103 protein-coding genes and 1 tRNA gene (2 of these 104 only partly in view) are annotated in these 115,343 nt (G+C 36.9%); 67 read left to right on the top strand and 37 right to left on the bottom strand.

The features are described 5' to 3' along the window. Positions 1-795: the 5' portion of a glycerol kinase GlpK gene (gene glpK, locus V7S76_RS05345; RefSeq protein ID WP_459509027.1), read on the bottom strand. The gene continues 699 nt to the left of window position 1, outside the view; only the first 795 of its 1,494 coding nucleotides appear in the window; the start codon lies at positions 793-795; its stop codon lies beyond the left edge, outside the window. A gap of 7 nt (positions 796-802) precedes the next feature. Next, on the bottom strand, positions 803-1,504 hold the full coding sequence (locus V7S76_RS05340) for an MIP/aquaporin family protein (protein ID WP_459509025.1): 702 nt from the start codon (positions 1,502-1,504) through the stop codon (positions 803-805). A gap of 108 nt (positions 1,505-1,612) precedes the next feature. Between V7S76_RS05340 and V7S76_RS05335 the strand changes: the two genes are divergently transcribed. Both V7S76_RS05335 and ftsZ read left to right on the top strand, forming a co-directional pair. Then, positions 1,613-3,100: a M20/M25/M40 family metallo-hydrolase gene (locus V7S76_RS05335; RefSeq protein WP_459509024.1), complete on the top strand. Its 1,488-nt coding sequence runs from the start codon at positions 1,613-1,615 to the stop codon at positions 3,098-3,100. A gap of 55 nt (positions 3,101-3,155) precedes the next feature. After that, positions 3,156-4,439: a cell division protein FtsZ gene (gene ftsZ, locus V7S76_RS05330; protein ID WP_459509023.1), complete on the top strand. Its 1,284-nt coding sequence runs from the start codon at positions 3,156-3,158 to the stop codon at positions 4,437-4,439. Between the two features lie 181 nt (positions 4,440-4,620). On the opposite strand, the gene V7S76_RS05325 is transcribed toward ftsZ, so the two are convergent. Next, the gene (locus V7S76_RS05325; protein ID WP_459509022.1) at positions 4,621-5,382 is read right to left on the bottom strand and encodes a copper homeostasis protein CutC; all 762 of its coding nucleotides are present in this window, start codon (positions 5,380-5,382) and stop codon (positions 4,621-4,623) included. A gap of 167 nt (positions 5,383-5,549) precedes the next feature. Between V7S76_RS05325 and V7S76_RS05320 the strand changes: the two genes are divergently transcribed. Continuing rightward, the gene (locus V7S76_RS05320; protein ID WP_130895915.1) at positions 5,550-5,771 is read left to right on the top strand and encodes a DUF2795 domain-containing protein; all 222 of its coding nucleotides are present in this window, start codon (positions 5,550-5,552) and stop codon (positions 5,769-5,771) included. A 45-nt stretch (positions 5,772-5,816) separates the two neighbouring features. Here V7S76_RS05320 and V7S76_RS05315 read toward each other — a convergent pair whose 3' ends face one another. Beyond that, entirely contained in the window at positions 5,817-7,376 is a 1,560-nt protein-coding gene (locus V7S76_RS05315) for a glycerol-3-phosphate dehydrogenase/oxidase (protein ID WP_459509021.1), read from the bottom strand. Between the two features lie 184 nt (positions 7,377-7,560). Between V7S76_RS05315 and V7S76_RS05310 the strand changes: the two genes are divergently transcribed. The 4 genes from V7S76_RS05310 (at position 7,561) to serS (ending at position 11,406) form a co-directional block, all read left to right on the top strand. Then, entirely contained in the window at positions 7,561-8,238 is a 678-nt protein-coding gene (locus V7S76_RS05310; protein ID WP_459509020.1) for a tetratricopeptide repeat protein, read from the top strand. A 71-nt stretch (positions 8,239-8,309) separates the two neighbouring features. Next, the gene (gene ribH, locus V7S76_RS05305; protein WP_459509019.1) at positions 8,310-8,786 is read left to right on the top strand and encodes a 6,7-dimethyl-8-ribityllumazine synthase; all 477 of its coding nucleotides are present in this window, start codon (positions 8,310-8,312) and stop codon (positions 8,784-8,786) included. A gap of 19 nt (positions 8,787-8,805) precedes the next feature. After that, positions 8,806-10,128, top strand: coding sequence for an aspartate kinase (locus V7S76_RS05300; RefSeq protein ID WP_459509018.1), 1,323 nt, complete (start codon positions 8,806-8,808; stop codon positions 10,126-10,128). A 6-nt stretch (positions 10,129-10,134) separates the two neighbouring features. After that, positions 10,135-11,406, top strand: coding sequence for a serine--tRNA ligase (gene serS, locus V7S76_RS05295; protein WP_459509017.1), 1,272 nt, complete (start codon positions 10,135-10,137; stop codon positions 11,404-11,406). 215 nt (positions 11,407-11,621) lie between these two features. Here serS and V7S76_RS05290 read toward each other — a convergent pair whose 3' ends face one another. After that, a complete protein-coding gene (locus V7S76_RS05290) occupies positions 11,622-12,317 on the bottom strand; it encodes a response regulator transcription factor (RefSeq protein WP_459509016.1) in 696 nt (231 codons plus the stop codon). A 2-nt stretch (positions 12,318-12,319) separates the two neighbouring features. Further along, positions 12,320-14,122, bottom strand: coding sequence for a sensor histidine kinase (locus tag V7S76_RS05285; protein WP_459509015.1), 1,803 nt, complete (start codon positions 14,120-14,122; stop codon positions 12,320-12,322). Between the two features lie 130 nt (positions 14,123-14,252). Between V7S76_RS05285 and V7S76_RS05280 the strand changes: the two genes are divergently transcribed. Further along, the gene (locus V7S76_RS05280) at positions 14,253-15,092 is read left to right on the top strand and encodes a T9SS type A sorting domain-containing protein (RefSeq protein ID WP_459509014.1); all 840 of its coding nucleotides are present in this window, start codon (positions 14,253-14,255) and stop codon (positions 15,090-15,092) included. Between the two features lie 62 nt (positions 15,093-15,154). Here V7S76_RS05280 and ruvB read toward each other — a convergent pair whose 3' ends face one another. After that, the gene (gene ruvB / locus V7S76_RS05275; RefSeq protein ID WP_459509013.1) at positions 15,155-16,180 is read right to left on the bottom strand and encodes a Holliday junction branch migration DNA helicase RuvB; all 1,026 of its coding nucleotides are present in this window, start codon (positions 16,178-16,180) and stop codon (positions 15,155-15,157) included. A gap of 158 nt (positions 16,181-16,338) precedes the next feature. On the opposite strand from ruvB, the gene V7S76_RS05270 reads away from it, so the two are divergent. Further along, the gene (locus V7S76_RS05270) at positions 16,339-16,821 is read left to right on the top strand and encodes a transposase (RefSeq protein WP_459509012.1); all 483 of its coding nucleotides are present in this window, start codon (positions 16,339-16,341) and stop codon (positions 16,819-16,821) included. 429 nt (positions 16,822-17,250) lie between these two features. On the opposite strand, the gene V7S76_RS05265 is transcribed toward V7S76_RS05270, so the two are convergent. Continuing rightward, positions 17,251-17,436: a hypothetical protein gene (locus V7S76_RS05265; protein WP_459509011.1), complete on the bottom strand. Its 186-nt coding sequence runs from the start codon at positions 17,434-17,436 to the stop codon at positions 17,251-17,253. 139 nt (positions 17,437-17,575) lie between these two features. Between V7S76_RS05265 and V7S76_RS05260 the strand changes: the two genes are divergently transcribed. Both V7S76_RS05260 and V7S76_RS05255 read left to right on the top strand, forming a co-directional pair. Beyond that, positions 17,576-18,898 carry a C69 family dipeptidase gene (locus tag V7S76_RS05260; RefSeq protein WP_459509010.1) on the top strand — a complete coding sequence of 441 codons (1,323 nt, stop codon included), beginning with the start codon at positions 17,576-17,578 and terminating at the stop codon, positions 18,896-18,898. A gap of 1 nt (position 18,899) precedes the next feature. Continuing rightward, positions 18,900-20,252 (top strand): flavin monoamine oxidase family protein, encoded by a 1,353-nt coding sequence (locus V7S76_RS05255; protein WP_459509009.1) that lies wholly within the window; start codon positions 18,900-18,902, stop codon positions 20,250-20,252. Between the two features lie 153 nt (positions 20,253-20,405). On the opposite strand, the gene V7S76_RS05250 is transcribed toward V7S76_RS05255, so the two are convergent. Next, positions 20,406-21,239, bottom strand: coding sequence for a dienelactone hydrolase family protein (locus tag V7S76_RS05250; protein ID WP_459509008.1), 834 nt, complete (start codon positions 21,237-21,239; stop codon positions 20,406-20,408). A gap of 86 nt (positions 21,240-21,325) precedes the next feature. Between V7S76_RS05250 and V7S76_RS05245 the strand changes: the two genes are divergently transcribed. The 3 genes from V7S76_RS05245 (at position 21,326) to V7S76_RS05235 (ending at position 26,538) form a co-directional block, all read left to right on the top strand. Continuing rightward, on the top strand, positions 21,326-24,697 hold the full coding sequence (locus V7S76_RS05245; RefSeq protein ID WP_459509007.1) for a ThuA domain-containing protein: 3,372 nt from the start codon (positions 21,326-21,328) through the stop codon (positions 24,695-24,697). 126 nt (positions 24,698-24,823) lie between these two features. After that, positions 24,824-25,126, top strand: coding sequence for a large conductance mechanosensitive channel protein MscL (mscL, locus tag V7S76_RS05240; RefSeq protein WP_459509006.1), 303 nt, complete (start codon positions 24,824-24,826; stop codon positions 25,124-25,126). A gap of 128 nt (positions 25,127-25,254) precedes the next feature. Then, complete coding sequence (locus tag V7S76_RS05235) at positions 25,255-26,538, top strand: DUF2130 domain-containing protein (RefSeq protein WP_459509005.1); 1,284 nt, start codon at positions 25,255-25,257, stop codon at positions 26,536-26,538. Positions 26,539-26,610: 72 nt separating this feature from the next. Here the strand turns inward: V7S76_RS05235 and V7S76_RS05230 are convergent, their stop codons facing one another. From V7S76_RS05230 to V7S76_RS05215, 4 genes are all read right to left on the bottom strand, one after another. Continuing rightward, entirely contained in the window at positions 26,611-26,820 is a 210-nt protein-coding gene (locus tag V7S76_RS05230) for a VF530 family protein (RefSeq protein ID WP_459509054.1), read from the bottom strand. Positions 26,821-26,894: 74 nt separating this feature from the next. Next, the gene (locus V7S76_RS05225; protein ID WP_459509004.1) at positions 26,895-28,751 is read right to left on the bottom strand and encodes an ABC-F family ATP-binding cassette domain-containing protein; all 1,857 of its coding nucleotides are present in this window, start codon (positions 28,749-28,751) and stop codon (positions 26,895-26,897) included. A gap of 22 nt (positions 28,752-28,773) precedes the next feature. Then, complete coding sequence (gene tatC, locus V7S76_RS05220) at positions 28,774-29,634, bottom strand: twin-arginine translocase subunit TatC (RefSeq protein WP_459509003.1); 861 nt, start codon at positions 29,632-29,634, stop codon at positions 28,774-28,776. A gap of 12 nt (positions 29,635-29,646) precedes the next feature. Then, a complete protein-coding gene (locus V7S76_RS05215) occupies positions 29,647-30,936 on the bottom strand; it encodes a serine hydroxymethyltransferase (protein WP_459509002.1) in 1,290 nt (429 codons plus the stop codon). A gap of 168 nt (positions 30,937-31,104) precedes the next feature. Between V7S76_RS05215 and V7S76_RS05210 the strand changes: the two genes are divergently transcribed. From V7S76_RS05210 to V7S76_RS05195, 4 genes are all read left to right on the top strand, one after another. Then, positions 31,105-33,141 carry a protein-disulfide reductase DsbD family protein gene (locus V7S76_RS05210; protein ID WP_459509001.1) on the top strand — a complete coding sequence of 679 codons (2,037 nt, stop codon included), beginning with the start codon at positions 31,105-31,107 and terminating at the stop codon, positions 33,139-33,141. Then, entirely contained in the window at positions 33,141-33,584 is a 444-nt protein-coding gene (locus tag V7S76_RS05205; RefSeq protein WP_459509000.1) for a hypothetical protein, read from the top strand. Before V7S76_RS05210 ends, V7S76_RS05205 begins: the two co-directional genes overlap by 1 nt. 75 nt (positions 33,585-33,659) lie before the next feature. Then, positions 33,660-34,013 carry a type II toxin-antitoxin system RelE/ParE family toxin gene (locus V7S76_RS05200; protein WP_459508999.1) on the top strand — a complete coding sequence of 118 codons (354 nt, stop codon included), beginning with the start codon at positions 33,660-33,662 and terminating at the stop codon, positions 34,011-34,013. Next, positions 33,994-34,299, top strand: coding sequence for a helix-turn-helix domain-containing protein (locus V7S76_RS05195; protein ID WP_459508998.1), 306 nt, complete (start codon positions 33,994-33,996; stop codon positions 34,297-34,299). Before V7S76_RS05200 ends, V7S76_RS05195 begins: the two co-directional genes overlap by 20 nt. A 51-nt stretch (positions 34,300-34,350) precedes the next feature. On the opposite strand, the gene V7S76_RS05190 is transcribed toward V7S76_RS05195, so the two are convergent. From V7S76_RS05190 to V7S76_RS05175, 4 genes are all read right to left on the bottom strand, one after another. Then, on the bottom strand, positions 34,351-34,599 hold the full coding sequence (locus V7S76_RS05190; RefSeq protein WP_459508997.1) for a hypothetical protein: 249 nt from the start codon (positions 34,597-34,599) through the stop codon (positions 34,351-34,353). A 635-nt stretch (positions 34,600-35,234) separates the two neighbouring features. Beyond that, a complete protein-coding gene (locus V7S76_RS05185) occupies positions 35,235-36,956 on the bottom strand; it encodes a M3 family oligoendopeptidase (RefSeq protein ID WP_459508996.1) in 1,722 nt (573 codons plus the stop codon). Positions 36,957-37,040: 84 nt separating this feature from the next. Next, on the bottom strand, positions 37,041-39,164 hold the full coding sequence (gene feoB, locus V7S76_RS05180; RefSeq protein ID WP_459508995.1) for a ferrous iron transport protein B: 2,124 nt from the start codon (positions 39,162-39,164) through the stop codon (positions 37,041-37,043). 12 nt (positions 39,165-39,176) lie between these two features. Continuing rightward, positions 39,177-39,401 (bottom strand): FeoA family protein, encoded by a 225-nt coding sequence (locus V7S76_RS05175; RefSeq protein ID WP_459508994.1) that lies wholly within the window; start codon positions 39,399-39,401, stop codon positions 39,177-39,179. 662 nt (positions 39,402-40,063) lie between these two features. Between V7S76_RS05175 and V7S76_RS05170 the strand changes: the two genes are divergently transcribed. The 7 genes from V7S76_RS05170 to V7S76_RS05140 are packed head-to-tail and all read left to right on the top strand — an operon-like array spanning position 40,064 to position 46,197. Then, positions 40,064-40,759 (top strand): heme exporter protein CcmB, encoded by a 696-nt coding sequence (locus V7S76_RS05170; RefSeq protein ID WP_459508993.1) that lies wholly within the window; start codon positions 40,064-40,066, stop codon positions 40,757-40,759. Further along, positions 40,747-41,427, top strand: coding sequence for a cytochrome c biogenesis protein (locus V7S76_RS05165; RefSeq protein ID WP_459508992.1), 681 nt, complete (start codon positions 40,747-40,749; stop codon positions 41,425-41,427). Before V7S76_RS05170 ends, V7S76_RS05165 begins: the two co-directional genes overlap by 13 nt. Then, positions 41,424-41,630, top strand: a complete 207-nt coding sequence (locus V7S76_RS05160; RefSeq protein WP_459508991.1) for a CcmD family protein — start codon at positions 41,424-41,426, stop codon at positions 41,628-41,630. Before V7S76_RS05165 ends, V7S76_RS05160 begins: the two co-directional genes overlap by 4 nt. Positions 41,631-41,636: 6 nt before the next feature. Continuing rightward, positions 41,637-42,080: a cytochrome c maturation protein CcmE domain-containing protein gene (locus V7S76_RS05155; RefSeq protein WP_459508990.1), complete on the top strand. Its 444-nt coding sequence runs from the start codon at positions 41,637-41,639 to the stop codon at positions 42,078-42,080. Between the two features lie 2 nt (positions 42,081-42,082). After that, positions 42,083-44,635, top strand: coding sequence for a cytochrome c biogenesis protein CcsA (gene ccsA, locus V7S76_RS05150; protein WP_459508989.1), 2,553 nt, complete (start codon positions 42,083-42,085; stop codon positions 44,633-44,635). Positions 44,636-44,638: 3 nt separating this feature from the next. Then, positions 44,639-44,905 (top strand): hypothetical protein, encoded by a 267-nt coding sequence (locus V7S76_RS05145; protein ID WP_459508988.1) that lies wholly within the window; start codon positions 44,639-44,641, stop codon positions 44,903-44,905. Positions 44,906-44,910: 5 nt separating this feature from the next. Next, positions 44,911-46,197: a hemolysin family protein gene (locus tag V7S76_RS05140; RefSeq protein ID WP_459508987.1), complete on the top strand. Its 1,287-nt coding sequence runs from the start codon at positions 44,911-44,913 to the stop codon at positions 46,195-46,197. On the opposite strand, the gene V7S76_RS05135 is transcribed toward V7S76_RS05140, so the two are convergent. Both V7S76_RS05135 and V7S76_RS05130 read right to left on the bottom strand, forming a co-directional pair. After that, positions 46,178-47,320 carry a chorismate-binding protein gene (locus V7S76_RS05135; RefSeq protein WP_459508986.1) on the bottom strand — a complete coding sequence of 381 codons (1,143 nt, stop codon included), beginning with the start codon at positions 47,318-47,320 and terminating at the stop codon, positions 46,178-46,180. The genes V7S76_RS05140 and V7S76_RS05135 overlap by 20 nt on opposite strands. Before the next feature lie 7 nt (positions 47,321-47,327). Beyond that, positions 47,328-47,750, bottom strand: a complete 423-nt coding sequence (locus V7S76_RS05130) for a hotdog fold thioesterase (RefSeq protein WP_459508985.1) — start codon at positions 47,748-47,750, stop codon at positions 47,328-47,330. A 68-nt stretch (positions 47,751-47,818) separates the two neighbouring features. On the opposite strand from V7S76_RS05130, the gene V7S76_RS05125 reads away from it, so the two are divergent. The 3 genes from V7S76_RS05125 to V7S76_RS05115 are packed head-to-tail and all read left to right on the top strand — an operon-like array spanning position 47,819 to position 50,259. Next, positions 47,819-48,460, top strand: a complete 642-nt coding sequence (locus tag V7S76_RS05125) for a histidine phosphatase family protein (protein ID WP_459508984.1) — start codon at positions 47,819-47,821, stop codon at positions 48,458-48,460. 2 nt (positions 48,461-48,462) lie between these two features. Further along, complete coding sequence (locus V7S76_RS05120) at positions 48,463-49,503, top strand: sensor histidine kinase (RefSeq protein WP_459508983.1); 1,041 nt, start codon at positions 48,463-48,465, stop codon at positions 49,501-49,503. 12 nt (positions 49,504-49,515) lie between these two features. After that, the gene (locus tag V7S76_RS05115) at positions 49,516-50,259 is read left to right on the top strand and encodes a LytR/AlgR family response regulator transcription factor (protein WP_459508982.1); all 744 of its coding nucleotides are present in this window, start codon (positions 49,516-49,518) and stop codon (positions 50,257-50,259) included. 46 nt (positions 50,260-50,305) lie between these two features. Here V7S76_RS05115 and V7S76_RS05110 read toward each other — a convergent pair whose 3' ends face one another. Beyond that, the gene (locus tag V7S76_RS05110) at positions 50,306-51,364 is read right to left on the bottom strand and encodes an AI-2E family transporter (RefSeq protein ID WP_459508981.1); all 1,059 of its coding nucleotides are present in this window, start codon (positions 51,362-51,364) and stop codon (positions 50,306-50,308) included. A 107-nt stretch (positions 51,365-51,471) separates the two neighbouring features. On the opposite strand from V7S76_RS05110, the gene V7S76_RS05105 reads away from it, so the two are divergent. From V7S76_RS05105 to V7S76_RS05095, 3 genes are all read left to right on the top strand, one after another. Beyond that, positions 51,472-52,170 (top strand): response regulator, encoded by a 699-nt coding sequence (locus tag V7S76_RS05105; protein ID WP_459508980.1) that lies wholly within the window; start codon positions 51,472-51,474, stop codon positions 52,168-52,170. A 617-nt stretch (positions 52,171-52,787) separates the two neighbouring features. Continuing rightward, the gene (locus V7S76_RS05100; RefSeq protein WP_459508979.1) at positions 52,788-54,290 is read left to right on the top strand and encodes a glycoside hydrolase family 10 protein; all 1,503 of its coding nucleotides are present in this window, start codon (positions 52,788-52,790) and stop codon (positions 54,288-54,290) included. A 10-nt stretch (positions 54,291-54,300) separates the two neighbouring features. Then, positions 54,301-55,356, top strand: a complete 1,056-nt coding sequence (locus V7S76_RS05095) for a 2Fe-2S iron-sulfur cluster-binding protein (protein ID WP_459508978.1) — start codon at positions 54,301-54,303, stop codon at positions 55,354-55,356. A 567-nt stretch (positions 55,357-55,923) separates the two neighbouring features. Here V7S76_RS05095 and V7S76_RS05090 read toward each other — a convergent pair. Then, positions 55,924-56,370, bottom strand: a complete 447-nt coding sequence (locus tag V7S76_RS05090) for a PaaI family thioesterase (protein ID WP_459508977.1) — start codon at positions 56,368-56,370, stop codon at positions 55,924-55,926. Between the two features lie 27 nt (positions 56,371-56,397). Next, positions 56,398-56,817: a DUF2147 domain-containing protein gene (locus tag V7S76_RS05085; RefSeq protein WP_459508976.1), complete on the bottom strand. Its 420-nt coding sequence runs from the start codon at positions 56,815-56,817 to the stop codon at positions 56,398-56,400. 164 nt (positions 56,818-56,981) lie between these two features. Here V7S76_RS05085 and V7S76_RS05080 point away from each other — a divergent pair, with 164 nt between their 5' ends. Genes V7S76_RS05080 through V7S76_RS05070 form a run of 3 tightly spaced genes read left to right on the top strand, consistent with a single transcriptional unit; the run spans position 56,982 to position 59,182 of the window. After that, positions 56,982-57,743, top strand: coding sequence for a phosphosulfolactate synthase (locus V7S76_RS05080; RefSeq protein WP_459508975.1), 762 nt, complete (start codon positions 56,982-56,984; stop codon positions 57,741-57,743). Between the two features lie 44 nt (positions 57,744-57,787). Next, a complete protein-coding gene (locus V7S76_RS05075) occupies positions 57,788-58,426 on the top strand; it encodes a VTT domain-containing protein (protein WP_459508974.1) in 639 nt (212 codons plus the stop codon). Continuing rightward, the gene (locus V7S76_RS05070) at positions 58,427-59,182 is read left to right on the top strand and encodes a shikimate dehydrogenase family protein (protein ID WP_459508973.1); all 756 of its coding nucleotides are present in this window, start codon (positions 58,427-58,429) and stop codon (positions 59,180-59,182) included. Between the two features lie 147 nt (positions 59,183-59,329). On the opposite strand, the gene V7S76_RS05065 is transcribed toward V7S76_RS05070, so the two are convergent. After that, complete coding sequence (locus tag V7S76_RS05065) at positions 59,330-59,833, bottom strand: phosphoribosyltransferase family protein (protein ID WP_459508972.1); 504 nt, start codon at positions 59,831-59,833, stop codon at positions 59,330-59,332. A gap of 100 nt (positions 59,834-59,933) precedes the next feature. Between V7S76_RS05065 and V7S76_RS05060 the strand changes: the two genes are divergently transcribed. Next, complete coding sequence (locus V7S76_RS05060) at positions 59,934-60,482, top strand: YcxB family protein (protein ID WP_459508971.1); 549 nt, start codon at positions 59,934-59,936, stop codon at positions 60,480-60,482. A gap of 16 nt (positions 60,483-60,498) precedes the next feature. Then, on the top strand, positions 60,499-60,897 hold the full coding sequence (ruvX, locus tag V7S76_RS05055; RefSeq protein WP_459508970.1) for a Holliday junction resolvase RuvX: 399 nt from the start codon (positions 60,499-60,501) through the stop codon (positions 60,895-60,897). A gap of 417 nt (positions 60,898-61,314) precedes the next feature. Here the strand turns inward: ruvX and V7S76_RS05050 are convergent, their stop codons facing one another. Then, positions 61,315-62,142, bottom strand: coding sequence for a phytanoyl-CoA dioxygenase family protein (locus tag V7S76_RS05050; protein WP_459508969.1), 828 nt, complete (start codon positions 62,140-62,142; stop codon positions 61,315-61,317). A gap of 258 nt (positions 62,143-62,400) precedes the next feature. Between V7S76_RS05050 and V7S76_RS05045 the strand changes: the two genes are divergently transcribed. From V7S76_RS05045 to V7S76_RS05000, 10 genes are all read left to right on the top strand, one after another. After that, positions 62,401-63,243: a hypothetical protein gene (locus tag V7S76_RS05045; protein ID WP_459508968.1), complete on the top strand. Its 843-nt coding sequence runs from the start codon at positions 62,401-62,403 to the stop codon at positions 63,241-63,243. Between the two features lie 119 nt (positions 63,244-63,362). Next, positions 63,363-64,784 (top strand): BatD family protein, encoded by a 1,422-nt coding sequence (locus V7S76_RS05040; RefSeq protein WP_459508967.1) that lies wholly within the window; start codon positions 63,363-63,365, stop codon positions 64,782-64,784. 6 nt (positions 64,785-64,790) lie between these two features. After that, positions 64,791-65,882, top strand: a complete 1,092-nt coding sequence (aroC, locus tag V7S76_RS05035; protein WP_459508966.1) for a chorismate synthase — start codon at positions 64,791-64,793, stop codon at positions 65,880-65,882. Then, the gene (locus V7S76_RS05030) at positions 65,879-66,319 is read left to right on the top strand and encodes a nucleoside deaminase (RefSeq protein WP_459508965.1); all 441 of its coding nucleotides are present in this window, start codon (positions 65,879-65,881) and stop codon (positions 66,317-66,319) included. The genes aroC and V7S76_RS05030 overlap by 4 nt, the downstream gene beginning before the upstream one ends. A gap of 62 nt (positions 66,320-66,381) precedes the next feature. Continuing rightward, positions 66,382-66,993 (top strand): superoxide dismutase, encoded by a 612-nt coding sequence (locus tag V7S76_RS05025; protein WP_459508964.1) that lies wholly within the window; start codon positions 66,382-66,384, stop codon positions 66,991-66,993. Positions 66,994-67,075: 82 nt separating this feature from the next. Next, positions 67,076-67,152 (top strand) — tRNA-His (locus tag V7S76_RS05020). 190 nt (positions 67,153-67,342) lie between these two features. Continuing rightward, complete coding sequence (locus tag V7S76_RS05015; RefSeq protein ID WP_459508963.1) at positions 67,343-67,960, top strand: NYN domain-containing protein; 618 nt, start codon at positions 67,343-67,345, stop codon at positions 67,958-67,960. A gap of 2,047 nt (positions 67,961-70,007) precedes the next feature. Continuing rightward, a complete protein-coding gene (locus V7S76_RS05010; RefSeq protein WP_459508962.1) occupies positions 70,008-72,320 on the top strand; it encodes a PSD1 and planctomycete cytochrome C domain-containing protein in 2,313 nt (770 codons plus the stop codon). Further along, the gene (locus tag V7S76_RS05005; RefSeq protein ID WP_459508961.1) at positions 72,320-73,780 is read left to right on the top strand and encodes a DUF1501 domain-containing protein; all 1,461 of its coding nucleotides are present in this window, start codon (positions 72,320-72,322) and stop codon (positions 73,778-73,780) included. The genes V7S76_RS05010 and V7S76_RS05005 overlap by 1 nt, the downstream gene beginning before the upstream one ends. Positions 73,781-73,783: 3 nt before the next feature. Continuing rightward, the gene (locus V7S76_RS05000) at positions 73,784-75,967 is read left to right on the top strand and encodes a c-type cytochrome domain-containing protein (RefSeq protein ID WP_459508960.1); all 2,184 of its coding nucleotides are present in this window, start codon (positions 73,784-73,786) and stop codon (positions 75,965-75,967) included. Here V7S76_RS05000 and V7S76_RS04995 read toward each other — a convergent pair. From V7S76_RS04995 to V7S76_RS04980, 4 genes are all read right to left on the bottom strand, one after another. After that, positions 75,964-76,854 (bottom strand): MerR family transcriptional regulator, encoded by an 891-nt coding sequence (locus V7S76_RS04995; protein ID WP_459508959.1) that lies wholly within the window; start codon positions 76,852-76,854, stop codon positions 75,964-75,966. The genes V7S76_RS05000 and V7S76_RS04995 overlap by 4 nt on opposite strands. Before the next feature lie 662 nt (positions 76,855-77,516). Further along, positions 77,517-78,143, bottom strand: a complete 627-nt coding sequence (locus V7S76_RS04990) for a carotenoid biosynthesis protein (RefSeq protein ID WP_459508958.1) — start codon at positions 78,141-78,143, stop codon at positions 77,517-77,519. Between the two features lie 14 nt (positions 78,144-78,157). Beyond that, positions 78,158-79,222, bottom strand: a complete 1,065-nt coding sequence (locus V7S76_RS04985) for a mannose-1-phosphate guanylyltransferase (protein WP_459508957.1) — start codon at positions 79,220-79,222, stop codon at positions 78,158-78,160. A 2-nt stretch (positions 79,223-79,224) separates the two neighbouring features. After that, on the bottom strand, positions 79,225-80,268 hold the full coding sequence (locus V7S76_RS04980; RefSeq protein WP_459508956.1) for a DUF3089 domain-containing protein: 1,044 nt from the start codon (positions 80,266-80,268) through the stop codon (positions 79,225-79,227). A 217-nt stretch (positions 80,269-80,485) separates the two neighbouring features. Here V7S76_RS04980 and V7S76_RS04975 point away from each other — a divergent pair, with 217 nt between their 5' ends. Together V7S76_RS04975 and uvrA are read left to right on the top strand one after the other, a co-directional pair. Then, positions 80,486-83,410 carry a carboxypeptidase-like regulatory domain-containing protein gene (locus tag V7S76_RS04975; protein ID WP_459508954.1) on the top strand — a complete coding sequence of 975 codons (2,925 nt, stop codon included), beginning with the start codon at positions 80,486-80,488 and terminating at the stop codon, positions 83,408-83,410. 82 nt (positions 83,411-83,492) lie between these two features. Further along, complete coding sequence (uvrA, locus tag V7S76_RS04970; protein ID WP_459508953.1) at positions 83,493-86,321, top strand: excinuclease ABC subunit UvrA; 2,829 nt, start codon at positions 83,493-83,495, stop codon at positions 86,319-86,321. Positions 86,322-86,413: 92 nt separating this feature from the next. On the opposite strand, the gene V7S76_RS04965 is transcribed toward uvrA, so the two are convergent. Then, on the bottom strand, positions 86,414-86,791 hold the full coding sequence (locus tag V7S76_RS04965) for a hypothetical protein (RefSeq protein WP_459508952.1): 378 nt from the start codon (positions 86,789-86,791) through the stop codon (positions 86,414-86,416). Positions 86,792-87,199: 408 nt separating this feature from the next. Next, a complete protein-coding gene (gene purN / locus V7S76_RS04960; protein ID WP_459508951.1) occupies positions 87,200-87,766 on the bottom strand; it encodes a phosphoribosylglycinamide formyltransferase in 567 nt (188 codons plus the stop codon). An 89-nt stretch (positions 87,767-87,855) separates the two neighbouring features. Here purN and bshA point away from each other — a divergent pair, with 89 nt between their 5' ends. After that, positions 87,856-89,007, top strand: a complete 1,152-nt coding sequence (gene bshA / locus V7S76_RS04955; protein ID WP_459508950.1) for an N-acetyl-alpha-D-glucosaminyl L-malate synthase BshA — start codon at positions 87,856-87,858, stop codon at positions 89,005-89,007. Positions 89,008-89,603: 596 nt separating this feature from the next. On the opposite strand, the gene folK is transcribed toward bshA, so the two are convergent. Further along, complete coding sequence (folK, locus tag V7S76_RS04950) at positions 89,604-90,086, bottom strand: 2-amino-4-hydroxy-6-hydroxymethyldihydropteridine diphosphokinase (protein ID WP_459508949.1); 483 nt, start codon at positions 90,084-90,086, stop codon at positions 89,604-89,606. A 40-nt stretch (positions 90,087-90,126) separates the two neighbouring features. Here folK and V7S76_RS04945 point away from each other — a divergent pair, with 40 nt between their 5' ends. Beyond that, positions 90,127-90,696, top strand: a complete 570-nt coding sequence (locus V7S76_RS04945) for a YqgE/AlgH family protein (RefSeq protein WP_459508948.1) — start codon at positions 90,127-90,129, stop codon at positions 90,694-90,696. A gap of 373 nt (positions 90,697-91,069) precedes the next feature. On the opposite strand, the gene recG is transcribed toward V7S76_RS04945, so the two are convergent. Then, positions 91,070-93,169, bottom strand: coding sequence for an ATP-dependent DNA helicase RecG (recG, locus tag V7S76_RS04940; protein WP_459508947.1), 2,100 nt, complete (start codon positions 93,167-93,169; stop codon positions 91,070-91,072). 65 nt (positions 93,170-93,234) lie between these two features. Here recG and V7S76_RS04935 point away from each other — a divergent pair, with 65 nt between their 5' ends. Genes V7S76_RS04935 through V7S76_RS04920 form a run of 4 tightly spaced genes read left to right on the top strand, consistent with a single transcriptional unit; the run spans position 93,235 to position 95,846 of the window. Beyond that, positions 93,235-93,954, top strand: coding sequence for a gliding motility-associated C-terminal domain-containing protein (locus tag V7S76_RS04935; RefSeq protein ID WP_459508946.1), 720 nt, complete (start codon positions 93,235-93,237; stop codon positions 93,952-93,954). Further along, a complete protein-coding gene (locus V7S76_RS04930; protein ID WP_459508945.1) occupies positions 93,955-94,476 on the top strand; it encodes an NADH-quinone oxidoreductase subunit B in 522 nt (173 codons plus the stop codon). Between the two features lies 1 nt (position 94,477). Next, positions 94,478-94,966: an NADH-quinone oxidoreductase subunit C gene (locus V7S76_RS04925; RefSeq protein ID WP_459508944.1), complete on the top strand. Its 489-nt coding sequence runs from the start codon at positions 94,478-94,480 to the stop codon at positions 94,964-94,966. A gap of 1 nt (position 94,967) precedes the next feature. Continuing rightward, positions 94,968-95,846, top strand: coding sequence for a glycosyltransferase family 2 protein (locus V7S76_RS04920; protein ID WP_459508943.1), 879 nt, complete (start codon positions 94,968-94,970; stop codon positions 95,844-95,846). Position 95,847: 1 nt separating this feature from the next. Here V7S76_RS04920 and V7S76_RS04915 read toward each other — a convergent pair whose 3' ends face one another. Beyond that, positions 95,848-96,909 (bottom strand): glycosyltransferase family 4 protein, encoded by a 1,062-nt coding sequence (locus tag V7S76_RS04915; RefSeq protein ID WP_459508942.1) that lies wholly within the window; start codon positions 96,907-96,909, stop codon positions 95,848-95,850. A 71-nt stretch (positions 96,910-96,980) separates the two neighbouring features. On the opposite strand from V7S76_RS04915, the gene V7S76_RS04910 reads away from it, so the two are divergent. The 3 genes from V7S76_RS04910 to nhaD all read left to right on the top strand — a co-directional run bounded on the left by V7S76_RS04910 (position 96,981) and on the right by nhaD (position 101,439). After that, entirely contained in the window at positions 96,981-98,810 is a 1,830-nt protein-coding gene (locus V7S76_RS04910; RefSeq protein ID WP_459508941.1) for an ABC transporter ATP-binding protein, read from the top strand. A gap of 99 nt (positions 98,811-98,909) precedes the next feature. After that, complete coding sequence (locus V7S76_RS04905; RefSeq protein ID WP_459508940.1) at positions 98,910-100,112, top strand: pyridoxal phosphate-dependent aminotransferase; 1,203 nt, start codon at positions 98,910-98,912, stop codon at positions 100,110-100,112. 70 nt (positions 100,113-100,182) lie between these two features. Beyond that, the gene (gene nhaD, locus V7S76_RS04900; RefSeq protein WP_459508939.1) at positions 100,183-101,439 is read left to right on the top strand and encodes a sodium:proton antiporter NhaD; all 1,257 of its coding nucleotides are present in this window, start codon (positions 100,183-100,185) and stop codon (positions 101,437-101,439) included. A gap of 548 nt (positions 101,440-101,987) precedes the next feature. On the opposite strand, the gene V7S76_RS04895 is transcribed toward nhaD, so the two are convergent. From V7S76_RS04895 to V7S76_RS04885, 3 genes are read right to left on the bottom strand one after another with little or no spacing between them, the layout of a single operon-like run. Further along, complete coding sequence (locus V7S76_RS04895) at positions 101,988-102,116, bottom strand: hypothetical protein (protein WP_459508938.1); 129 nt, start codon at positions 102,114-102,116, stop codon at positions 101,988-101,990. 19 nt (positions 102,117-102,135) lie between these two features. Continuing rightward, positions 102,136-102,849, bottom strand: a complete 714-nt coding sequence (locus tag V7S76_RS04890) for a phosphatase PAP2 family protein (RefSeq protein ID WP_459508937.1) — start codon at positions 102,847-102,849, stop codon at positions 102,136-102,138. Then, positions 102,849-104,090, bottom strand: a complete 1,242-nt coding sequence (locus V7S76_RS04885; protein ID WP_459508936.1) for a peroxiredoxin family protein — start codon at positions 104,088-104,090, stop codon at positions 102,849-102,851. Before V7S76_RS04885 ends, V7S76_RS04890 begins: the two co-directional genes overlap by 1 nt. 122 nt (positions 104,091-104,212) lie before the next feature. On the opposite strand from V7S76_RS04885, the gene rsmH reads away from it, so the two are divergent. From rsmH to V7S76_RS04855, 6 genes are all read left to right on the top strand, one after another. Beyond that, positions 104,213-105,127: a 16S rRNA (cytosine(1402)-N(4))-methyltransferase RsmH gene (rsmH, locus tag V7S76_RS04880; protein ID WP_459508935.1), complete on the top strand. Its 915-nt coding sequence runs from the start codon at positions 104,213-104,215 to the stop codon at positions 105,125-105,127. 2 nt (positions 105,128-105,129) lie between these two features. Next, positions 105,130-105,513 carry an FtsL-like putative cell division protein gene (locus tag V7S76_RS04875; protein WP_459508934.1) on the top strand — a complete coding sequence of 128 codons (384 nt, stop codon included), beginning with the start codon at positions 105,130-105,132 and terminating at the stop codon, positions 105,511-105,513. A gap of 24 nt (positions 105,514-105,537) precedes the next feature. After that, complete coding sequence (locus V7S76_RS04870) at positions 105,538-107,676, top strand: penicillin-binding protein (protein ID WP_459508932.1); 2,139 nt, start codon at positions 105,538-105,540, stop codon at positions 107,674-107,676. A 5-nt stretch (positions 107,677-107,681) separates the two neighbouring features. After that, positions 107,682-109,133 (top strand): UDP-N-acetylmuramoyl-L-alanyl-D-glutamate--2,6-diaminopimelate ligase, encoded by a 1,452-nt coding sequence (locus tag V7S76_RS04865; RefSeq protein ID WP_459508931.1) that lies wholly within the window; start codon positions 107,682-107,684, stop codon positions 109,131-109,133. A 215-nt stretch (positions 109,134-109,348) separates the two neighbouring features. Then, on the top strand, positions 109,349-110,560 hold the full coding sequence (mraY, locus tag V7S76_RS04860; RefSeq protein WP_459508930.1) for a phospho-N-acetylmuramoyl-pentapeptide-transferase: 1,212 nt from the start codon (positions 109,349-109,351) through the stop codon (positions 110,558-110,560). A 14-nt stretch (positions 110,561-110,574) separates the two neighbouring features. Then, positions 110,575-111,816 carry a 3-phosphoshikimate 1-carboxyvinyltransferase gene (locus tag V7S76_RS04855; RefSeq protein ID WP_459508929.1) on the top strand — a complete coding sequence of 414 codons (1,242 nt, stop codon included), beginning with the start codon at positions 110,575-110,577 and terminating at the stop codon, positions 111,814-111,816. Positions 111,817-111,819: 3 nt separating this feature from the next. Here V7S76_RS04855 and V7S76_RS04850 read toward each other — a convergent pair whose 3' ends face one another. Further along, positions 111,820-112,371 carry a DUF6580 family putative transport protein gene (locus tag V7S76_RS04850; RefSeq protein WP_459508928.1) on the bottom strand — a complete coding sequence of 184 codons (552 nt, stop codon included), beginning with the start codon at positions 112,369-112,371 and terminating at the stop codon, positions 111,820-111,822. A gap of 98 nt (positions 112,372-112,469) precedes the next feature. Here V7S76_RS04850 and V7S76_RS04845 point away from each other — a divergent pair, with 98 nt between their 5' ends. The 4 genes in view from V7S76_RS04845 to V7S76_RS04830 are tightly spaced (at most 10 nt apart) and all read left to right on the top strand, a layout consistent with a single transcriptional unit that may run on beyond the window. Beyond that, positions 112,470-113,603, top strand: coding sequence for a 5-(carboxyamino)imidazole ribonucleotide synthase (locus tag V7S76_RS04845; protein WP_459508927.1), 1,134 nt, complete (start codon positions 112,470-112,472; stop codon positions 113,601-113,603). A 10-nt stretch (positions 113,604-113,613) separates the two neighbouring features. Further along, positions 113,614-114,102: a 5-(carboxyamino)imidazole ribonucleotide mutase gene (gene purE, locus V7S76_RS04840; RefSeq protein WP_459508926.1), complete on the top strand. Its 489-nt coding sequence runs from the start codon at positions 113,614-113,616 to the stop codon at positions 114,100-114,102. A 2-nt stretch (positions 114,103-114,104) separates the two neighbouring features. After that, positions 114,105-114,752 carry a LysM peptidoglycan-binding domain-containing protein gene (locus V7S76_RS04835; protein ID WP_459508925.1) on the top strand — a complete coding sequence of 216 codons (648 nt, stop codon included), beginning with the start codon at positions 114,105-114,107 and terminating at the stop codon, positions 114,750-114,752. Between the two features lies 1 nt (position 114,753). Beyond that, on the top strand, positions 114,754-115,343 hold the 5' portion of the coding sequence (locus V7S76_RS04830; RefSeq protein ID WP_459508924.1) for a M15 family metallopeptidase. The gene runs 433 nt beyond the window's last position; only the first 590 of its 1,023 coding nucleotides appear in the window; the start codon lies at positions 114,754-114,756; its stop codon lies beyond the right edge, outside the window.

Genomic DNA, 115,343 nt, shown 5'->3' with positions numbered 1-115,343 from the left:
ACCTGTACCATATGTATTTTTCCCTTGACCAGGATCAAAACATGTTTGTCCAACCAAAGCGGCTTGTTGATCCCCTAAAATACCTGCTAATGGAACACCACTAAGTACACCTCTAGCTTTTCCATAAACAATGGAGCTAGATTTGATTTCAGGAAGCATTTGCTTGGGGATATTGAGCACCTGAAGGATTTCATCGTCCCATTGGCATGTGGCTAAATCCATTAATTGTGTTCGACTCGCATTCGTTACATCGGTTATATGAATTCCACCTTCTGTTCCACCCGTTAAATGCCAGGCAATGAACGTGTCCATATTTCCAAACAGAGCATCTCCTTTTTCAGCGTCTTCTCTGACGTTGGGAACATTGTTCAATAACCAACGAAGTTTTAAGCCGCTGAAATATGTGGCTAAAGGCAATCCGGTTTTAGCTCTAAAGCGATCCGTTCCGCCATCTTTGGCTAATTCAGATAATTCAGAACCTACGCGAGTATCTTGCCAAACCAATGCATTGTAATAGGCTTTTCCAGTTTTTTTGTTCCAAACAACAGTTGTTTCGCGTTGATTGGTGATACCTACCGCCGCTAAATCCGAAGCTGTTAAATTGGCTTTACCCAAGGCTAAACCTATCACTTCTTGGGTGTTTTGCCAAATTTCAGCAGAATCATGTTCTACCCATCCTGCTTGAGGATAGATTTGCTCATGTTCTTTTTGTCCCATGGAGATGATTTCTCCAGCTTTGTTAAATATAATAAAACGAGAACTTGTTGTTCCTTGATCGATTGATCCAATGTACATCTGTTGATTATTTTAGAGATAATAAAAATACACCTAATAAGGCCCCTAAAGAAGGTCCCAAAACAGGAATCCAACCGTAAGCCCAATCGCTACCCCCTTTGTTTTTAATAGGCAAAATGGCATGCATGATTCTTGGCCCTAAATCTCTGGCAGGATTTACAGCATAACCCGTTGTGCCGCCCAAGCCTAAACCTACAGCCCAAACCAATATTCCGACCAAGAATGGCCCTAATCCGTGTGTGATAGAGCTAAATGTTCCAAGCGCAAAAACGATCAATGCCGATGGTAGTATCTCTGAAATTAAATTGAAAGTGGTATTTTTAATAGCAGGATCTGTGCAAAAAGAGGCTTTGATGGCTCCTGCATCTTCAGTGATATCATAATGAGGTTTGTATTGAATCCAAACCAATAATTGTCCCAACATCGCACCCAATAATTGTCCTCCTACATAGGTAGGAAATAATGACCAATCACCTGATTTGGCTGATTCAGCGATGGTTACAATGGGATTTAAATGGGCACCCGGACTACCGAAATAGGTAGAAACAAAAATGCCAATAGTGACCGCAAATGCCCAAGCGGCTGCGATAGCTAATAATCCAGTTTGGTGTCCTTTGGTATTTTTTAAAAGTACATTGGCTACAACGCCATTACCAATATAAAGTAGGGTAGCGGTGCCGGCTAGTTCTCCGGCGAAAATTGAACTCATGGGAATAGGTTTTGATTAACAGTTTTTCAAATCTATAAAACATTTGCATAAAATCACAAAAAGAGCTAAATTTCTGATTATAATTTTCTTTCTGTTATAACCTCCTCGATGAACCGATTTTTACTATCTATTTCCATTGTTTTTTTATTGTTTTTGTCCTCCAGTAATATCCCTTTAATTGGTGAGGAAAGTCTCGAAAGCGTCTTTAAGCGAATCAAGGATGAGGTGAATCAGAATTCTCAAGCTTATTCTACTTTGGGACTTGCTTGTAATACCATGGGTCATCGTCTAACCGGTAGTGATAAAGGAAAGAAAGCAGAGGAATATGCGTTTTCATTGTTCAAAAAATATGGTTTTAGAGACACGAAATATCAATCTTTTCAAGTAGAGGCTTGGGCAAGAGATACCGTAACTTTATCCATTGCTCCGCCAAAATCAGACGACTTCCGAGATGTACCCGTAGTTTCATTAGCAATGACGCCTATTGAAGCCAATATTACAGGAAATATTGTCGATATAGGAAATGGTTTGGATTCCGATTTTGAATTGAAAAAAGACTTAGTTAAAGGGAAAGTAGCTTTAATGAACATTGGCCTATTGGATGCAAAGCCAGGTGAAAAAAATATTCACCGATCAGAAAAAACAGCATTGGCCATCGAACATGGTGCTATTGGGGTTATTTTTGTCAATACCGTCAAAGGGCAGGTGTTGTTAACCGGAACCGCCTCTGTTACAGGAAATTTAATTTCCATTCCTGCCGTTTGTATTTCCTATGAAAATGGTACTGAAATTCGTTCTTGGTTGAAATCTCAGCCTGGATTATTGTCCATGATTGAAATGCACAATGTTAGTCAGCCAATTAAAGCAAGAAATATTATTGCCACGTTGAAAGGAGATAATCGGAAATACAAGCACGAGAAGATTGTCATTGGTGGACATTTGGATTCTTGGGATTTAGCACAAGGAGCAATTGATAATGGAATTGGTTCTTTTTCAGTCATTGATATTGCTCGGACATTCAAAGCCTTGGGTTTAAAAAGTAAACGTACGATAGAATTTGTAGCGTTCATGGGTGAGGAAGAGGGTTTATTAGGTTCCAAAGCTTACATGCAAAAAGCGAAACAAACAGGTGATATCGACGAAATTGTTTACATGATCAATTTGGATATGACCAATGATGTCCATGGTTTTAATGGAGGAGGACGAAAAGAAATGATGACAATCTTGAAAGAAATTGGGGATAAAATCAAATCGATTGATGCGGATTTTGAAAATCAATTGACGAATTCTGCCAGTTTACATTCCGATCATCAAACTTTCCTGATGGAAGGAATTCCCGCAAGCACTCCCATGGGAAGATTGGGAAAAGGAGTGGTGGATTGCTACCATGCCAATTGCGATGGATTTAATTTGGTCAACGAAAAAGAATTAAAAAATACAGTGAAATATACGGCCATGTTATTGTATGGTTTGGCAAATGTGCCCAAGTTTCCAGCGCAACGTTTGGACTTTTATTCTACTCGCGACTTCTTTATTCAACAAAATTTAAAAAGAGAATTAGAGTTAGGAGGAGAATGGCGCTGGGGAAAAGAGTAATTGTCGCCTTATTTTATTAATTTTGCCAAAATTTGTATTCTAAAATTTCATAATAATGAGTAACAACAGTCCTTCCTTTTTTGATCATAATATTGAATCCGTTCCAGAATCTTCCTTTAAATCCATTATCAAGGTAATTGGTATCGGTGGTGGTGGTTCAAATGCGGTTCGCCATATGGATAATATGAAGATCAAAGGAGCCGATTTAATTATTTGTAATACGGATTCGCAGGCACTTGCATCGAACCCGGTGAAGACAAAAATCAAATTAGGTGACCAAGGTTTGGGTGCTGGAACAGATCCTGAAGTTGGTAAAAAAGCAGCAATCGAGAGTAAAGATAAGATCGAAGCTGTTTTGACTTCAGGAACAGAAATGATTTTCATAACTGCCGGTATGGGTGGAGGAACTGGAACAGGTGCAGCGCCAGTCATAGCTGAAATTGCAAGAGAAAGAGGTTTGTTGACTGTTGCTGTTGTAACGGCGCCTTATTCATGGGAAGGTAGAGATAAGATCCAATATGCCTTAAATGGTATTCAAGAATTAAAAACGCATTGCGACACGGTTTTGGTTGTAATGAACGATAAATTGGCACAAATCTACGAATCACTAGCTGTAAAGGATGCTTTCGCTAAAGCGGATGATGTTCTTGCCAAGGCTGTCAAAAGTGTGGTGGACGTAATTGCAAAACCTGGCGATATCAACACGGATTTCATGGATGTGAAGAAGGTATTGAAAAATGCAGGTCAAGCGATGATGAGCTCTGCATTGGGAAAAGGGGAAACAAGAGCCTTGGATTCCATCAGCGAAGCCTTGGAATCACCTTTGTTGAATTCTCAAGAAATTAAAGGAGCGAAACGAATTTTGATAACTGTAGCTACAAGTAGTACCAGAGATTTACGAATGGATGAACAATCCATCATTGTGGATTACTTGATGGCTCGAGTTTCTACCCAAGCGGATATGGTAAAATTCGGTTTTTCAACGGATGAATCCTTGGGAGATGATTTATATTTAACGGTCATTGCCGCTGGATTTGAACATGAGCAAAATGCCTTGGATGAATTCCTTTTTGGTGATACAAGTCATTATGGATCCGCTGAAAATCCAGTATTGACACCCGGCGAAACATTTGATTTTTCTGATTTTGAAAATAAATCAACTTCGAATACCCCTGAAAGCGAAGAAGTTCGTTTCAGTAAATTGATTGATATCTACAAAAAAGGGGGGCCTGATGCCAAAGATTTTGCGATTCCAACTTATCAAAGAAACAATGTTCCCTTGTATGATATCAATCGGGTGGCACAAAACGAATGGGTCGAAAGCAATTTATTTGATTAGTTCATCATTTCAAATCTGTTGTGAAATATTCAATATTTCTATAGTCAAAGTTCCGCCTAACGCTTCATTCAAATCGTTCGTAGGTTTAACTGCTAGTGTACATGTTTGATAAGGAAGAGATAAAACCCATCGAAAAATCAGCAGCTGAAATAAACAAAATGCGAATTAGAAATGTAGACTTTTAATTGACATTAATCGCTTGAATTTTTTCAACAGTCTCTCGGATAATTTCCTCACTGGAATAAGCAATTTCAAATTCTGAAATTTCAGCAACTCCGCCCATGGATATTCCCGGGCGGCGATAGTCCATCAAAGAGTTCTTGGTCTTTCTTGCACTTAAATGCACTGCATCGACACCCACAGAAACAAAATCCAAACAATTGGTGGGGGAAACGCCACTTCCTGCCATAATTTCAATTCTGCCTTGACTAGCATGAACGAGTTCTCCGATCATTTCTAATCCTTCAGCAGCTTTATTTTTACAACCAGAAGTTAAAATTCGGCTAAAACCGATGTCAACAATGCCTTCCAAGATGTCCATGGGATTCCGGGAAACATCGATTGCACGGTGAAAGGTAAGGGGTAAATTACCAACTTCTTTTTTTATTTGACGGATGAAATCAACATCTAAATCGCCATTTGGCAATAAAGCACCTACCACCATACCATGCACACCCGTTTTAAGTAAAGATTCAATTTCATACAACATCGTTTCTTTTTCCGAATGTTCATAACAGAAATCTCCACCTCTGGGGCGAAGCATGCTATGAATCTCTAGTGAGGTATTAGCCAATGAAGCTTTCAGTAGTCCGATCGACGGGGTGGTTCCGCCTTCCGAAGGTGAACCACATAATTCCACTCTATCTGCACCAGCACGATCAGCGGAAAGGCAAGAAAACAAGGAATATGAGCAAACTTCTACTTTTATGGATTCAACTTTCATCGAGTGATTTTTATGCTTTTATGACTCTGACAATATATTTTTTTAAAATTTATCAATAAAACTTTTATAAATATAATTTTATTTTACTTTTGCAGTCCAAAGGCTTAAGGTATTAAGTTGATTTGGAATAAATAATCATTCAATTTTACGATTTAAATATAACAATTATGTACTGGACACTAGAACTTGCCTCTTATTTGGAAGATGCACCTTGGCCTGCTTCGAAAGATGAATTAATTGATTTCGCTATTCGTACAGGTTCTCCATTAGAAGTGGTAGAAAATTTACAAGAATTAGAAGATGATGGTCAACCTTTTGAAAGTATCGAAGAAATTTGGCCAGATTATCCTACTAAAGACGATTTCTTCTTTAATGAGGACGAATATTAAAATTATGAATTATGAAGTATGATTAGTGGTTTTTTATCTCATACTTCATAATTTCTTTCTAATCTGATCCGCCAATTCCCTATCCCTAATTTCAATTCCCCAGCGGCGATCAAGAATGTCATCCAAACTCGTTGCCATTTCAAATTCTTTTAAATACGCTATTTCACCTTTTAAATAGGGTTGGTCATGGATGATGGGTTCTAAGCCTTTTTCTTGCTCTTGACAATACTGGAGTACTTTCAACGCACAAGAGCCATAAATTTCTTGTAAATGTCTGGCTGTCACGCTTGAAATAGTTAATTCTTCTAGCGTTTTTTCCCAAGTTAATGAATCGATCGATTCACCTCCAATGAGTTGAAAGTTCTTGGTACGACATTTGGATTTATTTTTTTCAAAAATCTCATTTTCCATCACATCCACGGTGTCCTCTGCCATCACCCGGTAAGTGGTCCATTTTCCACCCATGATGCTGATTAAGTTACTTCTTTGATCGAATTCCACTTCATGGTCTCTGACAATGGTTTTGGTATCTGAATTCATGGTAGATTCCAACGCTGCTTGTAAAAGCGGTCTTTGTCCCACGAAATCCGAACAGATATCCTCCATACTCGCTTTTTGTTTGGCGAAACGATTAAAATAATCCAATAAATAGATTTTTTCGTCTTCTTGAATGGCCGGACTTTCTTGTAAAGTATCTGCTTCATCGGTGGTACCCACCAACACATAATCTCTCCACGGAATTAAAAATACCACCCTTCCATCATCTGTTTTTGGAATTAATAGAGAAAGCTCACCGGGCCAAAATTCCTTTTTAAGGACAATATGTGCTCCCCGACTCACTTTCATTCGGGCATGTAATTTAGGATTGGCCATTTTTCGAACGGCATCGGTAAACGGGCCAGTGGCATTGATGAAAGCTTTGGCTGAGATTTCATGTTCTTTTCCGGAAAGTAAATCTTTGAAATGTAATTTCTTGACTTTCAAACTTTTCGGCGAAATCGTGAATTGATGTAATGCGGCATAATTCAAGATGGTAGCACCTTGTTGTTCAGCCGTTTGCAATATGGCCAAAGCATACCTGGCATCATTTAATTGTCCATCATAATACAAAATACCACCTTTCATTCCTTTGGTATCCAAAGCTGGAATTAACCTTTCTATTTCTTTCGGACCCATACCTAAGCTACTTTTTAGATTCGTAGAACCTGCAATTTTATCATACATCCACATGCCAATGCGGTAGTATAAACGGTCAAACCAAGAATAGCATGGAGTCAGTAAACCAAGAGGATGGGCCAAATGTGGTGCATTTTTCAGCATAATTTGTCGTTCATGCAAAGCTTTGTAGACCATTTTGAATTGATCCCAATCAAAGGTTTTCACCGCTTGTTCTAAATAACGAACGCCACCATGCACCAACTTCGTTGATTTCGAAGAAGTTTGACCTGCAAAATCGCCTTTCTCAATTAACAAAACTTTATAACCTCTTAGGGTGGCATCCAAGGCTACGCCTGCCCCTGTAGCTCCTCCTCCGATGATACATACATCATATTCAGAATTATTTTCATCAATTTTTTGGATTTGCCTGTTTCGATTAAAGGTCATAAAGGAAAAAATAGTAGTCTTAAATAGGATTATATGCCAATTTACTAAAGATTCAACAAAAATAAACGTAAAAGATTCTAATAAAATTGATATAAATGAAAGAGATTTTATAATTTTGCATTCCTTTTGAATAAAAAGAGAAACCAAATTACAACCCAAATAAGAATCCTGATGAAGGACAGTTATGGCAAAGAAAGAAAAAATAGAAGGAATTGAAATTATAGAGAGCCCAGAGGCGCTTCAACAAGAATTCAATAAAGTTACAGGTTTAGTGGAGAAGAATAAGTCTTCTTTGATCGCTATTGGTATTGCAATTGTAGTGATTATCGGTGGTGCTTTTGCTTACAAATATTATGTAAGTACACAAGATGCAGAAGGAGAGAAGCAATTATTCAAAGCTGTTTATGCTTTTGAAAATGATTCTTTATCGGTTGCTTCCAAAGATTTAGCTAAAATTTCAGATGAATTCGGTGGAAATACACAAAATTTGGCTGATTTGTATTTAGGTATTACTTTGTTGAAACAAGGTAAATATGATCAATCAATTGAAAAATTGAAAAATTTCAGTTCATCAGATTTATTGGTACAAGCTAGAGCTTATTCCTTGATCGGTGATGCCTATTCTGAAAAGAAAGCTTACACAGATGCGATTGGATATTACCAAAAAGCTTCTGACTACAAAGCAAATAAATTCTTTACACCTACTTATCTTTTGAAATTGGCAACGGCTTATGAGTCGAACAAACAATTGAAAGAAGCATTAGATGTGTACACTCAAATTACAGAGAAATTTCCGCAATCTTCTGAGTCGATTCCTGCAAAGAAATACAAGGCTCAATTAGAAAGCTCCATCTCTGAATAATAATTTTTACGAAATGAATGTAGGGGATAAGAGCAGCAGCTTTTATCCCTTATTGTTTTAAATACCCTATTATGTCTTCTGCAGATAAAAACTTAAGTGAATTTTTGGCGCAAAACTTACCAGATGTAAGTGATAAAAAATTTGCGATAATTGTATCAGAGTGGAACCAAGAAGTGACAGACGCCCTGTACGAAGGAGCTTATAAAACTTTATTGGCTTATGGTGCTCAAGTTGCAAATATTGTCAAAGCTGAGGTGCCGGGTAGTTTTGAATTAAGTTTAGGAGCGCAAAAATTTGCCCAAAAATCAGACATCGATGCCGTTATTTGTTTGGGTTGTGTCATTCAAGGTGAAACAAAGCATTTCGATTTTATTTGTCATGCGGTGGCACAAGGAATAACCAATGTGAGTTTGAAGTATGATAAACCTGTCATTTTTGGAGTCTTAACTCCCAATAATCAGGATCAAGCACTTGCGAGAGCTGGTGGAATACATGGCAATAAGGGCGATGAAGCAGCGTTTACCGCTATAAAAATGTTAGGTTTATAAAATATCAAAATAGATTATTATGCAAGTTTGGAAATTTGGAGGAACATCCGTTGGAAAGCCAGAAAGAATGCACTCAATCCGTCAATTGATTACAGAAGACGGAAAACCAAAAATTGTAGTACTTTCGGCACTTTCAGGTAGCACAAATGCTCTATTGTCGATTTCTGAATCATTGATTGCTCAACAAGTTTCTGAGGCCAAAGAAAAGGCTCAATCTCTACGTGCACATTATGATGCGTTCTTGGTGGAATTGTATAAAAGTCCAGCAGGTTTACTTCAAGGACAAGCGATCATTGAAAAGGAGTTTGCCTTTATTGATCAATTAATTGCGACAACACCTTATACTTCGAAAGAAGAGAAAGAAATGGTTGCGCTTGGGGAATTGTTATCGACTCAAATTTTTGAAACTTATTTGCAAGAAGAAGGCATTGATTCATTATTGTTGCCAGCCTTGGATTTTATGGTAATCGATGCAGATAATGAGCCTATTTTATCCAAAATTGAATCCAACTTATCTGCTATTTTAGCGCCACATACCAACAAGCAAATTTTTATTACCCAAGGTTTTATTTGTAGAAACCCTTCTGGAGAAGTAGATAATTTAAAACGTGGAGGCTCAGATTATACGGCCTCGTTAATTGGTGGGGCGATTGCAGCGGAAGAAGTGCAAATTTGGACGGACATTGATGGCATGCACAACAATGATCCACGTATTGTTAAAAATACATTCCCCATCCGTGAGCTTTCGTTTGCAGAGGCGGCAGAATTGGCTTATTTCGGGGCAAAAATTTTGCACCCAAGTACCATAACTCCCGCTAAATTGAAAGGAGTACCTGTTCGTTTGAAAAATACCATGGAGCCAAGTGCCTTTGGTACATTGATCTCTGAAAAATCAACTGACACAGAAATTAAAGCCATTGCCGCCAAAGACAATATCACTGCGATTTATATTCATTCCACACGCATGTTGAATGCATATGGATTTTTGAAGCGAGTTTTTGAAGTATTTGAGAAATACAAAACTCCGGTAGACATGATTACTACCTCTGAAGTTTCAGTGTCGGTGACCATTGATAATACCCAACATTTGGATGCAATCATGAGTGAATTGAGAGAATTTGCGGAATTGGAAGACCCTGATATGAATCAAGTAATTGTATGTATTGTTGGAAATTTCTTTGCCGACAAAGAGGGTATTGCTATCAAGGTATTGAATGCTATGAAAAATATTCCAATTCGAATGATTTCGTATGGCGCTTCAGAGCATAATATTTCCTTGTTGGTCGATGCAAAATATAAAAATGATTCATTAAACGCTTTAAACGAAGGATTATTCTTTTAATATACTATGTTAACGGTTCAGTTTATACGTAATAATAAAGAGCTTACCATTCAAGGTTTGCAAAAGAAACATTTTGCGAATGCAGATTCCGTGGTGGATCAAATTCTAACTTTAGATGATGCACGTAAAAGTTTATTGCAACAAGCTGAACAAGTATTAGAAAAGTCGAATGCCTTGGCCAAAGAAATTGGTGGTTTGATGAAATCAGGCCAAAAAGAGCAAGCTGAAGTGTTGAAAGCGGAAACGGCTGAATTGAAAGTGCAATCCAAAGATTTGGGAGAAGCTGCGAAAAAGGCGGATCAAGATTTAATCAATGTATTGATTACCTTACCAAATTTACCACATAGCTCTGTTCCACAGGGGAAAGTAGCAGAAGATAATGAAGTTGTTTTGACATGGGGAGAAGTTCCTTCTTTGCCTTCTGATTCGCAACCGCATTGGGATTTGATTAAGAAATACGACATCATCGATTTTGATTTAGGAAATAAGATTACGGGTGCTGGTTTTCCCGTTTATAAAGGAAAAGGTGCTCGATTACAAAGAGCATTGATCAATTTCTTTTTGGACGAGGCAATAAAGGCGGGATATTATGAAATTCAACCTCCCATTTTAATCAATGAAGATTCAGGATATGGTACTGGTCAATTGCCGGATAAAGAAGGTCAAATGTACATTACCAAAGAAGAAGGCTTGTATTTAATTCCTACTGCCGAGGTGCCTATCACCAATTTATACCGAGATGTGATTGTCAATGAAAAAGAATTGCCCATCAAAAATGTAGGTCACACACCATGTTTCAGAAGAGAAGCAGGTTCTTGGGGAGCACATGTTCGGGGCTTGAATCGTCTGCACCAATTTGATAAAATTGAAATTGTTCAAATTCATTTGCCGGAAAATTCGTATGCAGCTTTGGAGGAAATGTCTTTACACGTTCAGGGAATTTTGCAAAAATTAGGACTTCATTACCGCGTTTTGCGTTTATGTGGCGGAGATATGGGTTTTGCTTCAGCTTTGACTTACGACATGGAAGTTTGGTCAGCTGCTCAAAATAGATGGTTAGAAGTAAGTTCTGTGAGTAATTTTGAAACTTTCCAAGCGAATCGATTGAAATTAAGAACTAAAATAGATGGCAAATCGATTTTATGCCATACCTTAAATGGCTCTGCTTTGGCTTTGCCAAGGATTGTGGCTGCTTTATTGGAAAATTATCAGACTTCGGAAGGTATCAATATCCCAGAGGTTTTGGTTCCATATTGTGGGTTTGACAGGATATTTTGATAGGAGAGAGAAAAGAGAAAAAAGAAAAGAGGAGATAGAAGAATTGAATTTATTTAAGAAAATCAGATTATTGATAGGAAATATAAGTTTCTAGTTAATAAATCTGGTTTTCTTTTTTTATGGGGAAATGGGGCCCCTTACCCCCTGCAATTTAGGTGTTTAAAAGTTCAGTTGTTTGATAAAATTGGTAGAAAGGAAATTTTTCGCTCTTTCTCTCAAATAACTTTCAAAATAAACCCTTCACCGTGCAAATTCTGTAATTGTACATTGGTGTCTTCCTTGAGCATTTTTCTTAACTTGGTCATATACACATCCATGCTTCGTGCATTGAAATAGGTATCGTCTCCCCAAATTAATTTTAGCGCATAACTTCTACTTACAGGGTGTCCTAAATTTGCGCAAAGTAATTTCATCAAATCATTTTCTTTGGGAGTGAATTTTTGTTCTTTTTCCTCCCATGATATTTTCATCTGATTGGGGTAATATAAATATTTACCTAAAGCAATTTTATCTGCCAAGGTCGGAATAACTTTATCCTTTTGGGTTCTTCGTAAAACGGCTTCCATTCTGGCCAATAAAACCTCCATGGAAAAGGGTTTCGTTAAATAATCATCAGCGCCAACTTTAAAGCCTTGCAGGGTATCTTCCTCCATTGATTTCGCCGTCAGAAAGATAATGGGAACTTGTAAATGATTGGCTCGAATGTCTTTGGCTAAGGAAAATCCGTCTTTTTTGGGCATCATGACATCCAATAAACATAGGTCAAATTTATCTTTGACAAAATAATCCAATGCCTGGTCGCCATTTTGTGCCCATTGAACTCGATAGCCCTTTTTCTTCAAAAATTCAGCCAATAATAAACCTAAATTGGGGTCGTCTTCTGCTAATAAAATATGTGGGTTGTTTTCCATATTTACGATTGGATAGGTAAACTGATTTTGAAAATACTACCATGGTTTAACTTACTTATTAAAGTCACTTTGCCTCCGTGAGCTTCCACAATTTTTTTGACATAACTAAGTCCTAAGCCAAATCCCTTTACATTGTGAACATTGCCCGTTGGTACCCGATAAAAGGGTTCAAATACAGTTTCAATTAAATCTTTAGCAATACCTATTCCTTCATCTTGGATGGAAAAAGTAAAAGATTGATCATTGTTTTGACTGGATATTTTCACTTTTGGATGGCCTTGGCTATACTTGATGGCATTGTCCAACAGATTAAATAATACATTGGAAATATGCACCTCATCAATTTGGATGGAGGCATTTTCGGCTGCTAAGTCTAGACTGATTTCTCCATTTTGAGATTGAATCAGGGGCCCATTCATTTCTACTACTTGGCGGATTAATGCGTGTAAATCGACTTTCTTCTTTTTTAGGCTTATTTCTTCCTTTTCCATTTGGGCAGTTTGAAGCACACGCTCTACTTGCTGCCCCAAGCGAATATTTTCATCTTTTATAATACCTAAATAACGCTGAATCGAATCGTTATTCAACATGATAGGATCTTCTTGGATTAACTGGGTCGCAAGTGAAATGGTTGAAATAGGGGTTTTGAATTCATGCGTCATGTTATTGATGAAATCATTTTTCACCTCTGCCAATTTTTTCTGTTTCAAAATAGTCATAATGGCTACATAGAAACAGGCAATCATAATCAATAATAGAATCGCTGAGCCCCAAAGATTCATGGTCATGGCTTGCCAAATGATCGAATCTTGATCTGGGAAATATAAACTAAGAAATTCACCTGATGAGGTCAGGTCATTGGGGAATAAGGCTGAAGAAATAAAAACGCCCTCATTGGTTTGTTTCGTTTTGAAACGTTTGATCAATGGAGATGAGGCAAAAATCCAGTCTTTTTCGGATTTGATTTGTAAAGGAGCAATGCCAAAAAAGTAAGCTTGCTGTATTCCTTTTTGGGCCAATTCAAGTTTAATCAAACTGTCGATGTAGTGTGGTTCCACTCTTTGCTGAATAGGTCGTTCTTTGAATAAAAAATCAGAAAAGACCTCCTTGGCTAGTTCTGTTTTTTGTTTGACTTTTACTAATTCGGCTTTTTCCTTCTGAATATTTTCCTCTTTTTTACTGATTTCTGATTGAATCAATTGCAGGGTTTTTTCTTTGATTTTTTTGTTCAGTCTTTGTTGTTTCTTTCGTGTGTATTTATCCGGTCGATTTAACTCTGTTTCAAAAATTTGATTCAGTTGTTGTTCTTCTTGATACCGTCTTTGAATATCCGAGGAATTAATTTCGAGTTGATGGTATTCTTCAGTGATTTCTGCAATTTGTCCATTGGGCAAAACAAAAGATTTTTTGACATACATAATGTTGTCGGTAGGAATTTCATTTTGGAAATTCCTTATTCTATTTCGGCCAAAATTTTCTGAATTATTAGGTCCAATCAGATCGTTGGTCACCAATTCAGTATTTTTATTGATGGACTTTTTTTTAGGTTTTGAGGCTAATTTTTCGGCCATCAAGTCCAACTCTTTTTTTTGTTTTTCGTAAAGTTGTTGCCTTTGAGCCAATACAATCAATTCTTGTTTTTCTAATTTTCGAACCACCTGCTCAATGGCATCATGCGCTTGATCAATAAATTGCTTTTTTTTCGATTCCATCATAAAGCCAAGCCAATATGCCTGAAAGGCCATTAAGCCAATCAGGGCAACCGTCATTGCTCCAATAATTAATCGAATTTTATTTTTTGACATGTTTGAAAAATCACGGTACAAAAGTAAAGGATAATTTCATTGATGATTCTTTTCCTTGCAAGCTTAACATTCTTTAACATTTAGGTTTTCAATGAATTGTGTAAGTTTGCAGGGTTTAAAACATAATTATATGAAAAAAATATTCATTGTGGGATTGTTGAGCCTAGCTACTTTCTCCGTATTTGCTCAAGAAGCAAGCAAAAAGAACATGACGAGCATGAAAATTGTCATTGAGGACAATGGGAAACAAGAAGTCATTGAAAAGGAATTTTCGAATGATGCAATCGCTCAAAAGGAAATTAAAAAGTTTTCGGATTCGTTGGATGTATCGATGAAACAATCGAATGGTAAGCGAAAAATTGTGACGATTAATGTAAATAAAAGCAAAGATGAATTTTCAACTTTAAGCGATGTACCAGGTAAAGAATCGAAACGTATTATTATTCGTCGTAATAAAGATGGTATGGGGCCTGAGGGGAATGATGTAATGATTTTGCGTAATGATGGAAGAAAAGGTGCGATTGTTAAACGATTTGGCCGTCCTGAAGATGATATGAGGAAAGGTAAATTGGATGATGATGAAATTCATGTGCAAGTAGACGGTTCCAAAATTTTAGGAAAGAGTGATTTGTCTCCAGGGACTATCATGCAACTTGAAGAAAGACGTTTTGGATTTCCTGACAAGCCGAAGAAAAACAAAGGGTTTTCTAAAACCATTCAAGGCTTATCCGCAAATCCTAACAATCCTTTTAATGGCAAAATCAATGTTCGTTTTCATGCCATTGAAAAAGGAGATGTGGTGATTTCGGTTACGGATGTAAATGGAAAGGAAGTGGCAACTGAGTCGGTGAAGAATTTTGAGGGGAAATACTTGGGACAAGTGGATCTTAAAAAGGCGAATCCGGGCATTTATTTTGTACGAGCTGTTCAAAATAATGATGGATTGGTGATTAGAGTAGAAGTTAAGTAGATTAATTGCTTGTGGATTATGAATTATGGGAAAAGAAAACCCATAATTCATAATTTTTTAACCTAAAATAAAGTTCCTAATCCTGCTTTGGGAACTATTCCAACATGTCGGTAAGCTTTTTCTGTCGCTTCTCTACCTCGAGAAGTACGTTTTAAAAATCCTTCTTGGATTAAAAAGGGCTCATAGACTTCTTCAATTGTTTCGGCTTCTTCGCCACACGCGGTTGCGATGGTCGTTAGACCTACAGGGCCTCCTTTGAATTTTTCGATAATAGTTAAAAGGATTCGGTTATCCATTTCGTCTAAACCATTTTGATCTACATCTAGTGCCTGTAGTGCAATTTTAGCAATTTCTTCATCGATTTTACCTGTTCCTTTCATTTGGGCGAAATCACGTGTTCTTCTCAATAAATTATTGGCTATACGAGGTGTCCCTCTGGATCTTCTGGCAATTTCGTAGGCGCCTGATTCTTCAATAGGCATTTTTAAAATCGTCGCCGAGCGTTTTACGATGCTCGTTAATAATTCTGCATTGTAATATTCCAAACGGGCATTGATGCCAAAACGCGCTCGAAGTGGAGAAGTTAATAGTCCAGCTCGGGTTGTTGCGCCAATTAATGTGAAAGGATTTAAGCCAATTTGAATGCTTCTGGCATTTGGACCTGAGTCCAACATGATATCTATTTTATAATCTTCCATGGCAGAATAAAGATATTCTTCCACAATGGGATTTAAGCGATGTATTTCATCAATAAAAAGTACATCAAACGGCTGTAAATTGGTTAACAAGCCAGCCAAATCAGAAGGTTTGTCCAAAACGGGACCTGAGGTAATCTTTAAGGTTGAACCTAATTCGTTGGCAATGATGTGGGATAATGTGGTTTTACCTAAACCCGGAGGGCCATGCAATAATACATGGTCTAAGGCTTCATCTCTGCCTTTGGCTGCACCCACGAAGACTTGAAGATTATCTACAATTTTTCCTTGTCCAGCAAAATCCAAAAAACTCAAAGGTCGTAAGGCCTTATCATATTCTTTTTCCTGGGGATTTAAAGATTCAGACTCTCCCGTTAAATAATCTTCGCGCATATGGATAGATGGTAATTAGCAAAGATATTGAAAATGAGTAAAGATGTAAAGTCCTTTTTAAATATTACCAGGGTGTTGATAATATTAAATTAAAATCAGATGATTAAAAAATTTTGTATAATAAATACGCGTTGATTTTTCTTTTAATAAGAAATATTATGAATCAAAAATTCAGACAAAGAAAAATAATTCGTTTACAGGGTTTTGATTACTCACTAGCAGGTTCGTATTTCATTACGATAAATTGTCAAAATCGTATTCCAAGGTTTGGAAGAATAGAAAATGGTCAGATGATTTTGAATCAGAATGGACAAATTGCTCACGATGAGTGGGTTAAATTATCTACTCGATTCCCTAGTATGGTTAAAGATGTTTTTCAAATAATGCCTGATCATATCCATGGGATAATTACTTTAACTGAAGTAGATGCAAGTTCAAGAGTTTCAGTTTCAGATATTATTGGAGCTTATAAGTCCATTGTGATGGTGAAATGTTTGGAATTATATCAATTAAATAATCAAAGAATGGGAAAATTTTGGCATAATCGATTTCATGATCGAATTATTCGGGATGATTATGCACATCAGAATATTGCAAAATATATTATTGATAACCCGATTAATTGGAACAAAAATCCGTAGGGTCGACCCTCGCGGTCGACCGTAAGTAAGGGTATATTTAGGTCAACCGCAAGGGTCGACCGTACGGCCGCAAGGGTTTTTAGGTAGGTCAACCGCAAGGGTCGACCGTAAGTAAGGATATATATAGGTCAACCGCAAGGGTCGACCGTACGGCCGCAAGGGTTTTTAGGTAGGTCAACCGCAAGGGTCGACCGTAAGTAAGGATATATATAGGTCAACCGCAAGGGTTGACCGTACGGCCGCAAGGGTTTTTAGGTAGGTCAACGCAAGGGTCGACCGTAGGGCCGCAAGGGTTTTTAGGTAGGTCAACCGCAAGGGTTGACCGTACGGCAGCAAGGGTTTTTAGGTAGGTCAACCGCAAGGGTTGACCGTACGTACGGCCGCAAGGGTTTTTAGGTAGTTCAACCGCAAGGCTCGACCGTACGGCCGCTAATGTTTGGGACAATCGCAGCTTTTCTTTTTGAAAAGTCCCCAAAGAAAACCTCTCTTTTTACGAACCTTATTGGCCTTTTTGAAATTATTCGGAGAATAATGCACGGTGCTGTTTTTCGAACTAGCCAATGTTTCGTTTGGTAGATTGAACGTCATTAATACAATCAATAATAGGTATTTCATATTCCAAATGATTTGTGCAAACTTAGGATAATTTGATGAAATATAAACGATAAAGACAGTACTGAAATTTCATTCCCTTGAAAAATTTTGGAAGCTCAATAAATAATCCGATACTTGTATAATAAATTTAATCGATTTTATGTGCGATACGTTGTTTAGCCCTGCCCATCTGAATCTACATGGACATGCTATTTTAGCAAAAAACTCTGACCGTGAGCCTAATGAAGCACAGCAAATTGTTCGAATTCCTGCTACCAAACGTTTGAATAAAAATGTTCAAACTACTTTCATTAACATCGATTGTCCAGAAGACGTATTTGAAGTCATTCTTTCCAAACCTTTTCAAATGTGGGGTGCCGAAATGGGGGCGAATGAACACGCCGTGGCCATTGGAAATGAGGCGGTTTTTACTAAAATAAAGCTGCCTAAAAAAAATCAAGGTTTAACCGGAATGGACATGCTTCGTTTGGCCTTGGAGCAATCGAAAACAGCGTTAGATGCCATTAGTCTTATTAAGTATTTATTGGCTACCTATGGCCAAGATGCTTGCGGAGGCTATCAGGATAAAGGAATGTTTTACAGCAATAGTTTTCTGATTGCCGATCCTTCCTCGGCCTATATTCTTGAAACGGCTGGATATTTTTGGGTACAAAAAAAGGTTGATTCCTATACTTCGATTTCTAATATCTTAACCATTGGCACCGATTTTGATGATATTCATCCCGATGCAATGGAATTTGCCTATCAAAAGAAATGGGCTTCTCGTAATGATAATTTCAATTTTCAAAAAGCATTTTCAGAACCTATTATGTCATTTTTGGGGAAAGGGTCTCAACGAAAATTCCAATGCGATCAGCAAGGTGTTTTGGCAAGTACATCGGTTAAATTCGAACTAAAAGACGCCATGTCAATTTTACGAAGCCATAAATCGGGTCTCAATTTTGAACCTTGCAATGGGGATATGGGCAGTATTTGTTTGCATGCCCAAGGATTATTAACACCATCTCAAACGACAGGAAGCATGGTGGCAGAACTTCGTGACAAGGCACCTTCTACCATTTGGTTGACGGGTTCAGCGGCTCCTTGTTTAAGCGTTTTTAAGCCATTTTATGTTGGAACCAAGGTCCTCAATGAGGAGAATTTTGTATGTCCGAGTGCCAAAAAGGATCGATCCTATTGGTGGCAATGGGAAGAATTGCACCGCCAAGCTTTACAAAATTATCAACCTATTCATGATGAAATTTGCTCTTTTCAAGAGAAAAGTGAAGCGGATTGGATAGAAAAAGATCTTCAATGGGTGCAAGAAAAAGATCAAACTCAATTGGAAAAATTCAGTCAAGAGAATTTGGATGATACCAAGCGATTATTAATCGAATTAAAAGAGAAATTCAAGAATTTGCCCTCTAAACATAAGGGGCATTTATACCAGTTATATTGGAATTGGCAAAATAAAAAAGCTTAAAATGAAAACCATTCAAACGAATATTTTGATCGTTGGAGCAGGATTTGCTGGTATTGCTGCTGCCAAAAAATTAAAAGCAGCTAACAAAGACTTTGTGCTGATTGAGGCTCGTGATCGAATAGGGGGTAGAACTTTAACGGAAACCCTGGATTGTGGAGTAAGTGTTGATCTAGGTGCCAAATGGGCTGGGCCAAGCCAACATTTATTGTGGGAATGGATTCGTGAAACTGAAACAGAGAGTTATGAAACCTATGATTCTGGGAAAAATCTGCTCAAATTTGGCGAGAAAATTTCCTCATATACCGGGGTTATTCCTAAAATTGATCCCATTTCTTTGGTCGATTTAGGCTTGGCCATTGAAAAAATAAATAAGTTGTCTAAAGGTATTTCCTTGGAAAATCCATGGGACCATCCCAAAGCAAAGGAATATGATTCCATGACCTTGGCAACCTGGATGGACAAAAATATCTGGACCAAGAAAGCTCGCCATTTGTTTGAAATAGGCATTCAAACTGTCTTTGCATCGGAAGCTAGCGAGATATCCTTGTTGTTTGCTTTGTTTTATTTCCAATCGGGCGATAACATGGACACTTTGATTTCCATTAAAAATGGAGCACAACAAACCATTTTGAAAGGTGGAATGCAAGGATTAGCCAAAAAGATCGCAGAACCGATGATGGAAAATATGCATTTCAATCAAGCATTAAGGAAAATTACTCAGCACGAAAATGGCTTGATTGCCGAAACGGATCATTTAAGAATCGAAGCCAACAAATGTATTTTGGCACTGGCTCCGACTTTGTTGAACCAAATTCAATTTGATCCTATACTACCTCAACAAAAAGCACAATTGTATCAACGAATGCCCATGGGTGCAGCGATGAAATGTTATTGCATTTATCCAACTCCTTTTTGGCGAGAATCTGGTTTAAGTGGTCAAATTGTAAGTGATGAATACCCTGTTAAGGTCACGTTTGATGTAGGTCATAGTGATTCAGATAAAGGAATCATGTTGGTCTTTGTGGAAGGGAATGATGCGCGGAATTTCATTGATTTATCACCAACAGAAAGAGAAAAATTGGTTTTGCAACGCCTCGTTAAAGTATTTGGTGAAAAAGCAGCACAACCTGTTCAATACATTGATAAATGTTGGACGGAGGAAGAATATTCCCGAGGTTGTTATACAGGTTTAATGGGCCCCAATACCATGACCCAATTTGGCGCACATTTACGAACTCCATTTATGCACCTGCATTTTGCTGGTACCGAAACTGCTACTCGCTGGAATGGTTATGTAGATGGCGCTATTTCAAGTGGGTATCGGGAAGCGGAGAAGGTAATAGGTAAAAGGTAATAGGTAAAAGGTAATAGGTAAAAGGTAATAGGGGTTTTTAATCTTTTCTTCGATTTTCATTTGTTTCTTAAGCAGATGAATATATTTTTTTCTTCGACTCTTCTCCTCAACCAACAACTTTTACCTATTACCTACTACCTCTTACCTAAACACCTATTTCAGTCTCTCCTTAAAATACCCAATGGCTAAGTTCCAAGCTTCTTCTGTTGCTTTTTTATCAAAAGCAGGATTGGATGGATTCGCAAATGCGTGTTCGGCATCAAAAATTTTGGCAGTCACTTTTTTACCTGCTTCTTTCATGCTTGCCTCAAATTCAGCGACAACTTTTGGATTGATCCATTGTTCTTTTCCTGCAAAAAGCCCCAGCACATCTGTATTTAATCCTTTTAATTGAGCAACATCACGAATCGGCATGCCATAATACATCACGCAAGCAACGGCTTGTTTTTCGGCTAATATGGATGCTTTTAAGGATAAACCACCTCCAAAGCACCAGCCTACGGTTGCAATTTTTGCTTTTGGACCAGCATAAGCAATGGCTCCTTTGATAATGGATTCCAGTCTTGCTGGATTTGCTCCTGACATGTATTTACCCGCATCTTCTCTAGTTGTAGCTACTTTTCCATCATACATATCTATCGCTAAAACATTCACATTGCCTAACGTCGAGTAAAAATGCTCAGCTTCTCTTTTGATATGGTCATTTAATCCCCACCATTCTTGAAAAACAAATAAAGTGTAGTTCGTTGGTTGGGCAGCCTTGATGAAATAAGCGTTGGCTTTTTGACCATCTGGTGTAGCAAATTCAATCATTTCAGCACCTACTTTACTTACATGGTGATAAGGCTTAGGCAAGGCATGCGATTTTTGGAAGGCTTTATTTTTGGCTAATAATTGCATTTCGTCTTTTTTGACAAAGCAGCAAGATTGACCATTTGCATTCCAGATTAAAAATAGGGAAAGTCCGATAGTTAATAGATTCCTCATGAGATATAAATTTTTTTGCTAAAAATAACCGAAAATTTCGGTTTTAGTCTTAATTTGCCAGCTAGTATTTATCTAAACTTATTTTTATGAAATCAACGTGCTTCGGATTCTCCCGAATAGTCTTGAGTTTTTGTGTCTCCCTTTTCATTTTTCAAAGTGCTTTCGCTCAAAATGTCAATGTATTGAAAGGAAAAAAAGTGCTTGTTTTTTCTTCAACAAAGGCATTTCGACATGCTTCTATCAAAGCAGGGAAAGCTGCATTTTTGAAAATGGCTGCTGAAAAAGGTTTTCAAGCTGATACCACAGAAAATGCTTCGGTGTTCACGGAAAATAACTTAAAGAAATACCGCGCTGTGGTGTTTTTAAGCACAACGGGTAATGTGCTGAATGATGCTCAGCAAAATGCTTTTGAGCGTTTTATTCAAGCAGGTGGAGGTTATTTGGGTATACATGCCGCAACGGATACGGAATATGATTGGCCTTGGTACACGAAATTGGCTGGTGGGCAATTTGCCTCTCACCCAGGCCGTCCCAATGTACAAGTAGGGAAAATGCATGTGTTGGATAAAACGCATATTTCCACCGCACATATGCCAGAATCATTTGATCGAAAAGACGAATTTTATGATATCAAAAACTTCAATAAAGATGTGAAGGTATTGGTGACAGTAGATGAAAAAACATACAAAGATGGCAAAATGGGTGATTTTCATCCAATGGCTTGGTACCATGAATACGATGGCGGCCGTTCGTTTTATACCAACTGGGGACATACCGATGAGACTTTTTCAGAGCCTTTGGTGTTAGATCAAATTTGGGGTGGATTGCAATGGATTTCTTCCGGTGGAGATATCAATTATAATAAGAAATTGAGAACAGGTGTTTTGCCAGAAGATAATCGTTTCACTAAAACTATTTTAGATAAAAATTTAGATGAACCAACTGAACTTGCCGTAACCGAAGGTGGCAAAATTTTCTTTTCAGAAAGAAAAGGGAAGTTGAAAATGTACGATCCTAAAAAAGGTAAAACAAAGGTAATTGCGGATTTGAACGTTTTTTCAAAATTTGAATATGGTTTAATGGGATTGAACATTGATCCGAATTATTCCAAAAATAAGTGGATTTATTTGTTTTATTCTCCACAAACAGGCCAACCTGATACCGCACAACATTTATCGAGATTTGTGTATGATGATGTGAACGACACCTTAGTGATGAGTTCTGAAAAAGTGCTTTTACGAGTTCCAGTGAAAAGAACGGGATGTTGCCATACAGGTGGATCCATTGCATGGGATAAAGCAGGTAATTTATATGTATCAACGGGTGATGACACCAATCCATTTGATTCCAATGGATTTTCTCCGGCAGATAACAGAGAAGGACGTGCAGGTTGGGATGCTAGAGCAACTAGTTCGAATACCAATGATTTAAGAGGTAAAATTTTACGTATCAAACCACAAGATGATGGTACTTACACCATTCCATCCGACAATTTATATCCCAACAAAATATACCATGCAAAACAAGAAATTTATGTGATGGGAAATCGTAATCCTTACCGTATTTCGGTGGATCAACGCACTGGATTTTTATATTGGGGAGAGGTAGGGCCAGATGCTGGAGAACCCACCGAAAAATATGGTCCTCGAGGACATGATGAAGTAAATCAAGCTCGTCAAGCAGGGTACTTCGGTTGGCCATTGTTTGTTGCCGATAACAAAGCCTATAATCAAAGAGATTTTGCCAAGGATTCCACTTGGGCCAAATACGATCCCATGGCTCCGGTGAATACTTCGCCGCACAATACTGGATTTGCTCATTTGCCAAAGGCTCAAAAAGCTTTTATTTATTATCCATATGCGGATTCACCAGAATTTGGACCCGTAATTAGCAAAGGTTCTCGTAATGCCATGGCAGGTCCTGTGTATTACAGCGATGATTATGCCAAAAATTCGACCGTGAAATTCCCATCTTATTATGATGGAAAATTATTTGCGTACGATTGGGCAAGAGATATCATTTATGCCGTTTCTATGAATGACAAAGGAGATTTTGTCCAAATGGAAAGATTTTTACCCAATATGACATTCTCGCATCCGGTGGATATGGAGTTTCACAAAGATGGTGCTTTGTATGGTTTAGAGTATGGACCCAATTGGTTTGCTCAAAACGAAGAAGCAATCTTGTATAAATTGGAATACAATGCCGGAAATAGAATTCCGAATGTATCAGTGAAAGCCGACAAAAAGGTAGGTGCTGCACCATTGAAGGTGAAATTTTCTTCGGAAGGTACAGTTGATTATGATGGCGATAAAATCTCCTATCAATGGAATTTTGGTAATGGACAAACGTCTACAGCTGCTAATCCAACCTTTACTTATTCAAAACCGGGTAAATACAAAGCAGTGTTGAAAGTAAAAGATGCCAAAGGAAATGTTGGATCTGCTTCGGTGGATTTTGTAGTAGGTAATGAAATTCCAAGTATTGATGTAGCCATTGAAGGCAATAAATCCTTTTACTGGAATGATAAAAGTGTTAAGTATGAGGTGAAAGTGGATGATAAAGAAGATGGATCTACGAAGAATAATAAAATTGCTTCAGATGATATTTTGTTGAGTATTGATTATTTGGAAGGTTATGATAAAACTGTAATTGCTCAAGGACATCAAGCGAATACATCTTTTTCAAGTGGTAAGCGATTAATGGATTTATCGGATTGCAAAACATGCCATGCGAAAGAGAAAAAATCGATTGGGCCATCATGGATTGATGTGAGCAAAAAATATCGAGCAAGTGCTCAGAACATTGATGCCTTGGCTAAGAAAATCATCAATGGTGGTGGTGGTGTTTGGGGCGAGCAGGTCATGGCAGCGCATCCACAAATCACAAATTCAGATGCGAAAGAAATTGTTCAATATATCTTGAGTTTGGGAGATGCTAAAAAGGCTTCTAAGCCGATCAAAGGAGAATATACGCCTCAAGATAAAGGCAAGCCAGGAACCTTTATTTTTGCAGCGACATATACTGATAAAGGTAACGGTTCGATAGCTCCTGCAACAGGAACAAAAGTGATTACTTTGAGAGATGCACATGTGGCAGGTGTGAATTTTGATAATGCTGTCAAGGCAATGAAAATGAAGGTAGATGGCTTTGGCGATTTATTGATTGCGACCGGTGATAAAGGTTATGCTCAATTCTCCAATATTGATTTAACAGGAATTAAGTCGGTGAAAATCTTTGCAACTTATTTAGAGGGTACAACAGCTGGAGGTAAATTGGAATTACACACAGGTAGTCCAACAGGGCCATTGGCTGGATCTATCGACATCAACGCAACCAAGCAATTTGATATGCCATTGAGCGTAACGGGAGTGAATGATTTGTATTTTGTGTTTGTGGCTAATCCAAATTCAGGTGACAAACCACTTTATGCGATAAAGGAGTTTTATTTTAATTAGGTATAATAAGAGAGGAGAGAGAAAAGAGGAAAGAGAAAAGAGAAAAAACTCTTACCTCTTACCTCTTACCTTTTACCTCTTACCTCTTACCTTTTACCTCTTACCTTTTACCTTTTACCTAAAACCATGGGTTTACTACAAGAATTCAAAACATTTGCCATGAAAGGCAGCGTCATCGACTTGGCAGTAGGGGTGGTGATAGGTGGTGAATTCAGTAAGATAGTGTCGTCTTTGGTAGAGGACATCATAACACCTGCCATTTTAACGCCCGTGTTGAATGCAGCGCATTTGACGGATATGAACAAATTGGTGATTCCGGGCACAGCCATCAAATACGGTAATTTTTTATCCACATTCATTTCCTTTTTGATTGTCGCTTTTGCCTTGTTCATTATTTTGAAAGCCATTAATAAAGCGAGGGAAAAGTAGCGTCGACCCTTGCGGTTGAATTAGGTAATAGGTAAAAGTAGCGTCGACCCTTGCGGTTGAATTAGGTAATAGGTATAAGTAGAGTCGACCCTTGCGGTTGACTTATGTAAGAGGGAATCATAAATATTATGCAAGAAATAATTTGTCCACATTGCAAGAAAGCATTTAAAATTGATGAGTCAGGTTTTGCTGATATTGTTAAGCAAATACGTGATCATCAATTTGAGGAAGAGATACAAAATCGTTTGCAGATTGCAGAACGAGAAAAGGAGAGTGCTGTGCAGTTAGTGGAAGCCAATTTACGAGTTAAGTTACAAGAATATATTTCCAAAAAAGATCAGGAAGTTGCCCAATTGAAATCCCATGCGGCAGCGGAATTAGCGCAAAAAATGGCTGAAAAAGAGTCGAAAATTGCTGCCATGGAAGCAAGAATTCAAAACGCTGACCTTCAAAAAGATCTTTCTGTACAAACAGCTGTGCAACAAATTCAAGACGAGCGTAATCAATTGAAGATGGATTTGTTGAAGGTAGAATCCGAAAAGCAATTGGCCGTTCTTTCCTTAAAAGAGCAGCATAATGCTGATTTAAGGCTTAAAGATGAAATAATTAAGTTCAAGGAGGAGGAGATTCAATTGCACAAGGACATGAAGTTGAAATTGTCCACCAAGTTGATTGGGGAAACGTTGGAACAACATTGCAAAACGCAGTTTGATTTAGTGCATAACATGGCTTTTCCAAGAGCCAGTTTTGAGAAAGACAATGATGTGAAAACCGGCACGAAAGGGGATTTCATTTACCGAGAATTGGATGAGCAGGGAAACGAAATTTTGTCGATCATGTTTGAGATGAAAAATGAAGGAGATGAGACGGCCACGAAGAAGCGAAATGAAGATTTCTTTGATAAATTAGACAAAGACCGTAATGAGAAACAATGCGAGTATGCCATTTTAGTTTCGCTTTTGGAAAAGGATAATGAGTTTTATAATTCAGGCATTGTGGATGTTTCTCATAAATATCCCAATATGCTGGTCATCAGACCGCAGTTTTTCATTCAGATTATTTCCATTTTGAGAAAAAGTGGTTTAGACTCGCTAAAATACAAAGCTGAATTGGCTCAAGTAAAGAATCAAAACATCGACATCACGAATTTTGAAAAGAAGATTCAAGAGTTTAAAGATGGTGTAGCTTATAATTATACATTGGCACAAAAGAAATTCTTGGAGGCGATTGAAAATATCAATAAATCGATCAAGGATTTAGAAAAAACGCGGGACGCTCTCATTAGTTCAGAAAACAATCTTCGATTAGCTAACGACAAGACAGACGGTTTAACGATTAAGAAATTGACTCACGGGAATCCAACGATGAAAGAAAAGTTTAAGGAGGCTTCGTCTGGTGAGGAGGAAGGGTAGAACAAGTATAATAAAAATTGTAGTGGTTTGGTAAGTGTCCTCCGCCTTCGGCTTCGCTCGGGCATCGGTCTATCACCTCTTCACCACTTTCCTCAAATACAACATCTCCACTTTTTTCCTAGCCCAAGGGGTGCGGCGTAAAAAGGTTAAGCTGGATTTGATGCTGGGGTCTATGGCAAAGCAATTGATGCGTATCTGACGAGACATTTCCTCCCAGCCCATGGTTTCGACAAGCTCGGTTAAAATCATTTCCAATGTTTTTCCGTGTAATGGATCACTCATTTTCTTGGTGTTTTCTTTGTGCTCTTGGTGTTTAATTATATTTTTTAACACTAAGTTCACAAAGTTATAATTGATTACATCGTTAGTTCCAACCAACGAAGTTCCATTTCTTCCAAATTGGATTTAAGTTGTTCAAACTCTTTAGCTAATTCTTCAATTTTAGAAAAATCGCTGATTTCTGAGAGTTGAATTTCCAAAGCAGCAATTTTAACTTCTAAAGCTGGGATTCCCTTTTCCAATTCCTCAAACTCCTTCTGCTCTTTGAAAGATAATTTCTTTGTGCTTACTTGAATAGCTGGGGATTCGGTCATGGCTGGACTCACTTTTGCCACTTTTACTTCAGGTTCTTTTTCTTTGTTCTCCAACGCTAAACGGTAATCCGTGTAATTTCCATTAAAGAAATTCACCTCGCCTTCGCCTTCCACCAAGATCAATTGATCCACCAAATTATCCATGAAGTACCTGTCGTGAGATACTAACAATAAACAACCTTGGAATTCACTCAAAAAATCTTCTAATAACTGTAACGTATCCAAGTCCAAATCGTTGGTTGGCTCATCCAAAATCAAGAAATTAGGATTCTTGACCAATACTTTCATCAATTGCAATCTCTTCTTTTCCCCTCCCGATAATTTGGAAACTGGGGTGTATTGTTGAGCCGTTGGGAACAAAAATTTACTCAAAAACTGACTAGGAGTTAAACTCTCATTTTTCCCGTACGGAATTACTTCTGCAATTTCCGTAATCGTATCAATCACTCTTTGCTCGGGTCTAAATTCAAATGGTAATTGGGTATAATATCCAATCACCAAAGTTTCTCCCGGATCAATGGTACCAGAATCGGGTTGTGCATTGCCTGTCAATAATTGAAGAAAGGTTGTTTTACCAGCTCCATTCTTTCCAACAATACCAATACGATCCTTTTTCTTGAAGGTATAAGTGAAATCATTGACGATTTTCTTTTCACCCCAAGCCTTTTTTAAATGATTGATTTCAATGATTTTATTGCCTAGTCTCGACATCTGAATGTTCAATTCTAGTTTGCTATCATCTATTTTCTTGTTTGCTTTCTCTTCTGTTTCGTGGAATGCATCAATCCGATATTGCGCTTTTGTTCCTCTTGCTTTGGGTTGCTTGCGCATCCATTCCAATTCCTTGCGATAGAGGTTTTTTGCTTTGGAAATACTGCTAGCCTCTGAAGCTTCTCGCTCGGCTTTCTTTTCTAAGAAATACGCATAATTTCCTTCGTAGGTGTACAATGATCCGTCCGCCAATTCGAACATTTTGTTGCAAATCTTGTCCAAAAAGTATCTATCGTGAGAAACTACCAAAACGGTTACATTCGGCCCTGACATGATCCCTTCTAACCACTCAATGGTCTCAATATCCAAGTGGTTGGTGGGTTCATCCAAAATCATGATATCTGGACTCTCGATCAATAATTTAGCTAATGCCAATCGTTTCTTTTGTCCTCCTGAAAGTGTGGAAACTTTTTGTTCGCCATCTGGAATGCCCAATCGGGAAATGATTTGCTTAGCTCTTGCTTCATAATCCCAAGCGTTGTTGATTTCCATCAAAGAAAACGCTTCTTCCAATTCCTTCGGATCTCCCGAAATCATGGCTTTTTCGTAATATTTGATCGCTACTGCACTAGGTAAATCATCCGAAAACAGGTAGTTCAACACTTCCTCATTTTCATTGAAATCGGGATTTTGTGGTAGATAACCTACTCGAATTCCTTTACGGATGGAGATTTTTCCTTCATCTGGACTTTGCATTCCCATCAATGTTTCCATCAAAGTGGTTTTGCCTGTTCCGTTTTTGCCAATTAAGGCCACTTTTTCACCTTTTTGTAAACCGAAAAATAGGTTTTTAAATACCCATCTTTCGCCCAAATTGCGTGAAACATTCTCTGCCGAAAGGTAATTCATGTGTGTTTGTTAAAGAATTCGATTAGGAATTCGCTTCTTCTCTCATTTTTTTGCGCAATACATTACCTGAAACCAAGATACTGATCTCGTATAGTCCAAATAATGGAATGGCTACCAAGAGTTGAGAAATCATATCCGGTGAGGGGGTGATAACCGCTGCTAGTAGTAAAATAACGATTAATGCATGTTTTCTGTACTCTCGCATGAAAGAAGGGGTTAAGATACCCACTTGAGACAAGACGAATGCGATCATGGGTAATTGGAAGGTGATTCCACACGCAAGGGTCAGCATCGAAAGTAAAGAAATGTAATCGTTGATATCAAATTGATTTTGAATCGAAGGATCCAATTTGAAATTAGCTAGAAAGTTAATCGCCATAGGAGCTACGATGAAATAACCGAAAGAAACTCCTGTGAAAAATAACAAGGAAACCCAAAATACAGCTCCACGAGCTGCTTTAAGTTCTTTGTTTTTTAAGCCTGGTTTAATGAATCTCCAAATTTCAAAAAACAAATAAGGAAAACCGAAAATTAAACCAACAATGATGGATTGTGTTAAGGCCATCATGAATTGTCCAGAAACTTCTCTGCTTTGTAAGATAAAATCTGCTTTTTCCATGCAAAGACTGGTCATGCCTGTCATCTCTGCAATGTGACAAAGAGCTTGATTGGTCCAAAAATCAACTTTGGTTGGCCCCATAATGATGATGCCAAATATTTCATTTCGAAAAATCCATGCTGCAACCGTAAACGTTACTACTGCAATCAGTGAACGAATAATGTGCCAACGCAATTCTTCTAAATGATCCATGAATGACATTTCAGAGCCATCCTTATCATCATTTTCACTTGAATTATCTTCCCAATCTTGATCTAAACTCATGATTTATTTTAATTAATAAAGAGGGAATTGTTTCATCCACTCGTTTACTTCACCTTTGATTTGACTTAAGACTGCTTCGTTTTCATGGTTCATCAAGGCTTTGTCGACTAATTCAACAATCTGAACCATTTCCGTTTCTTTTAAACCTCGTGTGGTCATGGCAGCAGTACCTACACGCATTCCAGAAGTAACAAATGGAGATTTGTCGTCAAATGGAACCATATTTTTATTGATGGTAATATCTGCTTTGATCAAGGTGTTTTCGGCTAATTTTCCACTTAATCCTTTTGGACGTAAGTCGATTAACATCAAATGATTATCTGTTCCACCCGAAATAATTTCATATCCTTTCGATAAAAATGCTTTGGCCATTGCTTGTGCGTTCACTTGTACTTGTTTCGCATAAGCTTCAAAAGTTGGCGTTAAAGCCTCTCCAAAGGCTATGGCTTTCGCTGCAATGACATGCTCCAATGGGCCGCCTTGAGTTCCTGGGAATACCGCTCCATCCAAACAAGCTGACATCATTTTCAAATCTCCTTTTAGGGTTTTGAAGCCAAATGGGTTTTCGAAATCATTGCCCATCATGATCAAACCACCACGCGGACCACGCAAAGTTTTGTGGGTTGTTGTGGTAACAATATGGCAATGCTGCATGGGATTGTTCAATAAACCTTTCGCAATTAATGCCGAAGGGTGAGAAATATCGGCTAATAAAATAGCACCTACTTGATCAGCAATATTTCTTAAACGAGCATAATCCCAATCTCTTGAATAAGCCGAAGCTCCACAAATGATTAATCTTGGTTGTTCTTTTAAAGCAGTTGCCTCTACTTTATCCCAATCGATTAAACCTGTTTCTTTTTCTACACCGTAGAAAAAAGCTTGAAAATATTTACCTGAGAAATTCACTGGAGAACCGTGTGAAAGGTGACCCCCATGTGAAAGATCAAAACCTAAAATTTTGTCTCCTGGATTCAAAAATGATAAAAATACAGCGGCATTCGCTTGCGCACCTGAGTGCGGTTGTACGTTTGCCCAAGTAGCACCGAACAATTGTTTAGCTCTTTCAATGGCCAAAGTTTCCACTTCATCCACTACCTCACAACCTCCATAATAACGTTTGCCTGGAAGTCCTTCCGCATATTTATTGGTTAATACACTGCCTTGTGCTTCCATCACCTGTGGAGATGTGAAGTTTTCGGAGGCAATTAACTCAATACCAAATTCTTGGCGGTGTGCCTCTTGGTTGATCAAGTCAAAAATTTCTTTGTCGCGCTGGGTTGGGAATGTGCTAGCAGCCATATAAAATAAATGTTCTTAGAATACGTTTTGTGGGTGCAAAAATACGATTTTATATCCGAATAGAAAAAAGATATCGACTATTACCCGTTTCTAATTTAGTTAAAGTTACATTTGAACTTATTTTAAAGAAAAATAATTAGCAAATTTGGAGATTCATTAGAATAACATATGAAATTGAAACAATTATTATTGATTTTTTTGATGCTGTTGAACTGGTCAATGTTCGCTCAGAAAATCGCACCAGCTAAATGGTCTTGGTCATTAAAACCTGAAAAACCTCAATTAGGTCAACAAGCTGAAGTCATTTTTAAAGTGGCCATACAGCCCGGTTGGTATTTGTATTCATCCGATTTTGATAAAGATTTAGGACCTATTGTTACTACGGTAACATTTAATAACCAAGGTGTTGAAACCATTGGCGACTTAAAACCCATCAATCCACATTCCAAATTTGACAAGGAAATTTGGAACGGGACCTACACCTATTTCACGGAAAAAGCAGAATTTCGTCAAAAAGTAAAAATTGTAGCCCCAAATTGGAAAATTGAGGGAATTTATGATTCGCAATCTTGTTCCAACGAGTCGGGATTATGCGTACCTATCAAAGGACCATTTTCCATTGTTGCACCTTCTGATGAGACTTCCTCAACCGCAAAAGTGGATACGGCAATTCCTGATAAAGCAACAACGGAGCTTACTGAATCCAAAGATTCACTGATATCAGACACCATCTCAGCAAAGCAAATTGCGCCCGCTGCTGATTCTCCCCAAGCACCCGAGGAACAATCTTTATTTTCCTTTTTCTTCATTGCTTTAGGAGCCGGATTTTTGGCATTATTAACTCCATGCGTTTATCCCTTGATTCCCATGACGGTGAGTTTCTTTACCAAACAAAAAGGAGGGAAGGGATTAGCCTTTTTATACGGGGGATTTATTGTATTGATTTATGTGTTTTTTGGCACCATATTAGCATTTTTTGCTGGCGCTAGTTTCGCCAATTTCTTGAGCACCCACTGGATTCCGAATATGCTATTTTTTATCATATTTATCTTTTTTGGAATTTCTTTTTTAGGTGCTTTCGAAATAGTATTGCCATCTAATTTAGTCAACAATGTAGATGCCAAATCGGATAAAGGTGGGATAATCGGAGTGTTTTTCATGGCCTTTACGCTGGTTCTGGTATCTTTTTCTTGTACCGGACCATTAGCAGGTTCTATATTGATTGCCGCTTCTCAAGGAGCATTTGTGAAACCCATTGTGGGTATGCTCGGATTTTCTTTGGCATTTGCCATTCCTTTTACCTTGTTTGCTGTGTTTCCAGGATTCATGAAAAAATTACCTAAATCGGGTAATTGGATGAATGAAGTGAAAGTTGTTTTAGGATTCTTGGAAATTGCCTTGGCCTTTAAGTTTTTGAGTGTGGCAGATCAAGTGTATCATTGGCATTTATTGGATCGTGAAATATTTTTAGCTATTTGGATAGCCATTTTTGGAGCCTTGACGTTATATCTATTTGGTAAAATTTCTTTGCCACATGATGGACCTTCGGGCAAACTTTCGGTTCCAAGAACCTTGATTGCAACAGCGGTTTTAGCATTTGTGGTTTATTTGATTCCAGGCATGTTTGGAGCACCCTTAAAAGGACTATCTGGTTGGTTGCCACCGATGGGTACGCAAGATTTTAAAGGTAATTCCAACGAGTCGAGTGCCCAGGAAAAACCGAATACCGCTGTTAAATATGGCGATTTTTTGAAATTACCTTTGGGGTTGAATGGCTTTTTTGATTATGAAGAAGCGAAAGCTTATGCGGTCAAGGTGGGAAAGCCAATGTTCATTGATTTCACGGGACATGGTTGTGTCAATTGTCGAAAAATGGAGGAGAATGTTTGGTCCGATCCACAGGTTTTATCTATTCTTCGTAATGAATATGTAGTGGTGGCTTTGTATTGCGATGATAAAACAGAACTTCCGAAAGATAAATGGTATGTTTCAAAAGATGATGGGCAGGAAAAGAAAACCCTGGGGGATCAGAATTTAGATTTTCAAATTACTCGCTTTAATTCCAATGCTCAGCCACATTATGTGTTGATGGATCCAAGAAAAGATTTGCAAGCCCTTCAAAAGCCTGTTGCATTTGATTTAGATGTTACTCATTTTGTTGATTTTCTGAATAAGGGAATTGCAGCCTATAAATCGAATCAATAATGCCTTGGGGAAAATATTTGGCTGTTATGTTGGGAACTGCCTTGAAATACATTGCTGGGCCTATTGCAGGATTTAGCATGGGTTTAACTTGGTATGAAACCTTGTTGGCCTCCTGGATTGGATTCATGCTGACGGTCATTTTAATCGTATCCATTGGAAAAATGTTAGTGAAATGGGTGGCTAGTTTTCGAAAAACCAAACCCTTGGTTTTTTCTAAAAGAGCCCGTTATGCTGTAGGTATTTGGCAGAAATTTGGAATCAAAGGGATAGCAGCCTTAACGCCATTGATTTTCACACCTATTGGAGGTAGTTTATTGTCTTTGTCGTTCAAAGTTCCTTTACCAAGAATCTTATTTTTTATGGCCATTTCTGGCTTTATATGGTCTTCTATTTACACCTTGATCATTTATCAATTAACTTTTTTGAAGGAGTATTTATTTTAGGTAGTTTTAAAGAATATCTAACCTAAAACTTTGTGTAAAATTATCTAATTAGATAACTTTGCCTACTGAATATTCATGGATGAGAACTTCCAAAGAAAAATTTTCTTCTATGAAAATTATTTCCTAGATTTTTTTAAACCTCTGCCAAATGCAGTGAAAGATAAAATTTCGTGGACCTTAAATTTGTTGAAAGTACTGGAAAAAATTCCGGTGCATTATTTTAAACATATTTCTGGTACCAATGGATTGTATGAAATAAGAATTGAAAGTGGATCATCTATTTTTAGGATATTTAGTTTCTTTGATAAAGGAAATATGATAGTGGTCGCTAATGGATTTCAAAAAAAAACCCAAAAAACGCCAAGGAATGAACTAAAACTGGCAGAAAAACTTAAAAAAGAATACTTCAATGAAAAATCAAAAACCTAATTTAACTTCTCTTGATGCGTTTTTAGATAAAGAATATGGAATCAAAGGCTCTAGTAGTAGAGATAAATATGAGCAGGATTTTGAAGCATTTAAATTGGGGGTTATGCTTCAAGAATTGCGGAAAGAAAAAGGCTTAACCCAATCGCAATTAGCCGAGAAGTGTGGTACTACAAAAACCTATATTTCTAGGATTGAAAATAATGCAAGTGATATAAGATTGTCTACCTTGATTCGTATTATCCAAGTTGGTTTAGGTGGACATCTTAATTTCCACGTAAGTTTTTGAAATAAAAAAAGCCGACGATTGTCGGCTTTTAACTATTTAATTATCTGGGATTTAGTTTCCCTTGCTAATTTCTTTTCCGTTGAATAATTTGGCGCGGATTTCATTTGCTTTCACCTCTAATTCAGGTTTAGCATCGTATTTTAATTTTGTTTGAGCCGCAGCACTATCCGGGTGGACACCGTAAACATATTCATTACCTTCATTCAAGTCTTTTTGCTTGATACGGTTGTTTTTTTGATAATCACAAGACGTTGCAACCAATGCAATCGCTAAAACAGGAAGTAAAGATTTTAATTTCATTTTCTTTTTTGTAATAATTACGGTGCAAAAATATGAAAGAATTGTGAATTATGAGGTATGAGTGATGAATTATTTAGTTATTAGTTATTAGTTAAAAGTGTTTAGAAGTTTGTTCCATTGTTTTAACAATTCTATTGGGCATTATTAATACCCTAATCCAACAACTAATCATTAAATTAATAACTAAACACTAATAATTCGAATTAAGAGTTGAAACTTCTAATTTTTACTTCTCTTTTTTACCGCTTTTGGCTTTGACTCAGCTGAGCCAACGCTGTTTATTCTTTTTTGGGACTTATAAATGAATTTGCGGTTAATCCGACGAAAGATTTGAACGAAGCGGTAGGCGGAGCTTTGACAATGCGCATAGGGTATGTGCGTCAGGGTCAAAGAAAATAGCCGAGAGCGAAGTGAAAATCGGTCAGCTTGCTGATTCGTCTTGGATTAACTTGCGACTAATAAGTTTTTTTGTTTCTTTTTTCTAAAAAAAAGAAATGCCAAAGAAAAAAAGAACCAACAAATTGCATGGATATAATGAATTAGGGAAATCAAAGGTAATGTCAATCTTATTCCAGTTTATTACAGATTTCAACTCTTAATTCGCATTAATAATTAAAAAAACTAAAAACTAATCACTAAACACTAATAACTGATAATTGCTCCTTCAAGAAATCCATCAACTCACTGATGTATTTTTTACTAAAATTGAACTCGATGCCGGCAGTTGCATAAATTTCTTTCATTGGAACCGTGTAACCTAATGCCAAAGCATCCAAATATTGATTTAAGGCATTTTCTGGATTGGCACAATAATTTCTCCAAACCGCCAAGGCACCTAATTGAGCAATGGCGTATTCGATATAATAAAATGGAACTTCAAATAAGTGCAATTGCTTTTGCCAAATATTTGCTTTAATCTCCTCAATTCCCTCCCAGTGGGTAACATTGTCCGAAAATTTCGCAATAATTTCCAACCATTTACTTTCTCTTTCCGCTAAAGTGTGTCCTGGATTTTCATAAATCCAATGTTGAAATGCATCAATGGTTGCGACCCACGGTAGTGTTTCTAAAATATCTTCTAAATGCTTTATTTTAGCTCTTTTAGCTTCTTCCGGATTACTGAAATATTCGTCCCAATAATCCATCGTAATTAACTCCATACTCATGGAAGCTAATTCAGCTACTTCCGAAGGGAAATTTCGAAAGGAATTGATCGGTAAATCTTTGGTTAAAATGGAATGTACGGCATGGCCTCCTTCATGTAATAAAGTGACCATATCTCTCACTTGTCCAGCCGCATTCATGAAAATAAAGGGAAATCCACTTTCCTCCAATGGATAATTGTAGCCTCCCGGATTTTTCCCTTTTCTAGAATCTAAATCAAATCGATTTAAAATAACCATTTCTTTCAAACAATTGGCCAAAAATGGGTTTAAGCGATCAAATACTTGGATTGTTTTTGTCAATAAATCTTCACCTGTTTCAAATGGTTTCAATGGATTTCTGCCCAAAGGGTCCACTGCTTTATCCCAAGGTCTCAGTTCAGACAAACCCATGCTGCTTTTCCTCTTTTCCGCGACCTGATTCAACATCGGAACAACCGTTTCCGCTACGGCTTCATGAAATTCAAAGCAATCGGTAGCTGTATAATCAAAACGGCCTAAACTCGCAAAGGAATAATCTCTAAAATTCTCGAAACCAGCATTTTTGGCTACTTGATCTCTTTTTTGTATTAAAGCAGTATATAGATCGTTCAACTGATTTTTTATCCCCAAACGTTGATCCGCTATTTGTCGATACACCGCTTCTCTGACTTTTCTTTCTGTCGATTCCAAATAGGCATTTGCTTGTTGCAAGGTTTTTTCTTGGCCATCTATCTCCACCATTAAGCCCCCCGTAGCTGCTCCATATTGGGTTTGTAAATTTTGCAATTCAGTGAATAAGGGAATATTTTCTTCCCTGAAAATTTCAATGGCTTTTTTTATGCTACGGAGCATGATTGAGTAACCGGTGGTCGGTAATTCTTGCGTAAATCCACTTTCAATAACTTTCTTGTTCCAAGCATCGTCATACACCGATGCATTAGGCATGATTTCATTGACAAATTGTTGGTAGCTCTTTTGAAGCGACTCATTTTGATTGTCGCACGACATTTTAATATACCTCCAAGCAAAGTTTTCCGACAAATAACTTTCTAACTCGGAACGATTCAAACAAAACTGAATGAGTTCCTCCAAAGAATGAATGCTTTGATTCGATAATTGATCAAAAAAGGGCAAAATACTTTCCCAAGTGGTCAAAATAAAGTCAGTAGGCAAAAAACTCCTGGCTGGAGTTTGAGTTGTAAATGTTCTCATAAAGCGGATTTTTGACAAAAATACTTTAAAAACGTTGTGAACTTAGTGGTAACTTTTCAATCACTAAGTTCACAAAGGATTTGTTTACTTCAATACTTGATACACCAAAAAGGCAGCTAAATAAGCCAATGTGGTCATGTATCCAAATTGAATCAATGGATATTTCCACGATTTGGTTTCCCGATAGGTCGTTGCTAATGTACTCATGCACTGCATGGCGAAAGCATAGAAGATCAATAAAGAAAATCCCAAAGCAGCATCATACAAAGGTTTCCCTGTGGCTGGATTTATCTCTGCTCTCATACGGTTTTTGATGGTGGCATTTTCATCTTCCACTTCGCCGCCCAAACTGTAGATGGTAGACATGGTTCCAACAAATACCTCTCTAGCAGCAAAAGATGTGATCAAGGCGATTCCTATTTTCCAATCATATCCCAAGGGGCGAATCGCCGGTTCAATGAATTTACCAAAATGACCCGCATAAGAATTTTCTAACTTTTCAGAGGCTATTTTATTGGATAATTCTACACCGCCTAGACTTGGATATTGTTTTTTGACATTCAATTCTACTTGGTTAAAACTGTCTCCGGGGCCGTAACTTGCCAACACCCAAAGTACAATGGATATAGCAACGATAATTTTCCCTGCCTCAAAAATGAATGCTCTGACCGAATTCAATAAAGAAATAGAAATGTGCTTGAATCGTGGACCCTTATAAGTAGGCAACTCCATAATGAAGTAACTTTTTTCTTTCACATTCAAAATTTTGGACATTACCCATGCGGATAAAATGGCCATAAAAAAGCCTAATAAATAGAGTCCAAAAAGGGCTACTCCTTGTAAATTAAATAATCCAAACAAGGTGTTTTTTTCGGGAACTACTAATCCAATTAAAACAGTATAAATGGGTAATCTCGCCGAGCAAGACATTAATGGTGTTACCAAAATGGTAATTAACCGGTCTTTCCATGATCCAATGGAGCGGGTGCTCATAATGGCAGGAACCGCACATGCAACTCCTGAAATTAAAGGAACAACTGATTTTCCATTTAATCCAAAACGGCGCATCAATTTGTCCATGATGAACATCACCCTCGACATATAACCCGTTTCTTCCAACAGCGAAATAAACAAAAACAAAAAGGCTATTTGCGGCACAAAAATGAGTACACCGCCAATTCCAGCAATTAAGCCGTCGGTCAATAGTCCAGTCAGTTTAGTATCAGGTAAAATTTCTTTTAACCAATTGTTTAAAAATGCCACTCCACCATCAATGGCATCCATCGGAATAGTTGCCCAAGTGAAAACCGCTTGAAACATGACAAATAATATGGCCAAGAAAAATAAATATCCTCCCACGGGATGTAAAAAAACTTTATCCAGCCGATCTGTCCACGTTTTTACAGGAACAGCATCCCATTGTCTATTTAAATTGATGACACAACGTTCCACCACATCCGAAAGCTGTTCGTATCGTTTTACCGTTTCCGCAGATTTATAATATTTGGAATTAAAACGATGTTTCTCGATGATTTCATCAAAAGTCTTCCTTTGAGTTTGATTAAACATTTTCATTCGATCGTGTTCCATCAACCATAACAATGAGCGATAAGGATCTGCTTCGCCAAATTTGGATTGAATATCTTTCAATAAGCCTTCTTCCACAGGAAGCGGCAAGCCATCATTTGAGGCATATAAATTATGCAAGGTTTTAGAAACGGCTATGCGTAATCCATTCACTCCGATTCCCTTTTTAGCATTTATTTCAGCCACCTCCACATTTAATTCCCGAGCTAATTTTAAGGAATTAAGTACATATCCTTGATTTTCAGCTACATCAATCATATTGAGTGCCAAAACGGTCGGAATACCTAAATCTCGTACTTGGGAAAAAAGCAATAGATTTCTTTTCAAATTGGATGCATCAGCGACGACGATTGCCATGTCAGGATAATCCTCATGCTGTGGATTACCTAAAATATTAATGACCAATTCTTCATCTATCGACTTGGGATAAATGCTATAAATACCCGGCAAATCCAATATTTCTACCTGAATACCTGGTTCTAAATCCCAAAGTCCAGTCAATTTATCCATGGTTACACCTGGAAAATTACCTGTTTTTTGATTTAATCCGGTAAGGGTATTAAATAAGGAAGACTTTCCTGCATTCGGATTTCCAATAAGCGCAATTTTGGCTTTTTCCACTCGATTATATCTTTAATTTCGTTGAACTTCAATGGTTGCAGCTTCTTCTTTTCGCATGGAAAGCGTATATCCTGAAACCTTTAAAGCAATTGGGTCACCAAATGGAGCTAGATGCGTCAATTCGACTTCCGTTCCTGGCAAACAACCCATTTCTAATAATTTTAAGGAAAGAATTTCGTCCGTAAATCCGATAATTTCTGCCTTCTCCCCAATCTTTAAATCTGCTAATGTTATCATACAAAATCCCAATCACTTATTTAGAATTATTCAAAATTAGCACAAATGTACTAAGTATTTTTGATGTAAAAAATGATTCAAATTAGTTATTAGTGTTTAGTTAATAGTGTTTAGGTATTAATGCGAATTAAGGGTTAAAAACATTGGGATCATTTGTTACAAAAATTTATTTATGGCCAACGCTTAATCCTAACGAAAGATTTGAACGTAGCGGCAAGGCGGTGCTTTGACGATGCGCATGGGATATGTGCGACAGGGTCAAAGAAAATAGCCGAGAGCGGAGTGAAAATCGGTCAGTCAGCTGACTGATTCGTCTTGGATTAAGCTAAAGAAAAAAGTTTTTTTGTTTCTTTTTTTTCAAAAAAAAGAAATACCCTAGAAAAAGAATTAGCCAGCAAATTGCATTTCTGTAAAACGAATAAGGGATTAGCAAATTCAAGTTCGCTTTTAAACATTCGTTTAGAAGAGAACCTAATAATAATTTCAACTCTTAATTCGCATTATTAGTGTTTAGTTTAATTATTAGTGTTTAGTTATTATTTGTTAGTGTTTAGCAATTAGTGTATGACTTTATTAACAAATAACTCATAACTCATAACTAATACCTAAACACTAATAACTAATAACTGTAATCCTTCTATTAAAAGAAATTCTGTTGTAAATTGCACCTTCCTTTAGGAATAGCTCGCATGGTCGTAAATGAAATTGCTGTTTTGGTGAAAAAAGAGATGCAATTAGAATGGCGTCAGAAATATGCTATTCATGGCTTATTACTTTATTTAGCTTCAACCATTTTTGTTTGTTACTTGTCTTTTAAAGCCAAAAATCAGGCGATTAATCCGATCACTTGGAACACCTTATTTTGGATTATCCTATTGTTTACCGCCGTCAATGCTGTCGGCAAAAGCTTTACCCAAGAACCAACTCAAAGAAATATATTTTATTTCACTTTGGTTAGTCCCGAGGCGGTGATCTACTCGAAAATTATTTATAATTCCTTAATATTGCTGTTTATTTCCATGATTGGCTTTGTTTTTTACTCTTGGGTAATGGGAAATCCAGTGGGAAATATGAGTCTTTATTTGATCACTTTGTTGTTAGGGTCCATTGGATTTGCTTCTACTTTATCGCTGGTGGCTGGAATAGCAGCTCAAGGTGAAAATACGGCAACATTAATGGCTGTATTAAGTTTTCCAATCATTATTCCTTTATTACTTTTGTTGTTGAAAATGTCTAAAAGCGCCTTGGATGGAATTTCTATTTCTGAAAATTGGGATGAAATAGCCATATTAGCTTCTTTGGATGTTATTGTAATTGTTTTATCGGGGATTTTATTCCCTTATATATGGAGACATTGAAAAAATATTTCGCACAAATTGCTTGTGTTATTTTATTGTTTTATACCATTTGGGCTGGTTTTAATGCACCTGTTCCTCGTCAACCCATTTTAAATGAGACGGTTCGGAATTTGTATTTCCATGTAACCATGTGGTTCACGATGATATTTTTGTTAGGTACATCGGTGTACCATTCCATTCAATATTTACGTAAGTCGGATTTAGAACATGATCTGATCTCCAATGCCTATGTACAAGTTGGATTGCTATTTGCCATTTTGGGTTTAATTACGGGTAGTATTTGGGCTAAATTCACATGGGGTGCTTGGTGGACAAATGATCCCAAATTGAATTCGGTGGCGATAGGCATGTTGATCTATCTGGCCTATTTATTGGTTAGGTCTTCTATGCCTGATGAGCAGCAAAGGGCAAGAATCTCGAATGTCTACAATATCTTTGCATTCTTTATTTTTATGGTCTTGATTTGGATTTTACCTCGTATGACCGATTCTTTGCACCCTGGAAATGGAGGAAATCCAGGATTTAATTCCATGGATCTCGATAATCGGATGCGAATGGTTTTTTATCCTGCTATTATCGGTTGGACATTATTAGGTTTCTGGATGGCTAAATTGCGCATCCGAGTGAAAAAAATTGAACAAATAATCGAAGAAAAAGAAAACGCATGAAATCTTTCTTATTAATGATTGGATTCGTATTAACAAGCTTTTTGGCGCAAGCACAAGAGGTAGAAATGGCGGATCAATTTCGCCAGGATGGTAAAATATATGTTGTTATCGCGGTGGTTGCCGTTATTTTATCTGGCATTTTTATCTATTTATTCCGCTTAGATGCCAAAATTTCCAAGTTGGAAAAACAACTAAAAAAATAAATTGACATGAAAAAGACACATATAGTTGGACTTATATTAATCGCAGTGGCTATCGGAATTATTCTGACAACTACAGCTGATGTTAGTACGTATGTGGGTTTTGATGAGGCAGAAAAAATTGCTCAAAATGACCCCAATCAAAAAGTCCATGTGGTGGGTAAGTTGAAAAAAGATGAGCAAGGTAAAATTGTGGGGTTGAACTTTAACGCTGCCTTGGATGCCAATCGTTTGGAATTTATTGTTCAGGATAGTTTAGGTAGAGAAAATCAAGTGATTTATTCCGCTCCTAAACCTCAAGATTTTGAAAAATCCGAAAAAATTGTGTTGGTGGGTAACATGAAATCCGACCGAATTTTTTACTGTGATAAGATTTTATTAAAATGCCCTTCTAAATACCAAGAAGGTAAAATTTCAGCAGACTCAAGCGCTTCTTTGCAAGCGAAAAATTAAATATGATACACGAAACAATTGGTTCAGTCGGTCATTTTCTAGTAATCGGATCTTTTATTACAGCTTTGATAGCTACTTTTGCCTATTTTAAAGCAGCTCAAGCTAATAATGATTTATCAGTCAATGAATGGAAATTAAACGCCCGCTTTTTCTTTATTGTCCATTTGATGTTCGTGGTCGGCGTGGCGTCCAGTTTATTTGTAATTATTTACAATCATTATTTCGAATATCATTATGCCTTTACTCATTCATCTTTGGCTTTGCCAACGATGTTTATGATTTCCTGTTATTGGGAAGGTCAAGAAGGTAGTTTTCTGTTGTGGATCTTTTGGCAAGCTATTTTAGGTACGCTATTAATGGTCAGAAATCCCAAATGGGAAGCGCCAGTAATGGCCGTTTTTGCTTTGGTTCAAACATTTTTGACTTCCATGATTTTGGGTGTCATCATTCCATATATCGATTTGAAAATCGGTTCTTCTCCGTTTTTATTATTGCGTGAAGCTCAACCTGATTTGCCAGTATGGAGCATGCAACCCAATTTTATACCCAAAGATGGCCGCGGATTAAATCCATTGTTACAAAATTATTGGATGGTTATTCATCCTCCTACCTTGTTTTTAGGTTTTGCTTTGACCCTAGTTCCATTTGCCTATTTAATTGCCGGTTTATGGAAAAAAGAATTAACCAGTTGGATCAGACCTGCTTTGCCTTGGGCTCTTTTTGGAGCTGGAATTTTAGGAATTGGTATCATGATGGGTGCCTATTGGGCCTATGAAACACTCAATTTTGGAGGATATTGGAATTGGGATCCGGTAGAAAATGCCTCTTTTGTGCCTTGGTTGGTACTTATCGGCGCCATTCATACCATGATTGCTTATCGTAACTCGAGTGCTGCCTTAAAAACCTCTATCATTTTGGTTATTGCTACCTTTATTTTGGTCCTGTATTCGACCTTTTTGAATCGATCTGGAATCTTAGGAAATGCATCTGTGCACTCATTTACCGATTTAGGTTTGTCTGGACAATTGCTCTTATACATGGGCACTTTCTTGTTTGTTGCCATTGGATTGGCCGTTTGGAGATGGAAAGATTTACCTCAAGATGAAAAAGAATTGTCGATTTATTCACGAGAATTTTGGATTTTCATCGGTGCGTCTGTTTTAGGCTTATCGGCCTTCCAATTAACTTTTACTACTTCTATTCCTGTTTACAATAAAATTGCAGAAGCATTTGGCTTAGTATCCAACATTGCTTTACCAGCTGACCAAGCAGAGCATTACAGTAAAATTCAATTGTGGATATTCTTGGCCATTGCTTTGTTAAGCGGAATTGGTCAATTTGTTTGGTGGGGAAAATTAAAGGAATCCACTTCTTGGAAACCTTTAAGCACTTCCGCGATTGTCGCTACTTTATTGGCTGTTGTGATGATCAATGTCGGGAAGATTTATACCCTATCGTATATCGCCTTGTTGTGGAGTAGTTTGTTTGCTTTGATTGCCAATTTTAGCATTCTTTGGTTTTTGATCAAACAAAAATTCAGTTTAACGGGAGGTGCAACTGCTCACGTGGGTTTGGCCGTTATGTTAATTGGTATTTTATTCTCATCTGGATATTCCAAGGTGGTTTCACTAAATCGTTCTGGTTTTGCCATATCCAATAAAGCAGAAGAATTTACCAAAGACAATAACAAAGAAAACAAAGAAAATTTACCACTTTGGATTGGTCAAGGTGCGCAAATGCAGGATTATTTGGTTACCTACAAAGGCCGTAAAATTGAGGTTAGAGGGCAAAAGGGATATTTTAATCGCAAAGATTTTGACATCATTGAAGGTGATTTTCATGCCGTAGCTTTGAAAGATATTACGCGTGATAGTGTGACTATTGCCAAAAAAGGTGACACCCTAACTGTGGAACCTGAAAATACCTATTACGAGTTAGAATTTAAAAACAGCGAAGGCAAATCCGTTTCTTTATTTCCGAGATGGCAGGTGAATCCAAAAATGGGTACTGCAATTTCTCCGGATGTCAAACATGCTTTTTCGCATGACATTTATACCTATGTATCCTTGGATCCGCGTTTAGCAACGGAAGCAGGGGAGGAGAAACAATGGAGTCCTACCACCAATTCAACTGTGAGTATTGGTGATACCTTGTTTTTAAATGATTTTGTGGCGGTTTTAAAAGATGTTGCTCGAGTTACGACATTGGAAAATATTCCATTAGGTCCCAATGATGCAGCCGTTCAAGCCAATTTCCAAGTTCTTGGAAAAAATTATCAACAATATGAATTGAATCCTGTTTTTGTGATCAAGGATGGAATGGTAGGAATGCCTGCCTTTGAAAGTGAAGAAACAGGAATTAAAATTAAGTTCACGTCCATTAATCCCAAAACTCAAGAATTCAGTTTTGCCGTGAATACAACACAACAAGATTTGATTATCATAAAAGCATTGGAAAAACCCTACATAAATTTGGTTTGGATTGGTTCTATTCTGATTTTTATTGGTTTGTTCGTGGCCACGTTTAGATATGTTCAAAAATCACTTAGCGTTTAAATCATGAACAGAAAAGAAGTATTAAGTTTATCAGCAGGAATTGGTTTTTTCATTATTTGGGTCATTGATTTAAATGCCCCGATTCCGGTTAAATATCAAGGTAATTTTTGGTTAGAGTTATTATTTCACTATAATTGGTTGATGTTTTGTATGGCTTGTTTGTTTTATTATCAAATCAGCAGAAACGAACGATTAAAATCCGAAGAAAATACAGCCAACAAGAATATCAAAACTGTGGTTAAAAACCCTAAAAAAAAGTCTAAAAAATAAGTCCCATGGACCACCCCGATAGTATTACCAACATTGAAATATTTGCCATTTTGGCTTCCATGATTTTCTCAGCTTTTTTCTCTGGTGTAGAAATGGCTTTTGTTTCTTCCAATAAATTATACTTTGAACTAAAAGCCAAGCAAGAAATTCTTTCGGCCAAAATAATCTCTAATTTTAATCAACATCCTAGTCGATTTATCGGTACCATGTTAATCGGAAATACCTTGTCTTTAGTGGCTTATGGTATTTTCATGGAGGAATTTTTGCATCATTTAATCATGGCCAATATTCCATTTTTGCAGAATGAAGAAATATTTGCTCGCCTAATCGCCTCTGTGCTGGCTACTATTTTGATTTTAACGACTTCCGAATTTACCCCTAAAAGCATATTTCTAATCAATCCAGATGCCATTTTAGAGTTTTTGTCGATTCCAATTTGGATCATTTATATGTTGATGTTTCCATTGGTATGGGTTACGGTTGGATTATCAAAATGGTTTATTACTAAAGTGTTGAGATTAACTTATTCGGAAGAAAAACCGGCTTTTGGATTGACCGATTTGAATCATTATTTGCAAAATCTAAATCGGAAGATTTCTACCGAAGAGGAGGCAGAAGTGGATACGAAAATATTTCATAATGCTTTGGAATTCAAGCAAGTAAAAGTGCGTGATTGCATGATTCCCCGAACAGAAATTACAGCAATTGATTTGGAAGAAGGGATTGAAGGACTTCAAAAAGTATTTATTGAAAGTGGCCATTCGAAAGTTTTGGTTTTTAAAGAAAATTTAGAAGATGTCATTGGTTATTGCCATTCCTTGGCTTTGTTTAAAAAGCCCAAAGATCTTCAAGCGATTTTAACACCGATTCCCATCGTGCCTGAAGCGATGCCTGCTAATGATTTAATGATTAAGTTTTCCAAAGAAAGAAAATCATTAGCCTTGGTTGTAGACGAGTTTGGGAGTACTTCCGGATTGGTCAGCATGGAGGATGTGATGGAACAAATCTTTGGTGAAATACAAGATGAATACGATGATTCAGAAGATTGGGTGGAAAAGAAATTGGACGATCATACGTATATTTTGTCAGGTCGACATGAAATTGATTATTTGAACGAAAAATACAACTGGAATTTACCTGAAGGCGATTATGAAACGCTTGGTGGAATGTTAATTAGTCTTTATGAAGATATTCCAGGGGTCAATGAAGTTATTTCTCTTCAACCCTTCACATTTCAAATTCTGACAACCAAAGATGCTAGAATTGATACGGTTAAAGTGACTTTTCAATAATTGATCGAACTGTCTCACATTTCATTTCCGTTTCTTGCCATTCCTTTTCTGCATCCGAATCTTCGGTGATTCCACAACCCGCATAATAGGTGGCCAATAAATTTTCGGCTTGTTCCTGTATTTTGACGGTACGTAAATTAACAAACAAATGAATCTCATTTTCGAAATTCACAGGTCCCAAATATCCACTGTACATTTCCCTTGCTTGGGATTCGGATTTTTTAATCCATCGAATAGCCGCTTCTTTGGGTGTGCCACAAACAGCTGAGGTTGGATGCAATAGCGACAACATAATTCCAGGTAAGGAGGGTAAATTGATCGCTTGGGTATCTACCAAATACTCTGTTTTTAAGTGCATTAAATTCCCTGCAATAATGGTCTTGGGACCATTTTCTATGTATTCTCTTAATCGTATTTTCTTGAAACAATCGATGATGTATCGACTGACAAAGGCTTGTTCTTCAATTTCTTTATGAGTCCAACTTGCTTGCTGAACGCTTAAATGTTCTCCCTTATCATTGATTGCCGACTGTGTTCCTGCCAAAGCGATTGTTCTAAAAATGCCATTTTTATCTTGTTCAACCAACGTTTCAGGACTGGCACAAAGCCAAGTTGCATTTAATTTGGGTATAAAAAACGCCGATATAAATGCCTTCGGATAGGCATTACATAATTGACTAAAAGCCTGAATTACTGAAAAATCGTTGGAAAAAGAACTTTGAGAAATTCTTGATAAGACTACTTTTTGAAATTCTCCAGCATTAATTTTTTCGATGGAATCGTTCGCTCTTTGTATAAAAATGGATTTATCCTCTTGTCGATTTATGCGTACGGCATGATGAGATAGGTCTAGCCTTGATGCACTAACATCACCAGTAAATAATTGGTCAGCTTTTAAAAAATAGGGTGAACCTTCAAATGGTGCTGCAATAAAACCCTGACCCATTTCTTCCAAGGCGAGAGAATTAATTTCTTTTCCACCTTGTTGATCAATTAAAAAATTCGTCTCAGTTTGATTAGGCAATCGCCAAAGGGCCATCGCGGAATTTGCCTTCAAAGCATTTTTCCAAGTCTTTTCCCAAGATGAAATTTCAATCGTATGTATTGCGTGGGCGGAATTCATTTTTGGCTTATTTCGATGTCAAAATAGCAACTGTTAATCGGCTGGCGCAAATTAAATTATTCTGTTCATCGTGAATTTTTATATCGTATACATGCATTGTTCTTCCAATTCTCAATGGAGTACAAGTTCCAATGACAAAACCTTCTCTGACGGATTTAAGATGATTGGCATTGATTTCTACACCTACGGCTATTTGCGTTTTGGGATCTTGAACGGCCAATGTAGACGCCACACTTCCCAAAGATTCGGCTAAAACAACAGATGCACCTCCATGTAACAAACCAAAAGGTTGTTTTGTTCGATGATCCACCGGCATTTTGGCTTTTAAGGTCGTTGATGTTAGTTCAATGAATTCAATTCCAAGATGTTCTAACAAATTACCTTTGCTCCAATCATTCAATGACTCAAGGCTTGTAGAAGTATTAAACATATATTTCGTATTTTTGTGCGTAAAATTCGCAATTATTTAGCGATTTCAATCTCATAATTCAATTATTTATGCATTCAATAAAAGACATTTACTTAGTTCGACATGGTGAAACGGATTATAATCGACTAGGGGTGGTGCAAGGAAGTGGTATCGATGCAGATTTGAATGAATTAGGAAGAAAGCAAGCCCAAGCATTTTTTGAGGCCTACCAACATTTGGAATTAGATCGAATATATACTTCTAAACTTCGCAGAACCCATCAATCGGTTGATTCATTTATTCAACGCGGTACAGAATGGGAACAACATGAAGGATTGAATGAAATTTCTTGGGGAAGCAAAGAAGGAAAAGAAGCCAATGATGAGGACAATTTGTACTATAAAAATTTGGTAACAACCTGGCGAGAAGGTAATGTGCATGTTACTTCAGATGAAGGAGAAAGTCCCATAGATGTGCTAAATCGTCAAAAACCTGTTGTGGACTTGATCATTTCAAGATCAGATGAAAAATCGATTTTAATTGCCATGCATGGGCGTGCGATGCGCGTTTTGTTAACACATCTTTTCAATGAGCCATTGCATAAAATGGACCATTTTGCCCATTATAATTTATGTCTGTATCATCTTCGCTACGATTATCAAAAAGCGGCATTTGAATTGGTCGATGCGTGTAATATTGAACATTTAAAGCATTTACCAGAATCCATGTAATCATGAAAAGATCCAAGCTTTACTGGTTATTACAATTGGGCGGTTGGCTTACATGGGTCCTGAATGAAGCACTTTTATACACCAATCAATATGGCTGGAAGTGGGCTTGGGCTATTGCTTCTTTGACCAATATTTTGTTGGCTATTTTATTGACTCACCAATACAAACGAATTACCAAGAAATACCATTGGCAGGATTTGAGCCTTTTTAAAATGCTTCAATGGCATTTTATTTCATTGCTATTCATGTCGGTTTGCATGGCGGGCGTTAACATTCCTTTTGATTACATTTTTCTTCAAGAAAGTTTTGAGGTGGATTTGAGTCCATTTATCATTTTGCAAATTGTCTTTAATTTCATGAAGCCATTGGCCATTTGGCAATTGATTTATTTCTTTTTTCAATATTCGAATAAGAAATTAGAAATGGAACGGGAGAATGATCAATTGGAAAGAGCCATTCAAGAAACAGAAGACAAAGTTTTGAGGGCTCAAATGAACCCCCATTTTGTTTTCAATGCATTGAATAGTATACGGGCATTGATAACAGAGGATCCCCAAAAAGCAAAAAAAGGAATCAATCAGCTATCCAAACTGTTGAGAAGTTCACTTTTGACCGAACGTAAAAAAACGATATCCTTGTCGGAAGAAATGGAAACCATTGCTGATTATTTGGCTTTGGAAAAAATACGATACGAAGAGCGTTTGGAATGGAATTTTCATATTGATCCACTATGTTTGAAATCTCAGGTTCCTCCTATGTTATTACAAACACTTGTCGAAAATGGGATTAAGCATGGCATTTCCAAATCAATGAAAGGTGGTAGTATCTGGATAAATGCTCAAAAAGTAGGAGATGTTATCGAAATTGAAGTAATTAATTCAGGTCATTTGAATGAAAAAAACCATCCAAATTCAGGTGTAGGATTGGTTAACTCGCAAAATCGATTGAAAATTTTGTTTGGTACAACCGCTCAACTAAGTCTATCACCTTTGAACAAAAATCAAGTACAAGCAAAATTGATTTTACCTTACCTTGAAGAATAATTTGAAGATCCTATGAATGCAATTATCGTCGACGATGAGCGATTAGCCAGAAACGAACTAAAACGATTATTAGAGAATTTCCCACATATTCAGGTAGTAGGTGAAGCATCCAATACGGATGAGGCTGGGCCATTGATTGAGGAATTACAGCCCGATGTGTTGTTTTTGGATATTCAAATGCCGGGCAAAACGGGTTTTGAATGGCTAGAAGAATGGGAAGGTTTTTTGCCCGAAGTAATTTTTACTACCGCATTCAATGAATTTGCTTTGAAGGCTTTTGAAGTCAATGCGCTGGATTATTTATTGAAACCCATTGAATTACCTCGATTAAGTGAAAGTATACAAAAATTAGAAAAAAGAGTTCTTCAAGTTCAACGTACTCAAGCTCAAAAAAATGATTCTTCCATTTCCCATGTTTTAGGAGCGCAAGATCAAATATTTGTCAAAGATGGGGAAAGATGTTGGTTTGTCCGACTAGATAAAGTACGCTTATGTGAATCCATGGGCAACTATGTGCGTTTATTTTTTGACGATCAAAAACCATTGGTGCTCAAATCGTTAAATGCTTTAGAAGATCGTTTGGATCCCAAGGTGTTTTTTCGAGCCAACAGAAAACACATCATTAATTTAAATTACATCGAGAAAATTGAGCCTTGGTTTTCAGGTGGTCTACAAGTCACCCTGATTGGTAAAGGTGAAAAAATTGAAATTTCTAGACGTCAATCGATTCGGTTTAAGGAGTTACTTTCGCTGTAGACGTAAGATGTATGATATAAGAAGTAATAAATATAAATCTTACATCTTACGTCTTATTTCTTTTCGGTGCTTCACCCAATAAATAACCGTAGGCTTCTAAAGCAGGGACGTGATCGAAGATCACTTTCATAATGGCTGTTAACGGAATGGCTAGAATTAAACCAGGAATTCCCCAAATCAATTCGCCTATCAATAAAGCAAACATGGCAATCATGGGATTGACACTTACTTTTGAGCCCACGATTAGAGGGGTAATGAAATTAGCTTCGATAAACTGAACCGTAGCTACCCAGGCGATCACCGCTATCGTATGAGAGGGACTCAATGAAATTAGACTCAATAAAATGGGAAATAATGCTCCGATCCAAATTCCAATGTATGGAACTAATAATAATAGGCCGGTCAAAATACCAAAGAATATAGCATAGTCAATTCCAATCCACAAAAAACCAATACAGTTAATTACCGCTACGATTAACATCACAACAAATAGTCCGACCAAATAGCTTTGGACCACTTTTCCTGTTTTTGTCATGATTCCACTCAATATTTTTTCTTCTGTATGCGGAAAAACCTTCCCTAAAAATGAGGAGAAAAAGTTTCGGTAATAAAGAAAGAAAAAAACAAAAATGGGGATTAAAATCATGGTGGTTATGATATGAATCATTGTGCCAAAAGTTGTCGTCAAAATTTCACCTGAATTTTTCAAGAGATTAATCGTTTGATTCGTCAACTCAAGCATTTGTTTTTTTCTAGAAATATTCAGATTTCTGGAAAGAAAAGTTTGCAGGGAGGAAATCCAATTTTCCGTTTTTTTGATAAAATTGGGCCAATCAGAAACAAATTCTACCATTTGAAGAGAAAGTAAGAAAATGATTGTAAAAATGGCAACCATGGTGATTAGTAGGGCAATCCCAATTGAAATGGATCTAGGAATACCTCTTTTTTCTAATTTTGTACAAATTGGTAGAAGTAATAAGGCAAAGATCAAAGCGAAGGAAAGGAGGATCAATAAGTCTTTCAACCAATACATCCCTATGATGACCAAACCAATAGAAATCAACACAGAAGCAAGACGAAGCGAGTAAGGATAATTTGTTGGCATGGTTTTTTATAAAAATAAGCTTTTCTAAATTAGGTAAAAAATTAACAATTTGGTAACATTGAGCTTTCTATATTTGTATCAAGATTTTCATCAGTCATTACAAAATTATGAATCTTCCTTTAAGTTCTTCTAAAATTTTACTCGTAGACGATGATCCAGATATTTTAGAATTATTGGAATACAATTTAGCCAAAGAAAACTATTCACTTCGCAAAGCGAATGATGGACAGGAAGCTTTACAAATTGCCAAAGAATTTTTACCTGCATTGATCATTTTAGATGTGATGATGCCTATTATGGATGGAATTGAAACGGCACGACAATTAAAAACAATACCTGAATTAAAAAATACGCTGATTATTTTCTTGACTGCAAGAGGAGAAGAATATACAGAAGTGGCGGCATTTGATGCTGGCGCACATGATTACATTATAAAGCCCATAAAACCTCGCGCTTTAGTTAGTAGAATCAACGCTATTTTAAAAAGAGATGTTCAATCTGGCTCAGAAGGGGATAGTGACATTGTGGAAATTGGGGGAATTGTTATTAATCGTACCCAATACGCGGCCAACTTTCAAGGGCGTTCTTTAGTGCTTCCCAAAAAAGAATTCGAATTACTTTCTTTCTTTGCCAAAAATCCCAATAAAGTTTTCAATCGCGATGAGTTATTGGAAAAAGTTTGGGGAACCGATGTGTTTGTAGTTGAAAGAACAGTCGATGTCCATATCCGAAAACTTCGTGAGAAAATTCCTGAGAATTATATCAAAACCTTGAAAGGTGTTGGATATATGTTTTCGGTGGATTAATAGTAATTAGTGTTTAGTTATTAATTTACCTATTAATGCGAATTAAGAGTCAAAATATCTGATTTTCATTTCTCTAATACCGCTTTTGGCTTCGTCGCCGCTCAGCCAACGCTATTTCTTTTTTTTCAAGCTCATCAATGAACTTTTGGTTAATCCCAACGAAAGATTTGAACGTAGCGGTAGGCGGAGCTTTGACAATGCGCATGGGCGATGTGCGTCAGGGTCAAAGAAAATAGCCGAGAGCGAAGTGAAAATCGGTCAGCTTGCTGATTCGTCTTGGATTAAATTGAGGTAAATAAGTTTTTTTGTTTCTTTTTTTCTAAAAAAAAGAAATACCAAAGAAAAAAAGAACCAACAATTTGCATTGTTATAATGAAATAGGGTAATCAAAGGTAATTTCTATCTTATTCTAAATTTTAACCTTAACTCGCATTAATACCTTTTACCTATTACCTTTTACCTATTACCTATTACCTATTACCTATTACCTTTTACCTTTTACCTATCATCTATTCCCCTACCAACAACTAATAACTAAACACTAATAACTATAATTTTACCTATCCTACTCACTTTCTAAGCAAAATTTCCGCTTTTCTCAGTAAATTGCCAGCTCAATGAAGAGCGTTCTATATTTTTTACTTTTTCTATTCAGTATTTCTCAGCTTTCTGCTCATGGGCCCAAGAGGGAACTCCGAGGTGTTTGGGTCGCAACCGTGCAAAATATCGATTGGCCATCTGCTAGAAATTACAATGGTTATCAACAAAAAGAAGAATTTATATCTCTATTAAATTCGCATCAACAAACAGGTTTTAATGCCATTTTTGTTCAGGTAAGAACAGCAGCAGATGCTTTTTATGCCAAAAGTTCAGAACCATGGACCAGTTTTTTATCAGGTTTACAAGGTCAAGCGCCTACACCGTACTACGACCCCATGGAATTCATGATTCAAGAAAGTCATGCCAGGGGAATGGAATTTCATGCTTGGTTAAATTTGAACCGTGCGACCATCTCAACCAAATCTTTGTTGAGTTCCGATCATATCGCCAGAAAGCATCCCGAATGGCTTTTGCTTTATAATGGACAACATATTTTGAATTTTGGAATACCTCAGGTACGTAATTACATCAGCGAATTGGTCCGAAATTTGGTCAAAAATTATGACATCGATGGGATCCATTTTGATGATTATTTTTATCCCTATCCCGTCAAAAATGCCAAATTGAATGATGAGAAAACCTATCAAGAATTTAAACTCAATGATGAATCCATCGCGGATTGGAGACGTCGGAATGTTAATTTATTGATCCAACAAATTTCGCAGACCATCAAAGAAACCAAACCGAAACTCAAATTTGGAATTAGTCCATTTGGTATTTGGAAACATCAAAGTATAGCTGATGAAAATGGTTCTCCAACCAAAAATGGCCTGCAATCCTACCACGATTTATTTGCTGACACAGACCTTTGGGTCAAATCCAATTGGGTAGATTATTTAGCTCCTCAATTATATTGGCCTCTGAATCACCGAGTAGCCCCTTTTGAACCTTTGGCGAAATGGTGGGATAGTCATTCTTATCAAAGACCCATTTATGTCGGATATGCTGCTTATCACTTAAATACAACTTGGAATAGTTCAGAATTATCAAAACAATTGGACATTGCTCGTGGTTTAAAAAAAGTCAGTGGTGCCATTTATTTCAGTTCCAAATTATTAACTTCCAATGCCAAAGGTTGGAGAGATACCCTTCGGTCCAATCAGTTTGCTCATGTGGCTTTGGTGCCTCCAATGACTTGGTTAGATAGCATTCCACCTACAGCCCCTCATAAAGTGAGCTTGGCCAAGAAACAAGGGAAATGGCATTTGAAATGGGAGGAAGGCGAGCCAAGTAGTGATGAGGATCCTGCCAGCTATTATGTGGTTTACAGAATAAAAAAAGGCGATTTAGATGCTTTTGAAAAGGCTGAAAATATCATTTACAAAGGAAAATTGAAAGACATAGAAATTGAAAATAAATATGTAGTTAGCGGCCATGGTTTTGCTGTTACCGCCTTGGATCGACTCCATAATGAGTCGAATTCTGGTACCATTCAATGGATAGTCGCAAACGATGAATAATAAATAAAAGATGAAGTATTTGCATTTAACAGTTAAGGAAATTACGGAAGAGACCGAAGATTCGAAAACCTTGCATTTTTGGCATCCGATCCATGATACATTGACCTATTTATCGGGGCAATTTCTGACAGTAATTCCTGTCATTGATGGAGAAAAAGTACGAAGAAGTTATTCTTTTTCCTCTTCACCGAAAACGGATACTTCGCCTGCCATTACGGTTAAACGCATTAAAAATGGTTTGGTTTCCAATTTTCTATGTGATCAAATAAAAGTTGGGGATAGCTTGGAGGTAATGGAACCTATGGGGAATTTTGCCATTGAACCTCATGCAGAAACATCCAATAATTATGTTTTTATCGGTGCCGGATCTGGAATTACACCTTTATTTTCCATGATCAAAACGTTGTTGAAAGCGGAACCAAAATCAAAGATTCATTTGATTTATGGTTCAAGAAATGAAAATCAAATTATTTTCAAATCGGTTTTAGATCAATTGGAGCAACAATACACGGGAAGATTGACGGTATTGCATGTTATTTCTCAGCCTGCAGCCAATTGGCCAGGATTGAAAGGACGTATCAATCAAGCGTCCATTGTTTATTATTTAAAGCAAGAATTGGGCATTCATATTCCAAGCGCCATTTATTACATGTGTGGACCTGAAGGTATGATGAAGGACGTTCAGTCTTCTTTGGGCATGTTTGACGTTCCATTAGAACAAATTCACAAAGAGTTATTTGTGTCCACTGCATCTGAATCCGTGGAAGAAGCGGAAAAGGATGGAAGTTTGCAGGAACAAGAAATCACCTTGATTTACGAAGGAAAGGAACATAAATTGGTGGTAAAACCCCATGAAACCATCCTGGAAGCAGCATTAGAATCCGATTTGGATATTCCTTATTCCTGTCAGGCAGGCATGTGCACCGCTTGTTTAGGTTTGTGTAAAAGCGGTAAAGTTATCATGGACGAAGAAGATGGCTTGACTCCCAATGAAATCAATAAAGGCTATATTCTTACCTGCGTTGCTCACCCGATGAGTGCTGGTGTGGTGATTGATTTGGACTGAGGAAGAGAGAAAACGGGAAGAGTGGAGAGAGAAAAAAGGCTCCTTTTTAGCTATTACCTTTTACCTATTAAAGCGATTTAAGGGTTGAAATTTCCAATTATTAATCTCTTAATTACCGCTTTTAGCTTCAATAGTTCGCCAAGCCCTGTAACCGAGATCAGCGAACGTTATTTATTTTAAGATCTTATAAATGAACTTGCGGTTAATCCGACGAAAGATTTGAGCGAAGCGGTAGGCGGAGCTTTGACAATGCGCATGTGCCATGTGCGCGACAGGGTCAAAGAAAATATCCGAGAGCGAAGCGAAAATCGAGCCGCTTGCGGATTCGTCTTGGATTAAATGAGGTAAATAAGTTTTTTTGTTTCTTTTTTTCTAAAAAAAAGAAATACCAAAGAAAAAAAGAACCAACAAATTGCATTGTTATAATGAAATAGTGAAATCAAAGGTGATTTCTATCTTATTCCAGATTACAACCCTTAATTCGTATTATTACCTATTACCTATTACCTATTACCTATTACCTTTTACCTCTTACCTATTACCTTTTAAAAAAATCTCTCTCTTCCCTTAAGAGAAAGGTATTGATGTTGCAGCTAAGTTGCTGGTTCCTTTCGCTAAAATTTTACCTTCCGCATTGTACATTTTTGCTTCTACATTAGCGATTTTTTTGCCTACACGGAAGACTTCTGAAATTACCTTGACTTTTTCGCCGGGCTTTGCGCCAAAAAGGAAATCGACCGTCAAGTTGATTGTCACATATAAATGTTGAATTTCCACGGTAATCAATGTCATGCCCATAATTTCATCCAACATAGTGGAGATAATACCTCCATGTAAAATTCCTGCATGGTTACATTGATCTTCCCGAACTTCGAATTCCACAGTTATTGAACCCATAGAGGCGGAAATCAAGGTGCCATCCAACCACTTGGATACTGGGTTAGGATTGCCATCAGCAATTTTTCTATTTAAATGTTGATTTAAATAGCCAAGAATTTTCTCATTGGGTTTCATATATATCTACTTAGGGAATTAGTTACTTTAGGATCTCGTCCAAGTGCTGGTTCTACCAAACATGGAAATTCCAATATATCCTCGAATGTCCAAGGTTTTATTGTTGTCTTTTATTTTTAGAATGCAATCATAGGTTTTACCTGAATTAGGGTCGTAAATAGTGCCTTTTTCCCAAGATTTACCTGTAAACTTGAAATTTTTCAAAATGACAGTTCCAATCAATTCCTTATTTCTTGCACTAGGGTCTGGATTATTGGAATCTTTTCTGCCAGGTGTTTTGCCACCGGAAATTTTGCCATAATACATGTCTCCTTGCTTGTAAATGGTTACTTTTCCTTCGTGATTCTCGGTATGCCATTCTCCAACAATGACATCTGCGTTATTGTCTGCAAAAGCGTTGAATGATAAGGTAATGAGTGTAATGAATAAGAATGTAAGTTTTTTCATTGTTGTTGATTTTTGAGTGAACAAATATACAAAATGATTATTCGAATTTTCAAATATGTAAATTGGATTCTTCTTAGTTTGGCTCAATCAGATGTAATGCTTATTTTTGTCATAAATTTTGCTTGCCGAAACAATTCACTAACAGACAATTCTTTCAATATAATATGAATTATAATTTAAATCAAATCCCAGATCGTACGGATAAACCACGCCAAAAGGGTTTAACTATGGTAATGGATAAAGGCTTGAGCCTTCGCCAAGTAGAGGATTTCTTGGAAATGGGTGGTGCTTATACCGATATTGTCAAATTAGGATGGGCAACTTCTTATGTTACATCGAATTTGAAAGAAAAATTAGCTTTATATAAATCTGCTGGGATTCCTGTTTATTTCGGAGGTACATTGTTTGAGGCATTTTATATTCGTGGACAATTTGATGAATATCGTCGAGTATTGGATCAATATGGAATGGAATATGCGGAAATTTCAGATGGTTCTGTGGAAATGGATTCAGAGGTGAAATGCGAATTTATTCGTACCCTATCTCAACAAGTAACTGTACTTTCTGAAGTGGGTTCAAAGGATGAGGCTAAAATTATTCCTCCTTACAAGTGGATAAAATTGATGCGCATGGAGTTGGAAGCGGGTGCTTGGAAAGTAATTGGAGAGGCTCGCGAAGGTGGTAATGTGGGGTTGTTCCGTTCTTCCGGTGAGGTTCGTCAAGGTTTGGTAGAAGAAATTTTAACTGAAATTCCAGAAGAAAAAATCATATGGGAGGCTCCTCAAAAATCGCAACAAGTATGGTTTGTCAAATTAGTAGGTGCCAATGTGAATGTTGGAAATATTGCTCCCAACGAAGTTATTTCATTGGAAACCATTCGATTAGGTTTAAGAGGTGATACATTTGATCATTTTTTAGATAAATAAATTATTCCAAACCCTAGTTCGCTAGGGTTTTTTCTTTTCTTCCTATGCTACAATTATTATTCGACTTATTAAAAGATCCGCTTCAGTTTTTGACCACGTTTATTTCCGAACATGGATCTCTCACCTACGCTTTATTGTTTGCCATTGTTTTCGTAGAAACTGGTTTAGTTGTAATGCCTTTATTGCCGGGTGATTCCCTTTTGTTTTCCGTTGGATTATTAGCTGCTGCTAGTGGTCAAATTGAAGTAACAACCGTGATACCCATGTTGATTTTAGCAGCTCTTTTAGGTGACCAAGTCAACTATTTTTTAGGTCGAAATTTTAGTAATTGGATCAGAGAAAAGGATCAGATTTTGTTCTTAAAGCGTTCTCATATCGACGAAACAGAAGCCTTTTATCAAAAATATGGACCAAAGACCGTAATTATCGCCCGTTTTGTTCCGATCATTCGTACTGTGGCTCCTTTTGTGGCGGGTGCGGGCAGAATGTCTTATTCGGTATATCTATTATTTGGATTTTTAGGGGCAGTGCTTTGGGTGACGAGCATCACGTTAGCGGGTTATTTTTTAGGTGACAATGAGTGGGTGAAAACTAATTTTGAGAAGGTTGTTCTCGGAATTGTGGCTGTGTCTGTTTTACCTATTCTCGTGGGAATTATTAAACAAAAATTTTCAAACAAATAAATGGCAGTTTCCTCGCTTTTTGGATTAATTGGGTATCCTTTGGGTCATTCCTTTTCGAAAAAATATTTTACTGAGAAGTTTCAAGTCTTAGGTTTGAGCGAAACCCATGCGTATGAACAATTTGAACTTTCTTCCATTGATTTTTTGCCCGAATTATTGCAAAATCATCAGGGGACTCTGAAAGGTTTAAACGTTACAATCCCTTATAAACAAGCTGTAATACCATTTTTGGATGAAATTGATGAGGCTGCTGCTAAAATAGGTGCTGTCAATACCATCAAAATTTTTCCCAACGGGAAGACAAAGGGATTTAATTCGGATTATTGGGGATTTCGATCCACCATCGAAAAATGGGATGCCTTTCCAAATTTTAAAAATAAAAAAGCTTTGGTGTTGGGTCAAGGTGGTGCTGCAAAAGCTATCATAACCGCTTTGGAAGATTTACAAATAGAGGTGATTAAAGTCTCAAGAACAGTATCTGTTGAAAACATCACTTATGCCGATTTGGAAGAGCAGGTGGAGGATTTTGGTTTAGTTGTTAATACGACACCTTTAGGGATGTATCCCAATACTGAAACGTTTCCTCCTTTGCCTTATTACAAATTAAGTGCTCAACATTTTTTTTACGATATTGTATATAATCCTCTTCAAACAACTTTTTTGAAAAAAGGCTTAGAACATCACATTGGCGGAATTCACGAAGGTCTCGAAATGCTTCATGGACAAGCGGATAAAGCTTGGGAAATCTGGAATTAGGTAAATAGGTAATAGGTAAAAGGTAATAGGTAATAGGTAAAAGGTAAAATAGGTAAGAGGTAATAGGTAAAAGGTAATAGGTAATAGGTAATAGGAGTCTTTTCCTTTTTTCTCTCTCCTCTTTTCTCTCTTCTCTCTTCTCTCTTCTTACTTCAAATACACCCCCATTTTTGACTCATCAGAGATAATTACTTCTACGTGTTCTGAAAGCATGGTGGATAGTTCATATCCTATGTAATCGGCGGATATAGGGAACTTACGATAGTTTCGGTCAACAATGACGGCTACTTGGATTTTTTTGACATGTATACTTAAAAATGGAGCCAAACTATAAGAAAATGTGCGGCCCGTATTTAGTACATCATCCACCACAATGATTACTTTTCCTTCAAAAATGCTCGGATCACAGTCGAATTTCACAGGACTTTCGTAAGGAATTTCTTTATTTAGATGCAAGGCAATGGGTAATGCTTTGATGGAAGAAATGGTTTCTAGATTTTCCCCAATCAATTTAGCCAAGGAAAAACCTTCCCCAATAATGCCCGCAATGATGATTTCTTTCTCCTCAAAGTTGTTTTCATAAATTTGAAAAGCAATTCGACGAATCTTTTGTAAAAGCGCTGGGCCGTCTAATAATTGTTTTGCAGACATAATATTATAAGTATTCGTTCAAAATAGAAGTCTAAAATTACCAAAAAGTATCCAATTTTTGTACCTTTGCGCGGTATTAAGCTTATTAAATCATACGAATATGGCCAAAAGTTACGGAGCACAGCAACGTCAAGTTCAACAAGTTCCTTCTAATCCGCTTGCAATCAAGACAAAAAAATATGCGATTGAAAAGAATAAGTACATTGCCTTATGCATGCGCCAATTATTTTCCAATCAATGGAAATGGGCTTTTTTACCATTAGCCTTGGTCTTGGTCAATGTGGCATTGAACCTTACAGGTACATATAAAAATTATTGGATCTACATTTTTTTAGCGGTCGGTGTAGTGGGATATATTTTGTTTTGGTTGATTCAATTTACCGGAATTACTCAATTGGCCCAATACAAACAACTTTTTGATAAATACAGATATGAAATTGATTCTCGTCAAATTTTCATGAAATTATCTGATAAAGAAGGAGGAATGATTAAGTGGGATATGGTGCCAGAAGTTTACAAAGACAAAGAAGCCTATGTATTAATGATGGGTAAGTACCAATTTATTTATTTGCCTTTCGCCGTTTTCAATAACGACAATGATAAAAAATTAATGGATAAAATTTTGCGCGATAAAGGTTATATCAAATAATCGGATGGGTCGCATCATGGCAATTGATTATGGTTTGAAAAGAACGGGGATCGCGGTAACGGATCCCCTTCAAATAATTGCCAATGGTTTGGAAACCGTTCCATCGCATACCTTATTGAAATTTTTGGAAGACTATTTTGCCAAAGAGCAAGTGGATGATATTGTCATCGGAATGCCCAAAAATTTAGAAAATCAAGATACAGATTCTACCCAAGCTGTCCGAAATTTTGTCAAAGCATTCGAAAAGAAATTCCCAACTAGAAAACTGATTCTTCACGACGAACGATTCACTTCCTACATGGCCATGCAGTCGATGATAGCAGGTGGAATGTCTAAAAAAGACCGTCGTGTGAAAGGAACTGTCGATCGCGTTTCCGCTACAATTATTTTACAATCGTATATGGAAGGGAAATAGTTATTAGTTATTAATGCGAATTAAGAGTTGAAATTTCCAATTATTAATCTCTTCCTTTACCGCTTTTGGCTTCGATACTTCGGAAAGCTCAGTAACCGAGCTCAGTTAACACTATTTATTCTTTTCAGGACTTATAATTGAAATTGCGGTTAATCCGACGAAAGATTTGAACGAAGCCTAATAAATTATGAGGTATGAATTTAAAATAACATATCATAATTCATACTTCATAATCCATAATTCATTTAGATTCGTCTTGGATTAACTGGCAGAAAATGAGTTTTTTTGTTTCTTTTTTAAAAAAAAAGAAATGCCATGAATAATAAATTAACCAATAGATTGCAATGCAATATGGAATGTTGAGGTATTAATGAATATTTTAACTCTTAATTTCCATTAAACACTAATAACTAAAAACTACTTCGTTACTACCTTCGCGAATCGATGATAAAAAGGCGTTTTGCTATTTTCAGATTTAGGCTTGTATTTACCAGTGATAATCGGCACATACATCACTCTTCTTCTTGATTTTTCACCAAAGTTCGGAGAAACCTCTACACGATGCCATAAACGACCGTCGTGAATGGTTAAATCACCTTTGTCAATTTCAAAGGCAGCTTCTCTCGGATCTGGACGATGATCGATGAATTGTTTTTTGCCAAAAAGTAATTTTAACATACTTTGATTTTGTGTGCCTGGCAAAACTCTCAAACCTCCGTTGGACGAAGGGCAATTATCTAAATGTATTCCTACGTTCAACATAGGAAGAATTTTTTGACCTAAAAATAAATCTCTTGGGCTATCCGTGTGCCATCCCATTTGAGAAAATTTAGAATTAGGTTGATTGATATAATGATTGAAAACTAAACCGTCTTTTTCATCTTCTCCTACACGACCATCGTACGGGCCAAGCAAATCAATCAGAATTTTAAGTCTTGGATCTTTTAAAAATTCATCTAAAACGGTACTGTATTTGTTCGTGAAACACATGCGTTGAATCATGTCATTTCCTTCTGCATCTTTTCCAAATTTCAACGGAATTCCATTGATTTTTTCTATTTTTTCATCCAACCATTTTCTTTCAATCTTCGCTAATTCAGATATAAATAAATCTGCCGTATCTGGTTCAATGAATTTTTTAAATTGAATCACACCATACTTTTGGAAATAGTCCTTTTGTTCTTCAGTTAGCTGTGCGCCCAAAGTAAAAGTTTTGTATTCGAATTTAGATGTTGACTTTCTCATAAATGGCTGCCGTTTTTCAAGGCTTTTGTTTCAAAAAAATAAATTTTATTAGTGTTCAGTTTTAAATGACTTGCAATTTAAAGCTTTGTTCTTGAATTATATTAATCTAAATTTAATTTTATGATAAAAATCATTTTTTTATTCCAAATAACTGAACAAAAATCGCCAAATTTGCAGCCTATAAATTCATTGTAATACGTTCATGCATTGTTTTTATCAAATTTTAATACACTCATTCGTACCATTGTTTTAGAAACTATGCCTAAGTTCTTTTTAGTAATATTCTTAGTTTTCCCTTTTCTAGTACCCGCTCAAAATACGGCTAAAATTCATAAAAAAGGTAGTTTTTATGTGCATTGGGGCTACAATCGCTCCACTTATACTAATTCGGATATTCGCTTTGCAGGTCCCGGTTACGACTTTACCTTATCCAAAGTACAAGCAACCGATATGCCAACTCCTTTTGATGGATTTACTACTTATTTCAATCCATCTCTATTTTCAATTCCTCAATTTAATTTCCATGGAGGATATTTTATCAAAGATAATTTGTCTATTTCCATTGGTTGGGATCACATGAAATATGTGATGGTTCCTGATCAAGATTCTCATATCTCAGGTTTTATCTCGAACCAAGTTTCCAACCCTGCTTTTTCCGTGAATCCCGTATATGCCAAACAATATTCTCCTGAAACGCCTTTTAATATTAGCTCCACCGATTTTTTGCAATTTGAACATACAGATGGTTTTAATTATGCTTCTGTTGATTTAGAACATTATCAACAACTTTGGAAAGCTAAGAAGGGATATTTTCAACTTGATTGGATTAATGGTGCAGGTCTTGGACTTATGGTGCCAAGATCAGATGTTCGTTTATTTACAATTGGCAAAAATAATTTATGGAATGTTGCTGGGGCAGGGGCTTCTTTGAAAACGGGCCTTCGCTTGAATTTAACTAAGTTGTTGTTTATTGAAACTACTGTCAAAGGAGGTTATACTAACCTTTGGGATATTCGTACCACTGGTCGTTCAGTCGATCACGCCGAACAAGCTATTTGGTTTGGCGAGTTTTATGGCGCTTTGGGATTTAATATTCATTGATTTTGCGAATTAAGAGTTGAAATAGTCGATTTTTTAACCCTTGATTCGCATTCATAATCCATCCCTCATTATCCATAATTTATACCTCATAATTCATGACTAATAACTAAATTGCGGAGATGTTTACTAGGATAGTATTTTTCTTTGTCAGTTTCTTAGGCATGTTGTCATTGAACCAAAGTTTAATGGCTCAATCACGTCCTGAAATTTCTGTGCAAATTGAATCAAAAAATATTAGTACCGAAGAGGATTTAGTCATTTCATTGAGTAGTGCTGTCGTAGCTAATTCAAACGAAGCCAATAGTTTTAAATTTCCCGAAATTAATTTTTTTACCAAAATTGGTATTAGTAGAAGTAAATCGTCTAATTACATCAATGGGCAATTAGTTAATTCGTTTACCTATTCGCAGCATTATAAGGCATCGAATCCGGGAATTTTTGCCATATCAGCTTTGGAATTTATCTATAACCAACAAGCAGTCAAGTTGGAGGCATTTACTGTAGTGGTTACTCGAGGAATCAATATTCCAAAATTGGAAGAAAACCTTGATTTAAGTAATTTACCCAAAGATGTTAAGGCAACCAACAAGCCTTTTTTATTGGTTTCTTCCACCAATTATCGCCCCTTTGTCGGACAAGGATTTACTCTTAAATTTTCTCTTTTTATTCCCGAAAACAACACAGATGTTTTGAATTTTGATCGAAACGATGTTCAAATACCCTTGTTGACCCAAAAAATAAAACCCGTCAATTGTTGGCAAGAAAATTTTGAATTAGCAGAAGAACAAGTTGTTTCGGTAGAGTTGAACAAGAAAAAATACACTGAATATCGTTTTTTTCAATCGACTTATTTTGCTTTAGATACCTCGCCGATTTCAATTCCGAGTCTAAGCTTACGGCTATTGAAAACCATTTCGGGCGGATCAGAGGTTCAAAAACAAAATGTTTTTTTTGTTTCTCCAGCAGTTGTCATTCGGCCAAAACCTTTGCCGGATAAATCCTTAGCCAATATTCCTGTAGGAGTTTTTGATTTAAAGGAATCAGTTAGTCAAATAAATGTTCGAACAGGACAAAAACTAATTTATAAAGCTAGTTTGGTAGGAGATGGGAATAGTATTCTTTGGGAAAAACAGAAATTGGATTCTGATTTTTTTATCGATTTTCAACAATTGAGTTCATCAACAACCGTTTTTCCTTTTAAAGATCAAATGTTTGGAGATAATTCTCAAAAAATACAAATTATTCCTAAACAACCAGGTAAATTTGCATTGAAAAAATATTTCAATTGGGTCTATTTTAATACCAAAACCGAGAAGCTTGATACTTTGTATTCAGATTTGGTTTTACAAGTAGTAGGTAAACCATCTGATCTAAATTTGAATACCCAAGACGAAGTTTCGGAGATTTACAAGGGATTAGAACTGACCAACAGCTTTGATTTATCTTGGAATCGTTGGGTTAATTGGCGACAAATCGTCAATTTTATTATATTTTTGTTATTCATGGTGGTTGTTTTTGTAATGTGGAAAACGCCAAAATAAGATAGAATGGGAAGTATATACGGAAAGATTTTTCAAATTAGCACCTTTGGTGAATCACATGGCGCAGCAGTCGGCGTGGTGGTGCAAGGTTGTCCTTCAGGCATTGATTTTGATTTGGATTTTATTCAATCAGAATTAGATCGTAGAAAACCTGGACAATCTAGAATTACCACTCAAAGAAAAGAGGCGGATAGTATTGAGGTATTATCCGGTGTTTTTGAAGGAAAAACCACAGGAACTCCAATTGCGATGTTGGTTTGGAACGGCGACCAACGTTCCAAAGATTATTCCCACATTTCCGATCAATTTAGACCTTCTCATGCTGATTTCACTTATTTTGCCAAGTATGGTTTAAGGGATTATCGGGGCGGTGGAAGAAGTTCTGCCCGTGAAACTGTAGCCCGTGTGGCAGCTGGTGCTTTGGCAAAATTGGTTCTGAATAAATTAGGAGTTAAAATTTCTGCCTATGTTTCTCAGGTAGGTAAATTGAAATTGCAAACCCCTGTGGAGCAATTGGATTTGTCCATCACAGAAACCAATGCGGTTCGTTGCCCTGATCCTACACTTGCGGAAGAAATGTTTGCCTATATCGATGATATTAGAAAACAAGGAGATTCGGTTGGGGGAGTAGTTTCTGCTTATATTGAAGGTTGTCCTGTAGGATTAGGAGAACCCGTTTTCGATAAATTACATGCTGAATTAGGCAAAGCCATGTTGAGCATCAATGCGGTAAAAGGTTTTGAATATGGTAGCGGATTTGATGGGGTGGAATTACGCGGTTCTGAACACAATGATATCATTGTAAAAGATGCCGATACCGGTGAAATAAAAACCTTAACCAATCATTCAGGTGGTATACAAGGTGGGATTTCCAATGGGGAACCTATCTATTTCCGAGTAGGATTTAAGCCAGTTGCAACCATCATGCAAGATCAAGATAGTTTGAACGAAAAGGGCGATAAAATTACCGTTTCAGGAAAAGGCAGGCATGATCCATGTGTGGTTCCAAGGGCTGTTCCTATTGTGGAGGCTATGGCTGCAATTGTTATCTTAGACTTTTATTTAAGGAATAAATTGATTCAAATTTCCGCCCTATGATTTTTGATGAGGATTCCTATTTCATGGGTTTGGCTTTAAAACAAGCCGAGAGAGCCTTAGAAGAAGAAGAAATTCCGGTGGGTGCGGTGGTGGTATGCCAAGGTAAAATTATTGCCAAAGCATACAATCAAACAGAAATTTTGACCGATGTAACAGCACATGCTGAAATGATTGCGATCACATCAGCTGCACAAACAATTGGTGCCAAGTATTTAAAAGATTGCACTTTATATGTGACCTTGGAGCCTTGCTTGATGTGTGCGGGGGCAATTTATTGGTCGCAATTAGGTAGATTGGTTTTTGGGGCAAGTGAAGATAAAAGAGGTTTTCAGCAAATTGGAAAAAGAATTTTACATCCCAAAACTGAAATTTTGGGTGGAGTTTTGGCAGCTGAAGCTGAGAGTTTATTGAAAGAATTTTTCTCGATGAGAAGATAATATGGGAACAAAATGTTCTTGTTAATAGTTTTTTAGAATGTACTTTTTAAATATTTACAATTATGGCTTTTGAATTAGCACCATTACCTTATGCAAATAATGCATTAGAGCCTCATTTTGATGCATTGACCATGGAAATTCACCACGATCGTCATCATAATGCGTATGTGACCAACTTAAATGCTGCCGTGAACGGTACAGCATTAGAAGGAAAATCTTTAGTAGAATTATTGGCTACTATTTCAACTCAGTCTCCAGCTGTTCGCAATAACGGAGGAGGACATTATAATCATGATTTGTTTTGGAATATCTTATCTCCGAATGGTGGTGGACAACCGGTTGGTACCTTAGCGAAGGCTATTGATGCTAAATTTGGTAGTTTTGATGCTTTTAAAGATGAGTTCAAAAAAGCAGCTATTTCTCGTTTTGGATCAGGTTGGGCATGGATTGTTGCTCAAAAAGATGGTTCCATTGCTGTATCATCTACACCTAATCAAGATAATCCTTTGATGGATGTGGCAGATGTAAAAGGTCATCCAGTCATTGGTTTAGACGTTTGGGAGCATGCCTATTATTTGAAATTTCAAAATAAACGCCCTGATTATATCGATTCATTTTGGAACGTAATCGATTGGAATGCAGCTGAAAAGCGTTATTTAGACGCTCAAGCATAAAAAAATAAGCTGGGAAATAGATAATTTTCCGGGTTTAGGTTTGCTTACTAACACCTTTTGTGTATTTTTGCAATCCTAAATGGTGGTTGTAGCTCAGTCGGTTAGAGCATCGGTTTGTGGTTCCGAGGGTCGTGGGTTCGAGCCCCATCTTCCACCCCAAAAGCCTTAGCGTAAGCTAGGGCTTTTTTTATTTTATTCACAAAAGCATATAATTTACGCACATCATACATCGCTTTTTTCGTTCAATTTTATTACAAAAGTAAATCCCTCAATTTGATGTTGCATCAACTCAAAGATGCTATCTTTAGGCATTATTTAAAAATGCATCTTTTCCCAATGTATAGCCTTCATGGAGCATAAAAAGAATCGGGTGATTGCCTATATAGATGCAGCCAATTTGTATTTTGGTATGATAGATGCTGGCTATACCTATTGTAAATGGTTAGATGTTCAAAAATTAATTCAAAGTTACCTTACTTCGAAGCAAGAATTAGTCGACGTGAAATTTTTTACTAGCCTAATTACCCACAATCCACCTAAGCAAAACCGCCAAAATACCTACCTAGAAGCATTGGAAGCAAGAGGTGTTCTTATGTATTATGGCGTTTATCAAGCAAAATTCATGGACTGTCGCAAATGTGGTAATAATTGGATTGTGCCAAATGAGAAAATGACAGATGTGAATATGGCTACTCAAATATTAGCAGATGCTTTTCAAGATAATTACGATGTGGCGATTGTGATAACAGGCGATAGCGACTTAGTTCCTTCTATCCAATTTGTCAATGACACCTTTGTTGAAAAATCTGTTGTTGTTTTTTTTCCTCCTCAAAGGCATAATGATTCCATTGAAGATGCGGCTAGAAGTAGCTTAATTATTACTCGGAAAAAGTTGATGGACGCACAATTACCTAAAGAAATTAGAAAAAAAGATGGTTATGTATCAACCAAGCCGGAGGGGTGGTAGTTAATTAGGAATAATAGGTAAAAGGTGATAGGTAAAAGGTAATAGGTAAAAGGTAAAAGGTAATAGGTAAAAGGTGATAAAAGGTAATAGGTATTAGGTTTTAGGTATTAGGTATTAGGTAAAAGGTAATAGGTGAGAGTTAATAGGTAATAATGCGAATGAAGGGTTGAAAATTCCTTTGACAGGCTCAGGAACCGAGCTGAGATAAATCTATTAATTCTATTTTAGAACTTATAAATGAACTTGCGGTTAATCCGACGAAAGATTGGAACGAAGCGGTAGGCGGAGCTTTGACAATGAGCATGGGCGATGTGCGTCAGGGTCAAAGAAAATAGCCGAAAGCGAAGTGAAAATCGGTCAGCTTGCTGATTCGTCTTGGATTAACTTGAGGTAAATTAGTTTTTTTGTTTCTTTTTTTTCAAAAAAAGAAATGCCATAGAAAATGAATTAGCCAGAAAATTGCATTGATAGGGATTAGATATTAGGTAAAAGGTAATAGGTAAGAGTTAATAGGTAATAATGCGAATGAAGGGTTGAAAATTCCTTTGACAGGCTCAGGAACCGAGCTGAGATAAATCTATTAATTCTATTTTAGAACTTATAAATGAATTTGCGGTTAATCCGACGAAAGAATTGAACGTAGCGGTAGGCGGAGCTTTGACAATGCGCAAGGGCCATGTGCGTCAGGGTCAAAGAAAATAGCCGAAAGCGAAGTGAAAATCGGTCAGCTTGCTGATTCGTCTTGGATTAACTTGAGGTAAATTAGTTTTTTTGTTTCTTTTTTTTCAAAAAAAGAAATGCCATAGAAAATGAATTAGCCAGAAAATTGCATTGATAGGGAATAGATATTAGGTATTAGGTAATAGGTAATAGGTAAGAGTTAATAGGTAATAATGCGAATTAAGGGTTGAAAATTCCTTTGACAGGCTCAGGAACCGAGCTGAGATAAATCTATTAATTCTATTTTAGAACTTATAAATGAATTTGCGGTTAATCCGACGAAAGATTGGAACGAAGCGGTAGGCGGAGCTTTGACAATGAGCATGGGCCATGTGCGTCAGGGTCAAAGAAAATAGCCGAAAGCGAAGTGAAAATCGGTCAGCTTGCTGATTCGTCTTGGATTAACTTGAGGTAAATTAGTTTTTTTGTTTCTTTTTTTTCAAAAAAAGAAATGCCATAGAAAATGAATTAGCCAGAAAATTGCATTGAAAGGGAATAGATATTAGGTATTAGGTAAAAGGTAATAGGTAAGAGTTAATAGGTAATAATGCGAATTAAGGGTTGAAAATTCCTTTGACAGGCTCAGGAACCGAGCTGAGATAAATCTATTAATTCTATTTTAGAACTTATAAATGAATTTGCGGTTAATCCGACGAAAGATTGGAACGAAGCGGTAGGCGGAGCTTTGACAATGAGCATGGGCCATGTGCGTCAGGGTCAAAGAAAATAGCCGAAAGCGAAGTGGAAATCGGTCAGCTTGCTGATTCGTCTTGGATTAACTTGCGACTAATAAGTTTTTTTGTTTCTTTTTTTCTAAAAAAAAGAAATACCATAGAAAATGAATTAGCCAATAAATGGTAATGCGATATCGGAAATTGATATAATAATGAAGGGGGTAATTGGCATCTTTGAGTTAAATAAGGGATTTGTTTTTAACACAAAAGACACAAAGATTATTCAACCCAACTACCTTGGTTTTTTTATTGGGTCAAATAGGTTTTTAACTCTTAATTCGCATTATAAGTGTTTAGTTATTAGAGATTAGGGATTTGTGACTTTGATCTGGGATTAGTTGAAATAAGAGTAGACGGTAATTGTTTTCCTCGTTATAAAAAACTAATAACTAATCACCCATAACTCATTCAATAGTTATTAAATTCAATTCATGTCTCCATGTCGAATTCCTATTGATTTTTCATTTCATTTTATTTCGAGACAAATTATCGCCAAACCCTTCATGTTGCATATAATTCCATAAAATAATTTATCCTAATTAAAAAATATTTATATTTAATCTTTGAATCTGAAAAGATTTTTAGACCTATCTATGAAATATTTTTATTCTTTGCTTTTATCTGCCATTTTGGTAGTTTTTGGCTATATGTTCTATAGTTGTAGCAGCGTTAATGCATCGGATGATGCTATGCCGGATGTTGTCGATTATAACTTTCATATTCGTCCTATTTTATCAGACCGATGCTTTAAATGCCATGGTCCTGATGCCAAAAAACGGGCATCCAATTTACGCTTAGATACCCCTGAAGGTGCTTATGCAGCCTTTAAAGACAATTTAAAAGCTCATGCCATCGTTCCCGGAAATCCCAATTCCTCCGATGCTTTCCTTCGTTTAATTACCCAAGATACTTCTTTAAGAATGCCACCCATGAAGTCGAATTTAACTTTGACTTCCCATGAAATTGATTTAATTGAAAAGTGGATCGAGCAAGGAGCTGTTTATAAGCCGCATTGGTCTTTTATGGCTCCTATCAAGTCTGAATTGCCAGATGCAGATGCGTCTTGGACCCGAAATGAAATCGATCATTTTGTCTATTCTACTATGCGGGAGAAAGGGCTCAAACCTAGCAAGGAGGCGGAAAAGGAGCAATTGTTGAAACGGGTTTACTTAGATTTGGTTGGATTACCGCCAAGTATTGAGGAGCAAGAAAAGTTTTTGGCTGATCAAAGTGAAAATGCCTATGAAAAAGTAGTAGATCAATTGTTAGCTAATAAGCATTTCGGAGAAAAAATGGCCATCAACTGGTTAGATGTTGCCCGATATGCGGATTCACACGGCTATCAGGATGATGGTTTAAGGACCATGTGGCCTTGGAGAGATTGGGTGATTCATGCCTTTAATAGCAATTATTCGTATGCCAAATTTCTGAAATGGCAATTGGCTGGCGATTTAATTCCTCATGCCACAAAAGAGATGATTTTAGCGACTGGGTTCAATCGAAATCATAAAATTACCCAAGAAGGAGGGGTAATCGATGAGGAATATAGAGTAGAATATGTCAATGATCGAACAAGTACTTTTGGGAAATCATTTTTAGCTTTGACTTTTGAATGTTCGAAATGCCACGATCATAAATATGATCCTATTTCTCAGAAGGATTATTACAGCACTTATGCTTTTTTCAATCAAGTGCCGGAAAAAGGCCTTTTTGGCACCATTGATGCCTCTTTTGCCGATCCTCCCAACATTCAAATTACTTCTAAAGACATTCGGAAAATCTTAACTTTCATTAATAAAAAAGATACTTCTGCTGTGGATGTCATGGTAATGAAGGATGATTCCGTTAAACGAAAAACCTATGTGTTGAGTAGAGGAAATTACGATATGCCAGCAGCTGAAGTAGCGATCGGAGTTCCAAAAAGTATATTACCATTTTCCCCAGCTAAATATGGATCTAACCGATTAGGATTAGCCAATTGGTTATTAGATGAGAAAAACCCTTTAACCAGCAGAGTATTTGTTAACCGAATGTGGGCTCAATTTTTTGGTCGTGGAATTGTTAAAACCTTAGGCGATTTTGGTATGCAAGGAGAATTGCCAACTCATCCTCAATTATTGGATTGGCTGGCGGTTGATTTTAGAAGTCATCATTGGAATATCAAACGTTTGGTGAAACAAATAGTTACATCTGCAACTTATCGGCAGTCGTCAGCTATTCCAAAAGAAGCCTTAGCCAAAGATCCAGAAAATATCTATTTATCGCATAGCACAAGAATGAGAGTTCCTGCCGAAAATGTACGGGATTTGGTTTTAGGTTCAGCCAATATTTTAAATCAAGAAATTGGAGGGCCTAGTATTAAACCTTATCAGCCCAAAGGAATTTGGGAAATTGCCTCTTCTGGTCGTGGTTCATTGATGAATTATATTCAAGACCACAATCAGGATTTGTATCGAAGAGGGATGTATGTTTTCATCAAAAGGACAGTTCCTCCACCTTCTATGTTGATTTTTGATGCAAGTAATCGGGATCAATGCGAAGTACAACGTGGTAGAACCAACACGCCTTTACAAGCTTTGGTCATGATGAATGACCCTAGTGTGATGGAAAGTTCTAGGGTCTTGGCCAGTGCTTTGTCGAAACAAAATTTGGATGAGGATCAATTATTAGGACTGGCCTTCAGGAAAATAATTTGTCGAAAACCCCAGAAAAAAGAGTTGGAAATTCTGAAGCGGTATTTTGAAAAGGAGCAAAAAACCTTTGAGGAAAATCCAAAAAAAGCAGAAAAATTGATGGGGATTGGGGAATATAGAAAAGAGATCAAGGTCAATAAATCTTTTACAGCTGCATTGATGCAAACGATTCAATTGATTTATAATATGGAAGAAGCTTTAATTCGAGTGTAATGAGCATGAGAGAAAATGAATTTTTGAAAAATCAATTGAACATTACCAGAAGGCATTTTTTTGGTAAAGCAGTTGCAGGAATCGGAGGCTTAGCCTTAGGTTCTTTGTTGGTTCCTGAAATATGGAAAGGCGACGAGTCTTCCTCCACTCTTCCATTGGGTGTTGCTCAATTCGCTCCTAAAGCAAAAAGAATCATTTATTTATGCCAAAACGGTGCACCTTCCCAATATGAATCTTTTGATTATAAACCCACTCTTGTTCAAAGAAGTGGAGAAGAATTACCTGATTCGATTCGTGGGACACAGCGATTAACGGGCATGACTGCCAATCAAGATAAATTTCCTTTAATTGGTTCCTTTTATGGTTTCAAGCAATATGGTAAATCAGGCACTTGGATTTCGGATATTTTTCCCAATATCGGTGCTATTGCGGATGATATTTGTGTAGTAAGGACAATGAATACGGATGCTATTAACCATGATCCTGCCTTGACATTTTTACAAACGGGTGCGCAAGTGGGTAATCGACCTAGTATGGGTGCTTGGATGTCGTATGGTTTAGGCAGTGAAAATAAAAATTTGCCCGCATTTTGTGTGTTATTATCAAGAGGGAGAGGAAATGGTCAAGGGGTTTATTCCAAATTATGGACAAATGGTTTTTTAGATTCGACTCATCAAGGTGTCGTATTCAGTAGTTCCGAAGATCCGATTTTGTATTTAAATGATTCGGATGGAATTGATAAAACTGCTCGAAGAAGGATGTTGGATGAATTGGCGGAATTAAATAGTTTGGGATTTGAGGAAAATGGTGATCCGGAGGTTCAAGCCAAAATTCAACAATATGAAATGGCATATCGTATGCAAACTGCGGTACCTGAATTGACAGATCTTTCCAAAGAGCCTGATCACATTGTGAAAATGTATGGCCCTGATTGTTTGGTTCCTGGAACTTATGCGGCGAATGCATTATTGGCTAGAAAATTATCTGAATCGGGCGTACGCTTTGTTCAATTATATCATCAAGGCTGGGATTCACATGGAAATTTGCCAAAGGAAATGGCCTTGCAAGCACAAGATGTGGATCGTTCCTCAGCGGCTTTGATTACCGATTTGAAACAAAGGGGTTTATTGGATGAAACCTTGGTGATTTGGGGTGGTGAATTTGGACGAACCAATTATTGCCAAGGCACTTATACCAAAGACAATTATGGTCGAGATCATCATCCAAGAGCCTATAGTATTTTCATGGCAGGCGGAGGCGTCAAGGCTGGTTCTGTTTATGGAGAAACGGATGAATTTGGTTACAATGTAGTGAAAGACCCTGTTCATATTCATGATTTTCATGCAACTGTACAGCATTTGATGGGAATTAATCACGAACAATTAACTTATAAGCATTTGGGAAGAAGATACAGATTAACAGATATTGCTGGTAAGGTACTTCCTGGATTAATTGCATAGAAAATGAAATCAAAATTATTTGATATACTAACTTGGTTAATCCTCTTTTTGGAGGGTCTTTTGGTTTTTGTATTGATTTTTCAATCTAAAATTGTTGTCCCCTTTCCGTTTTTGGGTAGGTTTCATCCGCTAATTTTACATTTACCGATTGGATTTAGTGTTTTATTGACATTTTTGTTTTTGATCAAAGGTCAAATTTTATACACTGATTTTTATCGTATTTTCCGCTTCTTGCTTTATTTGACATGCTTATTTACGGGTCTTTCAGCACTTTTAGGTCTATTTTTGTCTTTGGAATCCGGATATGATTTAGCATTAATCCGTTTTCATCAATGGGCAGGGGTTGGAGTTAATTTCTACTACCTTGGGGTGTTATTGGCTTATGAAAAGGAATGGGTTAGAGGCTTTAGGAAATCGCTTTTGGTGAGTTTGGTGGGAATGTTTCTATTTATTCTCACTGGGCATGGAGGAGCTAATTTGACACATGGAGAAGATTTTTTGTTCCCCAATTCGAATGATCAAATAATCATCACCAATGAATCTAAGGTATTCGATGATTTGGTTAGACCCATTTTGAAGAATAAATGCGAGTCATGTCATAACGACCAAAAAACCAAAGGTCAATTAAACATGAGCAGCGTTGAAAAAATGTTAAAGGGTGGTAAAAATGGACCTTTATGGATTGCAGGAGATGTGGTAAAAAGTCATTTGACGCAACGAATTGAACTTCCATTAGATGCCAAAGAGCACATGCCTCCAAAGGGTAAAGCACAATTAACAAACGATGAATTAATGATTTTGAAACTCTGGGTAGAATCTGGAGCTTCTGTGAATAAAAAGATACAGGATTACCCCAAACAATTCAATTTTTCTAAGTGGCTTAGTTCATCAGCCTCTAGTCAAGAGAATTTGCTAATAAAAGAAGAAGAATACGATTTCTCTGCTGCATCGGAATCGGATATTCAAGCGGTAAATACACCATTTTGTTCAGTTCGGTCTATTTCAAGTCAATCGCCAGCGCTGGAGGCAGAGTTTTTTGTAGCGAAAAAATTTGATGTAAAAACCTTGGAGAATTTGTCCAAGGTATCAACTCAATTAATTTCTTTGAATATTTCTAAAATGCCCATCAAAGATGCAGAACTAAAAGAAATCGCCAAATTGACTCATTTAGAAAAGTTGAATTTGAATTTTACAGATATTAGCAGCAAGGGATTAGTCGAATTATTAGCTTGTCAGCAATTGTCATCTTTATCATTGGCAGGAACCAAAATTCAACAAAGTGAATTAATTGGATTTTTACAAAAAATGCCTTCTTTGAAAGAATTGTTTATCTGGAATACCCCATTAACTCCTGATCAAATTCAGGAATTGACTCAATCATTTCCCAAAATACGGCTCGAGCAAGGTTATGTTCCCAAAGATGAAAAACTATATATCAATCCACCCATATTGGTTAATGAAAATTTAATTTTAAAGCCAGGAGAGGATTTACAATTCAAGCATACTTTGAAAGGCGTTGATTTTCATTATACTTTAAATGATTCAACACCTGATTCCTTGGGGAAGTTAATTACTCGAGGTCCGATTAAAATTGATCAATATACCAAGGTGAAAATATTGGCTACCAAATCAGGTTGGTTGGCTAGTAAAGCTTTAGAGTTAAGGGTTTTTAAGTCGAAATTTGTGCCTGATTCCATCATTTTACTAACTCAGCCTGAGCCTAAATATATTGCTCAAGGATCCTACACCTTGAAAAATTTTGTATCTGGCGCAAGGTACACCAAAGGTGTACCTAATCAAACTTGGTTGGGTTTCAATGGTTCGGATTTTGAGGCTGAGTTTATTTTTGATAAAGCCAATGCGATGAAAGGACTCACTTATTCTTATTTGGAAAAGACCGATGAGGGTGTTTTTCCTCCCACTGATGTAGTGGTCTTGGGCATGGACTCAAAAGGTAGTTGGAAAAAAATTGGTTTTTATCGCCCAGAAGTACCAAAAGAGCGCAGAGGTTTTTCTAATAAAGCGTTTAATATTCCTTTGGCGCAAGGTAACTACTCGAAAATCAAGCTAATTGCTCATACAGTTAAATCATTGCCTAATTATCTAATTAATAATGAAAAGAAGGAAAAGTTTGAATTGGGGGCTAAACCAGGAAAGTTGAGATTGGATGAAATTCTCTTTTATTAAAGAGAATCAGCAATGGTAATTAATTGTTGGAAGTTTTTTAATACTTCTAAATTGCTAGGTAGATTTAGATTACGATCATCTTGACTAAGTAAATACCCACTTAATAGAAATTTCGTATTAGGCATTTTTTCTGCCAGATCGGAAAGGTATTCATCAATTTCAGAAGCTTTCGGTTCGGTGGTAAATACGCTACAGATATAATCTGGCTGATGAATATTATCGGCAAAAATCAATTCATCAAAAGGCAAAGATTGTCCCAAATAAATCACAGAATGCTTTCTAGCTCGAAGAATATAATTGGCAAATAATAGACCTAACTCGTGCAATTCACCTTCAGGTAAGTACAATAAGAATTTCTTAGCATTGGGTTTAATGGATAAATCTTGTTGATCGATGGCGGCAATTAATTTTTGTCGAATCAGATGCGTAATGAAATGCTCTTGTGCTGGCCCAACGGATCCTGAAAGCCACAATGTTCCTAATCTGCCTAAAAAAGGATAAATGATTTCTAAGACATAACTCTCAAATCCAATATTATGAACGATATTATCGGTTAATTTTCGGAAAAGACTTTCATCTAAATCCAACATAGCCACGGTTAAGGCTTGGATTTGATCAGGATAATCTAACTTATTTTCTGAAAGTTGAAGAATATGTTGGGAGATTTGCTCCTCATCCATTTTTGAAATTTCAGATATTTTGTATCCACCCTTATCTTGTAATATCGCAATGTTCAATACAAATTTCAAGTCCTTGTCACAGTAAGTCCGAATATTCGTATCTGACCGATTAGGGTTTAATATTCCATAACGCTGCTCCCAGATTCTCAAGGTGTGTGCCTTGATTCCGCTTAGGTTTTCTAAATCTTTGATGGAATATTGATTCATAGAACTGGTTAATGTTTTATAAACCCAGGTTAGTGGAAATTGTTTTAAAATTATATTGTTTAAATTCGAAAAGTTTAAATCGCCCAAAACCTCCTCCAATTTTCATGCCTCGAAAGGCTCAGCAACCTTGCTTCGAAAGGTTCAGCAAACGATTTTTTCTCTTCTCTTTTCTTTTCTCTTTTCTCTCTTCTATCTCCTCTTTTCTCTTTTCTCTTTTCTCTCTTCTATCTCCTCTTTTCTCTTTTCTCTTTTCTCTCTCCTCTTTTCTCTCCGATATTAGCTTCGACTCCGCTCAGCCAATGCTAATTATTCTTTTTTAGGACTTATAAATGAATTTGCGGTTAATCCGACGAAAGATTTGAACGGAGCGGTAGGCGGAGCTTTGACTATGCGCATGGGCATGTGCGTCAGGGTCAAAGAAAATAGCCGATAGCGAAGTGAAAATCGCTCCGCTTGCGGATTCGTCTTGGATTAACTGGCAGAATTTAAGTTTTTTTGTTTCTTTTTTTTCAAAAAAAGAAATGCCTTAGAAAAAAAAGAACCAACAAATTGCTTTGTTATAATGAAATAGGGAATTCCAGTTTATTCCAAATTTCAACTCTTAATTCGCATTATTACCTATTACCTATTACCTATTACCTTTTACCTATCACCTCCCGCCCTCAATTCATTGCCCAATGCCCAAGGAAAAACATAAACTGTAATAGGGCGATTAGTCGGAATAAACTTGATTTCGATTGTAGATTTTCTGACAAATAAATCCAATGAAAAAAGAAAGAGGCCAACCACCAAGCACCAAAATTTTGAATGGGTACTTGTTCTCCTTGCCAATGCCAAAAGTCGAAATGAATCGCAACGGGCTCAATAAGTAAATCCAAAGCCGTCATTAAGCCAGCCCCTAAAGCCGCTTTACCAATTTTCCCACCGATTCCCCATTCTTCCACAACGGCATTTGTTGCAATGACCAAGATTAACCAATTGATTCCTATGGTTAAAGGCACATTCTGTATTTTAAATCCAAGTGTTTGTCCGTAATGATACGAACCAAAAATTTTACCTGTATGAACCCCAACTACTTCCAGAAACCATGCTGCTACAGCAATACCAGCCAATATAATGTAAGTTTTTACATCGGTTTTTGGAAAAAAATACACACAAATGAAACCAGTCAGCCATAGAGTTAGGGGAACTAAAGACACGAATAAAGCCTGTGTGGATTCGATGTTCATGCCAATTAATCCGGCGGCATAAAGGACAACTAAAAATCGTTTTAAAAATACGGGATTCATGGGTTGATACTAAATTAACTGAATTTTTCTTCTATGTTACCTGCATCCTCTACGAACTGCTTTACTTGTTGTTCTTGATCTTGGGGGCAAATCATTAACACATTATCATTTTCTGCGATGATGTAGTTTTGCAATCCTTGAACTACAACTAACTTTCCTTTTGGTGTTTTAATAATGCAATTTTTGGTATCGTATAATAACACATCTCCGTCTATGACATTATTGAGTTCATTTTTTTCACTTATTTCATAAAGCGATTTCCATGTACCCAAATCGGACCAACCAATATCAGATAAGATAACTTTTACATCTCTTGCTTTTTCCATGATACCGGTATCAATGGAAATGCTTTTGCAGACTCCGTACACCTTTTTGATGAATTCATCTTCTCCATCCGTATAATAAAATTCACTTCCTTCTTCGAATTGTTCGGCCATTCTAGAAAGATGTTTTTCTAATTCTTTTTTGAAAGTTGAAAAACTAAAGATGAAAATACCCGCATTCCAAACATAATCGCCACTGTCTAAAAAAGCTTGCGCCAATTCTAAATTAGGCTTTTCCGTAAAGGTTTTCACCCGTTGGGCCTCCACATTTTCGGGATGATATTGAATATAGCCATAACCTGTATCTGGCCGGGTAGGTAAAATTCCCAAAGTTGCTAAAATGGGCTCATCCGCCGCTTTAAGAGCTTTTTTGATATTGTCTTTAAAGGCCTCTTCTTTCAAAATAACATGATCGGAAGGTGCAATGATGAATTTTGCTTTTTTGTTTTTCTTCGCGATTTTATAGGTTGCGTAGGCAATACATGGTGCTGTATTTCTTCTTTGTGGCTCCTTCAAAATTTGATCTGGACTAAGAAATGGCAATTGTTCTTGAACAATATGGGCAAATTCCACCGAAGTGACTACATAAATATTTTCTGGATGTATTATTCCTTCAAATCGTTCCGCTGTTTGTTGGAGCATGGTTTTACCTACCCCTAACACATCAATAAATTGTTTGGGCTGACTACTCCGACTTATTGGCCAAAATCTTGTGCCAATCCCACCAGCCATGATGATTAAATATTGATTTTTCATACTTATTTATTCGATAGGAATTGATTAATTCTATTTCCCACGTTTTCTCTGATGGACGAATAGTATAAATTATAATCCGCTTTGTGCCAATTTTTTATTTTGACGAACATTCTTCCTTTTACATAAGGGATGTTTGTCCAAAGTACACCCAAATGGTTTTGAGCATCTGCCATGTTTTTGGCATACTTAAATCCAAAATATACGCCACCTTTATTCAATTCTTTGGGTTTAAATTCCTCATCCAAGGTCCAAGAAAGTGGATTGGTGGAAACCAAATTGGTACTTGTGCCAGGATGCCAAGGTGGCAAATAACCTTGTGTAAACGTAGTCCATGCCACAAAGCATCCAGTAGAAGATGGAGATTCGCAAGCTGGTATTTGTTGAAAAGTATTTTTTTCCGTAGCAATACCAATGATATAGGCTGCCACTAATTGTTTTTGAAGAGCTTTTCCATCAAAATATTCTTTCAATAATCGAGTAGCGTGAATGGTTCCTTGACTATGCCCAGCGATGACGATGGGTCTTCCTTGATTGAAATGCTTCAAATAATATTCAAAGGCTTTTTTGACGTCTTGATAGGCAAAATCCAAAGCGGCCTCTTTATCGTTTTTGTTAGGAGTGACAAAGGCATAATAATGCGCCTGACGATATCTAGGGGCGTAAATTTTACAAGATCCATTAAAAACAGATGCTTGGTTTAATATGGTAGAACTATCCGTTATCTTGTTAAGGTATTCATCTTCTACCGATGCATTCCAAATGTATTCATTCTTGGGTTCGTAGGTATATATCGTTGGATGCACAAAAAATACATCCGCTTTCGCATCTGCTTGTTGGTCTTTGTATGGCGATTTTTTAGGGACTAAATCAGCTGCATCTTTAACTGATGGTAAAGCAGCCCAATTTTTCATATTGGCATAATCTACTTCAGCGGGCTTTGCTACTTCATTCCAAGTCTTTTTTAAAACAGTAGGTGTGGTATTCAAGCAACTGTTTAAAAGGACTAGCGCAGAAAATAAAATACTTAATGGAAAGAATTTTTTCATGTTCAGAAAATTACGTCAAATCTACTAATAATTATTGGTTTTAGATGATGAGAATTACTTACCACCTTTTTTATCCAAATTACTTATTCTACAAAGTGTATTATTTTTCAAAAAATTGTTATTTTTTTTATAATTCTATCAAAGAAAACAATATTATTTTTTAGATTTGTCGCTGATTATATTTAGGCAAACCAAATCCTAATTAAAAAAAATCTTTATGAAAAAAATCTTTACTCAAATTGTTCCCTGTTTTGTCGTTTTTATGATGCTTAGTTTATCTGTATTTGCACAGACTAAATTAAGTGGAAAAGTGACAGACGCAGCTTCTAATGAAGCATTAATTGGTGTTAGCATCGCCGTAAAAGGAAAAGTTATTGGAACCATAACAGATGCAAATGGTAGTTTCTCATTAACAACTTCTACTCCCGCTCCCTTTACTATCTCTGTTTCTATGGTCGGTTATGAACGCCAAGAAATTGTTGTGAAAGGTGCAAAAACAGATTTCGCTATTAAATTAAAAGAGCAAGCAACACTTGGTCAAGACATTGTTGTTTCTGCTAGTCGTATTGAAGAAAGTGTTTTGCAATCTCCTGTTTCTATTGAAAAATTAGACATCAGAGGAATCCGTGAAACTCCTTCAGCTTCTTTCTATGATGCTTTGAAAAATATCAAAGGTGTAGAAATGAGTACACAATCCGTGTCCTTTTCATCAGTAAGTATGCGTGGTTTTAACGGTAATGGTAACGTTCGTGTAGTTCAGATGATTGACGGTATGGACAACCAAGCTCCAGGTTTAAACTTTTCAGTTGGTAATATCGTAGGTATTTCGGAATTAGACTTAGAAGGTTTAGAATTGTTGCCAGGTGCAGCTTCTGCTCTTTATGGTCCAAATGCCATGAATGGTATTTTATTAATGAATTCAAAAAGCCCATTCTTGTATCAAGGCTTAAGTGCTCAAGTGAAAGCTGGTGCGATGTATGCTGGAAATCGTACAACTGCCATGACTCCATACGGAGATATTTCATTGCGTTATGCCAAAGCCATCAATAACAAATGGGCTTACAAAGTGAATTTCAATATGTTGACTGCTGATGATTGGCAAGCAACAGATTACCGTGATCAAAGTTTATTGAATGGTACTTCGTTAGGTGCCGGTGATAGAGTATCCAACTTAGCCTACAATGGGGTGAATGTTTATGGAGATGAAACAAATGCTAATTTATATTCTTCTTTATTACCTATATTAGGAGATCCAAGCAGTCCAATTACTTCAAATGTTAAATTGATTTCAGCACTTACAGGAAAAACTGCCAACGAGATTTTTGGAAGTTTTATCCCTAATATGACAATATCACGAGAAGGATACAAAGAAGTTGATTTAGCTTCTTATGCTAATCGTAACATTAAATTCAATGCGGCTTTGCATTACCGATTCAATGATAAAGTTGAGTTGATTTTACAAGGTTCTTATGGTCAAGGTACTACTGTTTACACAGGAATTGATCGTTATGCCATCAAAAACTTTAGCATGGGTCAATACAAGGCCGAATTAAAAGGGGCTAATTTCTTCTTACGAGGTTATACCACTCAAGAAAATTCAGGTGATGCTTATTCAATTGGTACTCTTGGAGCGATTATTAATGAATATGCGAAACCAAGCTCAGTTAAATTACCTGATGGTTCTAGTGCTGGATGGTATCCCTCATTTTTTCAAACCTTTGCCGGACTTTCATTTACAAAGTTTGCCACAGAATTTCAAACTAACCTAATGAAAGGTCAAAATCCGACCTCCGCATTAACTAATGCAACTGCAACAAATGCAGCTTCTTATCCTTATTATTTTGGAACAGCTCGACAAATTGCGAATTCGCCATCTAAAATTGGAGGCATTGATTTTCCGGGTGTACTTACGCCTGGGACAGCTGCATTTAATTCAGCGGTAGAACAAGTTAAGCAATCTGCTATTCCAAAAGGAGCTAAATTTACGGATAAAACTGCTTTATATCATTTGGAAGGTATGTACAACTTGACTGAGAAATTTAACAACAAATTAGAATTGATTGTTGGTGCTAATTATCGTCAATATGCCTTGAATTCTGAAGGCTCTTTGTTTGCTTTAGACAACGCAGGTAAAGAATTTAGCATCAATGAATATGGTGCTTATACTCAATTAGGTAAGAAAGTATTAAGTGATAAGTTAAAATTAACTGGTTCTATTCGTTTTGATAAGAATGAAAACTTTGATGGTGTATTTAGTCCACGTTTCTCTGGAGTTTACACTGAAGGACGTTCGAACTTCAGAGCTTCGTACCAAACAGGTTTCCGTATCCCAACAACTCAAGATCAATACATTGATTTGAATACGCCAACAGCTCGTCTTTTGGGTGGTTTAGATGCGGTTCAAAATCGTTATAAATTATCAGGTAACTCTTATACAAGAGAATCTTTAGCAGCTGGTAAGCCAGAATTATACCAAGCAAAAACTTGGAAGCCTGAGCAAGTTCAAACTTATGAATTTGGTTACAAAGGATTCTTAGGAGATCGTTTATTAGCTGATTTCTATTGGTATCAGTCGAACTACACCAATTTCTCAGGAGGAAGAGTTGTTGTTCAAACTCCTGATCAACATAAGGAAGGTCCATTTAATAAAGTATTCTCATTCCCATCAAACATAGATAATACTGTTATTACAAATGGTTGGGCTTTAGGATTGGATTACCAATTGGGAGCTAATTGGACTTTAGGTTCAAATGTTTCTTACAATGCGGTTAAAGACAACGGTGGCGCTACAGATGCTCAAATTGGATTTAACACTCCTGCATACCGTACCAACGTTTCTTTGGGAAATCGTAACATTGCAGCTTCTGGCTGGGGAGTGAACGTAACTTGGAGATATCAAGATCAATTTGTTTGGAATTCAAGCGTAGTTTCTCAAGCAGTTAGCTTAGCGCAACAAAGTTTAATTCCTGCTTACCAAACAGTTGATGCTCAAATAAGCAAAAAATTGTCAGGTATGAAATCTATCTTGAAAGTCGGTGGAACCAATTTATTTGGTACTCCTTACACAACAAGCTGGGCTAACCCAATTGTTGGTAGTATCTACTATGTTAGCTTAACATTTGACGAATTATTGAATAAATAATAATTTCCAATATTTTATTGAGGCTGCCTCCCAAGGGCAGCCTCTTTTTTTGTACCTTTGACGATTAATTTTGATTCCATACATGCAAGAAACGAAGGACTTAACAGGGTTTTCACATATTGAGGTTTTTGGTGCAAGAGAGCATAATCTGAAAAACATTGATGTTAAAATTCCTAGGAATCAATTAGTTGTGGTTACGGGTATTTCAGGCTCTGGAAAATCGAGTCTGGCTTTTGATACCATTTATGCCGAAGGACAACGTAGATACATGGAAAGTTTCTCCGCCTATGCCAGAAGCTTTTTGGGAAATATGGAACGCCCAGATGTAGACAAAATTGAAGGACTATCTCCTGTTATTTCCATTGAACAAAAAACAACTTCCAAAAATCCTCGATCAACCGTTGGAACCACCACGGAAATCTATGATTTCTTGCGTCTGCTTTATGCACGAGGATCAGAAGCCTTTAGTTATTTGAGTGGTCAAAAAATGGTAAAGCAGTCGGTGGATCAAATTATCGCCACATTATTGCAACAATTTCATCAAGGCAAAGTGGTCCTTTTAGCTCCATTGGTCAAAGGCCGTAAAGGGCATTATCGAGAACTTTTTGTACAAATTGCCAAATGGGGATTTACCAAAGTTCGTATTGATGGAGAAATTGTTGATTTAGAAGCTAAAATGCAGGTGGACCGTTTCAAAGTCCATGATATTGAAATAGTTATTGACCGTTTGATTGTCAATGAGGAAGATCGCTTGCGAATTTCTCAGAGTTTACAAACTGCTATGAATCTAGGCAAGGGTCAAGTTTATGTTTTGGATGAAAAGCAAAAATTGCATTATTTTTCCCAAACCTTGATGGATCCTGAAACGGGTTTATCTTACGATGAACCTGCTCCTAATTCCTTTTCTTTCAATAGTCCCTATGGTGCTTGCCCTTGTTGCAACGGTTTGGGAGTTGTTGAAGAAATTACGCAAGAATCGGTTATTCCAGATCGTAAATTAAGTATTATCCGCGGTGCCATCGCACCTATTGGCGAGTACCGTGAGTTGTGGATTTTTAAGCAATTGGAGGTTTTATTAAAGCCTTTCAAAGTAGGTCTTTCCACACCCATTGAGAAATTTCCAGCGGAGGCCGTTGAACTCATGTTGTACGGTACTGATGAAGTCGTGCCAGTTCCTTCCAAAAAATACATTGGAACTGAATGGACCACCAAATACGAAGGAATTATCCATTTTTTGAAAAAGCAACAAGAAAATGGTTCGGAAAAAACCCAAGATTGGTTGAGGGATTTTTTGGTTATTAAAACTTGTCCTGATTGCCAGGGTTTTCGCCTGAAAAAGGAGTCCTTAAATTTTAAAATTGACGGTAAGCACATTGGCGAATTAGCCCAAATGGATATTTCAGATTTAGAATCTTGGTTTTCCCATTTGGAAGAAAGAATATCCGATCGTCAAAATCAAATTGCCCATGAAGTGTTAAAAGAAATTCGTAAGAGGATTGGATTTTTGACACAAATAGGTTTAAGCTATTTGACTTTGGACCGCCCTATGAAGACCCTTTCGGGTGGTGAATCTCAACGTATTCGTTTGGCGACTCAAATTGGAACCCAATTGGTTGGGGTACTTTACATCATGGATGAACCAAGTATTGGTTTACATCAAAGAGATAATGAAAAACTCATTCAAGCATTGAAAGATTTGCGGGATTTGGGTAATTCTGTGTTGGTGGTAGAGCACGACAAAGACATGATGTTGGAGTCTGATTTTATCTTGGATATTGGACCGGGAGCTGGCCGTCATGGGGGGCATATCATTGGTCAAGGTGCACCTTCTGAGTTTTTGAAATTAGAAACTCCTACAGCCAATTATTTGAATGGAAAATGGGAGATATCCATTCCCGAAAAGCGGAGAGCGGGCAATGGGAAAGAGATAAAATTGATAGGAGCGAAGGGGAATAATTTAAAGAATGTCACTGTTAAAATTCCTTTGGGGCAATTGATTTCTGTCACGGGTGTGTCAGGTTCTGGTAAATCAAGTTTGATCCATGATACTTTGGTGTTGAAGTTAAAGCAACATTTTGATCGAACAAAAAGAGATCCAATGCCTTTCAAATCGATTGAAGGCTTAGAATTTATTGATAAAATTATTGAAGTGGATCAATCGCCCATTGGACGAACTCCACGTTCTAATCCTGCCACTTATACGAACATGTACAGTGACATTAGAACTTTGTATTGTGAACTACCAGAATCAAAGATACGGGGTTATAAGGCAGGCCGTTTTAGTTTCAACGTGAAGGGGGGAAGATGCGAGACTTGTGAAGGTGCGGGAATGAAAAAGATTGAAATGGAGTTTTTGCCGGATGTTTTGGTGGAATGTGAAACTTGTAAAGGAAAACGATTCAATCGCGAAACATTGGAAGTTCGTTTTAAAGGAAAATCCATCTCCGATGTGTTGGATATGACCGTGGAACAGGCTTTAGCGTTTTTTGAGCATCAACCAAGAATTTATCGAAGGGTAAAGACCTTGTCGGAAGTGGGATTGGGTTATATAACATTGGGCCAACATGCGACAACCTTGTCGGGCGGGGAAGCGCAACGCGTAAAATTAGCGGAGGAATTGTCCAAAAAAGATACGGGTAATACCTTGTATGTCTTGGATGAACCCACGACAGGCCTACATTTTCAGGATGTTAAATTGTTATTGGATGTTTTGCAAAAATTGGTGGATAAAGGAAATACAGTTTTGATCATTGAACATAATTTGGATGTTATTAAAGTGTCTGATTATGTGATCGATATGGGGCCAGAGGGCGGAAATGCCGGGGGTACTTTACTGGGTTCCGGAACTCCAGAAGCCATCGCGAAAATCAAGGAAAGTCATACAGGAAGGTTTTTGAAGAATGAGTTGTGAGCTTAGGTGTACGAAATGAAGTCCATGATTTTTTGTAAGTAAGGTTTATCTTTTTTCATGTCGTATTAATGTTTATCCATCCCCCATACATGTTATTCGAAATCATTTTTCATCTGAAACAAGATTTGCTTTGCTATGACAGCACTTTCTTTTTTTATCTCCTGGTAGGTGCCTAATATTACTAAACTAATAGTAAATTTTTCATTATTATTTTTCACAAATCCGGTAAAAGTTACTGAAACAGAAGGGGATGATTCATCCTTAAAATCTATTAATCTTTCTTCAATAAAATTTTTAACAAGTTTTTTGATTTGATTCTTCGATAAATTGTTTAATTCGCCCATGTCGAATTTGAGTTCAATTTTATCATTAAAGGTTTCAACTTGCAAATTTTGGATATTGCTAGTTTTGTTTGCGAAGGAATTTAAACCGAATAGCAATAAAGCCGATGTTAGTAATAGTTTTTTCATTTGAATAGGTTGGTTAAAAATGGAAGAATTCAATTAGGGAGTTGATAAAACGAAGTATGTCATCATAATGTCGATCAAAGACCGAAATTGCCAAAATCACATTAATTATTAGGAAATAATTTTTGCCCATTTTTTTTTGATTCATTTAATTACAATTTGTAGGAACAGACAGTGCTGAAAAAATCAATGTATGAATGTTGGGCGGATGATTCAAATCGAAAGAATACGACGATATATTTAAAATTTTGTGGTTAGGTATCTTAATAACTCTTAAAACCTTGACACAAATATTTTACTTTTTCGAAAACCTAAACTTGTGTTTTTGCAACTTTTTCTAAAATATTTCGCAAATATTTGGATTATTTATTTAACGGTACTTGTGATTATGCAACAAAGCCTAAAAAAGATTTAAATTTTCTGAATTATTCTCTCAATGACCATCGGAAAATCACGATGTTCTAAAATTTGGCCTTTTTGGGCTACGTCCTCAGCAGTATCATTGGGCAAAACTTCAAAACTACTTTGAAAGATAATGGCCCCTTCATCATAGTGCTCGTTCACATAATGGATGGTAATTCCTGATTCTTTTTCTTGATTGGCAACAACCGCTTCATGTACAAAATGGCCGTACATACCTTTGCCCCCAAATTTGGGTAATAAGGCAGGATGTAAATTGATCATCCTCTGAGGAAATGCTTCCGTAAATTCTTTAGGTATTAACCATAAAAATCCAGCCAAAACAATTAAATCTGTGGATAAATCTTGTATTTCTTTTAAGATCGTTCCATTCCTGAATTCGTCTCGATTGAATACCCTGCACGGGATACCTAATCGTTTGGCACGTTGGATTACTCCCGCTCCTGCATTGTTACAATAAATTTGACTTATCTTTGCTATGTTCAAAGGTGCAAAGTGTTCGATGATTTTTTCAGCATTGGAGCCTGAACCAGAGGCGAAGATGACCAGATTTTTCAAATTTGCTTTGTATTTTTTTACAAATTTAGGGCTAAATACCGGAACCTTTTAGACTAAATTTTAGTTTTGTTTTTTTCTTACCAAATTTCATGAAAATAGGCATAATTTGTTATCCAACGTACGGAGGAAGTGGTGTTGTTGCCACAGAATTAGGAAAGGCTTTAGCGGCGGTTGGACATGAAGTTCATTTTATTACCTATACCCAGCCACCTCGCTTGGATTTTTTCAGCGAGAATATTTTTTACCACGAAGTAAGTGTAGCATCTTATCCATTGTTTCAATACCTTCCTTACGAATCTGCTTTGGCAAGTAAAATGGTCGATGTGACCATCAATGAAAAATTGGATTTATTGCATGTGCATTATGCCGTTCCTCATGCCTCTGCAGCCTATTTGGCTAAACAAATATTGAAATCCAAAGGAATAAACGTACCTGTTATTACTACCTTGCACGGGACAGATATTACCTTGGTAGGGCGTGATCCTTCTTTTGAGCCTGTGGTTACTTTTTCCATCAATGAATCGGATGGTGTAACCGCCGTTTCGGAAAGTTTAAGAAATGATACTTATTCCGAGTTTGAAATTCTTAGTCATATTGAGGTTATTCCGAATTTTATTGATTTGAATCGTTTCAAAAAACAAGCCAAGGAACATTTTAAATTAGCCATTTGTCCGCAGGGAGAAAAATTATTGATGCATACCTCCAATTTCCGGAAAGTAAAGCGGATAGAGGATATTATTCATGTTTTTGCAAAGGTTCAAAAAAAGGTTCCATGTAAATTATTGTTGGTAGGAGATGGGCCTGAAAGGTCGGTTATTGAAGCCCTTTGTCGCGATTTACATGTTCAAGCCGATGTGCGATTCTTAGGGAAATTGGATACCATTGAAGAAGCATTGTCTTTGGCGGATGTGTTTTTCTTAACATCCGAAAAGGAAAGTTTTGGTTTAGCTGCTTTAGAAGCCATGGCTTGTGAAGTGCCTGTCATTTCTTCCGATGCCGGTGGAATTACAGAGGTAAATATTCATGGCGAAACAGGTTTTGTGAGTAAAATTGGTGACATCAACGACATGGCCAAAAATACAATTCAACTATTGACGGATGAGGCATTGTTGACGAAGATGAAAGCAAATGCATTGGAGCGTGCCAAACAATTTGATTTGGTAAAAATTCTTCCGATGTATGAGAATTATTACAAAAAAATCATCGAGCAAAGTTGGAAATTCCCGAATCAAAGTAATTGAAGGAAATTAGGTAATAGGTAATAGGTAAAAGGTAATAGGTAAAAGGAAATCATCCGAATTAAGGGTTGAAATCCTATTTGAACAAATAAAAAATTCTTGTTAGTCGGTTTGAATAATCTTTGTGTCTTTTGTGTTAAAAATAAATCCCTTGTTTAACACAAAGACACGGATACCTATTACCTAATACCTATTACCTAATACCAATTACCTAAAAATGCCATTTAATGGCTAATTCTTTTTTCATGGTATTTCTTTTTTTGAAAAAAAAGAAACAAAAAAACTTATTAGGCGCAAGTTAATCCAAGACGAATCAGCAAGCTGACCGATTTTCACTTCGCTCTCGGCTATTTTCTTTGACCCTGACGCACATCGCCCTTGCGCATTGTCAAAGTTCCGCCTACCGCTACGTTCAAATCTTTCGTTGGGATTAACCAAAAGTTCATTGATGAGCTTGAAAAAAAAGAAATAGCGTTGGTTGAGCTGCGACGAAGCCAAAAGCGGTAATAAAGAGATTAATAATTAGAAATTTCAACCCTTGATTCGCATTAATGGGTAAAAGGTAATTGTTGTCTATCTTTTCTCTTCCAGTTTCTCTCCTAAACAATACGGCAATCACCATCATCATTGCATTCCAACAAAAGCGTTTTCATCGTTTTGTGTAATTTTGGATGAATGAATCCGGGATTAATCTCTGCCATGGGAATCAAAACAAATTTTCTATCTACTAATCTAGGATGCGGAATTTCCAGATTTTCAGCTGAAATGATTTGATCATCAAAAAATAAAATATCCAAATCCAAAGTTCTAGGGCCCCATCTTTCTGTTCTTACTCGACCCAATTGCAACTCGATTTCCAATAATTGGCTCATTAAATCCTGCGCGCTTAAAGTAGTTTCAACCTCAATGACTTGATTAATGAAATCATTTTGAGGGATTGGTCCCCAAGCAGCGGTTTGATACAGAGAAGAAAGTTGGGTGATTTTACCTACTTTTTTTGATAGGATTTCAATCGAATTTTGAAAAATTTCAATCGTATTTCCTAGATTGCCTCCCAAAGATAAATAGGTGATGTTGGACATGTTTTGTTAATTTCGCCTCAAACTTACAAATTTCTTTTTTATGCCAAAGAATTACTATGCTGAGGATTTGAAACCTGGGATGCTTTTGCTCTCTGAGCCCTATTTGGAGGATGCTTCTTTTCGTCGTTCGGTGATCCTTTTATGTGAACATTCTAATTCGCATTCCTTTGGAATCATCATTAATCATGAACAAGATAATGTTTTTGAAACGGTGATGGATGAAAAAGTATTTGATAATATTCCTTTGTTTGCCGGTGGACCTGTTGATACAAGCATCTTACAATTTTTGCATCGTAGGCCAGATTTAATTCCAGGTGGTTTGGAAATTGCTCCTAATATTTTTTGGTCTGGCGATTTTGAAAAAGCAATTGAGTCGGTGGTGAATGAAACGATTACATTTTCGGATATTAAATTTTTTATTGGTTATTCGGGTTGGGGTGCCGGGCAATTGGAAAGAGAAATTAAGTCGAATGCATGGTATCTAGAGCCAGCGAAATCGGAATATGTTTTTGACGAACCTTGTGATCAATTATGGAGAAAAATATTGATGGACAAAGGAGGGAATTATCGCGTTTTAGCCACTTACCCCGAGGATCCGAATTTGAATTGAAAGAAAATGGGAAGAGGATAGAAGAGAGAAAATGGGAAAAGAGAGAAAAAAATCATACCATCACATAAATCAAATGAATCATAGTTCAGACAATGAGAGAGAAGAGAGAAAATGGGAAAAGAGAAGAGAGTAAAGGATTTTTAAAAAATCATTTATTTGATAAAAAATATAAGTTTTCAATTTGTGATTATGCACACCAAATTTTATGGGGAATGGGGCCCCTTACCCCCTGCAATTTAATGCTTTAAAATTTCAGTTGTTTGATAAAATTATTTTCATGGCTCATCTTAACCCTGTTGGATTCTGCGCCGCACAGTCAAAGTTTTATTCTTGATTTTTTAACACAAAGGTTTCAACTTACATTAAATATCTCTTAACTTATTTTTGCCCAATTGGTTGCATCTTTCTTTAAATGTGCGACTTGCTCGCGGATAACCAAATGGTTTTCAAGGGTTAAATCGGGGTCCGAATGAAGGATTTCCATGGCGGTTTCGCGGGCAACTTTCAAAATTTCTCCATCTTTGGCTAAATCGGCAATCATTAAATCGATCACACCTGATTGGCGGGTTCCTGAAATATCTCCTGGGCCTCTTAATTGTAAATCGACTTCCGCAATTTCAAATCCATTATTGGTGCGCACCATGGTCTCTATACGTTTTTTGGTGTCAGCGCCAATTTTGAAACTGGTCATCAAAATGCAATAACTTTGTTCGGCTCCTCTACCCACACGGCCTCTTAATTGATGTAACTGAGAAAGACCAAATCGCTCTGCACTTTCGATGATCATGACACTTGCATTGGGAACATTGACACCTACTTCAATCACCGTAGTAGCGACCATGATTTTGGTTTCATTTTTCACAAACCGTGCCATTTCGAAATCTTTGTCGGCAGGTTTCATTTTGCCATGCAAAATACCAAGAGGTACACCTGGAAACGCACGTGAAATGCTTTCGTGTCCATCCATCAAGTCCTTGAAATCCATTTTTTCGGATTCTTCAATCAATGGATATACGATATAAATTTGTCGCCCTTTGTTGATTTCATTTTGAATAAATCCAAAAACCTCAAGTCGATGTGAATCGTATTTGTGTTTTGTTTGGATAGGCTTTCTACCCGCAGGCAATTCATCAATGATGGAAATATCTAAATCACCATAGAGCGTCATGGCCAATGTCCGAGGAATGGGTGTGGCTGTCATGACCAAGACATGCGGATGAATATGTTTATTCTTTTCCCAAAGTTTAGCTCTTTGTGCCACGCCAAATCGATGTTGTTCATCGATGATGCATAAGCCCAAATTTTTGAATTGAACCACATCTTCAAAAAGGGCATGTGTACCCACCAAAATTTGTAATTCGCCAGAAGCTAAATCTTCCAATAAACCCACTCGGTCTTTCTTTTTTGTTGAGCCTGTTAATTTGGCAATTTTGATGCCTAATAAATCGGCAAAGACCTTCAAGCCCTGATAATGTTGATCGGATAGAATTTCTGTTGGTGCCAACAAACAAGCTTGAGTACCATTATCAATGGCTAAGAGCATACAGATAAATGCCACAATGGTTTTCCCGGAACCAACATCCCCTTGCAACAAACGATTCATTTGCTGTCCAGATCGCATGTCGTAAAAGATTTCTCGAATCACTTTTTTCTGAGCTTCCGTTAATTGAAAGGGGAGGTGATTGTTATAGAAATTCGTCAACAAGGCCGCCGAAGAAAAGACTTGACCTTGATAGCTCTTCTTTTGAATCAAATTTTGCTTGATTAAGCGTAATTGATTGTAAAATAATTCTTCAAATTTCAGTCGTCTGTTGGCTTGGTGTAACCAATTTTCCGACTGCGGTAAATGAATCTGGTAGAGGGCTTCTTGTTTAGAGATTAGTTTGAATTTCTGAATAATTTCAGATGGTAATGTTTCTCGGATATAAGGAAATGCGATAGCCAACAGGTTTTTCTGTAATTGAGCTATGACCTTACTATCGATGTATTTTTTACGTAATTTTTCCGTTAAATGATAAACAGGATGATAATATTTTTCGGTGAGTTGCCTGCCTTTATACAATTCCATTTCAGGATGTGTCATTTGCATTTGGCCATTGAAACTTCCGGGTTTTCCATAGAAAAGATAGTCGGCCCCAGAATTAAGCAATTTTTCCACCCACTTGATACCTTGAAACCAAACCAATTCAATGCAACCAGATTCATCGCAACATTGTGCGACAAGCCTTTGTTTGGGACCATTCCCCAGTTTTTCTACGAACCGAATTCGCCCAACAAATTGTGCATGTTCCATGTCATCCTTTATTTGATGAATGGGAAGAATAATTGTTCGGTCTTCGTAACGGAATGGATAATATTGAATTAAGTCGCCATAAGTGAATAATCCCAATTCGGTTTGAAGCAAAGAAAGCCTTTGGGGAGTTACTCCCTTGAGTTTGCCTAATTCGGTATCAAAAAAATGGGTAAACGACATAAGGTAAAAATTTTGTGAATTTAGGTATATTTACAAAACCTTTGGTGTGAATTCGTAAAAGCTTTATGTATCAAATACTAAAATTATCATTTTCTTGGACAAAATGCAGTGTTATTGGCCTAATTGTCCTTTGGAGTCAATCATTTCAAAGTTATTCGCAAGCAGGTTGTCCTTGGGTTTCCGCTCAAGAAAAAATAGTATTGATAGGTGGGGACCCACCCAACCCCAAAGCCATAAATCCAGTAATTACTAATTGGCAGCCTAAAGATGTAACTATTCCTGTGAACGGTTCTCGAGATCCCAAAGTTGTGTGGAAATGGGAAGAATTGTCAGAAATCAGCGGACTCTTAATCCCTCCATTAGATAGTTTAAACACGCTATTTAAATTTTCTGATTCGAGGTTTTCGCCGGAAAATTTGAATAAAATTTATTCGTTAAAGTTTAAGGTTACGGGTGTTAAAGAAGGTTGTGTCAACCCAGCCACCGCTGAAGTTATCATCAAGGTATTACCAAGAATTCATCCCTATAATGTAATGACTCCCAATACGGATGCGGCCAATGATGTGTGGATGATTGAGAATATTACCGATAAGGATATTTATTCTGGGGTGATTATTAAAATCTTTGATCGTTGGGGACAACAAGTTTTTACTAGCAAGGGTAATAAACCCCAATTTGATGCCACTGTAAATCCATATAAGCTTCCAACGGGAACTTATGTATATTCCATCAAACCAGAAGAGGATTATCCTGAAGTGGTTGGAGAGCTCACGATAATTCGATAAATGATGAAGAGTTTATTAGATCAAGAATTTCAAACGGAAGGATATGTCATCACGAAAGTCGAGGATTTATTGAATTGGGCTAGAGCGAGTTCCTTGTGGCCCATGAGTTTTGGATTAGCATGTTGTGCCATTGAAATGATGCAGGCTTTTGCTTCTGCTTATGATTTGGATCGTTTTGGGGTATTTCCACGTCCTTCCCCTCGTCAATCCGATGTGATGATTGTTGCAGGTACGGTAACTTTTAAAATGGCGGATCGGATAAGACGTTTGTACGAGCAAATGCCTGAACCTCGATATGTGATTTCCATGGGTTCATGTGCAAATTGTGGAGGTCCTTATTGGGAACACGGGTACCACGTGGTCAAAGGTGTGGATCGTGTCATTCCGGTAGATGTATATGTGCCAGGTTGTCCTCCTAGGCCAGAAGCACTTTTGGGTGGAATCATTAAATTACAAGAAAAAATCAATCAAGAAACATTGGTGGCTCCCAAACGAATTTTGGAAGCTTTAAATAAAAATTAATATGTCTGTCGATTTTATTCCATCACTTCTTGAAAGTAATTTGGCCATTCAACCCGAATGGAATGAATCTTTGCAAAGAATTACCATAGACTCAAAGGATTTATTAGCTATTTGCGATTTTCTATGGAGGAATCCAGCCTGTTATTTTGATCAATTATCTTGTTTAACTGCCATCGACAATGGACCCGAAAAAGGTACATTAGAATTAATCTATACCCTTTATTCCATCCCGCATCACCAAACATTACACCTTCAAGTAGTTCTACCAAGATTGTTGGAAGACAATCAATTACCTGTTGTTTCGTCATTGGTTTCGATTTGGAAAACGGCTGATTGGCATGAACGAGAGGCCTTCGACTTGGTGGGTGTACATTTTGAGGGACACCCGGATTTACGTAGAATTTTGTTGCCAGAAGATTGGAAAGGTCATCCCCTACGCAAGGATTATGTGGAGCAAGAAAAATACCACGGAATTCAAGTGAAATATTAAGATGAAAGTTGCTGGTTTTACCTTTATTAGAAATGCTGTCAAAAATGATTATTCCATTGTTGAGGCCATTTCATCCATACTTCCTATTTGCGATGAATTTGTAGTGGCCGTGGGTAAATCGGAGGATAGCACTTTGGAATTGATTCAATCCATCAATTCTCCTAAAATTAAAATCATCGAAACGGTTTGGGACGAAAGTCAGCGGGAGGGCGGAAAGACATTTGCATTGGAAACGAACAAGGCCTATCAGGCCATTTCCAAAGATTGTGATTGGGCGTTTTACATTCAGGGGGATGAGTGCGTGCATGAAAATGATTTAGCAGTTATTCAAGAGGAAATGCAAAAATACCTATCGGATGTACAGGTGGAAGGATTACTTTTTCATTATCGACATTTTTATGGGTCCTATGATTTTGTTGCTGATTCGAGGAGGTGGTATCGAAGAGAAGTACGCATAGTTCGATTTTCTTCAGATATTCATTCCTATAAAGACGCACAAGGTTTCAGAAAATCTGGTCAGAAACTAGCAGTCAAATTGATTCCCGCTTTTATCAATCATTATGGTTGGGTAAAGCCGCCTCAAGGTTTAAACAATAAAGTTCGAAATTTTCAACATTTTTATCGTGACGATGCTTGGATGGCGGCTAATGTACCCATCGATTATGAATTTGATTTTGAAAACGCGGAACGACTTACACGCTTTGAAGGAACACATCCCAAATTCATGCAAGCCCGAATCGACTCGCAGAATTGGCCTTTCCATTTTGACCCAAAGCAATTGCGAAAGAAAATGAGTTTACGTCGAAAAGTTCTTCAAAAAATCGAGGATTTAACTGGAATCCGGATTGGGGAATACCGCAATTATCGATTGTTGAAGTAGATTAATAAAAAGTTCGATAGATTTCTAAGTATTCTTTGGCAGCTGTTTTCCAGCTGAATAATTGAGATCGTTGTTGGATAGCAAGTTTTGGGTTATTTTCGAGGTAATGTTGGAATCCTTCTGACAATGTTTTTCGCATGGATTCGCCTTCAAATGAGTCGAAATAATAGGCTACATCTCCACCAATTTCAGGTAGTGAAGTGTATTTTGAAAGAAATACGGGCTTTCCAAAATGCATCGCTTCAATAACGGGTAGGCCAAATCCTTCTGCTAAGGATGGAAAAACCAATGCTTCGCAATGTTCAAAGTACATTGCTTTTTGAACATCATCCACTGCGCCAACAAATTTCACTTGTGAAAGAACACCTAATTTTTCAGCTTCATCCTTGATTTTTTGTAGGTATTTGTCACTTTGAACGATACCTGCAATAATTAATAGGTAGTTTGAATTAACCAATAAGCGTGGCAACACGTGGAAATTTTTTTTGTCCGTTATCGTACCTATGGTAAATAAATACGGGATATTTTCGGATGGAATGGTGGAATTTGCTGGAATTTGTGGAGGCAAATTACAGCCATTATAAATCACCTTTTGAGGTTTACCTTGAATATTTAAGTGTTTTTCTACATCTTTTTGCGTGTATTCGGAAATGAAAATCAAATAACTGGCTGCGTCCACTTTTTTCTGCAAATCCGCTAAAAAAGCCTGTTTTTTTGCCTTGCTTTTCTTAGGATCATGGTAATAATTAATGTCTTGAATGGTTAAAACGATGGGTACCTTTTTACGGTAGGGATAATATTGGGTATCTTGGTGGCTTGCCTGCCACACATCGATGTTTTTGCTGGAGGGCAGAATTACTTTATGCCAAAATTGTAATTTTCGAAATAATTTGGAAGGAAAAAGTGTAAAAGATTTTTGATTGGTCAATATTTCAAGTTCTTCCTTTTGTGAATCCATTTCTTGATGGAGAGCTGAGGCGAGTTCTTTGCAAAAATGAAATAGACCAGTATTGGGGTATTTCATTCTTTCTGCATCAAATAAGATTCTTTTAGGAATTGACATCGATAAATAGGAAATTTGGGAGTTAAATTGAAATTTATTGTAATTTAACCCAAATTTTGAAAAAATAATCGTTGAAAACATATCTTCGCTTACTAAGTTATGCCGGCTCTATTCGAAAGTACATTGTTCCGTACTTCGGATTTTCGTTTTTTGCCAGCTTATTTGGTATTTTAAACTTCACTTTATTGATCCCACTTTTAGATGTTTTGTTTTTTCAAACATCTAAAGTCGATTTTGCCATTTACCGAAATATTCCAGATTTCAGTTTAAGCCCTAGTTATTTTTCCTTTTTATTCAATCATTATTTTTATCATGCTCTTGAAAATTATGGTCGTTTGGGAGCCTTGCAATATGCATGTTTAGCGATCATTGCATCTGTTATTTTATCCAATTTTTTCCGGTATTTTTCTCAACGTATTCTTGCGGCTGTTGGAGGAGACACCATTGCCTCCTTGCGACAAGCTGTTTTTGAACGAGCGATTCGTTTGGATTTAGGATATTTTAGTGAGCAGAAAAAAGGAAATTTGATGGCTCGATTAACCACCGATGTTCAGGAGGTAGAAAATAGTATCGGAAGGGCATTTACAGCTGTTTTTAAAGAAATTTTCTCTTTGGTGCTGTTTTTTATCTTTTTAGGAAGTATGTCTTTGAAATTGACCTTGTTTTCCCTTTCAATTTTGCCTTTATCAGGGGGTTTTATTGCCTTGATTTCCCGAAAATTAAGAAGAGATTCAGGTTTGGTACAGCATCACTTGAGTGCATTGATCAGTCATTTGGATGAAATTTTTGGAGCCATGCGAGTGGTGAAAGCCTTTCGGGCGGAACCTATGATGGACTCGAAATTTGGTGGAACCAATTCCAATTACCGTCATTCTTTTTTGAAAATGCGTTATCGACAAGAATTAACCTCGCCGGTGTCGGAAAGTTTAGGTGTTTTTGTCATCACAGGCATTTTGATGTACGGAGGAAGTTTGGTGATTGATGGTCAAGGTGGATTAAGTGCTTCTACTTTTATTGCCTTTATTGCTACTTTTTCTCAAGTCATGCGCCCTGCAAAAGTGATAGCAGACGCCTTTAGTGGTGTTCAACGTGGGGTTGCTTCAGCGGAAAGAATTTTGGAAATAATTGATACGGAATCCCAAATCAAAACCATCGAGCCGATTATTCTAAAATCGACATTTGATACATCGATTACCTTCGAAAATATAGGTTTTGAATATGTGGAAGGAAGAAAAGTGTTGAATCAAGTCACATTTGAAATTCCTAAAGGGAAAACGCTAGCCTTGGTAGGGGCTTCTGGTGGAGGAAAATCTACTTTGGCAGATTTATTGCCACGTTTTTATGACCCGACTGAGGGGCAAATCAAAATGGATGGGATTGATATCAAACATATTCCTTTGAATGATTTAAGGGCTATGATGGGAATTGTTACTCAAGAATCGGTTTTGTTCAATGATACAATTTATAACAACATAGCATTTGGTACGGAAGCGAGTCTAGAGCAGGTGCAAGAGGCAGCAAAAATTGCAAATGCTCATGATTTTATTATGCAGAGTCCAGACGGTTATCAAACCTATATTGGTGATCGAGGTTCTAAATTATCCGGAGGTCAAAGACAACGATTATCCATTGCGAGAGCTGTATTACGCAATCCACCTATATTAATATTGGATGAAGCCACGAGTGCCTTGGATAATGAATCAGAGAAATTAGTTCAAATTGCTTTAACCAATTTGATGAAAAATCGGACAGTTTTGGTGATTGCGCATCGTTTAAGTACCATTCAAGGAGCAGATGAAATTTTGGTGGTGCAACAAGGGGAAATTCTTGAAAGAGGCACACATGAAAATTTGATCAAAAATTCAACTGGCATCTATGCTAAACTGAGTAATACGAATTAGATTTTTTTCGTATTCTTAAATTCTATTTTACAATTTCATTAGTAATTCAGGACAGAAAACGGTACTTTTGCATCGTTTTTAATAAGTTCTACCGGAAATATGTCAAATTCATTATTAGCACAACGTATTCAAGCACTTGAGGAATCTTCCACTTTAGGAATGACCAAAAAAGCGCGTGAATTGGCTGCACAAGGCCATAAAGTTATTAGTCTTTCAGTTGGGGAGCCTGATTTTAAAACTCCTGCACATATTTGTGAGGCTGCCAAGAAGGCAATCGATGATGGTTTTCATGGTTATTCTCCAGTAGCGGGATATCCTGATTTGCGTTTATCCATCGCAAATAAATTAAAGAGAGATAATGCGTTAGAGTGGAGTTCAGAAAACATTGTAGTTTCTACAGGTGCTAAGCATTCTTTGGCGAATGCCATAGCTGCCTTGGTTAATCCAGGAGATGAAGTGATTATTTTCTCACCTTATTGGGTATCCTATTCAGAAATGGTCAAATTAGCGGAAGGAACTTCTGTTATTGTTCAAGGAGCATTTGAAAATAATTTTAAAGTTACAGCTGAACAATTTGAAGCTGCGATCACACCTAAAACAAAAATGGTGATGTTTGCTTCTCCAAATAATCCAACGGGTTCAGTTTACACCGAATCAGAGTTGAGAGATATTGCCAATGTGGTCGCTCGTCACGAGAATATATATGTTTTAGCCGATGAAATTTATGAGTATATCAATTTTACTCAGGGAGGTCATTTCTCCATCGGTTCTATTCCAGAAATTAAGGAGCGTGTGATTACGGTTAATGGTGTTGCTAAAGGTCATGCCATGACAGGTTGGAGAATTGGTTTTGTAGCAGCAGCAAAATGGATTGCTGATGGAATTGAAAAATTGCAAGGTCAAGTAACATCTGGTACGAATTCAGTTGCACAAAAAGCGGCAGTAGCTGCATTTAACGGTACATTGGATCATGCTTTCGAAATGAAAGCAGCTTACGATCGTAGAAGAAAGTTAGTGGTATCAAAATTGAGAGAAATTCCAGGATTTAAAGTTAATATGCCGGATGGTGCTTTTTATGCATTCCCAGATATATCGTATTATTTTGGTAAATCTGATGGTAAAACGCTTATTAAAGATTCGGATGATTTTTGTTCTTGGTTATTAGCTGATGCTTTTGTAGCAACGGTTGCAGGATCTGGATTTGGTGCACCCAATTGCATGCGTATCTCTACAGCAGCGGCGGATGAGCAATTAGAAGAAGCTTGTGACCGAATTAAAACGGCCGTTGCCAAGTTGAAGTAAGAATACAATTTTATATATTTACAAATGAAGGGGTCTTGGCCCCTTTATTTGTTTACGAAATGGAGACATTATGGAATTGATATCAATTGTTATTTTCATCATTGGATATTTGGCAATTGCCTTTGAACATCCTTTGAAAATTAATAAAACAGCAAGTGCCTTGGTTACAGGTGTTCTTGTTTGGGTCGTTTTTGCTTTGGTCAAAGGTTCAAGCGAATTAGGAATTTTGACTCATCATTTGGGAGCCACTTCAGAAATTTTGTTTTTCCTTTTGGGTGCGATGACCTTGGTAGAATTGGTAGATGCGCATCAAGGATTTCGTTTTATAAGTCAATTAATTCAGACACAAAATCCGGTTAAACTTCTTATTATTAGTTCCATCATTACGTTCTTTTTATCTGCAGTTTTGGATAATCTGACAACGGCTATTGTCATGGTAACACTATTAAGGAAACTCATCTCGGATCCTCAAACCAGGAAATATTTTGTCGGTATTGTTGTTATTGCAGCCAATGCAGGTGGGGCATGGTCGCCTATTGGAGATGTAACAACCACCATGCTTTGGATTGGTGGACAAATTTCCGCTTTGGGAATTGTGAAAAGTTTAATTTTTCCATCTTTAATTTCTTTACTAGTGCCTATACTATTCGCTTCCTTAAAAGTTAAAAAAATGACATTGGGGGTATCTGAATCGATTGCTCCGTTAAGTATTCAGGAAGAAAAAGAGGGAAAGGTAATGTTGATAGCTGGAACGTTAAGCTTATTAGGTGTTCCCGTGTTTAAAACATTAACGCATTTACCTCCATACATGGGTATTCTGTTGGCCTTAGGTATTGTATGGATAATTTCCGAGTTTATACATTCTGAAAAGGATGACGAAACCAAAAAACCATTCACGGTTGGACATGCCTTGAGTAAAATAGATACGTCTAGTGTGTTGTTTTTTCTAGGTATTTTATTGGCGATTTCAGCTTTGGAATCATTTGGCTATTTGGAAGAATTGGCGGTGGGCTTAAATCATATTTTTGGTAATCAACAAGTAATTGTAACATTGATTGGCATTGCATCTTCCATTGTTGATAATGTTCCTTTGGTAGCGGCTACCATGGGTATGTATTCCTTGGTAGATTTCCCTATGGATCATCAAATGTGGGAATATTTAGCTTTTTGTGCAGGTACAGGAGGTAGTATTTTGATCATCGGTTCAGCGGCAGGTGTGGCAGTGATGGGTATGGAGAAAATTGAGTTCGGCTGGTATGCTAAAAATATAGGTATTTTAGCCTTGTTGGGGTATTTCGCTGGTGCAGCGATCTATTTGATTTTTTAGCAAAATCGATATTGAATTATGAATTTTAGCTATTGATGCGAATTAAGAGTTAAAATCGCTTGGAACAAATAATCCATCCGTGGTAAACGGATGGATTACTCTTTGTGTCCGTTGTGTTAAACACAAATCCCTTATTTTAACACAAAGTCTCGAATATTTCTATTACCTATTTCCTGCGAATCAAGAGTTAAATTATCAATTTAGATAACTTTTTCTCACCGCTTTGGGCTTCGAATTGCTCAGTAAATGCTATTTATCACATCGCCTCCCTCAACTCCTAAGTCGCTTTACTTACTTGAAAAATAAAATAGTGAAAACGCTAGAAAAAAATCAGTTGATGGATGAAAAATATAAGTTTTGAATTAGCTATTATGATGTAATTTTTTTTGGGGGAATGTGGCCCCTTACCCCCTGCAATTTAATGGTTAAAAAGTTCAATTGTTTGATAAAATTATTTTCATTGTTACTCTCAATGATTTTGGCTTCGAATCGCTCAATCAATGCTTCTCTCTTCTCTTTTCTCTCTTCTATCTTCTATCTTCTCTCTTCTATCTTCTCTCTTCTCTCTTCTCTTTTCTCTCTTCTCTCTTCCCTCTTCTCTCTTCTCTCTTCTCTCTTCTCTCTTCTCTCTTCTCTCTTCTCTTTTCTCTCTTCTTTCTTCTCTTTTCTCTCTCCATTAACCTACCTCTTGCTTCACTAAAATGTATATGCTACTCTGGCAGCGTATAAATTAGGAGCTAAAATAGGTTCAAACCGAAAGGCTTGTTTTTTTTCTAATTTCATTTGAATTTTCGGGTACACCCAATAGGCAAATTCAGCGGAGGCAATTCCCAATCCAGCACCTACCAACACATCACTTGCCCAATGTTTATTATTGGCCATTCGAAGAAATCCAGTTGCAGTAGCTAATGTATAAGCACTTGCTACTAACCAGGGTTTTGTTTGTCTAAACTCTTTATCAAGTAGTCTTGCTCCAAAAAATGCCGTTGTGGTATGACCAGAAGGGAACGCAAAATCGCTGCCATCTGGTCTTGTTTCATTAATGCCCCTTTTTAGTACTTGAGCTAATAGAACATATGTGCCCGTTCCAATCACAAATACTCCGAATTGATCTTTTAATCGTTCTTTGCTTTTCGTAGCGAGTCTTTCACTAATATTCATTCCGATGTACAAAAGGGTAGGAGTGAATTGTAGAAAATCATCGGCTTTTGTTTGAAAGTTCGGAAAATTATCATTTCGAAATTCCAATTGAGCATTCTTGATCGGTTGATTATAACATGCCAAACCAATTCCTCCCAATAGGATCGGGGCTATCCATTGTTTGTTTTTTTTCAGGATAGATTCTTGTGCATTTATCTGAAAGGACAAAAAAAAGAAACATACGAAAACTTGAATGGAACAAAATTTCATTATTTTTCTTTCAATAATAGGTCAATCGTTTTTTCAAACTCAATGGTCCAATCTGTATAATAAGCTCCTGTTCCTGGTCCAGAAAAACCCGTATGAATTTCTCGTACCCTTCCTTTTCTGTCCACGATGAACGTGGTCGGGTACCCATAAAATTGGTTGATCATCGGTATTACTTTTTTGATGGTTTCATCGCTGGGTACTCCTGCAAAAAGTATGGGATAATCGATACCTATGCGTTTTTTGAAATTCTCTATTTTAGGTCCAGAAATGGCCATTTCTGGCGAATATTCAAACGATAAACCCAATACTTCTAATCCTTTTTCTTTATTTTTTCGATAAAAAGGTGCCAAAAATCTAGACTCATCCAGGCAGTTTGGGCACCATGATCCTAGGAGCTCTATCACGACCACTTTGTTTTTAAAACGATCATCTTGTAAACTGATCATCTCCCCATTAGGTGCTGGTAATTTAAAATCTAATCGATCATAACCATCTTTCAGGAAAGTTAATTTTTTCAAATCCGGTAAACTTGCACTTGGATCAAATTTTCCTTTGAATATTCGTTTGGCAGCAAATCCGGATGAAAATTGTCCATTCAGTTCTTTTCCACTTAATTTGGTTTTTAACAAATAGACACCACTTCCATCAAAATAACTCAAAAACAAACTATCTCCACTGACATTACCTTGTAAAAAACGGTAATCGCCACTAGGCTTTAAAAAAGTGCCTGTTACTTCATTTCCTTTTTGTTCAAAGACACCAACTCCTGGACTATGATTTGTTTCATCACTCCAAAAATCGGAATTCCATTTGCCTGTTACATTGATTGTAGCCGGTTTTAGATGGATAAATCTTTTGGTGGAACCTTGCTTTGCTTTGAATGGGATTCTTCCAATAATCTTGCCATTTCTTCTTTTGACCCAAAATCCAGTTAAGGTATGATCGGAATCCAAAGCGGAAATTATTTCAGAATCATATAAGTCGAACGGGATGACAAGTGAGTCGCCCCTAAAATACGATTCACCTAAGTTGAAACTTTCCGCACCGTTCTGAATTTTAATATTAAACGTATTGTCCGAATTTCCTTTTTCAACAGTGAAATTCATAGGTAATTGTCCACCAATTGAGGATAATTCTCCTCTCCAAGGACCATTTTTTACTGACTTTGTCGATTGTGCTTGCATCTTCAATGATAAAAATGCCAAGTTGCAAAGGATGAATATCCAAGAAATTTTTTTCATCAAAAGTTGAGTTTATGAAACAAAGATACATCAAAGAAAATGAGCAATAAAAATATTGACAAAATTGCTTTTCCATGAAAAATGCCACAGGATAATTTGTAAATTTGTTTCAAGAAAAAATTATGTCGGAGCAAAATTATCACACCTCGGTTTTATTGGATGAATGCATAGAAGGATTAGACATTCAACCTTCTGGCACATATGTTGATGTGACATTTGGCGGAGGCGGACATTCGAAAGCAATATTGGAAAAATTGGGGCCGGATGGTCGATTATATGCTTTTGATCAAGACCCAGACGCGTGGAAACAAGCAGAGAAAATTGAAGATGATCGTTTGACCTTAATTACGGGTAATTTCCGTCATTTGGAAAAATTCTTGCGATTATATAATGTCAAAGAAGTGAACGGTATTCTAGCCGATTTTGGTGTGTCATCTTACCAATTGGATGCTGCGGAGCGGGGATTTTCCACCCGTTTTGATGGTCCATTGGATATGCGCATGGGCCCTTCCGCACCATTGGATGCCAAACAAGTGTTGAATACCTATTCAGCGGAACATCTTCAAAAGATTTTTGGCATGTATGGAGAGATCAAAAATGCAAAAACATTAGCCCTGGCAATCATTCAAGCTCGAACGAGAAAACCTTTGGAAACGACAGGGGAATTCAAAGAAATACTTTTCAAAATCGCTCCTAAATCTAGAGAATTTAAGTATTTTGCACAAGCTTTTCAGGCCGTTAGAATTGAGGTAAATCAAGAGCTTTCGGTGATCGAAGAATTTTTGATTCAATCGCCAAATGTCTTAGCCAAAGATGGTCGATTGTGTATTATATCATTTCATTCCCTGGAAGATCGTTTGGTTAAAAATTTTATTAAAACAGGAGATTGTTTTGGTAAAGAAGACAAAGATTTGTTCGGTGTGGTGCATAAACCACTTGAATCGTTTACAAGAAAACCTATTATAGCCACTGAAGATGAATTAAAAAGAAATCCAAGATCTAGAAGTGCAAAACTTCGGATAGCATATAAAGGTTAGATATGGCAAAAAATGTTGAATCAACTGGTAGTTCTAAAACAAAAAACAAATCATCATCAGGTCTATTGGATTTGATTTTTAATTTAGATCCTTTAACTGGAGGTGAACTTCCGATAGACTTAATTAAGAAAATGATCTATGTCGCTTGTCTGATAATTGTGTACATCTTTAATTCGATGGTTGCAGATGGGGAGATACATCAAATTGCGAAAATTAAAACCGAACTTCAAGAGGTTAGAGCAGATTATACTACCCAAAAAGCTGAATACATGAAAGCGGCTAAGCAAAGTTATTTAGCATTGGAGATGAAGAAATACAACTTAGAATTAAGTTTAATTCCGCCGATTAAGGTAGTTAGTGATGAAAAAATAGAAGAAAATAAGTAGGAGGAAATTGAAATTGTCGATAGAATGTCAAATGTAAGAAGGAAAAATATTCGTGAAATTATAACTGAGAGATTTACCTATTTCATCATGTTTATTTTTGCCCTTTTTGTGATCCTGATGTTTTTTTTATGGAGGGTTATTGTCATTAAGGGACCCGAATTAAGAGAAGAAGCTAATCAGACCTATGTAAAAGAACGCAGTGTTGAAGCCACGAGGGGCAATATCTATGCCCATGATGGAAGTTTGTTGGCTACCTCTTTACCCAAGTATCGATTGGGTTTAGATCCGACAGTGTATGGCCGGAGTAAAATGTCTGGTCAAAAATACAAAGAGAATATCGATGCACTTTGTGTTGCACTAGCTAATTTTTTCCAAGATCGAACGGCAGAAGAATATAAAAATAGAATCGAATCTGCCCGAAAAAATGGTAGAAATTATTTATTGGTCAATTATCGATTATTGGATTTTCAAGAAAGAAAAAAAGTCCTGCAATTTCCTCTCTTCCGCGAGTTTAAAGGTGACCCCACGAAAACGGGAGTCGTTTTTGATAAAGTAAATGTTCGTTATGCGCCTTTCGGGCAGATGGCTTACCGAACCATCGGTTATTTAAAAGATAAATTGGCGGTAGGTATTGAAGGCAGTTTTGATAAAGAGTTAAAAGGTATTCCTGGTGTAGGTCTCTTTGAAAAAATGGATAAAAATACCTGGAGGCCTGTGGATAGTGGCAAAGAGACGATTCCAACACCCGGCTATGATTTGCAAACTACCTTGGATGTAAACATCCAAGATATAGTTGAAATAGCCTTGATGAAAGCTTTGTCATTATACAAAGGAAATTATGCAGTTGCCATTGTTATGGAAACCGCCACAGGTGAAATTCGAGCTATTTCTAACTTGTCTAAAAATGAAAAATCGCCCACGGGATATTTAGAAGCAGATAATCATGCTATTACAACACCAAATGATCCAGGATCTGTGTTTAAATTAGCCTCGATGATGGCTATGATGGAAGAGGATGATTTACGTTTGGACGAAATGATACATGTAGGACCACAGGTTTCATCCTATTTTGGCAGACAAATGACCGATTCTCATACCATGGGAGACGCCACCGTTCAACATATCATTGAAGCATCATCCAATAATGGGGTAATGAAATTGATGTGGCGGACTTTTGGAACCAAACAATCCAAGTATTATGACTACCTGAAAAAATTTCATTTAATTGACCCCATCAATTTTCAAATTAGATCAAGGAATCCGAAACCCCGATTTACGGTTCCCTCTAAATGGGATAGATATCAAATGTTGTGGTCTTCTGTGGGTTATTCAACTTCTTATACGCCGATTCAATTGATGAGTTTTTATAATGCAATTGCCAATAATGGCTATTGGATTCAACCCATCATCGTGAAAAAGGCCGTTGTTGGCGAAGAGGTAAAAATAGATTACACCGAAAGTCAGGTGCGAGATGCTTCTCCCATTTGTTCTGAAAAAACTTTGAAGAAAATTCGAACCATGTTAGAAGGGGTAGTGGAACATGGAACGGGAAATAACATCAAAGGAACCCCTTATGGGATTGCAGGTAAAACAGGCACTGCACAAAGATTAGTGAATGGTGCCTATGTAAAAGGTACTTATTATACATCATTCATTGGCTATTTTCCTGCCAATAAACCCAAATACACCATGTTGATTGCCATGGATAATCCACAAGGTAATTCAGAGACGACCTATTCTCGACAAGTAACAGCCCCTGTTTTTAGAGAAATTGCGGATAATATTTATGCTAGGGACATGAAATTGCAAAGAAGATTATCGGGTACTTTACCTGATTCACTAAACAATGCTAGTTTGTCAAATTTTCTTCATCCCAATGATCATGAAATTTTAACATCTCATTTTGGTTTGCCGAAAATAGAAGAAGATGGCCGTTGGGTGAAATTTAATTTAGACAAAAAAGTGGCACAAAATGTACCTGTAAGTTTCGTTGCTAAAACGGTGCCGAATGTGATTGGGATGTCTTTGAGAGACGCTATCTTTAATTTAGAAAATAGAGGTTTCAAAGTACGGTCAAATGGCTACGGAAAAGTTCTGGCTCAATCCATCGTGGCAGGTTCACCTGCCATCAAAAATACAATCGTACACTTAACCCTAAAATAATCAGTATGCCTCAGTCATTATTTTCTTTAATTCCAGCAAAAATTCAATCGTCCATTCATGGTTCAGATCAGTCGATTGATTTTCTTTGTTTCGATTCTAGAAAAGCAACTCCTGGGGCCTTATTTTTTGCAATTCCAGGTACTCAAGTAGATGGACATGCTTTTTTAGAGAAAGTCTTTGAACAAGGTTGTACAGCATGTGTAGTACAAACTTTGCCTGACAATTTACCCGCGAATGTGACTTGCATGGTAGTCAAGGATTCGAATGAAGCTTTAGCGGAAGCGGCAAATCTATTTTATGGACAACCATCGACTAAACTGAATTTAATTGGCATCACCGGAACCAATGGGAAAACAACATCCGTAACGCTTCTGTTTGAATTATTTAAAAATTTAGGCCATCGTTGTGGATTGATTTCTACCGTTCAAAATAAAATTCAAGATAAGGTAATTCCTTCTACCCATACCACTCCAGATGCTTTGTCGCTCAATGCTTTGTTGAATGAAATGCTTTTAGCTGGATGCACCTATGTGTTTATGGAGGTGAGTTCGCATGCAGTCGTTCAAAAAAGGATTCATGCATTGAAATTTAGAGGGGCTATTTTTTCCAACATCACCCGAGATCATCTGGATTTTCATGAAACTTTTGATGAGTATATCAAGGCGAAAAAAGGATTTTTTGATGCGCTGACTCTTGATGCATTTGCTTTAACCAATGTAGATGACAAAAGAGGAATGGTGATGTTGCAAAATACCAAAGCGAAAAAATACACCTATGGTTTATTGAATAGCGCTGATTACAAAGCCAAAATCATTTCCAATAGCATGGCTGGCTTACAATTAGCATTGGATGGTCAAGCCATTCATGCCCAATTAATTGGTATGTTTAATGCATATAATTTATTGGCCATATACAGTACCGCCATTTTATTGGGTGAAGAAAAAGAAGAAGTCTTGATTCAATTGTCAGCATTGAAAACAGCGCCTGGCCGATTTGAACAAATGCAAGGACCTAATGGAAAAATGGCCATTGTCGATTATGCTCATACACCAGATGCTTTAGAGAATGTGTTAAAAACCATTCAGGCCATTCGAAACAAAGAACAAAAAATAATTACAGTCGTTGGTTGCGGAGGGAATCGTGATACGGGTAAAAGACCTATCATGGCTTCTTTGGCAGCAGATTACAGCGATTTTGTCATTCTAACTTCTGATAATCCAAGGTTTGAAGATCCTGAACTTATTTTGGATCAAATGCAAGTCGGAATTGAGGCAAAGGATACCTTAAGGGTGAAACGCATTATTGATCGTAAAGAAGCTATTTTTGCCGCAATTCAGTCCATCGCTCATGCTGGCGATATTGTTTTAATCGCCGGAAAAGGGCATGAAAATTATCAAGATATCCAAGGAGTGAAGCATCATTTTGATGACAAAGAGGTGGTGATGGAAGCTTTTTAGGTAATAGGTAAAAGGTAATAGGTAAAAGGTAATAGGTAAAAGGTAATAGGTAATAGGTTTCTTGACTGAATTATTCTTGCTTCGCTTCTAGGTTGCACTTAATCATTAAATTAAGCCAAAAGTCCTGGGATTCACCGTAATTCTTTCCTTGTTATTTTAAGTTTTTTTTGCAATTTTGTCCCTTATTTTAATTAGAATAAATTTCCACAGCTCTTATGCTATATTATCTGTTCGATTATTTAGATAAAAATTTGAATGTTCCTGGTGCTGGAGTATTTCAGTATATCACTTTTAGAGCATTCGCTGCTGTGATTACATCTTTGGGTATCGCTGCTATTTGGGGAAAGGCAGTTATTTACCGTTTGCAACGTCTTCAAATTGGTGAAGAAATTCGTGATTTAGGTTTAGAAGGTCAAATGGCAAAAAAAGGAACTCCAACCATGGGTGGTTTTATCATTTTACTTTCCTTAATTATTCCAACTGTTCTTTTTGCTAAAATTACCAATGTCTATATCGTCCTTTTGTTGATTTCCGCCGTATGGTTAGGAGCGGTTGGTTTTGCAGATGACTATATCAAAGTCTTTAAGAAAAATAAAGAAGGCCTTTCGGGACGATTCAAAATTATAGGCCAGATAGGTTTGGGTATCATTGTAGGTTTAACCATGTATTTCAATGATTATACGAAAGTTCGTATTTATGATAAAATTCAAACTTTAGCAGATGGATCTCAAATTCAAAAATATACCGATACAAAGTCATTAATGACTACGGTGCCATTTTTGAAGAATAATCAATTCGATTACAATATGTTGCTGCCAGATTTTGTTCCTGACCAATATGTGTGGATCGTGTATGTTTTAGTCGTGATTTTCATTATCACAGCTGTTTCCAATGGTGCAAATATCACAGATGGATTGGACGGCCTCGCAGCAGGTACTTCCGTTATTATCGGTTTAACCTTAGCTGTGCTGGCTTACGTTTCTGGAAACAAAGTTTTTTCACAATATTTAAATGTGATGTTTATTCCTAATTCAGGGGAGTTGGCCATATTTTGTGCGGCCTTTGTGGGGGCTTGTATCGGATTTCTTTGGTACAATACCTATCCTGCACAGGTTTTTATGGGAGATACGGGAAGTTTAATGTTGGGTGGAGTAATCGCTACTTTAGCAATTGTTATTCGAAAGGAGATGTTAATTCCTGTATTGTGCGGCATTTTTTTAATTGAAAATCTTTCGGTCATTATTCAAGTCGCCTATTTTAAATATACTAAAAAGAAATATGGTGAAGGTCGAAGAATTTTTCTCATGTCGCCTCTTCATCACCATTTTCAAAAGAAAAATTATCATGAAGCAAAAATTGTTACTCGCTTTTTAATTGTGGGTATTATTTTGGCTGTTCTTTCGCTTGTTACACTAAAATTGCGTTAATCGCTTATTTCATTTTGAGTCAAATTCGCCTATATCCTAGATCAAGTACTTTTCAAGAAATTATACCCCTTCCTGCTTCTAAATCAGAAAGCAATCGAGCGTTGATTTTAAATGCCTTGGTAAAAGGCTCTTTAAATCAATTATCCAATTTGGCGGAAGCCAGGGATACACAAACCATGATTCGTTTATTGACGGAAAATGGCCCTGTGGCAGATGTACTTGATGCTGGAACTACCATGAGATTTCTGACCGCCTATTATGCCTTGACTGGACAAGTCAAGCAAATGACGGGTACTCCAAGAATGTGCGAAAGACCCATTGGGATTTTAGTGGAGGCCTTAAAGGAATTGGGGGCCAATATTGCTTATGAAAAAGTAGAAGGTTATCCTCCCTTGAATCTGCAAGGATTTGTTTACTCAGGAAATCGTAAGCTTGCCATTCGTGGGGATGTAAGTTCTCAATTTATTTCAGCATTGATCATGCTAGCACCTATTTTACCAGAAGGTTTGGAATTAACCATTACGGGTTCTTTAGGTTCAAAGCCTTATGTGGAAATGACATTGGCTCAAATGAAGCATTTTGGGATTCAATCGCATGTAAATTGGGAAACCGGTACCATTGATATTCCTGCTCAATCCTATCAAAATATTCCTTTCGCAGTAGAGTCAGATTGGTCTGGTGCTAGTTATTGGTATTCTATGGTTGCGTTGTCTCCTTATGAAGATGCACAATTAGAATTATTGGGATTGAAAGAAAATTCTCTTCAAGGAGATTCTGCCATCAAAGACATCATGTTGCCTTTGGGTGTAAAAAGTACATTTACGGGTAGAGGATATTTGTTAACGAAATGTGATTCCCAAAATTCATTGGCTTGGGATTTCACGGATTGTCCAGATTTAGCGCAAACCATTTGCGTAGTAGCTGCCGTAAAAAATGTAAGTTTAACTTTGACAGGTATTGAATCCTTGAAAGTGAAGGAAACTGATCGTGTTTTGGCTTTGCAAAACGAATTAATCAAACTAGGTGCTAACTTATCGGAAGTGGTAGCAAAAACGCAATATTTGTTAAGCCCAGATTTTGCTAGTGTCTCAAGCATTCCCGAAATTGAAACGTATGATGACCACCGTATGGCTATGGCATTTGCTCCGGTAGCCTTGCTACATGAAATACTTATTCATGATCATTCGGTCGTGAATAAATCGTATCCAAGTTTTTGGAAGCACATTGATTTAATCTTAGCTTCCGATCAAGCGTAAAAATTATTTAGCTAACACTTTTACATGAATTGCTTCAAATCCTCCAAAAAATAGGATGGAGAAAGCAAACTGGCTTAGTAAACTATTTTTGATAAAAGGGATACCTGCTGTATAACAAGCGATTAATCCATTGAAATCTTTGCTGTAAGTAACTTCACTGGATAACCAAGCAGCGAAATTGGAAATTAAAAAGAATCCCAAAACGGTTAAAAGATTCATTCCTAAAAAAGTCTTCCCGTTGATCGGTTGATTCGAAAATTGATGCCCTAAAACAGCAATTAATGCAAATAATGCAAAATGCACTTGATCGAAACCCCAAGAAAAACCTTCATAAAATGAAGGATAAAGAAGGTTGTTTAAAAGGATATTGGAAATCCAAACCGCAAGGATGGTGAACAAGATTCCTTGGCTTCGTTTTGGGAAATAATATCCAGCAAAAAGTGCCATGGAAGCGATTGGAGAGAAATTTGCCCAAGATGGTCCTGCCAAAATAATAAATCGACTAGCAATAGCTAATCCTAAAAATGCTACAAGTATTCCTGTTTTTTTTGTCATTATGATGGATATAATTCCTAAAGAATTATAATGAGGTTGTTCAAATAATTTCCAAAGGTAAAACAAAAGCCGTAATTTTACCCAATCTAAAAGAATTTATGTACAAAGTTTTGCCCAAAATTGGATTATTAGGTGGAGGTCAGTTAGGTCGGATGTTACTTCAAGCAGCCATTGACCTAGATTTTCAAATCGATTGTCTAGATCCTGATGTAAATGCGCCATGTCATACATTAGCAGCCAACTTTGTTCATGGTTCATTTCAAGATTTCGATACCGTCTATCAATTTGGTCGCAACAAAGATTTAATTAGCATAGAAATTGAACACGTGAATATTGATGCCCTGGAAAAGTTGCAAGATGAGGGTAAATTAGTGTATCCACAGCCGCATCTTTTGAGAATGATTCAGGATAAAAGAACTCAAAAGGCATTTTTTAAAGAGCATGGATTCCCTACTGCCGATTTTCGATTAACAGAGAATCAAGCGGATCTTTTGAATCATACCGATTTTTTACCGGCATTTCATAAATTGGGTAAAGGGGGCTATGATGGAAAAGGAGTTCAATTAATTTCGAATGTACAAGATGTTGAAAAAGGTTTTGATGCACCAGGTTTATTGGAAAAGGCCATTGATTTCGATAAAGAATTGGCGGTCATTGTGGCCAGGAATCCACAAGGAGATGTGAAAGCTTTTCCAGCTGTTGAAATGGTTTTTCATCCTGTTCAAAATTTGGTTGAATTCTTGGTTTCACCAGCAGATATATCCCTTGAAATTGAAAAACAAGCGGAACAAATCGCGGTTGAATTAATCCAGAAAATGGAATTAGTAGGTGTTTTAGCGGTTGAAATGTTCTTGACCAAAAGTGGTGAAATTCTGATCAATGAAGTAGCTCCAAGACCACATAATTCCGGCCATCAAACCATTCGAGCAAATGCTTGTTCTCAATATGAACAACATTTAAGAGCCATTGCTGGTTTACCTTTGGGAGAAACAAAAGCCGTAGCCTTTTCTGGAATGTTGAATTTATTAGGCGCGGAAGGTTTTGAAGGGGAAGCTAAATATGATGGATTAGCCGAAATTTTGGAAATTCCAGGTGTCTATCCATTTTTGTATGGCAAAAAAATAACAAAACCCTTCCGAAAAATGGGTCATATTACCATCTTGGGCGAGTCCAGGGAGGATATAGAAGAAAAAGCAAATCAAGTGAAAAATCTAATTCGAGTGATTAGTTAAATAGAAAAATATGGTTGGAATTATCATGGGAAGCAGCTCTGATCTGCCAGTAATGCAAGATGCCATTCAAATTTGCAAAGATTTTGGAGTGGCTTATGAAGTGGATATCGTATCTGCTCACCGTACGCCGGTTAAAATGTTAACGTATGCTCAAGAGGCAAAATCACGTGGAATAAAGGTTATCATCGCAGGCGCTGGTGGCGCAGCTCACTTGCCTGGCATGGTGGCTTCCGCAACTATTTTGCCAGTCATCGGAGTTCCCGTAAAATCTTCCAATTCCATAGATGGTTGGGATTCTGTTTTATCCATTTTGCAAATGCCGAATGGCGTTCCTGTGGCAACGGTAGCCTTAAATGCTTCTAAGAATGCGGGATTGTTAGCCATTCAAATGTTGGCTATTTCAGATGATTCTTTGGCTCAAAAATTATCGGATTACAAATTGGACCTGATTGAAAAAGTAGGCGAAATGAGTCAAAAAACTAAATCTTCTATCCAATAATCATGAAAAATAATTCACCTATTATCAAGGAGTCGTCGACGCATAAATTACCTATTATTACTTTAATTGTTTTGGGGGTAATTGTATTGACATTGGTATTTGTTGGATATGAAAGTTTTTTAGGAACGAACAAAAACGAATTGACCAAAGCGGATAAAATCAAGAATGAGGAAATCATTGAAGATGAATTGCCTGATGCAGCATCCATTGCCGTAGAAGTTCAAAAAGAAAATCCTGTCATTGAAAGTAATGAAGCTGATTCCGTCGCAAAGTTGAAAACCGATTTGGAAGCGCAAAAAAAAGAAGCTGAAGCGGAAGTTGTACCAGAGGAAAAAGTAAAAACTCCCGAAGGTAAATCTCATGCCTATACCGTCGAAAAAGGAGAAACTTTTTTGGGTATCGCTAGTCGATTTGGTCTTAAATTCGATCAATTAAAAGCCTTGAATCCGGGTGTTGATCCAGCAGGTTTAAAAGTAGGTGTAACTAAATTGAATGTCAAAGTAAAAGCTATCCACACCGTAGGACCGGGTGATGTACTTCGGGTAGTTGCCGAAAAATACCATGTTTCAAAACAATCCATCATGAAAGTGAATCATAAAGAGCAAGATATCACTTTAAGAGGCGAGCAATTAATCATACCCCTAAATTGATTTGAAAAAGCGTTTTTCCATATTTCTAATTCCAATTGTCTTATTGCTTTTTTTGAGTGGATTCATCTGGACCAAAGATAATCCTGTTTCACCCATTCGTCGGTGCAAACAAATCAATATCGACTCTATTTCCTTGGAGGATTTGTTGTGGATTTATCAACAACAAGATACATTAGCAGATTATGCGGTGAACCAAAGTTTGACCCTCGGTTGGAAATCGAAGGATGGAACCACCACATTCAAGCGATTTGGTCAAGATCATAGATCTTTAGATTCGTTGAATAAAGTCGAATTATACGCTTTACGATTAATTCATCAACATTCAGAAATTGCCTCATTTTGGAAACAGACGCTTTCATCAGAATTGGATAGTTTTTCCATCAAAAAAGACACTTTATTGGATAAATTTCATCCAAAACCCTATCGATTGAAATTTGTGTCTGAAAGTCGAAGTTTGGCTAAACAAATTGAATTACATAAAAAAGGCAAGTCGAAAATTATGTTATCCTTGCATAATTTTGGTTTAGCAGCAGATGTTGGTATTTACCGCCATCGTAAATATGTTAGGAGAGGGAATACGTATAATCGAAT

This window comes from Aquirufa sp. ROCK2-A2, assembly GCF_054558485.1.
Note: the sequence above shows the minus strand (reverse complement) of the source record. Positions and strands in the feature narration are given on the sequence as shown.

Bases quoted from the DNA above. Each gene is read 5' to 3' on its own strand.
- V7S76_RS05340 (WP_459509025.1), bottom strand. From the start codon at position 1,504: ATGAGTTCAATTTTCGCCGGAGAACTAGCCGGCACCGCTACCCTACTT.
- V7S76_RS05335 (WP_459509024.1), top strand. From the start codon at position 1,613: ATGAACCGATTTTTACTATCTATTTCCATTGTTTTTTTATTGTTTTTG.
- ftsZ (WP_459509023.1), top strand. From the start codon at position 3,156: ATGAGTAACAACAGTCCTTCCTTTTTTGATCATAATATTGAATCCGTT.
- V7S76_RS05325 (WP_459509022.1), bottom strand. From the start codon at position 5,382: ATGAAAGTTGAATCCATAAAAGTAGAAGTTTGCTCATATTCCTTGTTT.
- V7S76_RS05320 (WP_130895915.1), top strand. From the start codon at position 5,550: ATGTACTGGACACTAGAACTTGCCTCTTATTTGGAAGATGCACCTTGG.
- V7S76_RS05315 (WP_459509021.1), bottom strand. From the start codon at position 7,376: ATGACCTTTAATCGAAACAGGCAAATCCAAAAAATTGATGAAAATAAT.
- V7S76_RS05310 (WP_459509020.1), top strand. From the start codon at position 7,561: ATGGCAAAGAAAGAAAAAATAGAAGGAATTGAAATTATAGAGAGCCCA.
- ribH (WP_459509019.1), top strand. From the start codon at position 8,310: ATGTCTTCTGCAGATAAAAACTTAAGTGAATTTTTGGCGCAAAACTTA.
- V7S76_RS05300 (WP_459509018.1), top strand. From the start codon at position 8,806: ATGCAAGTTTGGAAATTTGGAGGAACATCCGTTGGAAAGCCAGAAAGA.
- serS (WP_459509017.1), top strand. From the start codon at position 10,135: ATGTTAACGGTTCAGTTTATACGTAATAATAAAGAGCTTACCATTCAA.
- V7S76_RS05290 (WP_459509016.1), bottom strand. From the start codon at position 12,317: ATGGAAAACAACCCACATATTTTATTAGCAGAAGACGACCCCAATTTA.
- V7S76_RS05285 (WP_459509015.1), bottom strand. From the start codon at position 14,122: ATGTCAAAAAATAAAATTCGATTAATTATTGGAGCAATGACGGTTGCC.
- V7S76_RS05280 (WP_459509014.1), top strand. From the start codon at position 14,253: ATGAAAAAAATATTCATTGTGGGATTGTTGAGCCTAGCTACTTTCTCC.
- ruvB (WP_459509013.1), bottom strand. From the start codon at position 16,180: ATGCGCGAAGATTATTTAACGGGAGAGTCTGAATCTTTAAATCCCCAG.
- V7S76_RS05270 (WP_459509012.1), top strand. From the start codon at position 16,339: ATGAATCAAAAATTCAGACAAAGAAAAATAATTCGTTTACAGGGTTTT.
- V7S76_RS05265 (WP_459509011.1), bottom strand. From the start codon at position 17,436: ATGAAATACCTATTATTGATTGTATTAATGACGTTCAATCTACCAAAC.
- V7S76_RS05260 (WP_459509010.1), top strand. From the start codon at position 17,576: ATGTGCGATACGTTGTTTAGCCCTGCCCATCTGAATCTACATGGACAT.
- V7S76_RS05255 (WP_459509009.1), top strand. From the start codon at position 18,900: ATGAAAACCATTCAAACGAATATTTTGATCGTTGGAGCAGGATTTGCT.
- V7S76_RS05250 (WP_459509008.1), bottom strand. From the start codon at position 21,239: ATGAGGAATCTATTAACTATCGGACTTTCCCTATTTTTAATCTGGAAT.
- V7S76_RS05245 (WP_459509007.1), top strand. From the start codon at position 21,326: ATGAAATCAACGTGCTTCGGATTCTCCCGAATAGTCTTGAGTTTTTGT.
- mscL (WP_459509006.1), top strand. From the start codon at position 24,824: ATGGGTTTACTACAAGAATTCAAAACATTTGCCATGAAAGGCAGCGTC.
- V7S76_RS05235 (WP_459509005.1), top strand. From the start codon at position 25,255: ATGCAAGAAATAATTTGTCCACATTGCAAGAAAGCATTTAAAATTGAT.
- V7S76_RS05230 (WP_459509054.1), bottom strand. From the start codon at position 26,820: ATGAGTGATCCATTACACGGAAAAACATTGGAAATGATTTTAACCGAG.
- V7S76_RS05225 (WP_459509004.1), bottom strand. From the start codon at position 28,751: ATGAATTACCTTTCGGCAGAGAATGTTTCACGCAATTTGGGCGAAAGA.
- tatC (WP_459509003.1), bottom strand. From the start codon at position 29,634: ATGAGTTTAGATCAAGATTGGGAAGATAATTCAAGTGAAAATGATGAT.
- V7S76_RS05215 (WP_459509002.1), bottom strand. From the start codon at position 30,936: ATGGCTGCTAGCACATTCCCAACCCAGCGCGACAAAGAAATTTTTGAC.
- V7S76_RS05210 (WP_459509001.1), top strand. From the start codon at position 31,105: ATGAAATTGAAACAATTATTATTGATTTTTTTGATGCTGTTGAACTGG.
- V7S76_RS05205 (WP_459509000.1), top strand. From the start codon at position 33,141: ATGCCTTGGGGAAAATATTTGGCTGTTATGTTGGGAACTGCCTTGAAA.
- V7S76_RS05200 (WP_459508999.1), top strand. From the start codon at position 33,660: ATGGATGAGAACTTCCAAAGAAAAATTTTCTTCTATGAAAATTATTTC.
- V7S76_RS05195 (WP_459508998.1), top strand. From the start codon at position 33,994: ATGAAAAATCAAAAACCTAATTTAACTTCTCTTGATGCGTTTTTAGAT.
- V7S76_RS05190 (WP_459508997.1), bottom strand. From the start codon at position 34,599: ATGAAATTAAAATCTTTACTTCCTGTTTTAGCGATTGCATTGGTTGCA.
- V7S76_RS05185 (WP_459508996.1), bottom strand. From the start codon at position 36,956: ATGAGAACATTTACAACTCAAACTCCAGCCAGGAGTTTTTTGCCTACT.
- V7S76_RS05175 (WP_459508994.1), bottom strand. From the start codon at position 39,401: ATGATAACATTAGCAGATTTAAAGATTGGGGAGAAGGCAGAAATTATC.
- V7S76_RS05165 (WP_459508992.1), top strand. From the start codon at position 40,747: ATGGAGACATTGAAAAAATATTTCGCACAAATTGCTTGTGTTATTTTA.
- V7S76_RS05160 (WP_459508991.1), top strand. From the start codon at position 41,424: ATGAAATCTTTCTTATTAATGATTGGATTCGTATTAACAAGCTTTTTG.
- V7S76_RS05155 (WP_459508990.1), top strand. From the start codon at position 41,637: ATGAAAAAGACACATATAGTTGGACTTATATTAATCGCAGTGGCTATC.
- ccsA (WP_459508989.1), top strand. From the start codon at position 42,083: ATGATACACGAAACAATTGGTTCAGTCGGTCATTTTCTAGTAATCGGA.
- V7S76_RS05145 (WP_459508988.1), top strand. From the start codon at position 44,639: ATGAACAGAAAAGAAGTATTAAGTTTATCAGCAGGAATTGGTTTTTTC.
- V7S76_RS05140 (WP_459508987.1), top strand. From the start codon at position 44,911: ATGGACCACCCCGATAGTATTACCAACATTGAAATATTTGCCATTTTG.
- V7S76_RS05135 (WP_459508986.1), bottom strand. From the start codon at position 47,320: ATGAATTCCGCCCACGCAATACATACGATTGAAATTTCATCTTGGGAA.
- V7S76_RS05130 (WP_459508985.1), bottom strand. From the start codon at position 47,750: ATGTTTAATACTTCTACAAGCCTTGAGTCATTGAATGATTGGAGCAAA.
- V7S76_RS05125 (WP_459508984.1), top strand. From the start codon at position 47,819: ATGCATTCAATAAAAGACATTTACTTAGTTCGACATGGTGAAACGGAT.
- V7S76_RS05120 (WP_459508983.1), top strand. From the start codon at position 48,463: ATGAAAAGATCCAAGCTTTACTGGTTATTACAATTGGGCGGTTGGCTT.
- V7S76_RS05115 (WP_459508982.1), top strand. From the start codon at position 49,516: ATGAATGCAATTATCGTCGACGATGAGCGATTAGCCAGAAACGAACTA.
- V7S76_RS05110 (WP_459508981.1), bottom strand. From the start codon at position 51,364: ATGCCAACAAATTATCCTTACTCGCTTCGTCTTGCTTCTGTGTTGATT.
- V7S76_RS05105 (WP_459508980.1), top strand. From the start codon at position 51,472: ATGAATCTTCCTTTAAGTTCTTCTAAAATTTTACTCGTAGACGATGAT.
- V7S76_RS05100 (WP_459508979.1), top strand. From the start codon at position 52,788: ATGAAGAGCGTTCTATATTTTTTACTTTTTCTATTCAGTATTTCTCAG.
- V7S76_RS05095 (WP_459508978.1), top strand. From the start codon at position 54,301: ATGAAGTATTTGCATTTAACAGTTAAGGAAATTACGGAAGAGACCGAA.
- V7S76_RS05090 (WP_459508977.1), bottom strand. From the start codon at position 56,370: ATGAAACCCAATGAGAAAATTCTTGGCTATTTAAATCAACATTTAAAT.
- V7S76_RS05085 (WP_459508976.1), bottom strand. From the start codon at position 56,817: ATGAAAAAACTTACATTCTTATTCATTACACTCATTACCTTATCATTC.
- V7S76_RS05080 (WP_459508975.1), top strand. From the start codon at position 56,982: ATGAATTATAATTTAAATCAAATCCCAGATCGTACGGATAAACCACGC.
- V7S76_RS05075 (WP_459508974.1), top strand. From the start codon at position 57,788: ATGCTACAATTATTATTCGACTTATTAAAAGATCCGCTTCAGTTTTTG.
- V7S76_RS05070 (WP_459508973.1), top strand. From the start codon at position 58,427: ATGGCAGTTTCCTCGCTTTTTGGATTAATTGGGTATCCTTTGGGTCAT.
- V7S76_RS05065 (WP_459508972.1), bottom strand. From the start codon at position 59,833: ATGTCTGCAAAACAATTATTAGACGGCCCAGCGCTTTTACAAAAGATT.
- V7S76_RS05060 (WP_459508971.1), top strand. From the start codon at position 59,934: ATGGCCAAAAGTTACGGAGCACAGCAACGTCAAGTTCAACAAGTTCCT.
- ruvX (WP_459508970.1), top strand. From the start codon at position 60,499: ATGGCAATTGATTATGGTTTGAAAAGAACGGGGATCGCGGTAACGGAT.
- V7S76_RS05050 (WP_459508969.1), bottom strand. From the start codon at position 62,142: ATGAGAAAGTCAACATCTAAATTCGAATACAAAACTTTTACTTTGGGC.
- V7S76_RS05045 (WP_459508968.1), top strand. From the start codon at position 62,401: ATGCCTAAGTTCTTTTTAGTAATATTCTTAGTTTTCCCTTTTCTAGTA.
- V7S76_RS05040 (WP_459508967.1), top strand. From the start codon at position 63,363: ATGTTTACTAGGATAGTATTTTTCTTTGTCAGTTTCTTAGGCATGTTG.
- aroC (WP_459508966.1), top strand. From the start codon at position 64,791: ATGGGAAGTATATACGGAAAGATTTTTCAAATTAGCACCTTTGGTGAA.
- V7S76_RS05030 (WP_459508965.1), top strand. From the start codon at position 65,879: ATGATTTTTGATGAGGATTCCTATTTCATGGGTTTGGCTTTAAAACAA.
- V7S76_RS05025 (WP_459508964.1), top strand. From the start codon at position 66,382: ATGGCTTTTGAATTAGCACCATTACCTTATGCAAATAATGCATTAGAG.
- V7S76_RS05015 (WP_459508963.1), top strand. From the start codon at position 67,343: ATGGAGCATAAAAAGAATCGGGTGATTGCCTATATAGATGCAGCCAAT.
- V7S76_RS05010 (WP_459508962.1), top strand. From the start codon at position 70,008: ATGAAATATTTTTATTCTTTGCTTTTATCTGCCATTTTGGTAGTTTTT.
- V7S76_RS05005 (WP_459508961.1), top strand. From the start codon at position 72,320: ATGAGCATGAGAGAAAATGAATTTTTGAAAAATCAATTGAACATTACC.
- V7S76_RS05000 (WP_459508960.1), top strand. From the start codon at position 73,784: ATGAAATCAAAATTATTTGATATACTAACTTGGTTAATCCTCTTTTTG.
- V7S76_RS04995 (WP_459508959.1), bottom strand. From the start codon at position 76,854: ATGAATCAATATTCCATCAAAGATTTAGAAAACCTAAGCGGAATCAAG.
- V7S76_RS04990 (WP_459508958.1), bottom strand. From the start codon at position 78,143: ATGAATCCCGTATTTTTAAAACGATTTTTAGTTGTCCTTTATGCCGCC.
- V7S76_RS04985 (WP_459508957.1), bottom strand. From the start codon at position 79,222: ATGAAAAATCAATATTTAATCATCATGGCTGGTGGGATTGGCACAAGA.
- V7S76_RS04980 (WP_459508956.1), bottom strand. From the start codon at position 80,268: ATGAAAAAATTCTTTCCATTAAGTATTTTATTTTCTGCGCTAGTCCTT.
- V7S76_RS04975 (WP_459508954.1), top strand. From the start codon at position 80,486: ATGAAAAAAATCTTTACTCAAATTGTTCCCTGTTTTGTCGTTTTTATG.
- uvrA (WP_459508953.1), top strand. From the start codon at position 83,493: ATGCAAGAAACGAAGGACTTAACAGGGTTTTCACATATTGAGGTTTTT.
- V7S76_RS04965 (WP_459508952.1), bottom strand. From the start codon at position 86,791: ATGAAAAAACTATTACTAACATCGGCTTTATTGCTATTCGGTTTAAAT.
- bshA (WP_459508950.1), top strand. From the start codon at position 87,856: ATGAAAATAGGCATAATTTGTTATCCAACGTACGGAGGAAGTGGTGTT.
- folK (WP_459508949.1), bottom strand. From the start codon at position 90,086: ATGTCCAACATCACCTATTTATCTTTGGGAGGCAATCTAGGAAATACG.
- V7S76_RS04945 (WP_459508948.1), top strand. From the start codon at position 90,127: ATGCCAAAGAATTACTATGCTGAGGATTTGAAACCTGGGATGCTTTTG.
- recG (WP_459508947.1), bottom strand. From the start codon at position 93,169: ATGTCGTTTACCCATTTTTTTGATACCGAATTAGGCAAACTCAAGGGA.
- V7S76_RS04935 (WP_459508946.1), top strand. From the start codon at position 93,235: ATGTATCAAATACTAAAATTATCATTTTCTTGGACAAAATGCAGTGTT.
- V7S76_RS04930 (WP_459508945.1), top strand. From the start codon at position 93,955: ATGATGAAGAGTTTATTAGATCAAGAATTTCAAACGGAAGGATATGTC.
- V7S76_RS04925 (WP_459508944.1), top strand. From the start codon at position 94,478: ATGTCTGTCGATTTTATTCCATCACTTCTTGAAAGTAATTTGGCCATT.
- V7S76_RS04920 (WP_459508943.1), top strand. From the start codon at position 94,968: ATGAAAGTTGCTGGTTTTACCTTTATTAGAAATGCTGTCAAAAATGAT.
- V7S76_RS04915 (WP_459508942.1), bottom strand. From the start codon at position 96,909: ATGTCAATTCCTAAAAGAATCTTATTTGATGCAGAAAGAATGAAATAC.
- V7S76_RS04905 (WP_459508940.1), top strand. From the start codon at position 98,910: ATGTCAAATTCATTATTAGCACAACGTATTCAAGCACTTGAGGAATCT.
- nhaD (WP_459508939.1), top strand. From the start codon at position 100,183: ATGGAATTGATATCAATTGTTATTTTCATCATTGGATATTTGGCAATT.
- V7S76_RS04895 (WP_459508938.1), bottom strand. From the start codon at position 102,116: ATGGAGAGAGAAAAGAGAAGAAAGAAGAGAGAAAAGAGAAGAGAGAAG.
- V7S76_RS04890 (WP_459508937.1), bottom strand. From the start codon at position 102,849: ATGAAATTTTGTTCCATTCAAGTTTTCGTATGTTTCTTTTTTTTGTCC.
- V7S76_RS04885 (WP_459508936.1), bottom strand. From the start codon at position 104,090: ATGAAAAAAATTTCTTGGATATTCATCCTTTGCAACTTGGCATTTTTA.
- rsmH (WP_459508935.1), top strand. From the start codon at position 104,213: ATGTCGGAGCAAAATTATCACACCTCGGTTTTATTGGATGAATGCATA.
- V7S76_RS04875 (WP_459508934.1), top strand. From the start codon at position 105,130: ATGGCAAAAAATGTTGAATCAACTGGTAGTTCTAAAACAAAAAACAAA.
- V7S76_RS04870 (WP_459508932.1), top strand. From the start codon at position 105,538: ATGTCAAATGTAAGAAGGAAAAATATTCGTGAAATTATAACTGAGAGA.
- V7S76_RS04865 (WP_459508931.1), top strand. From the start codon at position 107,682: ATGCCTCAGTCATTATTTTCTTTAATTCCAGCAAAAATTCAATCGTCC.
- mraY (WP_459508930.1), top strand. From the start codon at position 109,349: ATGCTATATTATCTGTTCGATTATTTAGATAAAAATTTGAATGTTCCT.
- V7S76_RS04850 (WP_459508928.1), bottom strand. From the start codon at position 112,371: ATGACAAAAAAAACAGGAATACTTGTAGCATTTTTAGGATTAGCTATT.
- V7S76_RS04845 (WP_459508927.1), top strand. From the start codon at position 112,470: ATGTACAAAGTTTTGCCCAAAATTGGATTATTAGGTGGAGGTCAGTTA.
- purE (WP_459508926.1), top strand. From the start codon at position 113,614: ATGGTTGGAATTATCATGGGAAGCAGCTCTGATCTGCCAGTAATGCAA.
- V7S76_RS04835 (WP_459508925.1), top strand. From the start codon at position 114,105: ATGAAAAATAATTCACCTATTATCAAGGAGTCGTCGACGCATAAATTA.